This is a genomic window from Pseudoclavibacter sp. 8L (genome assembly GCF_902506465.1).
Lineage (GTDB): Bacteria > Actinomycetota > Actinomycetes > Actinomycetales > Microbacteriaceae > Pseudoclavibacter.
The window spans coordinates 981,985-1,096,592 of the sequence record NZ_LR733186.1; the positions used below are offsets into that span (position 1 = coordinate 981,985).

A 114,608-nucleotide genomic window follows, 5' to 3' on the forward strand; every position below is an offset into this window, starting at 1 on the left:
TCGCCGGCAAGGACCGCGGCGGGATGTTCTCGTGGGAGATCGCCGCCGACCAGGTCTGGAACTTCCACGCCGACCTCTAGGCACAGCGGCACGACGCGTTCGGCGCGTTCGGCGCGGGACATGGATTGACGTTGGACGTGGTTCTGCAGTGGGGCGCCTCGCTCCTCACACTGTGCGGGTTCGGCCTCGCCATGGGCCTCAACCCCGCGCTGTACGCAGCGACCGGAGACCTGCTCGCCCGCAACATCGACGTCGGCAAGCGGCTGGGGTGGATGCTCCTGGGACTAGCACTCGGTGCCACGGTCCTGCTACTCGTCTTCCGCAGCTTCGACCCGACCACGCTCGTCACGACCCTCCGCGGCAGCATCGACACGGCGCTCCTGAACAGGACGCTCGACCTCATCGTCGGCACCATCTTCCTGGTCTCCGCGTCCGCAGTGCTCATCTGGAGAGCGCGCGTCCACGACTTCCCGCAGAAACCGGCGACAGTGTCGAAGCCACGCGCATCCGCCGCCGGCTACTTCATGCTCGGCCTGGGCGCCTGCGTGGGTTTCACGACCCTCCCGATCATGTACCTCACGGGGCGCCTCCTCCACGGACTCACCGCAGATGATCCTCTGCGCGTTGTCGCCTATGCAGTGTTCCTGCTCGCCCTGGCAGCGCCCTTCCTCACCCTTGCCTGGGTGTGGACGAAGATCCCCTCGCTGGCCGCCCGCGTCGTCGGGTTCTATTCAAGGGCAGCCGACTGGGACTACCGGCGAACGCTCGCGATCCTCCTCGTCCTCGCCGGCTTCCTCTTCCTCTGGCTGGGGATCTTCGCGCCTCGCGGCCTCTGATCCACCGCGCCCGAGCATCCGCGTCGCCGCATCCGCCCCGGGCCTCCGCCTCCCGCCGCCTCACCCCCTTTAGCCGGCCCATCCTCTGCCTCGACGTCTCGGGATGGAAACATCACTTCGTTGCGAGAACATTCCCCGAAGCAAGTGATCTTGCCAGCCCGAGTATTCGGAAATCGAGCCAGCCATCAGCTGGTGAGGGAAGCGTCGCCCGCCTGGGCTGTGCATAACTTCCAGTCCGGCAGCGCGGAATCTCTACCGTGGGCGGCATGACAGCAGCATCAGCGCCTCTTCCGCCCGAGCAAGGGCATGCCTTCACCACCGGCGCGGGGCTCCGTTCTGGGCTCAGCCGCCGAGAGGTCTTCGGATCGAGCCTCGCGCGACCGCACCACGGAATCCGAGCGACCGCGGAACCAGCCACGCCCGAGGAACTCGCCAGGGCCTACCTGCCGCGGATGCGCGAATGGCAGGCATTCGGAGACGTCACAGCAGGACTGTTCTGGGGTTTCCCGCTCCCGAGTCGTCTCCGGAACGCGATGACCGTGCACGTCGTGGTGCCGACAGGACGAAATGCACCCAAGGGCAGCCGGCTCGCCTCGAGACGCATCTCCCCGGAGAAGTGGGAGCGAGTAGTCCACCTGGGCACACCCCTGTCGGCTCCCGCGCTGACTTGGGCGCTTCTGTCGCGCGTCCTCTCAGCGCAGGAGCTGGTCGTCGTCGGCGATGCCGCCATCTCTACTTCACGGAACTACCCCTCTCTGCGGCGACCGTCCGAGCCGAGCATCCCTGGCGACGACTCCAGCGGCGTACCCGCGCACGCCGCGCTGGACCAGCTGGTCGACATCAGCAAGGCCTGGGGCCGGACAGTCGGAGCATCGCGACTTCGCCTGGCTCTTGAGCAGATCCGCGCGGGAGTGGAGTCGCCGATGGAGACCTTGACGCGGTTGGCTCTCGTTGACGCCGGGCTTCCCGAGCCTCAAGTTGCCTACGAAGTGTTCCAGAGGAAACGCTTCCTCGGACGCGTGGACCTCGCTTATCCGGAATTCAAGGTCGCTATCGAGTACGACGGCGAGCATCACTGGACGAAGGAGCAGGCCATGAAGGATCTCGCGCGCATCAACCGCATCCAGCACGCCGGTTGGCTCGTGATCCGCGTGACGCGGAGGCAGCTGACCCCGAACCCGGCGGAGTTCTTCGCGCAGGTGCGTGCAGCGATGCGGCGTGCGCGCTGAACCGCGCTCCTCTCGGGCTGGGAAAATCACTTCGTGCTGGAGAACTTCCCACAAAACAGGGACCTTTCCATCCCGAGGGCCCTGGAAGGGGCGGGGCAGGCGGTTGTGTCCGACAGGCGGATAGGCAGGTCGGGCGGACAGGCAGGCAGGTCGGGCGGCCAGATAGACAGGACCAGACCCGGCCAGCAAACTCGGGCTGGGGAAGTCACTTCGTGCTGGAGAACTTCCCACAAAACAGGGACCTTTCCATCCCGAGAGCCCGGGAAGGGGCGAGGCAGGCGGTTGGGTCCGACAGGCGGACAGGCAGGTCGGGCGGACAGGCAGGCAGGTCGGGCGGTCAGATAGACAGGACCAGACCCGGCCAGCAGACTCGGGCTGGCGAAGTCACTTCGTGCTGGAGAACTTCCCACAAAAGAGGGACGTTTCCATCCCGAGAGCCCGGGACGGGGCGGGGCACGCGGGTAGGTCAGACAGGACGGCCAGGTGGTCGGGCTGGACAGGACGGCCAGTTGGTCAGTCAGACAGGGCCAGACCCGGCCAACCGACTCGGGCTGGGAAAATCACTTCGTGCTGGAGAACTTCCCACAAAACAGGGACCTTTCCATCCCGAGAGCCCTGGACGGGGCGGGGAGGCGGGAAGGGAGAAGGCGGGGAAGCTGGCGGATGGGGCCGCGGGCCGGGTCAGCGCTCGCCGGCGAGCCATGCGGTGGCACGATCGTGCGACCGGGGACGGAACGCCCAGACGCAGGCGATGCGATGCTCGGCCGTCGTGCGGTAGCACGCGAACCGCTCGGGGTCTCCGCCCACTGCCAGCTGGAGGCGCTCGATCATCGCGTGCGCTTGGTCGCGCATCGGGCGCGAGATGCTGCCGGTGAAGGCAGCGAAGTCGAGGTGGGCGAGCAGGTTCGCGAGGTCGAGTTCCGGTTCGGTGAGCGCGGCAGTGTCGAGGTCGAGGACCGCCAGCCGTCGGCTGTCCGGGTCGAAGAGCAGCTGGCCGTCGTGCAGGTCACGATGTGCGAGCGCCCCAGCCCGGCGCGCGTCTGCGGTCAGCTCCTGGCAGCTGCGTTCGACCCGTTCAACGAACAGTCTTGTGGTGGCGGCGGAGAGACGGAGCGGATCGAAGGCTCGCAGCTTATCGAGCCAGGCGGCGAGGATGCTGGCCTCGTCAGCAGCCGTGTGCGTGGCGAGTGGTGTCGTCGGGGAGCTCGCCCGTGGTACATGAACGGCTTTGGTCGCGAAGCTGCCCCAGGAGCGTTCGAAGGCCGCGAGCGCGAGGCCCCAGGCGTCGGGGTCCAGGTGCGCGATGAGGCTTCCCGCCACCGCGCGGGCGTGGATGAGGTCGCCGCTTGCGTCCAGTGACTCGTCGGCGGTCTCGAACCCCGCGCTGCTGAGCGCGCCGGCGAGGGGCCTCGTTGCCTGGTGGATACGCGCTGCCTTGCCGGGCCGGGTCACCTTGACGTACCGTCCGGCCTCGTCATCGCGGAGCACGGCCCGCTTGCCGAGTCGGTGGACGAGCAGGGTTCCTCGAGTCGAGCTGAGGCCCGGCAGCCGCGTGTCGTGCCGGTGCGGGGTGACGGTCGCGATGCCCTCCGCATCGATGCTGCCGGCGCGGCATCGCCCGACCGGGTCTGTGCCTTCGACCACGAGGGCACCGTTCGGGGCGGGCCAGGCCCGCTCGATCGCCAGGGTGCAGCCTGCGTCTGGGATCGGGATCTCCAGTGGGACGCGATGCGTCGCGCTCGGTGTCACGATCGTTCCTCGGTTCCAGCGACGGTGAGGTCCGCGACCATCGTCAGTCGTTGCGCGATGTCGGCTCGCCAGTTCGGGGCGCAGGCGCGGAATGGCTCACTTGCCCGGGCGAGAAGGTGCAGCCCGGTCCACGCCTCGATCTCGTCGAGGGTCGGTTGTGGGTGCCTGGGGCTCGCCCCGCTGCCCCCTGCGAGGTAGCCGGACAGCAGTTCGTCGCGGATGGCGGGCAGGCGTCCGCTCGGTCTGTGCAGGCATCCCGGTTCGGCGTCGATTCGGGTGAGGAGTTCGACGGCGATGTAAGACCCCAGATCGGAGCCGGGTGCGCCCACCGAATGCCGGTCGAAGTCGACGACGACGCCCTGGCTGCCCTCCCCCAGCACCTGATCTCGTGAGAAGTCGCCGTGCAGGAAGACGGGGTACCGCGGGCTCTGCGCGAGCCGACCTTCGAGCGACCGCGAGAGGGCGCGGACAGCACTGCCATGTTCGGGAACGAGGCGTGAGAGCTGCTCCACGCTGGCGGAGAGGTGCGCCCGCCACGCGAGGAAAGGGCTCTCGGCGAGTGGGGCCTGCGTGTGGATGCGCGCGAGCAGCTTGCCTGCCGTCTGGGCGTCCACGGGTTGCGCCGAGTCCGGGGTCACGAGCGGGGTCAGGAGCAGCCGTCCGGATGCGCTGACCCGTGTTGGCAGGGCCGGCCCCCCGCTCTCGGCGATCGCGTTGGCGGCGGCGGCCGATGCTGTGAGCGGACTGCGAGCGAGCTTGACGACGGTAGCCGTGTCTTGGGACTCGTGGATCCTGACGGCTCGGCGCCAGGGGTTGTAGTTGAGCGTCGAGCTCGGGATCGGGGTGAGGTCCGGGGTCGCTGCGAGCTCGCGGTCGGCATCCGCGAGGCGTGGGTCGGTGGCGGCCGGTCCGACGAGCAGGATCGAGCCGTCGGCGAAGGCGTGCTCTGCGAGCTCGACGCCGAGCGCCGAGGCGCGCTTTCGCGCTTTGGCGCCTTTCACCCGTTGTGCTGCGCTGAGGCCCGCCGCCCACCAGAGTCCCTCACCGGAGCGCTCGGTGAGGCGCGCGATGACGGAGAGTGTCGGCTTCTCGCGGAGGTGCCCCGCCGTCACCTCGCGCCCGCCGGTCAGTGAGCGCAGAAGCGCTCGTGCATCCGGTTGCCCGCTTCCGGCTGCGAGGAGGAGGTCGAGTGGCTCGAGACCGAACATGGGGGTCCTAGGCTGCGTCATGGTCGCTCCGCTTCTCCTGCGCCTGAAGCCAGCGCCCGAAGCGGTTGCCGGTCGATGCGCCGAGTTCGATGGGTGAGCCGTCGAGCAGGATCTCCCCGTCCTCGATCCAGACGATGCGTGTGGCCCGGCGGGCGACGGCCGCGTCGTGCGTGATGGAGATGGTAGTCCGTCCCGTGGTGAGGCCGGTGAGGGCTGACAGCACCTCGTTGGCGGAGTGGGGGTCGAGGCCAGTGGTGACCTCGTCGAGCACGACGATCTCGCTGTCACGGAGGATGGCGCGCGCGATGGCGATGCGCTGCCGCTGTCCGCCGGAGAGCGTGCCGCCTCGCTCGCCGAGGACTGTCTCGTATCCCTCTGGGAGGTGGCGGATGAAGTCGTCGGCACTTGCCTGGCGGGCGGCCCATTCGATGTCGGCGTCGCTGGCTCCTGGTCTGCCGAAGCGGATGTTGTTCCTGACCGTCTCGGAGAACAGCACCGCCTCCTGCGGGACGAGCGCGATGTGGCTGCGCAGGGAGGCGAGGGTCATGTTCCGGATGTCGACCCCGTCGAGCTCGATGCGGCCGCTGCGTGGTTCGATGAGCCGGCACAGGGCGAGCGAGAGTGTCGACTTGCCGGACCCGGATGGGCCGACGATGGCGATGTGCTCGCCGGCGGCGATGCTGAGCGACAGGCCGCTGAGGATGTCCCGTTGGCCGTAGCCGAGGGCCACGTCGCGCAGGAGGAGGTCGCCGCGGACTCGTGCCACCGAGACGGCGTGCGGGGTGTCGGCGATCTCGGGGACGACGTCGAGGAGGTCGGCCACGCGTTCGCCGCTGGCGGCCGCGCTGGCGATGCGGCCGGTGTACTTCGCCATGTCTCTGAGGGGTTTCATCGCCGTCTTGAGGTAGGTCAGGTAGATGACGAGGTCGCCTGGGGTCATGACCTGGCTGGCTACTCGCCAGCCGCCTGCCACGAGGATCACTGCGGTGGCGAGGCCGACGATGACGTCGGTTTTTCGCTCGAGTCCGGCGGCGAGGCGCTTGGCCTGGACGCCGTCTTTGAGGGATCGCTCGTTGTTGCCGGAGAACGTTCGCGCCACGTGGGACTCGAGTCCGTACATCTGCACGATGCGGAGTGACGTGAGCGATTCCTGCGCGATGTTGGCGAGGTTGCCTTCGCCCTTTCGTGTTCTCCGGGCCGCGTTGGTGATCGCTCCCGTCGAGGTGCGGGAGAAGAGGAAGTAGAGGAACCCTGCGACGAAGACGACGAGGGAGAGGAGCGGGTCGAGCCAGAGCATCACTCCGCTCATGACCACGAGCGTGAGCACGTTGGCGAGCAGCGGGAGTCCGGCGGTGACGGCCACATCCTGCAGCTTGCCGACGTCGCCGACGAGGCGCTGCACGATGTCGCCGCTTCTCGCTTTGGAGTAGTAGACGTACGAGAGCGACTGGACGTGGTCGAACACGTGCGAGCGGAGTCGCGTCGCGACGCGGGAGCCGACGAGTGCGAAGGCGAGCGTCGCGAGGTAGTTGGTGAAGGCGCGGAGGGAGACGATGACGAGCAGCGCTGCGCCGCAGGCGAGGAGCAGGGGCACGCTGGCGCTCGGCCCTGCCCCGGCGAGGTCGGCGCCGAGGCTTCGGGTGACGGCGTCGATGACGAACTTCGTCGGCCAGGGTTCGAGGACGCGGAAGATGACTTCCGCGAGGAGCGCGGTCATGCCACCGGCGGCGAGCAGGCGGTTTCCCGGGATGAAGGGCCGGATGAGCCGCAGCGTTCGCTTCAGCGGGCCCGCTGGGGTGCCGGAGGCGCCGGAGGGCCCCATGGGGTCGCCCTGCTTGTCCGCGGGGTCGCGCCGCTTACGCAACGGTCCGCCAGATCTTCGAGACGACGTTGCGCCAGTCGTGGTGCTCTTCCGCTTGGGCGCGGGCGGCGCGGGAGAGGCTCGTGCGGCGCTCGGGGTCGGCGGCGAGGGCGTCGAGGGCCGACGCGAGGGCGCGCGGGTCGGATGGCGGGACGAGGACCCCGGTTCGTCCGTCATCGAGGATGCTCGGGATCTGTCCGGTTGCGCTCGCCACGATCGGCAGGCCTGAAGCGAGGTACTCGTAGATCTTGAGCGGTGAGAAGTAGCCTTCCTCTCCGTCGTGTGCCGGGTAGGGTGCGACGGCGATGGAGGCGGCCGCGAGGAAGCGGGGCACTTCGGACGGCGGCACGGCGCCCGCGAACTCGATGCGTCGGCGCGTGTCGGGCGGAAACGCGGAGGCCTGCTCGAGGAGCCGCTCGCGCTCGGGGCCGTCGCCGACGATCACGAGCCGCCATGACGGCGCCGCGAGGGAGACGGCGTCGAGCAGCGTCGAGACGCCGTGCCAGGGCTTGAGTGTCCCGACGAACACCACGGTGACGGGGGCTTCGCGCACGATCTCCGCATCCGTCGCCGTGATCCGGCGTGTGTTGACGCCGTTCGGGACGACGTGGATGCGCGCACTCGCTTCGGGTGCAGTCTGGCGGGCCCACTCGGCGACGGGTGGTGAGACGCAGACGGTCGAGGCGGCGGCCTCGAGCTGGGCGCGGAGGTTTGCCCGGGCTCCCGCCTCGTCGTGGAGCTGGCGGTGCTTGCGCTGCTCGTCGATGAGGGGGGAATTGACTTCGAGGATCCCGGGCACGCCGGTTGCTGTGGTCACCTCGCTGAGCGCGCACGACCAGAGGCTGTACCGCTCGTAGACGATGTCGGGGTGGCTCTCGGCGACGCGTTCGGCCAGTTCACGCGCGGCCGACCGGACTGCCTTCTCGCGGTTGCCGTCGTCTCGCCCTCGGACCGGAACCTCGGTGACGGCGAGGTCGGCGAGGTCGGCTGGGACGTGGTCGCCTCGTCGGAGGCAGTAGAGCTGCACGCTCGCGCCGAGGGCACGCAGCGCGCGAAGAACTTCCTGCACGTGCACGGAGCTCCCCTTCGTGCCGAAGACGGGCACGCCGGGGTCGGCGCAGACGTAGGCGACCCGTTGATCGACGAGGGAGGCGGGCAGTGGATGCTGAAGGCGGCGCAGTGAGTTCGCCTGCGCGGCGGAGTCGAAGCGCGCTTCGATGAGGCGCCGGGCGCGCCGTGTCAGCAGGCCGAGTTCGGGATGGGCGGCGAGAGCACGGATGGCGGCCACGAGCGCTGTACGGTCGCCGGCCGGGACAAGCAGCCCGGTCTCGCCGAAGCCGTCGATGCGCCCGATGACCTCGGGCATGCCGGTGACGTCGCTGGCGATGGATGGGGTGCCGGTCGCCATGGCTTCCAGCAGCACGGTCGGCAGGCCATCCGCGTTGCCGTCTTCACCCACGATGGAGGGGGCGACGAACACCTCTGCCCATCGGAGCAGCTCCCCCACCTCCCGCTGGGTTCGGCTGCCGAGGAGGTGCACTCGGGCGCCCAGTCCATGCGCGGCGATTCGAGCCGCGAGCTCTGCTTCGAGCTCCCCGTCGCCAGCGATGCGCACCTCGCTGTCCACCCCCTCGTCGCGGAGCTGCGCTATGGCGTCGACGAGCAGGCCGAAGCCCTTCTTCTCCACGAGACGCCCGACGGCCGCGATTCGCAGCGGCGCTCCCGGCGCACGCGTTGTCTCCGGCGCACGGTAGGGGAAGCGCTCCAGCTCGAGCCCGTTGTACTGCAGGACGATCTTCGCCGCGTGCTCCGGGTAGCGGTCGCGGAGCGACTCGAGGTTGAACCTGCTGATGGTGACGACGTGGTGGGCGCGCTCGATGAGCATCCCGAGCCGCTGCTCGTCGACGCTCTCGTGGAAGATGTCCTTCGCGTGGAGCGTGACTGAGTAGGGAATCCCGCTGAGCCGCGAGGCGACCTCCGCAACGCGGCCGGCGAGGGAGCCGAAGTGCGCGTGCAGATGGGTGAGGTTTGCGCGGATGCTCTCCACGGCGAGGCGGACGCCCTGGGCGACCTCGGATGCCTCGAAGGCGGCGAGCTCTGGGAGGCTCTCGGCGAAGCGCTGCGCAAAGCCGGGGACGGTGCGCTCTGCTTCGGCGACGTTGGCCCACACCTCGCCGAGCTTGTGCTCCTTCGCGATGAAGGTCACGGGAGCCTGTACACGAGCCAGCTCCGGGTGGAAGCGGGGATCGCTCGTGGGGCGCAGAGCGTAGATCGCGATCTGCTCGCCTCGCGCCTCTCTCGCCAGGATCTCGGTGACGACGAAAGTCTCCGAGAATCGCGGATACACCTTGACGACGTAGCCCGTCTTGGATTGCTGTCTCATTCTCGTCTCGCTCCTCGCCGTCATGGCTGTCCGGTTTCCCTCGCTCCCTGCGCTGCTAGCTCGCATCGGCCACCGCTGCCGTCAGGCTCATGCGCAGCGAGACGCTGGGGGCGTCGTGCGGCGACAGCAGCGCTGCCGTGAGCCGGACGACCGCGTCGAGTCCGCGCCCGTCGATCGCGGATCGGCCGCCGCTCTGAGCGATCTGCCCGGTCGTGGCCGCGGTGAACCAGCGGGCCAGCGCGTCCGGGCTGACGGCCTCGGGTTCGAGGACGCTCACGGCGCCGTGCCGCTCCAGGGCCGTCGCGCGGATCAGCTGCTCGGTGCGCGGCGACGTGCGTGGGACGACGAGGGCCGGGACGTGGCTGGAGAGCAGCTCGCACATGGTGTTGTAACCGCCCATCAGCACGGCAGCGGATGCCTCGCGCAGGCAGGCGAGGCCGTCTGGTACGGATTTGTGCAGCTGGACGTGGGGGCCAGCCGCGGCCTGCACGCGCCGGAAGTCGGCGCTCGGCATCTGCGGGCCCGTGACGACGAGGTGCTCGAACCCTTCTGGCACCGGGGTGCGCGCCGCGAGCTCGGCGAGCTCGAAGGCGTCCGAGCCGCCGCCGAACATCGACACGACGTAGGGCTGCTCGACCATGCGCGGTGACCGCCCGACTGCCCGCCCCGCCGACAGGTAGCCCGTGTGTCGGACGAGGTGGCTGACGGCCGCTGGGATCTCGCCGCTCTCGACGGGGTCGTGGACGCGCGGGTCTCCGTACACCCAGATCTGGTCGAAGTCTCGGCAGAACTGGTCGAGGTCGAGCTTCGCCCACTCCTTCGCCGCGCGGTCGGGCTCGTCGAGCACCTCGCGCATGCCGAGGACGATCCGGGTCTCGGGCCGTTCCCTCTTCAGATCTCGCAGTGCGGGAGCAAGCTCCTGTCGGACGCCGTAGGGGTGACGGTCGACGACCACCAGGTCTGGGCCGAAGCTCAGCACAGCGCCGCGCACGATGCGGCCTCGCAGCTGCGTCAGGTCGCCGAAGGGCACGTCGAGGCGACGCGCGCCGTAGGAGGAGCCGGATTTGGTGATGCCTGGGATGACGAGCCACTCCCAACCGCGCGGCAGGGGGAACTTCAGTGCGACGGGCTCACCCGTGATGAGGAGGCCTGTGACGGGGCCGGTACCGTCGCGGTCGGCGGCTTCGGTGAACGCTCGGGCGAGAGCGAGATTGCGCCGCACGTGGCCGAGGCCGACGGAGTCGTGGGAGAAGAGCACGATCTTCTTGGGTGCGTGGATCTTCATGGCTGTTCATCCCTAGGTCGCCGAGCGTGGAGACGTTCAGCGTCAAGTGAAGGCTGAACGTTCCTCGAACCTAGGGAGCGGCGGCGACCGGGGTCGCCAAAATGAGAGGACTCTCCTGGAGTCTGGACGAGCAGGGTTCACGGCGACTGTCGGCCGTGATCAGCTCGACACCCGGGTATTTCCGCCGATCGAGCGACGCGGGCGCGGTTGGGTGACCGGCCGGCCAGAGGCTTCGCTGACCCGCAGCATGAGAACTCCCTCATGCGCGGTCAGAGGCCGGCGCTACTCGGCGGGAGCGGTCTCCTCGGGAGCGGGCGTCGCCTCGGGCGGGTCCGAGGCGATCGCATCCTGGACGGCAGCGTGGATAGCGGGGATGTCGGGATTGCCCTGGTCGAAGTTGGGCGGCACGATGTCGAGCCGCACGCTGTTGCCGCTGCGCGACTTCAGGAGGAGATCGCCCACGTAGCCGATCATGCCCTCCGGGATGTCGGTCTGCACGACCTTCTCGAGCGCGTCCGTCACCGGCCCGATCTTGCCGAGCAGATTGGTGGGCGTCATCGTCGCCACCATGGCCTCCTGGAGCTGCCGCTGGCGCTCCATCCGGGCGAAGTCGGTCGTCTCGTAGCGGGAGCGCGCGTACCAGAGGGCCGTCGAGCCGTCCATGTGCTGCTGTCCGACCTCGATGAACTCGGTGGCGGGTGCCCAGCCGGGTGACCCGTCGTCGTTGATGCCGATGCCCACGCGCTCGGTGACGTTGATGTCGACGCCGCCGAGGGCGTCGATGAGCTCCGTGAACCCAGCCATGTCGACGAGCACGTAGTACTGGATGCTCAGCCCCGTGATGCCCTCGACCGCGTCCCGCATCGCCTCGATGCCGGGCTCCGAGCCATGCTCGGCGGCGTCGGCGTAGCCACCGTCCTCGGCGATCGTCGCCTCGGTGTAGACGGAGTTGAGGTAGCAGACGTCGACCGCGCAGCCCTCGTAGAGGTCCGGGTAGAGGTCGCGCATGTGGCCCTCGGAGAACGGGAAGCTCTCCATCGCTCGCGGGAGGCCGATCGTGGTGAGCTTACCCGTGAACGCGTTGAAGCTCATGACGCTGATCGAGTCGGGGCGGAGGCCTTCGCGGTCGGCGCCGCGGTCGCCGCCGAGCATCATGATGTTGATCTGGCCATCGGATGGGAGCTGCAGGCCGTTCGAGGCGCCGCCGAAGAGCCCCTCGATGGCGGACTTCCCCTGGTTCGCGACCTGCGACGTGACGGCGGCGAACACGAGCGGCACGGTGACGAGGACGACGCCGACGATGGCGATGAGCGGCCGAGCGACCTGCTCAAGCTTGATGATGCGCACGAGGCGGAGCGCGTCCAGCCCGCTCACGACCCACATGGCCACGTAGAGCATGAGCACGAGGTGCACCGCGGTGATGCCGAGCGTGGTGGAGAAGACGAACAGCAGTGGCCCGCGCAGCACGAGCGCCATGAGCAGGACCACGAGAACTGCCGCGATGCCGCCGAGCCAGATCGAGAGCATGAAGCGCCCGAACTTCCGATTCCCGGCGAGGATCTGCGCGGTTCCCGGAAGGAAGAAGTTCGCGAGGAGCAGCCACCAGGCGCGCCTGGTCATGAGCTGCGGCGAGCTGGCGTCCGGGTACCGGAGCGGGAGGGTGAGTGTCATGTGGTCCTGCGGTCGAGGAGCAAGGGGTGGCGACGGCGGCCGAGGGGGTGGGCTAGAGCGACTGCTTGAGGGCGTCGTTCTTGGCTTCTACGGCGTCGCGCAGTCCGTCACTGTAGTCGGCGAGCCTGGCCGCGAGCGCTTCGTCAGCTGTGCCGAGGATGCGGGCGGCGAGGATTCCGGCGTTCTTGGCGCCGCCGATGGAGACCGTCGCGACGGGGATGCCCGCGGGCATCTGCACGATCGAGAGCAGGGAGTCCATGCCGTCGAGGTACTTGAGCGGGACCGGCACGCCGACGACGGGGAGCGTTGTGAGCGAGGCGACCATGCCGGGGAGGTGGGCCGCGCCTCCGGCTCCGGCGATGATGACGCGGATGCCGCGTCCGCTCGCTTCGCGGCTGTAGCTGACGAGCTTCTCGGGGGTGCGGTGGGCGGAGACGACCTCGACCTCCGTGGGGATGCCGAACTCCGCGAGCACGTCGCGAGCTTCGTGCATGACACGCCAGTCGCTGTCGCTTCCCATGATGATGCCGACGAGGGGAGCCTGCTGTGGGGTGCCGTCTGCGGGCGCCGGCGATGCGGTGGGGTGGTCGCTCATGCGTGCAAGCGTAGACGCGGGTGCGCGCGGCCCCGCTGAGGCTGGCCGGTGACGGCTCGCCTCAGGTCGCGCGCCGCTTCACGGCCTCGCGTCAGGAAACGCGGTCGTCGTCGAACGCGGCCGCCGCAGCCCGGGCCCGGTAGGCGACGTCGTCGAGCTCGGGGCCCGCGACGGTCACGTGCCCTACCTTGCGCCCGGGGCGCGCGGACTTGCCGTAGCTGTGGATCTTCGCGTCGGGATGCGCGTGCATGGCCTTCTCGTACCGGTCGCCGTAGCTGCCCTCCTGCGGCCCGCCGAGCACGTTGACCATGACGGCGTGGGGTGCCGTCATGCCGGTGTCGCCGAGGGGAAGGTCGAGGACGGCGCGGAGGTGCTGCTCAAACTGGCTCGTGGTGGACCCGTCGATGGTCCAGTGCCCCGAGTTGTGGGGGCGCATCGCGAGCTCGTTGACGAGGATGCGCTGGTCGGTGGTCTCGAAGAGCTCGACGGCCAGCACGCCGGTGACGTCGAGCCCGAGGGCGACCGACTGGGCGATGGTGGCGGCGACGTAGCCGAGGCGGTCGTCCGCTCCTTCGGCACCGGGGGCGGGGGCGAGCACCTCGGCGCAGACGCCGTCGCGCTGCACGGTCTCGACGATCGGCCAGAGCGCGATCTCGCCAGAGGGACGACGGGCGACGAGCTGCGCGAGCTCGCGGCGGAAGTCGACGCGTTCCTCGACGAGCAGGGACTCGCCCGCGGCGAACCAGTCGGCGCCATCGGCGCCGGATCGGACGATGCGGACGCCCTTGCCGTCGTAGCCGCCTCGCGGCGTCTTGAGCACGGCGACGCCGCCATTGGCGTCGATGAACGCCTGCAGCTCCGCTTCGTCACGCACTTCGGCCCAGTTGGGGATCGGGATGCCGAGCTCGGCGAGACGGCGGCGCATGAGGAGCTTGTCCTGCGCGTACTGCAGCGCGTGCGGACCTGGGCGCACGGCGACTCCCGCATCGACGAGGCCCCTGAGCACGTCCTGCGGAACGTGCTCGTGGTCGAAGGTGACCACATCCACTCCGCGCGCGAAGTCGAGCACCTCAGCGAGGACATGCATGTCGCCGACGGCGGTGACGGCGCGGTCTGCGCTCTCGCCACGGCCTGCCGCGAAGACCCGCAGGTCGACGTCGAGCTCGATGGCGGGTGGGAGCATCATTCGCGCGAGCTGCCCTGCTCCGATGACGCCGACGACCTGACCCATGGTTCGCTCCGTTCGAGAGTGCTGCTGGCAGTCTTGCCGTGAGGGAGTCTGTGCGCTCGCATCGAATTCGACGGCCGGGGAGTTCTCCCCGCCTGCGTTGCAGTGGCAGTGACGTGCCTTTTGCTCTGACGTGTCTATACTCCGACGAGGGTCACAACTCCCCAACAGTTTATCCTGCTTGCGGCGGCATCATCCACGCAAGTGCCCCACGATGGAGGTCGAGCGCTTGACCAATCGCTCCCACAAGCACGCAGAGCCGCATCACTCTGAGCCTGAAGATTTCGTCGGCTTCGTAGCCGCGGAGACCGCCGAGTTCGATCTGCCTGCGCAGCGGACGTCGCGGAGCCTCTGGGGCCGCATCGTCAACGTGTTCCGACGCATCGCGGCGTCGAAGGGCATGATGGCGCAGCTCATCAACTTCGGCCTGGTCGGCGGGGTCGGCTTCGTCGTCGACACTGGCCTGTTCAACATCCTCATGCTGACGGTGCTCAACCCCACCGAGGTCGCGCATGGCGCGCTGTGGGCGAAGGTCATCTCGACGTGCGCGGCGATCGTGACGAACTGGATCGGCAACCGCATCTGGACGTTCCGCCAGCACAAGCGGCAGGACAACTTCCGGGAGGCGATCGAGTTCTTCGGCGTGAGCCTCGTGGGGCTCGGCATCGGCCTGCTCCCGATCTGGTTCACGAATGCCGTGCTCGACAACCACTCGTGGATCGCCTACAACATCGCGAACCTCATCGGGATCGGCCTCGGCGCCATCTTCCGCTTCATCCTGTACCGCTTCTGGGTGTTCTCCCCCAAGCGCGTCGCGGAGATGCAGGAGAAGGACGGCACCGCCATGGAGGCGAGCTGACCTCGTCGGCCGAGCGATCGGCGGGCACAGAAGAGCCGCGGGCACTGATGCCCGCGGCTCTTCGCGTCCGTGGCCCTCGGCGAGCCCGCAGGAGGGAACAGCGGGTTGCGGTGCTCGGGGCGGCTACGGCCCGCTGAGCTCCCGGATGCAAGCCGCCACCGTGTTGGCGCTCGGCACGTCGATGAGTCTGAGGCGGTGGCCGGAGACCGAGGTGAGGACGATCGTCCCTGAGCGGAACATGGCCTGCCAGAGGTTGCGCCGAACGGTGACGTCGACGATCGCGTTCATGTAGATCTCGCGGGTCTCGCTCGTCAGGGTTCCCTGCGAGAGCACGATGCGGTGCGTGGTGATCCTGCTGCGGGCCTGGAGCCAGACCACGATGGGCACGACGCCGAGGAGCACGATCGCGGCGAGCGAGATGAGCAGCCAGGCGTGGCGGGCCCCGATCGTCGTCTCCTGCAGGGCACCGAGGTTGTAGCCGGCGGCCGCGAAGCCGCCGATGAGGACGATCGACGGCAGCAGCAGACGGCGTCCGTGTCGGCGCACTCGCATGATCGTCCGCTCCGGCAGCCGCATGCCGAGCGGCTCGTAGTACCGCTGCTGGGGGGCCTCCGGCTGAGCGGGGAACTGCTGACCGTACTGCTGTCCAGGGTTGTACTGACGCTGGTCGGGCTCAGCTCGCTGCTGGGCCTGCGCGTACTCGTGGTGCGGCGGTGCCGCCTGCTGTCGAGGCGCGTGGCTGACGGGGAGCTGCGCCCCCTGGGGCGGTGCGCCGTACTGCTGCGCACCGTACTGCTGCGCGTCGGGAGCGCCGAAGATCTGGTCCCAGGACTGCTCGCTCGGATGCGGTGGGCGGCCGCGCATCAGGCCCCGTTCTCTGGGCGGACCCGCTCGACGTCCCCGGCCGCGACAGACCTGGTCTGCCCGTCATCGCCTCTGATCACGAGGTGCCCTTCCGGCGTGAGCTCCGTCGCGAAGCCGTGCAGGATCTCGCCAGACGGCAGTGTGGCTGCGACGCGGGCGCGGAGGGTCGAGCAGACGTCGCTCAGCTCGCCGTGGGCTCCGCTCGCGATGGCGTCGCCGCGAGTCTCGCGCAGCGCATCGAGTCGCGCCACGAACTCGGAGAGGTAGGCGGGGAGGAGCTCCGCCGGGTGCGGTGGGAGCATCCCCGCCAGCGCGAGCGAGGTGGCGTGCGCCGTGGGCAGCTCGTCGGCCTGCAGGGTGATGTTGACGCCGGTGCCGATGACGCAGGAGAGCTCTCCGTCGCGCGTTCCGAGGACGCGTCCCAGGATGCCGGCGACCTTGCGTCCGTCGATCTGGACGTCGTTCGGCCACTTGATCTCGACTCGACCGGAGTGCTCATCCGGCCGGAAGCCGGGGGCCGGTGGGGACAGCTCGAGGATGGCGCTGCGGAGTGCGAGTCCCGCGATCAGGGGCAGCCAGCCCAGGATGCGGGGGGCTGCCTCGTCGTCGGCGAGGCGCACGAGAGTCGAGGCTGCGAGGCACTTGCCGCGCGGGGAGATCCACTCGCGGCCGTGGCGGCCGACGCCGGCGGTCTGGGCGTAGGTGACGAGGGTGCTGAGAGCCGTGTTCTGGCTTGCCTCTCCCCCGGTGCGCTCCCAGATGTCGGCGAGCACGTCGTTGGTCGAGGTCGCTTCTGGCACCGAGATGAGGCGCAGCTCGGTGCCAGCAGCGCGCCCTCCGAGGAGCAGCTGGGTGATGGCCGGGGTGCTCACTGGGCGCCCGCGATCGCCGAGCCGATGAACGACAGGTACACGAAGGTCATCACGACTGAGGCGAGGACGGCGATGAAGAGGGTGACGAGGGCGATGATCGCGAGCACCTTCGAGCGACGCTTCTGCCAGAGCGCGACGATCGCGAGCACGAACGCGACGGCCGCGATGGAGAGCGCGAGCGCGATGTTGAGCACGGGAACCGGGGTGAACGCGAGGACGAGGGAGAGCGCCGCGACACCGAGCGCCCACCTGCCCCAGAGGCTCCGCCGCGAGAGCTCAGGCGCGGCGCTCGCCTCACCGCGGACGCTCGCGTCGTACGGCGCCATGGGCGCGCTCGACGGCAGCAGGCACTGCTGCGCCTGGGCATCCGGTGCCAGCGGTACGACCTCGGCGCCTGCCCTGGGCGCGGCCCCGTTCGGTGCGCCAGTCCCCTGAGTCATGCCGCCAACCTCTCAAATGTCGTGCGTCGTGCGTCTCTCACGCACTTCACCGGGGAATCAGGCTAACCCGTGCGGCCGAATATGAGCCGCCGCCCGGTAAAGTGACGCGGGTGAACTCCGCACCACTTGACTCCTCAGCGTCCGGTCCGACCCCTACGAGCACGGCTGACAAGATCGCCGACCTCAGGGCCCGCCATGCGGAAGCAGTGACGCAGGCGGAGGAGGTCTCTGCGAAGAAGCAGCACGCGAAGGGCAAGAAGACAGCCAGGGAGCGCATCCTCGAGCTGCTCGACCCGGGTTCCTTCGTGGAGCTCGACGAGTACGTGCGCCACCGGACGACGGCGTTCGGCATGGATGCTCGCCGTCCGTACGGCGACGCGGTCATCACGGGAACGGGCACGATCCACGGCCGCGGTGTCGCCGTCTACTCGCAGGACTTCACGACGTTCGGCGGCTCGCTCGGCGAGGTCGCGGGCGAGAAGATCATCAAGATCATGGACCACGCCATGAAGGTGGGGGTGCCGATCATCGGCATGCTCGACTCCGGCGGCGCGCGCATCCAGGAGGGTGTCGTCGCGCTCGGCAAGTACGGCGAGATCTTCCGGCGCAATACGCAGGCCTCCGGCGTCATCCCGCAGATCTCCATCGTCATGGGCCCTGCAGCCGGCGGCGCCGTGTACTCGCCGGCGCTCACCGACTTCGTCATCATGGTCGACAAGACGAGCCACATGTTCGTGACGGGACCTGACGTCATCAAGACGGTCACGGGCGAGGAGGTGGGCTTCGAGGAGCTCGGCGGCGCGCTCGCGCACAACCGAACCTCTGGCGTCTCCCACTACCTGGCCGCGGATGAGGACGACGCGCTCGACTACGCGCGCCAGCTCCTCTCCTTCCTGCCGGACAACAATCAGGCCGAGCTGCCGAGCTACGACATCGAGACGGAGCTCGAGATCACGGATCTCGACAAGAAGCTCAACACGGTCATCCCCGACTCCCCGAACCAGCCGTACGACGTGAAGCAGGTCATCGAGCTGATCGTCGACGACGGCGACTTCCTCGAGGTTCAGCCCCTCTTCGCCCCCAACATCATCATCGGCTTCGCGCGCGTTGACGGCACCTCCGTCGGCATCGTCGCGAACCAGCCGAGCGCGATGGCGGGCACGTTGAACATCGAGGCCGGCGAGAAGGCGTCCCGCTTCGTGCGCTTCTGCGACGCGTTCTCGATCCCGATCCTCACGCTCGTCGACGTGCCGGGCTACCTGCCCGGCACCGACCAGGAGTGGTCCGGGGTCATCCGCCGCGGCGCGAAGCTGCTGTACGCATATGCGGAGGCGACAGTGCCGCTCGTGACCGTCATCCTGCGCAAGGCGTACGGCGGCGCGTACATCGTCATGGGCTCGAAGCAGCTCGGCGCCGACCTGAACTTCGCGTGGCCGACCGCCGAGATCGCCGTCATGGGGGGCCAGGGCGCCGTGAACATCCTGTACCGCGGCGAGATCAAGCGGGCCGAGGAGGCTGGCGAGGACGTCGCCGCCGTGCGCACGCGCCTCGCGAACGAGTACACCTACAACGTCGCCTCGCCCTTCCTGGCGGCCGAGCGCGGCGAGCTCGACTCGGTCATCGAGCCCGCGTCGACCCGAGTCATCGTCGCGAAGGCGCTGCGCACGCTGCGCACGAAGCGCGCATCGCTGCCTCCCAAGAAGCACGGGAACATCCCGCTGTGAGCCAGGAGCAGATCCCATCGCACGTCGGCCTCGAGCACATCGTGCGCACCGTCAGCGGCAACCCCACCGAGGATGAGCTCGCGGCGGCCACGCTTGTGCTCGCATCGATGATCGAGTCAGCGCAGGACCTCGACCGGCCCCGCGACATCGTCAAGCGCCGCACGGCGTGGCAGCTCTCGCAGCGCAGCATGCGCGGCGGCGGCTCCGCGAGCGACCCGTTCGGCGGCTCCTACCGGAGCTGATCGCAGCAGCATGCGAACCGAGCGATCGTCTGGCGGGTTCCTGTTCGCCCTCGTCGCCCTGCTTGCAGTGGTGCTGGTGTTCGCGACCCCGGCTGGTGTGCCCTCGAACGACGAGGGTGGCACGACCGCGGCAGAGCCGTGGAGCGCTGAGGGCGTCCGCGAATGGTTCGAGGTCAACGTCTTCGGCACACACAGCCGTTTCGAGCCTGTGGTCGTCGCGCCGGAAGATGCGCAGAGCGCCTCGCTGAGCTACCCGCCGCTCGTCACAGCCCCGCTCGGCCCGTGGCCAGAGGGAGAGGCTGGCATCGACGCCTTCATCGCGGCATCCGGTGTTCCTGCGACCTGGGCTGCCGATGGCCAGACCGCCTGCCCTGAGGACGCGCAGGCCTGCACGAAGCAGTCCTGGTGCGAGGGCAACGGTTGCCCGGTCGAGCCGCCGACAGCCAGCATCCACCTGCGGGCGGATGATGCGACGCTGTTCCCGACGATCACCGATGTGGGCGCGTCGGTCCTGATCCATGAGCTGGGCCACGCGCAGCAGGCGTACGTCTTCCCGAACCCGGATGAGATGGTCCGCGTCCTGGAGGAGGGCTACGGGCAGTTCTCCGGCTGGGACGGCAACGCGGTCCCAGCGGTCGAGGGGCACGCCGAGTGCTACACGCAGGCGCTCATCGCCAGCTCAGCGTATTTCGCAGACTGCCCGGTCGATCGCAAGGAGCGCGCTGTCGCGCTTCTGCTCGAGAAGCGGTCCTAAAGCGCCCATTCTGTCGCTACAGTAAGCGAAAACCACCGAACCTCCAGGGGAGATCATGGCGAAGACCACCGTCACATCAGCGTTCGCGATCGGAGCCCTCGTGCTCCTCGGGTTCGGCCTCACCGGCTGCTCCGCCGCCCAGGAGATCGCGGACTCGGTCGAGGGCGAGCTCTCCGGCGGCGAGAGCGACGTCCGCGACGGCGAGACGCAGGAGGTCACCGAGTCGGGTGACCTCGACGTCTTCAAGCTCGCGGTGGGTGACTGCTTCAACGACGCCGGCAGCACCACGGTCAGCGAGATCCCGGTCGTGCCGTGTTCTGACCCACACGACTACGAGGTGTACTTCGAGGTCGAGATGCCCGACGGCGAGTACCCCGGAGACGAAGCCATCAGCGCGCAGGCGGACGCCGACTGCACGGCGCAGTTCGCGACCTTCGTCGGGCTTCCCTACGAGGAGAGCGCGCTGAACTTCAGCTACCTCACTCCCACCCAGCAGAGCTGGGATGGCGCCGATGACCGTCTCATCCAGTGCATCGTCATCGACGATGCTGCGCAGACGACGGGCAGCCTCGCCGGCGCCGCTCGCTAGGACGCTCGGGTCTCTCTGCTCGAGTCGGGTCTCTCTGCTCGAGGGAGACCGTGCGACGAACGCCGGGCCCCTCGCTCCTGCGATGGCCCGGCGTTCGTCGCGTGCGGCGTCGTCGTTCCGGTCAGGCGCGCACGAAGCGGGCGACCGTCTCGAAGTGGTGCGTGTTCGGGAAGAGGTCGTAGGCGCGCATCCAGTCGAGCGTGTAGCCGTGGCCGAGGAGGAGACCGGTGTCGCGGGCGAGCGCGACCGGGTCGCAGGCGACGTACACGAGCTGAGCCGGCCCGAAGCCCGCGAGACGGTCGATGACGTCCTTGCCGGCGCCGGAGCGCGGCGGGTCGAGGATGACGCTTCCCCGGCGGATCCCGTCGCGGTCGAGGTGCGTCGCGTCGCGCTCGAGGTTCGCGAGGTACTGGTCGACGCGTGCGGTGACGGCGCTCGCGCCGCGCCACTCCGCGAGGTTCGAGGTGGCGTGGCCAGTTGCGGCCGCGTTCGACTCGACGGTCTCGATGAAGGCCCCTGGCCCGGCTTCCTGCGCGAACGCCGCGGCGAGCAGGCCGACGCCGCCATACAGGTCGAGGTTCACGGCCTCGGCGTCGACGAGGGCGGGATCGAGGGCATCGGCGACGGCATTCGAGAGCGTCTCGGCGGCGAGCCTGTGCACCTGCCAGAACCCGTCCTCGTCGACCCGGTACTCGCGCCCGTTGACGACCTCGGTGACCACGGCCGGCTTGCGCCCGTGGGCGCCGTCGAGGATGGTCCGCATCCGGGTGTCGAGCTCCGCGGGTGCAACGAGCTCGATGCGTCCAGAACCGGCGAGGCGTTGACCGAGCGGAGCGAGCTCCTCGATGTCGCCGTGCGCGAGCGGCAGGGTCTCCGTCTCGATGACGCGGTGCGAGCGTGCAGCGTACGGGCCGACGCGCCCTTCCTTGTCGACGTGGAGGGTGACGCGGGTGCGCCAGCGCGTTCCGCCATTCTCGTCGTCGCCGAGAAGGGGCTCGACGACGCCCTGCCAGTCGTGGCCAGCGAAGCGGGCCATGGATTCTCGCAGGACCTGGGCCTTCAGCTCACGCTGGCGGGCCAGGCGGATGTGTCCGAGCTCGGCTCCCCCGGCGCGTTCCTCCGGCGTCCGCTCGATGCCGGCTTCCTGCCAGACGTGCGCCTGGCGGTCATCGGATGCGCGGAGCACGTCGGTGGCGACGGCCCGCGCGAAGGACTTCCTGACCTCGGTCACCCGAGCCTGCACGAGCTCGCCGGGCACGGCGTCCGCGACGAACACGACTCGGCCCTCGTGGCGGGCGACGAAGATGCCGCCGTGCGCGATGTCGCCGACCTCGAGCTCGATCACGTCTCCTGGGGTGATCTCCGCTGAAAGGTCTGGGGTGGTGCCGTCGTGGGTCATGCGCTCGAGCCTAGCCGTGCGCGCCCACCGAGCCTGGCGGCCTCGGGTCAGAGCCGCGTGAAGAGGCCGGGGTAGCTGAGCACGAAGCTCTGCTCGTCGGTCGCGATCTCGCGTTCGAACGAGCCGTCGGCCGCCTGGAAGAGGTAGCGGGTTCGGCTCAGGCGGCGGTACCGCTGACGGTCGAGGAACACGGCGAACGTCTCCGTGTCGATGTAGGCGACGTCGATCTCGCGTTCTTCTCCGACCTCGAGTCCCAGCCTGCGCATGGGAAGCGTGTTGGTGAGGGGCGTCGCCCGGATGTCCACGTCGAGCGCACCGCTGAGCTCGGGGGCTGGACGGTCGCCGACCCGCCAATCGCCGCGGCCATTCGAGGTGACGGTGAGGTGCTCACCGGTCTTCGGGCGGCGCAGCGAGACCAGCCGCGTCCGCAGGACCGGGTCGGTCTCGAGCAGGTACTCGAGGTGCGGGCCCTCGCCCGGCTCGGCCGAGACCGGCGCGGAGATGCGCGAGTTCGCGGTGATCGCGCCGACCGCGTCCTCGACGACACTCGCCGCCTCGACGTCGCCCGTCGCCTCAGCGACCCAGGCGAGTGCGGAGGGGGTGGAGACGGCTTCGACACCCGGCGAATCCCACACCACGGATGAGCGGGAGAACCTGGTCTGCTTCGGCGCGCGGTACCTCGACTCGATGCGGGTCACCCGACGCCCTCCCCTTCGGAGTCTGGGCGCTGGGCCGAACTGTGGAGCCTGATGAGCATGCGAGAGATCGTATGCAAACGGCCTTGGCGCACTCTGGCAGGAGGTCGCGCGTTGGCTGACCGCGCCCTGACCGGCCGCGTCGAGAGTCGCGCCTCCCCGCCTCGATCCTCGGGACAGTCGCCCCGCGGTCGCGAGTGTGCTGTGGCACAGCCCACGACCGCAAGGCGCCCCGATCGACGTCAGAGTTGCTGCCGCGCGATGCTCACGAGCCCATCCGCATCCAGGCCATAGTGACGGTAGAGATGAGTTGGCGGGCCGATCAGGCTGTACTCGTCCCTGAGACCATGGCGAACGAGACGCGCCCCGGCCGATCGCTCAGCCAGAACCTCGGCAACAGCTGATCCGAGACCACCGAGGATGTTGTGTTCCTCAGCCGTGATGATCACGGCGCTCCGCTCGGCCACCGCGGCAACGAGCTCCGCGTCCAGAGGCTTGATCGTCGCCATGTCCACGACCCCCACTGAGTACCCCTCATCCGTAAGCCGTCGTGCGGCTTCGAGTGCTGGATGGACAAGCGCACCGCAGGCTATGAACGTGACGTCTGTGCCACGGGAATGCTCGATCCCCCTCCCGATGGTGAACTCGACATCGTCCCCATACACCTGTGGGTCTCGACCCCGGCCGATCCGGAAGTAGATCGGCTCCGGCCAGTGGGCGCTCGCTCTGAGGGCGGCCCTCAGCTGGCGACCATCCGACGGCGAGATGACCGTCAACCCGGCAATCGCTCGTGTGGTCGAGATGTCCTCGGTCGCGTGATGGCTCGTCCCATAGAACCCGAGGGAGATGCCCGTGTGGTGGCCGATGAGGCGCACCGGGAGCTTGGTGTATCCCAGGTCCATCCTGATCTGCTCGCAGCAGAGCAATCCGAGGAACGACGCGAACGTCGCAACGAACGGCATGAGACCGCAGGTGGCCATGCCAGCCGCGGCCGAAACCATGTGCTGCTCGGAGATGCCGAACTGCACGAATCGATCCGGATGCTGTCTCTCGAAGAGCTGCAGCCCGTTGGAGTACTTGAGATCTGCCGTCCCCGCCACGACCGGGACCCCGTCCTTCACGAGGTCGTCGAGCCCAAGAGAGAGGTAGTCGAGGTCAGGATTCAGCTCGTTCAGCGCGCGGTACTGCCACGACTTCTTCGACTTCGGCCCGGTCATCGAGCTCTCCTTCCGTTGTTGATCTCTTCGATAGCGGACTCCGCGTCCTCCGGATCCAGGTACCCGAGGTGCCACCCGGGTTCTTCCTCCATGTAGCGGACGCCCTTGCCCTTCTGTGTATGCGCGATCACGCACGTCGGCACCCCGTCCCGCCTGGCATGCTTGATGCGGTTCAGTGTGTCGCGCACCTCGATCACGTCGTGCCCGTCCACCTCGATGACGTTCCATCCGAAGGCACGCCACTTGTCGGCGAGCGCCTCGACTCCGAGGACGTCGTCGACCGCTCCATCGAGTTGATAGCCGTTGCGGTCGATGATCGCGACGAGTCGATCGAGACGGTGGTGGGCCGAAGACATCGCCGCCTCCCACACCTGTCCCTCTTGCATCTCACCGTCACCCAGCATCGCGAAGACGGTGTAGTCACGGTCGGACATCCTCCCGGCAAGCGCCATCCCGAAGCCGTTGGACAGGGCATGGCCGATCGATCCCGAGCTGAAGTCGATGCCTTTGACCTTCGTCATGTCCGGGTGATCGCCGTAGGGGCTGCCCAGGCGCGCATACGAATCGAGCTCTTCGCGGGGGAAGTACCCGAGGTCGGCGAGGTACGCGAACATGCCGACAGCGGCGTGGCCCTTGCCGATCACGAACCGGTCGCGGTCCGCCCACCCGGGATCGTCAGGGCGGATGTCCATGACCGAGTAGTAGAGCGCAGCGAAGATCTCCGCCGCCGAGAACACGGAGCTGTAGTGCCCTGTCTTCGCTATCTCGATCAGCCGGATCGTCTCCGTGCGGATGAAATCGGCTCGGTCTTCCAATCGAGCTCGGTCGGTGTCGTCAGCCGTGACGGTCGTCGTTGTGTTCATACGTATTCCTTTCACGTTCAGTCAGCCTCGCTTCCGCTGACGGGGCGCGATCGCGTCCTCGTCGAGTGTCAGATCGCGACCAGCCACCTCGGGAGAGATCAGTGCTGCGATGAAGCCGATGAGCGCGAGCAGCGCGACGTAGGCCGCGATCACCCACCAGTGGCCGGTGGCTGCAAGCAACAGGGCGACGACCAGAGGCGCGATGCCGGCACCGGCGAGCCCGCCGAGTTCCTTCGAGGCGGTCACCCCGGTCAATCGATGGCGCAGCCCGAACATCTCGACCATGTAGGCGGATTCGGTTGCGTACATGCCTTGCACGCAGATGCCGGAAGCGATGATGAACGCGGCGAAGATCGCCCACGTCTCACCCGTGGAGATGAGCATCAGGCCAGGGAAGGCGAAGAGCACCTGGACCCCGGCGAGCACCAGGAACACCCGCCGTCGACCGTACTTGTCGGTGAGCGACCCGATCAGGGGGATCGCTCCGAGCCCGACGAGTGAGGCGACCAAGAGCGCCGTGGCCCCGGTGGTCTGGCCCTGTCCGGGGAGCGTGGCGACGTACCCGACGAGGAACACCTGGTAGAGGGCGCTCGTGCCTCCCTCTCCGATACGGAGGCCGAAGCACACCAGGAAGGACCGCCACCCGCTTCGGAAGAAGTTGGCGTAGAGCTCCTTCATCGAGCTCTTCCGCTGCCGGTCGGCCACCGACTCGAAGACGTGGCTCTCCTTGACCCGCTTGCGGACCCAGAGACCGAGGACCGTGACCAGGATCGACCCGAGGAACGGGAGGCGCCAGCCCCAGCTCATCAACTGGTCCTCCGGCATCGTCGAGATGAGCAGCCAGACTCCGGTCGCAAGGAGCGAGCCCGTGTTGGTTCCGAACGAGACGAAGGACCCGACGAATCCTCGGTGCTTGCGAGGCGCGGACTCGACCATGAGCGCGGACGCACTGGCGAGTTCGGCTCCAGTGGCGAACCCCTGGACCATGCGGCACAGCAGCAGCAGGAGCGGCGCGACCACTCCGACCTGGTCGTACGTCGGGAGGAGCCCGATCGCGAAGGTGGATGCACCCATCAGCACGATGGTGAGCACCATGATGAACTTCCGGCCGATTCGATCCCCGACTGCACCGAGGAGGAGTCCGCCGATGGGGCGCACGATGAAACCGACCGCGTAGGTAGCGAACCCTGCGACGAAGCCGATCTGCGGGGGCAGGTTGGAGTAGAAGAGCTGATTGAAGATGAGCGCCGTCGCGAGCCCGTAGATGACGTAGTCGTAGTACTCGAGCGTGGTCCCTAGTGCCCCTGCGACAGTCGTTCTCATCATCGAGCCCCGACTCTGAGGGGTGACGTTCTCATGCGTCTGCGTATCGGTCATATGCCTCTCCTTTGAGGTCATAGGGGATGGGCCCGCGCCGAGTGACGCGGACCGGGTGAAGCGTTGCTAGTCGAGGTCAGCTGGCAGCACGGGAGTGGCCTGCTGGGTGTTCCCGATGGACTGCAGGCGAGTCGCAGTGAGGGTGATCTCTGAGACGGTCGTGCGTCCCGGCATCGTGATGGCCGCCAGGGTCGCCTGAGCGACGTCTTCTGGCTGGATGAACCACCGGCGCATCTCCTGCGGCGGCGGTGTCGGCCGTCGGTCCAGGATGGGCGTGTTCACGACGCCGGGGAGGATAGTCGTTATCCGGACCCCGGCTGCGTGCTCATCACGACTCGCACCTCTCGCCAGACCGATCATGCCCGCTTTGGACGCCTGGTACGCGGCTCCCGAGTGATCGGGCCAGAGGGCGGCAACACTCGAGATGAGGACCGCGTCGCCGCGAGCGTCCCGCAGCTGCGACAAGGCGCCGCGCAGGAAGTAGAAGGCGCCGTTGAGGTTCACGTCGATGAGGTCGTCCCAGGCGTCGAACTCCACGTCGCCGAACGTGCGGGGGTTGATGTTCCGTCCCGCCGCCACGATGAGCGTGTCGATGGGATCCTCCTGCGCGAGCTGGTCCAGCAGAGATGTGACCGCTGCTCCGTCTGAGACGTCGAGCGTGTGCGGCACGTATGCACCCGAAGCCAGGTGCTCGCCACCCACTTCTGCGAGCTCTTCCGCTCGGCGCGCGACCGCATGCACTCTCGCTCCGCCACTGAGGAGCATCTGCGCGATCGCAGCCCCCATGCCGCTCGATGCGCCCGTCACCAGTGCGGTGCGGCCTTCGACGTTGCCCAGTTCTCGCTGGTGCGAATCAAGTCTCATGATTCCCCTCTCGTCCGTCCAGGTTGATGGTTGGTTCCATCGAACGGCGCAATAGTCTCACAGAATGGACCACGTCTGCAATGGATGGTAATTTGACGACTGGCGCAAAGGAGCGCCGCCCGAACGTCGATACGAGGAAGTGCAAAATGCCGAGAGCCGTCGAGATCACCACATGGCAGTGCAGAGTCCCGCTGGAGCATCCGCTTCATTTCAAGAGCACCACGATCACGCACCGCGACTGCACCGTCGTGCGCGTCAGCACTGATGATGGGCTCACCGGCGCCGCCCTGGGACTCAATCGCGGTGCGCCACTCGACGCGGTGATTCAGGACATGCTCGCCGCGTGCGTCCTCGATCACGATGCACTCGATGCCGACGGATTCCAGCACCGCTCTCGGAGCAGGCACGCATTCGTCGACCAGACGGGGATGCTGGCTCAGGCAAGGTCTCTCGTCGATCTGGCGCTCTGGGACATTCGCGGGAAGCACTTCGGAGCACCGCTCTGGCGACTCCTCGGCGGAGGAAGAGAGACCGCGCCGGTATCCCTCGTCGAGGGATACGAGCTCCCTGGCGAGTCAGACGCCGATTTCGCGGCGCGACTCCTCGCGCGCGCCGACGAAGGCTACCGTTCGATCAAGGTGGAAGCCGCCGGGTACGAGAACCCGCGGCAGCTGCTCGACCGGCTTCACCTCATCCGCGAAGAACGAGATGCGACTGAGCTCGCACTCGTCGTCGACGTGAACGGATCGTGGCCGACCCTGCGACATGCCCAGCGGATGCTCCGCGACCTCGAGGAATTCGACCTGGCCTGGCTGGAAGACCCCTTCCCCCACCATCGCTTCGAACTCCTGCGCCCACTCACCGAGAGCTCCGCAGTGCCGATCGGATCGGGAGACGACATCACTGACCCGCAGATCCTCATCGACCTCGTGACGAGCCGCGCCGTTGACGTGCTGCGCGTCGATGCAACCACGCTCGGCGGCATGCAGGACACGCTCGATGTGCTGGGAGCGGCACGCCAAGCAGGCATCCCCACGTCGGGCCACGCCCATTCCTATGTTCACCAGCACTTGAGCTTCGCCAGCGAAGCCATGCACCACATCGAGGTGTTCCCCGATGACCGCCCGTTCGAGCCTTCGTACCGACTGACCACAGGATCAGTGTTCCCGCACATCGAGGACGGGCTCCTGCGCCGCCCGTCAGAGCCGGGATTGGCATTCGCCCTCGACCTGGATCGGATCGAGCAATGGGCCGACCGGTCGACGACGCGGCGCGCAGCATGACCGTGAGCACCCTGGCCAGGTACGAGTGCGAACCGGGCGACAGGGAGGCAGTACTGGCACTTCTCGAGCCGGCGCGAGCGGCGACGATCCAGGAAGCAGGCTGCCTCTACTTCCACCTACTCCTGCCTCGTGAAGCTCCGGATCACATCTTCCTGATCGAGGGATGGCGCAGTGCGGAGGACCTGGCGGCCCACCGCACTGCACCGCACTTCACGGAGATCATCCTGGGGACGATCGCGCGACGTGTCCGCAACCGCTCCGTCGAGATCTGCGAGGAGCTTGCTAGTCCTGCACCTGCGGGAAGTGAATCGTCATCCCACCATCAGCTGCGATCGACTGCCCGGTGATGTACGAGGAAGCAGGTGACAGCAGGAAGGCGATGACCTCCGCGATCTCACGTGGCTCGGCGAAGCGCCCCATCGGAGTCCGCGCTTCCACAGGGGCCGGATCCAGATACCCGGAATCGATGAGACTCGCGATCGCGGGCGTCCGCACCCAGGCGGGCGCGACGGCATTGGCCCGTATGCCATCACGGACCCACTCGACGGCCAGCGTTCGGGCGACCCCCTCGATGCCAGCCTTCGCTGCGTTGTAGCCCAGCCGCTGCGCAACCCCCAAGCGGGCGCCCATCGAGGACAGGTAGACGATGGCCGCCCGCTCGGAACGCTTGAGCAGCGGGTACGCCGCCCTGCTCATCCTGATACTCCCCATGAGATGGATGTCGATAAGGCGCAGCAGACTCGCATCAGAGACTTCGGCCGACGGTCCAGGATCCACGATCCCCGCAGCAGCCACGACTCCGTCGACTCGTCCGAATCTCTCTCCGACGGTCGCGAATGCCTCGTTGACGGACGCCTCGGAGGTCACGTCCACGCGTATTCCGTGATGGCCTTCCCCAGGCAGGCCATCCACTGCATTCTGCAGGTTCTCTTCATGCAGATCGAGGAGCACAAGCTGAGAGCCTTGCTCTGCGAGCAGACCAGCCGTCGCGAGGCCGATGCCGCTGGCACCTCCAGAGATGACGATGATGGGTGCTTCGGTCATGTTCGCTCCTCTTCGTTGAGTATTCGCACATAGCAGACACTATGCCCAACTGACAGTAAATCACGAGAGTGGGCTCCGGCCCAGAATCGCGGACGGGGCACCTCCTCGCACTCGACTCGGATCGAGGCATGCCCCGTCCATGCGAAGATTTGGTATGGCTCCCGACGCGGATTTGCAGCACCTTGAAGTGCTGGACAAAGCGAATGCGATCCTGACCGCACTTGAACACGGAGAGCGCTCGGCCAATGAAGTCTCCGAGCAGATCAACGAACCGATCAGCACCACGTACCGCTTGATCCGGACACTGCTCTCCCTGGACTGGATCTCGCACGGGAGTGCGCGAGGACTCTACCGAGTCGGACTGCAGGCCATGGCCGCCGGTTCAGCATTCGTGGACACGCTCGATGTGCGCGAGCTTCTCTCGCCCCTCCTGTTGCACATCCGCGACGAAACCCTCCTGACCTCCTACCTGTGCCTCCCATCCGGGACGCACGGAGTCTGCATCGAGCGCCACGCCGGCCACGGCGTTCGACTGCTCGCACTCACCGTGGGCGGCTCGATGCCCATGTCCAGCGGCAGCGGTCCGGCCGCGATGCTGGCGGCCATGCCGCCGCAGGATGCGGACGAGATCATGGACAAGCTCGGCATCCGCGGAGTCCAGCGCACCGCCCTCAGGCAGCGGCTCGACGGCTATCACGAGCGGGGTTACATCGTCTCGGATGGTGACGCAACCCGCGGTGTCGCCTCGTTTGGGGCCCCGATCTTCGACCATGAGGGGCGTGTCGCCGGATCGGTGAGCGCAGGAGGTCTCCGCGACAGCGTGATCGGCAACGCGAGCCTGGCCGACCTGATCATCGAGACCTCCCGGTACGGGAGCGAACTCCTGGGATGGAAGGGAACAGATGCCCAAGCCCATTAAGCTGCTCGACAACGCGGATCAGATCATCACGCTGCTCAGCGAGATCGGGTCGGCGAGCAGCACGGTCATCGCCTCGGAGATCGGTGTTCCACGCTCCAGCGTCTATCGCCTCCTCGAAGGTCTTGCAGCGGCTGGATTGGTGCGCTTGGCACCGTCGGGTCAGGTCAGATTGTCCGAGAGATGGCTGCACCTCGGACACGTCGCCCAGAAGAGCTTCTCGGAATGGCAAGCACACATCGATCGACTCGATGTGATCACCGCCGACACGGGCTACACCAGCTTCCTGTCGATCCCGACAGCCAGCGATGCTGCGTGCATTGCCTGGTCACCGGCCAGCAACCTGATCGTCCTGTCACTTCGACCAGGCCGTCGACTGCCATTCAATGTCGGAGCTGCCGGGAGACTGCTCTTCGCACTGAGCCCGGAGGACACCCGAGACCAGCACCTTGCGCACTGCTCTTTTCCCGGTCCGACGGAGAAGTCGATCGCGACCCGCGAGGAGTTGATCTCTGACACCTCACTCGTGCGCGAGCGCGGGTGGATCCTCTCGGACGAGGACGTGACGCCCGGCATCTCAGCAGTCGGCATTCCGGTGCACTCGGAGGGCAAGGGACTGCTGGGCTGCATCTCCGTGTCCGGTTTGGCGCAGGATCTCGCGCCTCGCGCCGAGGAGATAGCCACCTACCTCCTGAACGCGTCGAAGCCGCAGTAGCTGGGTGCTCTTGTCGCCTTGGCCGGCGCGGCGAGGTGCACGACGAGCAGCTTCACTCTCGAAGAGACGCACCCCACTCCAGCACGACTTTTCCGCTTCGGGACGAGTCGCCAGCGAGCCGGAAGGCATCACGCGCCTGTATCGCCGGAATGATGTCCGTGACGATCGCTGCGAGGTCCGTTCGCCTCGCAAGCAACTCGAGCGCCTCCGGCATCTCCCCGTCGAAACGTTGCGAGCCGAGGATCGCGATCTCGTTGCTCTGCACCCTCCAGACCTCCGTCGCCACCTCCGTTGCCGGAAGAATCCCCAGCTGGATGATCGCTCCGCCCGGACGGATCGCATCCAGAGCCGCGGTGAATGATGCAGCGACGCCGGAGCATTCCACGACGATGTCGAACACCCCGGAGGGAACTTCGGCGTCCGTGAGCAGCAGCGTCGCGTCCGCACCGATCTTCCGCGCGATGGCCAACGGGAAATCGTGGATATCAGCAGCAGTGACGTGCCCCGCACCCCGCTCCTGCAGCGCAGCCACGACGAGAGCCCCGATGGGCCCAGCCCCAGAGACGAGCACTCGCGCGTCGGTGATGCGATCGCGCGCACGGTCGATGCCGTGGAGGGCGATGGCGAGCGGCTCGGCGAGCACCGCGCGGCGCAGATCGAGTTCCGCTGGGATCGCATGCAGCTGCTCCGGCCTGACGACCATCGCGCCACAGAACCCCCCTTGCGTATGAGGGTTCGTAGCAGCACTGCCGAGATAGGTCAGGCCGGGAGTGAGGTGGAGATCGGCACCCTGCGATGCGCCGGGGACGCGACACGGACTTGCCGGATGGATTGCGACGGGAGTGCCAACGGGAAGCGCGTTCCTGGCACTGTCTCCGACGGCATGCACGTACCCGACGAGTTCATGTCCAAGAACAAGGGGCTCCTGCAGACGGTAATCTCCGTTCGCGCCAGACCGCGCATAGTGGAGATCTGATCCGCAGATCCCTCCGAACGCGATACGCACGACAACCCCCTCCCGGGGCACGCTGGGGGTCGAGCGCTCCTCTATCCGGAGATCTCCGGGACCGTGGGCAACAACTGCAACCGTGTTCATCGAGGACTCCTCCGAGCGGGATGAACTCGCGACACAGCGAAGCGATCCAGGACATCCGCATGCTCTCTTTCTACACAACAAACACAAGTCCCACTAGATGGTAATAATTGCGCACTGCCGTCGACCTGGCGATCGGTGGCCCCGGTACCCTCGCTTCATGCGCCTGTACCTCGCCTCGACGTCGCCCGCCCGCCTCATGCTGCTCCGACAGGCGGGCATCGAGCCCGTCGTCATCCCGTCGAGCGTGGACGAGGACGCCGTGATCGAGGCGCGCCTCGCCGAGGGGCCTCTCGATCCGAGCGACTACGTGCAGCTGCTCGCCCGAGCCAAGGCCCTCGCGGTCGCGGATGCGCCCGACCCGCGGACCGGGGAACCGCTCGACGGCCTCGTCCTCGGGGGCGACTCGATGTTCGAGATCGGCGGCCGGATGCTCGGCAAGCCCCATGAGCCGCAGGTGGCCCGCGAGCGCTGGCTCGCGCAGCGAGGCCAGACGGGCACGCTGTGGTCCGGCCACTGGCTCGTCGACCGCCGTGGTGGCTCGGGCGCTTCCGGGGACGGCGTCGGCAGCACCGCGAGCGCCAGCGTGACCTTCGCCGACGATCTCGTTGACGCCGAGATCGACGCCTACGTCGCCTCGGGTGAGCCCCTGCATGTCGCCGGTGCGTTCACGATCGACTCGCTCGGGGCTCCCTTCATCGACCGCATCGAAGGCGACCCGTCGACGGTCGTGGGACTCTCGCTTCCTGCCCTGCGCCGACTCGTGCGCGGCTTCGGAGTGGGGTGGCCCGAGCTGTGGAACCGCGCCTGATGCGCCCATCGGCGGCCTCAGCACCGGGCCAGGACAGGCGCCCGGCTACGAATTGAACACGGCGCCGGCTCGCATCTGGTGAATGCCGACGGTCGGGCGTAACGTCGCGATCCAGGCGTCAACGAGGACGCCTCGCGAGGGAGGTCCGACCATGCCCGCACATTCGTCAGGAGACTCAGGGCCAGCAGCCCAGATCGTCAGCCAGCTGGGCGGCGCGGGGAACATCGAGAACCTCACGCACTGCGCGACGCGGCTGCGCTTCCAGCTGCACGACGCTTCCGGCATCGACCAGGCGGCCGTCGAGGCCATCCCCGGCGTCATGGGGGTCGTCCCGCAATCGGGCGAGCGGTACCAGGTCGTCATCGGCGGTGGCGTGCAGAACGTCTACAACGACATCCAGGCGCTCCCCTCGATGTCGGGCGGTGGCGCCCCCGCCGATCCGGAAGACGCGGCCTCGATCAAGGCCGCGGCGAGGGCGAAGGGGCCGCGTGGCAAGTTCGCGTGGCTCGACAGCGTCTTCGAGTTCCTCTCCGACTCGTTCCGGCCCATCCTCGGCGCGCTGCTCGGCGCATCCCTGTTCATCACGTTCATGGCGCTCATGAGCACGCTGGGCGTCATCCCCAACTGGGCCGACCCGCGCACCGACCTCCCGCCGTCGTGGCGTTTCCTCAACCTCTGCTGGCAGGCGGTCTTCGTCTTCCTGCCCCTGTACATCGCCTACAACGCGTCGAAGCGCGTGGGGGCCGACCCGTGGATCGGCTTCGCCATCATGGGCGTCGTCATGCTGCCTGGCTTCACGGGGCTCGCCGACGGCATCGACCCCATCGAGGTCTTCGGCTCCGAGGTCTCCGTCGTGCCGATCTTCGGCCTCCCGCTCACGGTCTTCGACTACAGCTCGCAGGTGTTCCCGCCGCTGCTGATGGCCGCACTGCTCGGCCCCCTGTACAAGGGCCTCAAGAAGCTCATCCCGGAAGACCTGCACCTCATCTTCGTGCCCTTCCTGAGCATGCTGATCATGATCCCGCTCACGGCGTTCCTCATCGGCCCCATCGGCGTCTACACGGGCGCCGGCCTCGCCAACCTGCTCCGCGGCATCAACGACTTCTCACCGCTCATCTTCGCCATCGTCATCCCACTCGCCTACCCCTTCATGGTGCCGCTCGGCCTGCACTGGCCGATCAACGCGATCATGCTGCTCAACATCCAGACGCTCGGCTACGACTACATCCAAGGGCCAATGGGTGCGTGGAACTTCGCGTGCTTCGGTGCGACCGCCGGCGTCCTGTACCTCTCCATCCGCGAGAAGGACGCGCAGATGCGGCAGACCTCGACGGGCGCCCTCGCGGCCGGCCTCCTCGGCGGCATCTCCGAGCCGTCGCTGTACGGGATCCACCTGCGCTTCAAGCGCATCTACGGGCGGATGCTCGTGGGCTGTCTCGTCGGCGGGGTCATCATCGGCATCGGCGGCGGCGTGAAGACGAGCGCGTTCGTCTTCACGTCACTGCTCACCATCCCGGCCTTCGACAACATCCCGCTCTATGCCGGCGCGGTCGGTGCCGCATTCCTCGTCTCGATGTTCCTCGTCATCTTCTCCGGCTATCGCAGCCCCGAGCAGCAGGCGGCGTTCGAGGCGGCCCGCGTTCCGGTCGCCGACCTGGAGACGGCGAAGAAGGGGGAGAGCACGGAGGACGTGATCGCCGCCGCCGCCACTCGCGAGGGCGATTCGGCTCCCCGCACCATCGAGGTCCTGTCACCGCTCGAGGGGGAGATCGTGCCGCTGTCAGAGGTCCCCGATGCCGTCTTCAGCCAGGGCATCATGGGCCCCGGCGCCGCTATCAAGCCGAGCGGCACCGTCGTCTACGCTCCGGGAACCGGCACGGTCGCCGTCGCCCAGGCGACCGGGCACGCGTTCGGCCTGCAGCTCGACAACGGGCTCGAGGTGCTCATCCACGTCGGCATCGACACGGTCGAGCTCGACGGCAAGGGCTTCGACGTCAAGGTGAAGGCAGGCGACAAGGTCACGCCAGACACGGTGCTCGTCGAGTTCGACCGCGACATCGTGGAGGCCGCAGGCTTCTCGCTCATCACACCCGTCATCGTGCTGAACGCGGGCTCGTTCGCGTCGGTCGAGGCGGTCGGGCTCGGCAGCGGCAAGGTCGGCACACCGATCCTCGAGGCGGTGACGAAGGCGCCAGCACCCAGCGAGGTGTAGTCACCCTCGGCAGTCCCCCTCGGCGGGGCGACAGGTTCCGCCGTCAGGCGCGCGCGGCCAGCGCTTCCCTCGCCGAGACGAGCAGGGTCATCGCCCGCGCATCGAAGGAGTGGAACTCGGCGACCTTGCGGGAGGTCGCTGCCCGCTCCTCCGGGGTGGGCCATCCGCTCGCGCCCTCGGCGAGGAGCTCGCGAAGCTCATCCACCGACGCGTACGTGCGCACGGAGCCGCCGAACTCGACGGGGAAGCCGCCGGTGATCGCGTCCGAGACGACGAGGGCACCCGCAGCGACGGCGTCGAAGAGCCGGTTCGAGACGAAGCCGTGCTGCGCCATGTCGTCCCAGTGGTCGTTGAGCACGATGCGGGCCCCACGGTAGGCGCCGGGCGCTGCAGCGTTGTCGAGATACTCGGCCTTGATGTGGCGCTCGTCGATGAACTGCTCCCAGAGGTCGCCGTAGACCTCGAGATCCGCACCTGCCGCGATCGAATCGCGCACGATGGGGCGGAAGATGTTGCGGGAGCGGCCGACGAACAGCACGCCGGATTCCAGGTCGCTCGGCTGCACCTCAGGGGTGAACCGCTCGACGTTGGTGGCCTGCAGCAGCGGGCGGATCTCTCGATCCGGGCGCGACATGACCGCGGCCCACGGCACGCTCGCGGCGAGGCGCAGGTCGAAGGGCAGATCGAGCTCCTCCTCGCTCACCCAGTCCGGGTGGCTGATGATCCAGAGGATGTTGACGGCACCGTCAACGAGCTCGGGGCGGTGGAAGCCGCGGAGGTGCACCGCGACGTCGTCCTGGACGCTCGGGTCAGGTCGCGTGCGCGTCTCCCACCGGTCGACGTAGACGGTCTGGCCGAGTCGACGCAGCGCCCTGGCGAGGTCCTCGGCGTAGAACACGTCACCCCAGACGTCGCCCTCCGGGGAGTCGGGGGCCGGTACCTTGATCGCCCAGCTCAAGGGCGCCTCGACTGGCGAACCGCCGAGCGCTCGTTTGGCGCGGGATCGCGCGGCGTTGACGAGGTTCCTGGCGCGAGAGATCACCCGTTCAGCGTAGCCGCCGGCGGCCACGCGTCCCGAGGGTCGCCGGCAGCGTCCCGTCATCGGGTGCGCCAGCGGATGCGTCAGCGGACAGCTTCAGCGGATGCGTCGTGGAGGAGATCGTCGAGCTCGCGAACCTGCACGGTCGGCATGGGCCGCGCCGACTGCGCTCCAGCGAGCCGGATGCGCGCCTCGATGTCGGAGTTCTGGGCGTCCCGGTCGACGGTCGAGACCGCAGCAGAGCTGCCGACCGCGCCGCGGACGAGCACCAGCTGCGCCCCGGCTGGCCAGCGGTCTGCGAGGTCGCCGTCGCCGCGCGTGGCCTGGTCGCGCGTGGCCGCACCCTCGAGCTTGTGGAGGAGGCGGCCCGCGACCTGCTCGGCACTCCCCTCGCCGATCTCGCCCAGCAGCACCCCGAAGTGGGTGACCTCGCCGAGGTTCAGCTCGATGCTCTCGCGCACCTCGGCCAGCGCCTCGGAGGTCGTCGCGGTGAGCTCCACGGGCATGACCGCGTCGGCGTAGTCGTCGACGAGCAGCGCGAAGGGCGCCACGTCGCGGCCCACGATCGCGACCGTGCTGCCGCCGCGGAGCAACGCGTCGGCAAGCTGCCGGTCTGCTCCGTCTTCGCCGCCTGCGATGCACCAGATCTGATCGGTCATGGTCGACTCCGTCCCTGTCGGGGCATCCGCTCTGGTGCCCACCTCGAACTATACTTAGGCATCGCCTCACTATTAGTGAGAGGCTCGGCAATCCCAGGGGGTTCACATGCAGCAGGACGAATCGCGCGAAGCACTCCTCGCCCAGCTGAACGACGTCAGGAACGAGCTCACGAGGGGCCTTGCCGCGAGGCACATGGCGCCGTTCCTCGAGCTCGACATCACCGCCCAGCAGCTGAAGACCGTCTTCCTCGTGACCACCGGCACGGTCACGACCGTCTCGCAGGCCGCAGAGCACCTCGGCGTCGCCGTGCCGACCGCCTCCGCGAGCATCGACAAGCTCGTCGAGCACGGGCTCGTGACCCGCACGGAGGGCAAGCCCGACCGGCGCATCCGTCACCTCACGGCCACCCGCAAGGCCATCCGGCTCCACGAGCGCTTCCTCGGACTCCGCACCGATACCGATGAGTTCGCGGCCCACCTGAGCGACGAGGAGCTGCAGGGGCTCGTCATCGGATTCCAGGGCATCCGCCGAGTGCTCCGCCAGTTCACCGACGGCAGCTGACCCCGCTCAGGAAGCGAACGACCTCCAGAACAGCTCGAGAGCGCGCCGCACGACGGCCTCGCGCTCGCCGAGCGGCGTCCGCGGCAGAACGCCAGCGAGCATCGAGAGCAGCAGGAGCAGGTCGTCCGCGCTGATCTCACGGTCGACCCGACCACCCGCCCATTCGCGCTCGAGAACGACACCGAGGACCGCGAGCATCCGGCCTCGAACACTCGCCCCCTGCGCGTCGGCGGTGTCGGTCAGGGTGAGCTGGATGAGTCCGACCGACACGAGCATCTGCCGGGCGATGAGCTCGAGCAGTCCTGCCAGATCGGCCTCGGGCGAGGCAGCGAGGTCCTCGAGCTCGACGATGGCGTCACCGAACACCGCGAGCGCAAGCGACGCCCGATCCGGGAAATGTCGGTACAGACTGCCCTGGCCGACGCCAGCGCGCTTGGCGACAGCGCTGAGCGGAGCATCCACTCCCCCCTCGCCGAAGATCTCCCGCGCGGCCGCGATGAGGGCACGGCGGTTCTCGGGGCCAGCACTTGGTCCTCGATTGGCTTTCGCTGGAGTCGACACCGGGATAGCATAATCCGGACAGTGTTGTCCGGTTCGTTCGATCCGACGCTGTCGCTACCTTGACCCACGCTCGCCACGAGCGCGGGCTGGGCGGACCGAGCAGAAAGCTGGCACCACGATGACCTCGAGCGCACACCCCCTCACCGGAGACACCACGATCGGCGAATGGCTCACCGATCCAACGGGAGGCGTCGTCATCCGCGAGATCCTCGCCCAGGGCGGCCAGGACGCTTCCTCCCTCACTCCCGTCTCGGGCCTCCCCCTCTCGCAGCTCGTCGAGCTGAGCCAGGGCAAGTTCCCCCAGGAGATGGTGGATGCGATGATCGCGCGCGCGAACAGCGGCCAGGTCACCCCAGCACAGCCCGGCGACTTCGGCCCCGTCGTCGACCACGACGCCCCTGGCGCACCGCGGGCGGCGGCCTGGGTCGAAGCCACGACGGGCGGCCGCTTCGACGGCAAGACCGTCATCGTCACGGGGGCCGGCTCCGGCATCGGCAAGGCGACCGCGTCTCGCATTGCCCGCGAGGGCGGGCGCGTCATCGCCGTCGACGTCTCAGCTGAGCGCCTCGCCGCGCTCGTCACCGAGCACGACGGCGCCGACATCGTCACCCTCACCGCCGACATCACCGACGACGCTGGCGTCGCGCGGATCCTCGAGGCGGCAGGCCCACGCGTCGACGGCCTCGCGAACATCGCCGGCATCATGGACAACATGACGCCGGTCGGCGAGGTCAGCGATGAGGTCTGGAACCGTGTCTTCGCCGTCAACGTGACCGGCACGATGAAGCTCATGCGCGCCGTCGTCCCCGCGATGCTCGCGGTCGGCAAGGGCGCGATCGTCAACGTCGCCTCCGAGGCCGCACTCCGCGGGTCGGCCGCAGGCGCCGCCTACACCGCGTCGAAGCACGCCGTCGCCGGCCTCACCAAGTCGAGCGCGTTCATGTACGGCCCGAGCGGACTCCGAATCAACGCCGTCGCCCCGGGCCCCGTCGCCACCAACATCGAGGCCCGCTTCGACTCCGAGCTCGGCGGGCAGCGGGTCCGTCAGGCGATGGCGCTGCTGCCGACGCCGACCACGGGAACGGCGCTCGCCGCTTCCATCACCTTCCTGCTCAGCGACGACGGCGTCAACATCAATGGCGTCATCCTCCCCTCCGACGGGGGCTGGTCCGCCGCGTAGGCCCGAGGCGGCGGTGGAGCGCTCGCCGCACTGCGGACGCTCCACCCGTAGGCTTCCCCCATGAGCAAACCCGTCACGCGCACTCGCAAGTTCTTCTGGATCGGCCTCGTCGTGATCGCATTGATCTTCATCGGCTCCGGCGTCTACGAGATGCTGGCGTAGCCGCACTGGCACTGACCGCCCTCGCTGGCGCCGCCACCCTGTCGGCAGCTCCGTAGTCTCCGGATGGCTTTCTCGCTTCGGGATGGGAAGGAACCCATCCGGAAGCCGGAAGACCATCTCGAGACCGCGCGCAGCCGGCGCGCGATTCCTCGGGGAAAGACGGGAATGGCCGGGTGCCTCCGCAAAGCAGCGGATGCACCCGGCCAAGCCGGATCACGAGATGAGCCCCGCCAGGGGCCCGGACCTAGGACGTGAGCTGGCTCTGCTCGGCATCCAGGTCGCTGACGGCCTGCTCGAACTGGGAGTTGTAGAGCCTCGCGTACGCGCCGCCCTGCTTCACGAGCTCATCGTGCGTGCCCTGCTCGACGATGGAGCCGTGCTCCATGACGAGGATCAGGTCGGCGTCGCGGATCGTCGAGAGACGGTGCGCGATGACGAAGCTCGTGCGGCCCTGGCGAAGCGCGGCCATCGCCTGCTGCAGGAGCAGCTCCGTGCGCGTGTCGACCGAGCTCGTCGCCTCATCCAGGATGAGCACCTGGGGGTCGGAGACGAAGGCGCGCGCGATGGTGATGAGCTGACGCTCGCCGGCGGAGACGTTCGACGCGTCCTCGTCGAGCACCGTGTCGTATCCCTCTGGGAGCGAGTGCACGAAGCGGTCGACGTAGCAGGCGGTCGCAGCGGCGAGCACCTCCTCGTCGGTTGCGTCCTGACGTCCGTAGCGGATGTTCTCGCGGATGGACCCCGCGAAGAGCCACGGGTCCTGCAGCACCATGCCGGTTCGACTGCGGACATCCTCGCGCCTGAGCTCGGCGATGTCCTGCCCGTCGAGCAGGATGCGCCCGCCGTCGAGCTCGTAGAACCGCATGATGAGGTTCACGAGGGTCGACTTGCCTGCGCCGGTCGGCCCGACGATCGCGACCGTCTGGCCAGGCTCGACCGAGAAGTTGAGGTTCTCGATGAGCTTCTGCTCCGGCGTGTACGAGAAGGTGACGTCGTCGAAGACGATCTCGCCCGCACCGTTCGCCGGCTTGGGCGCGTCGCTCGCATCGGGCTCCTGCTCGTCCTCGTCGAGCAGCTCGAACACCCGCTCGGCCGAAGCCGTGCCCGACTGCAGCACGGCAGCCATCCCGCCGAGCTCGGCGAGCGGCTGCGTGAACTGCTGCGAGTACTGGATGAACGCCTGCACGTCGCCGAGGCGGAGGTTGCCGCCCGCGACCATGAGGCCACCGAGCACCGCGATGCCCACGTAGGACAGGTTTCCGATGAACATCATCGCCGGCATCATGACGCCCGCCCAGAACTGGGCCTTGAAGGCCGCCTGGAAGAGCTGCTCGTTGTCGACCTGGAACTGCTCGCGTGCATCCTTCTCGCGGCCGAAGACGCGAACGAGGGCGTGACCGGAGAACGACTCCTCGACGCGCGCGTTGAGGCGCCCCGTCTTCTTCCACTGCTCGGCGAAGTTCCGCTGCGACTTCGGTCCGATGACGCCGAAGATGACACCCATGAGCGGCAGGGTGACAAGCGCGACGAGCGCGAGCTGCCAGGAGATGGAGAACATCATGACGAGCACGCCGACGACGGTCAGCACGCTCGTGACGACCTGCGACAGCGACTGCTGCATCGTCTGCGTGATGTTGTCGATGTCGTTCGTGACGCGGCTCAGCAGCTCACCGCGCTGCACGCGGTCGAAGTAGCTCAGCGGCAGTGCGTTGATCTTGCGCTCGACGTCCTCGCGCAGCTTGTACATCGCCTTCATCATGATGATGTTGATGACGTACCCCTGCAGCCACATGAGCAACGCCGAGAACACGTAGAGCGCGAGCACCGACAGGAGCACCATGCCGAGGCGCTCGAAGTCGACCCCCTCGCCCGGCGTGATGTCCATGGCGGCGACCATGTCCGCGAACTGCGTCTGGCCGGAGTCGCGGAGGCCCGCGACGACCTGGTCCTTGGAGGCCCCCGCCGGCAGCTGGCTGGAGACGACGCCCTCGAAGATGAGGTTGGTCGCCTGGCCGAGCACTCGTGGCGCGATGACGGACAGCACGACGCCGACGGCGCCGAGGAACGACACGATGATGAGCGCGGCCCGGTAGGGCCGGAGCCTGCCGAGCAGCCTGCCGAAGCTCTGCCCGAAGTTCTTCGCCTTGCCCGGAGCGACGCTGTCCCAGTCGCCGGACGACTGCCTCGCCTGCTCGGCGAGCTCCAGTTCGAGCTGCTCCTCCTCGGTCAGGACCTTCTCGACGACCTCCTTCGGCCTGCGCTTGCCCCGACGTGGGCCCTTGGCGTCCTGGTTCTGGTTGTCTGCGTCACGGCTCATGACTGCGCCTCCACTGCAAGCTGGGAATCCACGATCTCCTTGTACGTCGTGCAGCTCTCGAGCAACTCGTCGTGCGTTCCGAGACCGACCATGCGTCCGTCGTCGAGGACGACGATGCGGTCGGCGTCGACGATCGTCGAGATGCGCTGCGCGACCACGATCTTGGTCACGCCTGGCAGCTGCTCCCACAGCGCCCGCCGCAGCCTGGCGTCGGTCGTGAGGTCGAGCGCGGAGAAGGAGTCGTCGAAGACGAACACCTGCGGTTCGTGCACGATCGCGCGCGCGATCGCGAGCCGCTGACGCTGCCCGCCCGAGACGTTCGTGCCGCCCTGCGCGATGCGCGCTTCGAGCTGCTTGTCCTTCTCCTGCACGAAGGCCGTGGCCTGCGCGATCTCGAGCGCCTTCCATAGGTCGTCGTCGGTCGCGGCCTCACGGCCGTAGCGCAGGTTCGAGGCGATCGTGCCCGTGAAGAGGAACGGACGCTGCGGGACCAGGCCGATGCCGTCCCACAGCAGCTCGGCGTCCGCCTCGCGGACGTCGACGCCGTTGACGCGCACGGATCCGCCTGTCGCGTCGAAGAGGCGAGGGATGAGCGAGACGAGCGTCGTCTTGCCTGCCCCCGTGGAGCCCACGACGGCGACCGTCTCGCCTGGGGCGGCGCGGAAGGAGATGCCCGTGAGCACCGGCTCCTCCGCCCCCGGATACGTGAACTCGACGTCGTCGAACTCGATGACGCCCGGCTCCGGGAAGTCGGAGACGGGGTTGGCCGGCATGATGAGCGTCGACTCGGTGTCGAGCACCTCGGAGATGCGGTCGGCGCTGACGGCCGCGCGCGGGATCATGATCGTCATGAAGCTCGCCATGAGCACACCCATCAGGATCTGCATGACGTAGGCCATGAACGCGAAGAGCGTCCCGATCTCGACCGTGCCCTGGTCGACCTGGATTCCGCCGAACCAGATGACGCCGACGACGGTGATGTTCAGCACGAGCATCGCGAGCGGGAAGAGCGTGACGAAGAGGTCGCCGACTCGCTTGCCGAGGAGGAAGAGGTCGTTGTTCGCGACCTCGAACCGCTGCTCCTCGATCGGCTCGCGCACGAACGCGCGCACGACGCGCACACCGGTGAGCTGCTCGCGCAGGATCCGGTTGATGTTGTCGAGCTTCACCTGGAACTGACGGAACAGCGGCACCATCCGACTGATGATGATGCCGACCAGGAGGAGCAGCACGGGAGCTGCGACACCGATGATCCAGGAGAGGCCCACATCCTGCTGCAGGGCCATGATGATGCCGCCGATCGCGAGCATGGGAGCCGAGACGAGCATGGTGGAGCCCATCATGGCGAGCATCTGCACCTGCTGCACGTCGTTCGTGTTGCGCGTGATGAGCGAGCCCGCGCCGAAGCGCGAGACCTCGCGCTCGGAGAAGCCGCTCACTCGCGCGAACACATCGGCGCGAATGTCACGGCCGAGCGCCATGGCGGCGCGCGCGGCGAAGACGGTCGCGATGATCGAGCACGTGATCTGCCCGAGCGAGATCGCGAGCATGACGGCGCCCGTCGACCAGATGTAGTCGGTGTCGGCGTTGGCGACGCCCTTGTCGATGATGTCGGCGTTGAGTCGCGGCAGGTACAGCGACGCGAGAGCTTGAAGGAATTGGAAGACCAGCACGCCCGCGAGGAGCGGCCAGTACTTCCTGAGATAACGGGCGAGGAGCTTACCGAGCATCGATTCTCCGGAACGACGAGGCGTCTGGCACGGCGCATCCGCTAGCGTGGTGGATGCGCGTCGCTGGGGACGCGGAGTGGACGGCAATGAGGCGGGCCCTGACCGGACCCGGCACGCCGGACCATTTCTGGTCGTGCAGTCATTGCTGACCGACTGGCATGACGAGCTGAGCTAACGCGCAGCCCTGTAGCTAAACACGACGTAATACATGGCGCAACACCCTTCCCACTGCGTGGGAATGTGTCACGCGGCCAATGTCGCCCAACTGCCACCCGCTCGGCGTGGTGAGAACCTCCAACCGAGCGCATCTGACAACCTTCTCCCGATAAGTTTGTCGAATCGAGCCAAATCCGGCCGCACCGACCTCAATAGGCTTAGGAACCATGTCGCGAATCTCGAAGCTCCTCATCGCCAACCGTGGCGAAATCGCCGTACGCATCGCACGAGCGGCTCGAGACGCGGGTATCACCTCCGTCGCCGTGTACGCAGACCAGGACCGTGACGCACCCCACGTCCGCCTCGCCGATGAGGCGTACGCGCTGCGAGGCGCCACGAGCGCCGAGACGTACCTCGTGATCGACAAGCTGCTCTCCATCGCCCGCCGCTCCGGCGCTGACGCCGTGCACCCGGGATACGGCTTCCTCGCCGAGAACGCCGAGTTCGCGCGCGCCGTCATCCGCCAGGGCCTCACCTGGATCGGCCCATCCCCCGAGGCCATCGAGGCGCTCGGCGACAAGGTCACGGCGCGCCACGTCGCCGAGAAGGTCGGCGCGCCGCTGGCCCCCGGCACGCTCAACCCCGTCGAGGGCCCGAGCGAGGTCCTCGACTTCATCGACATTCACGGACTGCCGGTCGCCATCAAGGCCGCGTTCGGCGGCGGCGGGCGCGGCCTCAAGGTCGCACGCGAGCGCGAAGAGGTCGCTGAGCTCTTCGAGTCCGCGACCCGCGAGGCCATCACCGCGTTCGGACGCGGCGAGTGCTTCGTCGAGAAGTACCTCGACAAGCCCCGCCACGTCGAGACGCAGTGCCTCGCCGACTCCCACGGCAACGTCGTCGTCATCTCCACGCGCGACTGCTCGCTGCAGCGACGCCACCAGAAGCTCGTCGAAGAGGCACCGGCGCCCTTCATCACCGCCGAGCAGGAAGCCGAGATGCGTCGCGCATCCAAGGCGATCCTCAAGGAGGTCGGCTACGTCGGCGCAGGAACCTGCGAGTTCCTGCTCGCCGCCGACGGCACCGTCGCGTTCCTCGAGGTCAACACGCGCCTCCAGGTGGAGCACCCGGTCTCCGAGGAGGTCACCGGCATCGACCTCGTCCGCGAGCAGTTCCGCATCGCCCAGGGCGAAGCGCTCGGCTACGACGACCCGACGGTCACCGGCCACTCGTTCGAGTTCCGCATCAACGGCGAGGACCCGGGCCGCGGATTCTTCCCAGCCCCTGGCACCATCACGACCTTCCGGGTTCCCGGAGGCCCCGGCGTGCGCGTCGACTCCGGTGTCCGCGAGGGCGACATCGTCTCCGGTGCCTTCGACTCCCTCCTCGCGAAGCTCATCGTCACGGGCGCCACGCGCGAGGAGGCGCTCGAGCGCTCCCGCCGCGCGCTCGAGGACTTCGAGCTGAACGGCATGCCGACCGTCCTGCCCTTCCATCGCTCCGTCGTCCGCGACCCCGCCTTCACCGCCGAGAACGGCGAGTTCGGGGTCTACACGAGCTGGATCGAGACCGAGTACAGCAACACGATCGAGCCGTGGGGCGGCGAGGCCGGCGATGTCAACGAGCCGATCGCGCGCCGCAACGTGGTCGTCGAGGTCAACGACAAGCGCCTCGAGGTGTCGCTCCCCGAGCGTCTGCTCGCCGCCACCGGTGTCGGCCATGGCGGTGCGGGACGGACCATGGCGGGACACGCCCCGAAGCGTCGCTCGCACACCAACGTCGAGACCCACTCGAGCGGTGACGTCGTCGCCCCCATGCAGGCGACGATCGTGAAGTTCGCCGTCGAGGAGGGGCAGAAGGTCGTCAAGGGCGATCTCCTCGTCGTCCTCGAGGCCATGAAGATGGAGCAGCCCATCCAGGCTCCCCGCGACGGCATCGTCGCATCCATCACCGGCGCCGCCGGCGAGACCGTCTCGAGCGGCACGAAGCTGCTCGAGCTCGCCGACGCCGAGTAGCCTCGGTAAGTGATCGACGCCTCCCTCCTGACCTCCACGCTGCTCTCGTCGCCCCTCGACGCCGCGATCCCGACGAACGACGCGAGCTGGCTCGAGTCGTTCACGGGGCTCGAGGGATTCAACGGCTGGCTGCTCGCGCTCGTCATCGTGGGCGGCTTCGCGGCCGGCTGGGTAGACGCGGTCGTCGGCGGCGGCGGACTCATCCAGCTCACGATGCTCCTCACCCTGCCCGGCGTCACCCCCGTGCAAGCACTCGCGACCAACAAGTTCGGCAGCATCGCCGGCACCGCGACCAGCTCCATCACCTACTTCCGACGCGTCAAACCCGACCTGCGCACCGCGCTGCCCATGGCCGCCATCGCGCTCTTCGGCGCCTACGGCGGCGCGATCCTCGCCTCCAGCATCCCCGCCGCAGCCTTCAAGCCCATCATCGCCATCGCGATCCTCGGCATCGGCATCTTCACCGCCTTCAAACCGAGCGTCGGGCAACTCGACAAACTCAAATACGAAGGACGCAAGCACCACGTCATCGCGGGCCTCATCGGCTTCGCGATCGGCGTCTACGACGGCCTCCTCGGGCCAGGAACCGGGTCGTTCCTCGTCATCGCCCTCGTATCCGTGCTCGGCTACTCCTTCCTGCAGGCCAGCGCGAAAGCCAAGATCGTGAACCTCGGCACCAACCTCGGCGCGCTCCTCTTCTTCGCCCCACAGGGCTACGTGCTCTGGGGGCTCGGTGCCGTACTCGCCGTCTCCAACGTCGCCGGCGGCTACCTCGGCGCCCGCACCGCCATCCGCGGCGGGAGCAAGCTCATCCGCTGGGTCTTCCTCATCGTCGTCAGCGTGCTCTTCATCAAGCTCGCCATCGACATCTGGAACGAGTACGTCGCGACCTGATCGCCCTCACGGGACGGGGATCGCTCCCAGGCGCCGTTTCCAGCGCAGCGAAGGCGGGCTAGGCCTTCGTCTGCTCCTCGTACGGCATGTGCATGGCACGTGCGGCATCCGAGATGCTGCTCGCGAGCGACGGGTAGACCGCCCAGGCACGCGCGACCTGGTCGACCGTGAGGCGCTGCTCGATGGCGATCGAGAGCGGCAGCACGAGCTCCGAGGCGCGAGGCGCGACGATCACGCCGCCGATGACGGTGCCCAGGTCATTGCCGGCGATGAGCTTGACGAAGCCGTCGCGCACCCCCTGCATCTTCGCGCGTGGATTCTCGCCGAGCGGCAGCTTGTAGACGCGACCCTCGCGGGTGCCGTCCTCGATGGAACGCTGCTGCCAGCCGACCGTCGCGATCTCCGGGTACGTGAAGATGTTCGAGGCGACATTGCGCAGGTTGATGGGCCGAACCTCGTCGCCGAGCGCGTGGAACACCGCCGTGCGCCCCTGCGTGGAGGCGACGGATGCGAGCGGGAAGAACTCCGTGCAGTCGCCGGCCGCGTAGATGTTCGGCACCGAGGTGCGCGCGACGCGGTTGACGCGGATGTGCCCAGACGGCGAGACCTCGACACCGGCCTCCTCGAGCCCGATGCCGGACGTGTTCGGGATCGAGCCGACCGCGATGAGGCAGTGCGAGCCACGCACCTCGCGCCCGTCGTCGAGCGTCGCCACGACCTCGTTGCCGTCGCGGACCACGGTCGCCGCCCGGGACTTCGACAGCACGGTCATGCCGCCGCGCTTGAACACATCCTCGATGACATCCGCCGCGTCAGCATCCTCGTTCGGGAGCACGCGGTCGCGGCTCGAGACGAGCGTGACCTTCGAGCCGAGCGCCGAGTAGGCCGACGCGAACTCGGCCCCGGTCACACCCGAGCCGACGACGATGAGATGGCTCGGCATCTCCTTGAGGTTGTAGAGCTGGGTCCAGGTGAGGATGCGCTCCCCGTCGGGCTTGCAGGAGTCGAGCGTGCGAGGACGAGCACCGACAGAGATCACGGCCGAATCGAACTCGATCCGGTCGAAGTCTTGCCCACCCGAGCCGGTGCCGACCGTGACGGCCGAGTTGCCGTCGAGCTTGCCCTCGCCCTGGATGACGTTGACACCGGCAGCCTCGAGCGTGCGCTGCATGTCGTCCGACTGGTTCTGCGCGAGGCGCAGCAGCCGCTTGTTCAGCTTCGAGAGGTTCACCGCGACCTCGGGCTTCAGCGGCTTCCCCGTGTCGCCCTTCGCGAAGAACTGCACGCCGAGCTCGCCGGACTCGCGGATCGCCGTCGCGGCCTCCGCACTGGCGATGAGGGTCTTGGAGGGAACCACGTCGGTGAGCACGGCGGAGCCGCCGACGCCGACGCGTTCGATGAGGGTGACGTCTGCGCCGAGGCGGGCTGCCGAGAGTGCGGCTTCGTACCCGCCTGGCCCCCCGCCGACGACGACGATGCGGTGCTTGCGATCAAAGGGCGTGGCCATACCCGCCATTGTCCTCCTCCCGCATGAACCCGCCAAACCGGAGAGGTTTCCGCGCCGTTCCGAGACGGGGCTGGACATCATCCGCTTGTGCTCCACGCTCGTCGCGTCCCGGTCGCTACGCTGGGGGCATGTCAACGCACGAGTCAGAGTCGATCGACGATCCAGCCACCTCACCCTTCGAGTTCGCGCAGGCAGCTGCCGCGGTCATCGCCGAGAAGACGGGTGTCGAGCGCCATGACATCGCGCTCACGCTCGGCAGCGGATGGGGGCAGACGGCCGAGCTGCTCGGCGAGACGATCGCGACCATCCCAGCCGACGAGGTGCCCGGATTCGCGAAGTCCGACATCCCCGGCCACTCCGGGACGCTGCGCTCGATTCGCCTCGCGAACGGCAAGCACGCGCTGGTCATCGCAGCACGCACCCACTACTACGAGGGCAAGGGCGTGCGCCGGGTCGTGCACTCCGTGCGCACCGCCGCAGCGGCCGGCGCCTCGGTCATGATCCTCACCAACGGCGCTGGCGGCGTGCGCCCCGAGTGGGGCCCTGGCACGCCCGTGCTGATCTCGGACCACATCAACCTCACGGCCGACTCGCCCCTCGAGGGTGCGACGTTCATCGACCTCACCGACCTGTACTCGGCACGCCTGCGCGAGCTGGCGCTCACGGTGCGCGACCTCGACGAAGGCGTGTACGTGCAGTTCCGCGGCCCGCACTACGAGACCCCCGCCGAGGTCAGGATGGCGCGCACGATCGGCGGCGACATCGTCGGCATGTCGACGGCGCTCGAAGCCATCGCGGCTCGCGAGGCCGGCATGGAGGTGCTCGGCATGTCCCTCATCACGAACCCCGCGGCAGGCGTCTCGCCCAACCCCCTGAGCCACACCGAGGTCCTCGAGGCAGGCAAAGCGGCGGAAGCCGACCTCGCCGAGTTGCTCTCCCAGATCGTGGTCAAGCTCTGATGAGCGGCATCGCACGGTCGCTGCAGGTCGCGCTCCGGCACAACGCGGTGTCGTGGCTCGAGCAGGACCCCGACGAGGTGACGCGCGCCGAGCTGCAGGAACTGCTCGAAACCGCTGGTGACGTGTCGCCGGAACTCGCCATCATCGAAGACGCAGACACCAGCGAGCGCGCCGTGGCCTGGCGCGAGCTGCAGGACCGCTTCTGCGCTCGCCTCGCATTCGGAACGGCCGGCCTCCGCGGCCGGCTCGGCGCGGGTCCGAACCGCATGAATCGGGTCCTCGTCGCCCAGGCTGCTCGCGGCTTCGCCGACTTCCTGCTCGCGCGGGAGGAATCGCCGTCGATCGTCATCGGCTACGACGCCCGCAACAACTCGCAGCGCTTCGCGCAGGACACTGCGGAGATCATGCAGGCCGCGGGCGTCGCCGCCACGATCCTGCCGAGGCAGCTCCCGACGCCCGTGCTCGCCTTCGCCGTCCGCCGGCTCGGCGCATCCGCTGGCGTCATGGTCACCGCCTCGCACAACCCGAAGTGGGACAACGGCTACAAGGTGTACCTCGGCGGGGCCGACGACGGCTCGCAGATCGTGGCACCCGTCGATGCCGAGATCGCCGAGGCGATCGGCAAGGTCGCGGCCGGCCGGAAGGTGCCGGAGCTCCCGCGATCCGCCGAGTACGCGACGGCCGACGAGTCCATCGTCAGCGACTACGTGTCCGCGACCGCGGCTCTCCTGCGCGGAACGCCGAGCGACGTGCGCTTCGTCTACACACCCCTGCACGGTGTCGGCTGGGAGACGTTCCGCGCTGTCGTCGCCGAGCTCGGCATCACCGAGCCGGTCGTCGTCGCACAGCAGGTCGAGCCAGACGGCGCGTTCCCGACGCTCGATTTCCCGAACCCCGAGGAGCCGGGCGCACTCGACCTCGCCTACGAGACCGCGGATGCTGCGGGCATCGACCTCGTCATCGCGCACGATCCGGACGCCGACCGACTCGCTGTCGCCGTCAAGGGCGCGTCAGGCTGGCGGCGCTTCGGCGGCAACGACATCGGGAAGATCCTCGGCTGGCGCGCCGCAGAGCAGGCGAAGGCCGACGGCGTGCACGGCACGCTCGCAACCTCCGTCGTCTCCGCCCCAGCCCTCGGGCGCATCGCTCACGAGTATGGGCTCGACTACGCCGAAACGCCCACGGGGTTCAAGTGGATCTCCCGCGCCCCGAACATCCTCTACGGCTACGAAGAGGCTCTCGGATACCTCGTCAACCCGGAGACAGTGCACGATAAGGACGGCATCTCCGCGTCGGTCGCGATCCTCGAGCTCATCATGGGACTCCAGGCTGAGGGGCGCACGCTCATCGACCACGACGACGCCTTCGCCGAGCGCTTCGGCACGTTCGTGTCGACGCAGGTCTCGGTGCGCTTCGACGACATCGCCCAGATCCCCCGCGTGATGGCGGTCCTGCGCGGCCACACGCCCACCGAGGTCGGCGGCGTCGCGGTGCTCGAGACCGGCGACCTGTCCGGCGACGAGGTGCCCATCGACCTGCTGCGCTATCAGCTCGCCGACGGCACGCGCGTCATGGTCCGCCCCTCGGGCACGGAGCCGAAGATCAAGGTGTACGTCGACGCATCCAGCGAGGACGGCGCACCGGCCGAGCGCGCGGCCGACGCCGAGGCGAAGGCGGCCAACGCCGGCGAGGCCCTGCGGGTCACCCTCACCACCGCGTAGTCACGAACACGGCAACACGGGAGGGCCTCTCGGCTGGAGAACTTCCATCCGAGAGACCCTCCCGTGTTGTTGCACGGACTCGCGGCTCGAGCCGAAAGGCTCCTCCTTCTCCCCAGCTCCGGCCCGCGACTCCTCCCCAGCTCAGACCCCAGACTCCTCCCCAGCTCCGACCCAGAACCTCGGGATGGCAAGTTCCCTCTTCTGCGGGACGATTCCCCCAACGAAGTGATGTTTCCACCCCGAGAACCCGGCCAGCGGACGGGCGCGGCGTCAGCCGGCGTGGGCGAGCTCGCGCTGCAGGAGGGAGCGCTTGACGTCGACGCCCCACGCGAATCCGCCGAGCGTGCCGTCCGAGCGCAGCACCCGGTGGCACGGCACGAAGAGCGCAGGCGCGTTGCTGGCGCAGATGCTGGCGGCCGCACGCACGGCCGTCGGCCGGCCGAGAGCCGTCGCGAACTCCGTGTAGGTGAGCGGATGCCCGGCCTCGATGGCCCGCAGACCGAGCCATCCCTGCATCCGGAACGTCGCGCCGAACTGGGCGACCAGCACGTCGTCGATGACGCGGAGATCACCGTCGTAGTACGCACGCACGGCATCGGATGCGCCAGCAGCGCGACCCCGCGCGATGGCGGTCGGCCTGGCCTGCGCCGTGATGCGTTCCAGGACACGCTGCTCGTCGTCGCTCCATCCGGAGGAGAGCACCGCACCGTCACTGTCGCGGGCGATGATCGTGAACGGCCCGTCCGGGGTGTCGAGCGTCTCGATGACGGCCCGAGCTTCACTGCTGGTCTGCGCGCTCATGCTGGTGTCTCCGTGGTGGTGGTGGGCGGTGTCTGCTGGGTGGCGTTGGTCTTGATGCCGGGTCGTGACCTGGGCGGGGCAGCTCCCCAGAGATGGAGGGACAGGTAGCTTCGCCAGGGTCTGAACTGCTCCGCGACGGCCGTGAGGGGTCTCGGCTCTGGCGGGAGCCCGAGCGCTCGCGCTCCGCTTCGCAGGGCGACGTCTCCCGTGAGCAGCACGTCCGGGTTGCCCAGCACCCGCATGCTCACGTAGCCGGCCGTCCAGTCGCCGATGCCCTTGAACGATGTCAGCGCTTCGTGCTGCTCGGCGATGTCGTCGCCCGGTGAGAGCCTCAGCTGACCGTCCGCGATCGCCTCGGCGACGCGTGTGATGGTCGCCGATCGCGCCCTGGGGCCGGCGAAGGACTCCTCGCCGAGCTCCGCGATGGCCGCTGCGCTCGGGAAGAGGCGGTTCACACCGAGCTCGACCGCGGGTTCCTCGTTGTCGCCGTTCTGCTCGAGCGGGGCGCCCGCCCGCGAAGCGAGGCGACCGAGGGCCGTCCGCGCCGCGGAGACGGTGATCTGCTGACCGATGATGGCGCGAAACAGCATCTCGTCGGGGTCCACGGCCCCGGGCAGGCGGCGGCCCGGACGCAGGCGCACGCGCTCCGCGATCGACGGATGCACGGAGAGCGCTCCGTCGACGGCCGCCGGGTCCGCATCCAGGTCGAAGAGCCGGCGCACACGCGTGACGAGGGCCTGCAGGTCGCTGAGGTCTGTGAGGCGCGCGCGGAGTCGCAGCGACGCGGGCTGCGGGCCGCCCGCGTCCACGCCGAACCATGCGGGGCCTCCCGGGAGGAGGAGGCTGCGCTCGTACCTGTCCTCGGTCGCGACCTCGACCCCGTCGATGGCGCGCTCCCGGAGCCAGGTGAAGACGCCCGCGGCGTCGTACGGCTCCCGATACGCAAGCGACAGCGTCAGTGGGGCGGCTCCGGTGCTGAGCGCCAAGCCAGTGCCGAAGCTCCCGAGGCCGCCGTCCATGGCTCGCGACCCGGCCGCGGCGGCTCGTCCGCGCGATCGTTCTCGGACGAGGGTCGGCGTCAGCTGGAAGACCTCCTGCACGGTCTCGTTGAACGCTCTGACGCTCGCGAAGCCCGCCGCGAAGGCCACTTGGGCGAAGGGCAGGTCTGTCGCGCCGAGGAGCGTCGCGGCCGTCCGTGCTCGCTGTGCGCGCGCAAGCGCAAGCGGACCGGCGCCGAGCTCAGCGGTGAGCACCCTCGCGAGGTGCCTGGACGAGTAGCCGAGTCGGGCGGCGAGCCCCGGGACCCCCTCACGTTCCACGACCCCATCGCTGATGAGCCGCATGGCCCTGCCGGCGACGTCGCTGCGGAGGTTCCAGGCTGGGTCACCGGGTGCCGCATCCGGCACGCAGCGCTTGCAGGCCCGGTATCCGGCCTCGTGGGCCGCGGCGCTTGTCGGATAGAACGTGACGTTCTCTCGCTTGGGTGTCCGGGCGGGGCAGCTCGGCCTGCAGTAGATGCCGGTCGACCCGACCGCGGTGATGAACTGCCCGTCGAAGCGTCGATCCTTGGCGAGGATCGCGCGGTAGCGCTCGTCGCCGGTGAGGGTGATGCTTGCCATGCGACGAGTCTGGCAGGTTCACCCCGCCACAGCTCGCGGAAATCGGACACGACGGTTGCGTGATTCCAGCCCCGCGGCTCCTACTGGGCGTCGAACGGCAGCGAGCTCCTGCGCTCTGTCACGCCGCCGAGACCCGAAGCCGGGTCAGGCGATGAGCAGCCCAGCTGCGACGAGCCTCGGCTTGAGGAGCTCGACGAACTTCTCCGGCGTGGCTGCGGCGACGAGCTCGCCGAGCACCGCGTCGTTGTCGAACGTCTTCGCCAACGCAGCGATGAGCTTGAGGTGCTCCGACGCGCTTGTCGCCGTCATGCCGACGACGATGCGTACGGGATCGTAGCGAGCATGGCCGAAGCCGACGCCTTCCGGGTAGGTGATGACGGCGAGACCGTTCTCGATCGTCTCCTCACCGGGACGCGCATGCACGAGAGCGACGCCCGGGCCGACGACGACATACGGCCCGAAGCGTTCGATGACGCGAACCATGTTGCTGGTGTAGCCGCGCTTCGCGAAGCCGCGCTCGGCGAGCAGCTCGCCCATCTGGCCGACCGCCTGCCGCCAGTCGAGCGCCTGCTCGGCGAGGCGCACGCTGCTTGCATCGAACTGAAGCTCAGGTGTGGCCTGCGCGTTCATGCTCCTGCCTCGTCGAACCCTTCGCTCACGATCTCAGCCAGCTCTTCCCGGTCTTCGATCGGCAGGAACGCACCCTCGGCGGCGTTCAGCTGGAACGTCTCCAGGTCGGCGAGGTCGTAGTCGAAGGCGTCAGCGAGCAGCGTCAGCTCTCGGGAGATGCTCGTCGCGCTCATGAGGCGGTTGTCGGTGTTGACGGTGACGGTGAAGCCGAGCTGGTAGAGCAGGTCGAAGGGGTGGTCTTCGATGGCGTCTCCCCAGGCGGCGATGGCACCGGTCTGCAGGTTCGAGGATGGGCTGAGCTCGAGCGGGATGCGGCGGTCGCGCACCCACTGCGCGAGTCGGCCGAGCGACACGTAGGTGCCGTCGTCGTCTTCGCCCTCGAGGTCGATGTCTTCTGCGATGCGCACGCCGTGGCCGAGGCGCAGCGCGTGGGCGTCGAAGAGGGCGCTCTCGATGGAGTCGAGGCCTGCAGCTTCTCCGGCGTGGACCGTGGCGGGGAACCGTTCCGACATGAGGTAGTCGAAGGCTTCCTGGAGGTTCGTGGGCGGGAACCCGTCCTCCGGGCCGGCGATGTCGAAGCCGACGACGCCTGCCTCGCGGTGGCGGACTGCGAGCTTCGCGATCTCGAGTCCGTTGCCAGCGTGGCGCATGGCGCTCACGAGCTGGCCGACGCGGATGCGCTTGCCGTGGGATCGGACGTCGTCGATGCCTTCGTCGATGCCGGCCTGGACCGCGTTCACGGCGTCGTCGAGGCTCAGGCCACGCTTGAGGTGCTGCTCCGGCGCCCAGCGGACTTCGCCGTAGACGACCCCGTCGGCGCCGAGGTCGTTGACGAAGTCGCGGGCAACACGCCGCAGACCGTGTGTGGTCTGCATGACGGCCGTGGTGACGTCGAAGGTCTTGAGGTACTCGACGAGCGAGCCGGAGTCGGACTGGTCGGAGAACCAGTTCGACAGTTCGGGCGCGCTCGTCGCGGGGAGTTCCAGACCGATCTCGTCGGCGAGCTCGATGATGGTCTGCGCTCGCAGTCCACCGTCGAGGTGGTCATGCAGCGAGACCTTCGGCAGCGCTCGGATGCTGGTGCCGTCTCGTAGCGTGAAATCGCCCTCGTCGTATGGCGCGGAGCTCTGCACAGACACGGTGTTCCCCTTCGAATGTGGCCGCGAACCAACAAGTGCGGCCGTCCAGAGCCCTGATTCTATCTGGCGGAGACAACCGACGCGCGAGGCGGCGCGGCGGTGTGGAGAAGGTTTCCCTTCTCGACACCGCCCGCCTGCGCTATTCGGCCCCGATGCGTCCCGCGATGAGCGGGCCGCCGGTGAGAGCCTCCGACCCGGCGTCCCCGACCTCGTACGCACCCTCGAGCGCCTCGAGCGCACGCGGGAAGCGAGCGGCGTCCTCGGCAGAGAGCGTGAAGAGCACATCGCCCTTCTTGACGGTGTCGCCCGGCTTCACAGCCAGGTCGATCCCGGCCGCGTGGATGACCGGATCCTGCTTGCGTGCACGCCCCGCTCCGAGTCGCCACGCGGCGATACCGAAGGGCAGCGCCTCCTGGCGGGTCAGCACGCCGTCGCGGTCTGCCCGGACCTCGTGCGTCTCGTTCGCCACGGGCAGCGCGCCGTCCGGGTCGCCGTCCTGCGCCGCGACCCAGCGCCGCCACACGTCCATCGCTGCGCCGTTCTTCAGCGCACCTTCGACGTCGGCGTCCGGCTTGCCCGCCAGACGGAGCATCTCGCGGGCGAGTTCAACAGTGAGCTCGACGACATCGGCGGGACCCCCGCCCGCGAGCACCTCGACCGACTCGCGAACCTCGTTGGCGTTGCCGATCGCGAGCCCGAGCGGGACATTCATGTTCGTGAGCAGCGCCGACGTGCGCACGCCGGCGTCTTCGCCGAGCGCCACCATGGTCTCGGCGAGGGCGCGGGAGCGCTCGATGTCGCCCATGAAGGATCCGGAGCCGAACTTCACGTCGAGCACGAGCGAGTCGGTGCCCTCCGCGATCTTCTTCGACATGATGCTCGACGCGATGAGCGGGATGCACTCGACCGTGCCGGTGATGTCGCGGAGGGCGTACAGCTTCTTGTCGGCGGGGGCCAGGCCGGCGCCAGCGGCGCAGATGACGCCGCCGATCTCCTGGAGGAGCCGGAACATCTCCTCGTTGCTGAGGTCGGCCCGCCAGCCGGGGATGGCCTCCAGCTTGTCGAGGGTTCCTCCCGTGTGGCCGAGTCCGCGGCCGGAGAGCTGCGGCACCGCCACGCCGAAGGAGGCGACGAGCGGCATGAGCGGAAGCGTGATCTTGTCGCCGACGCCCCCGGTGGAGTGCTTGTCGACTGTGACCTTGCCGAGCCCGTCGAAGTTCATCCGCTCACCGGATGCGATCATCGCGAGGGTCATGTCGCGGATCTCGGTGCGCTCCATGCCGTTGAGGAAGATCGCCATGGCCATCGCTGCCATCTGCTCGTCGCCCACGAAGCCGTTCGCGTAGCGCGAGATGAGCCAGTCGATCTCCGGCGTCGACAGGGATCGCCCGTCGCGCTTCGCCTTGATGAGGTCGACGGCGTCGAACGCCTCGATTGCGGAGAGTGCGGGGGTGGAGCTCATGCGATCCCTTCGAGATCTCTGGGGCCGAACGCATCCGGCAGTACCTGGTCGATGGTGCGGATGCCCGAGACGGTGTCGAGGAGCATCCCGGGGGCTGAGAACTCGTACAGCAGCTGACGGCAGCGGCCGCACGGCATGATGATGTCGCCGGCGCCGTTGCAGCAGGAGAACGCGACGAGCTTGCCACCGCCGCTCGCTTGGAGCGCGGACACCAGCCCGCACTCGGCGCACAGGCCGACTCCGTAGCTGGCGTTCTCGACGTTGCAGCCGACGACGATGCGTCCGTCGTCGACGAGGGCGGCGGCGCCGACCGAGTAGTTCGAGTACGGCGCGTAGGCCTTCGCCATGATGTCGCGTGCGGCCTGGCGCAGGGCTTCCCAGTCGGGTGCGAGCACTTCGGTATCTGGTGTTGTCATCGCTATGCCTTCACGTAGGGTTTGCCCGCCGCGGCAGGTCCTCGTGACTGGCCGACGAACCCGGCCACGGCGAGGATGGTGACGATGTAGGGAATCATCGCCATGAACTCGGGTGGGATGTTCGCGCCGACCTGGCTCACGAGCGTCTTCAGGTTCGAGGCGAAGCCGAAGAGCAGCGCCGCGAGGGTCGCGTAGACGGGGTGCCAGCGCCCGAAGATCAGTGCGGCGAGGGCGATGTAGCCCTGTCCGCTTGTCATCTCCTGGCTGAACGAGCCGACGCTGCCGAGCGTGAAGAAGCTTCCGCCGGCGCCGGCGATGGCGCCCGAGAGCAGGACGTTCCAGAACCGCGTCTTGTTGACCTTGATGCCAACCGTGTCGGCAGCCTTCGGGTGCTCTCCGACGGCACGGAGGCGCAGGCCCCATCGGGTCTTGAAGAGTGCGAAGGTGAGCGCCGGCACCGTGAGGAACATGAGGTACACGATGAACGTGTTGTCGAAGAGCAGCGGCCCGATGACGGGGATGTCGCTCAGCAGTGGGATCGCGAAGCGCGGGTACTTCTCGTTCTGCGCGATCGTGTTGAGGAACCCGCTGTCGCGGGTCATGACGCCCGAGTAGAGGAAGTTCGTCAGGCCGATCACCAGCATGTTGATGACCACGCCGACGACAACCTGCTCGACGAGGTAGCGGATCGAGAAGACCGCGAGGATGAGCGAGACGAGCATGCCCGCGAGGATCGCTCCGAGGAGGCCGAGGAACGGGTTGCCTGTCATCGAGCCGATGAGCGCCGAGGTGAACGCGCCGGCGAGAAGCTGGCCCTCGATGGCGATGTTCACGACGCCGACGCGCTCCGAGACGAGTCCCGCCATGGATCCGAAGATCAGCGGGGTCGAGATGGCGAGCGTTCCGGTGAGGAGCCAGGTGAGCGGGACGTTGGCGTTGGCGCCGATGAAGACGATGAGCGCCCACACCCAGAGGATGCCGAAGACGACCATGACCCACATGGGCAGCTTCTCGCCCGCTGCTGTGCGGAGGAAGGCGACGACGGTGATTCCGGCGAGGATCACGCCGATGATGAGGTTCGTCATCATGGTCGGCAGGACCAGGGGGGCGAACTTGATGGGGACGCCATCCGAGTTCAGGTCGATCGTGCTCGAGGCTCCTGCAGGTGCGAGCAGCCCGAAGACGATGAGGACGAGCGCGCTGAAGAACGCGTACGCGATCGGCGCCTTCCAGCTGCGGGTCGAGCGGACCTCGGCCTTGGTGCTTGCCCCTACCGGGATCTGCTCCTCGGTGCTCGGCGTCACTGCGGTCATGCGTTCACCTCGTTCTTCTTGCCGTTGCTGCCCTTGTCGCTGCTGTCTCCCCGACCCTCGCGCGACGCGCGGATGCGGTCGAGGAGGCGAATGCCGGACGGCCGCGGGAGGCGGAAGATCGCCCGGATGAGAGGCGGCGCTGCGATGAAGAGCACGATGAGGCCCTGGATGACGGCGACGATGTCGATGGGGATGCCCTCGACGACCTGCATGGGGAAGGAGCCAGCCTTGAGCGCACCGAAGAGGAGGCCCGCGAGGATGATGCCGACCGGGTGGCCGGCACCGAGCAGTGCGACGGTGATGGCATCGAAGCCGATACCCGCGTGCACTCCGGGGTCGTAGCCCGCTGTCGCGCGACCGAGCACCTGCGTGGCACCGGCGAGGCCGATGAAGGCGCCGGCGATGGCCATCGTGAGGAAGGTGATGAAGGCGACGTTGATGCCAGCCGTTCGTGCGGCGCTCGGGTTGAGGCCGACCGCGCGCACCTTGAAGCCGACCGTGGTGCGCTCCATGATCCACCAGTAGACGAATGCGGCGGCGATGGCGAGGATGAAGCCCCAGTCGGCGGCACCGACGAGATCCGGCAGCTGCGCGGACTCGACGATGGGCTTGGCCTTGGCGTTGCCGCCAGCACCCTCAGCCTGGAAGACCGGGGTCTTCAGCAGGTAGGTGATGCCCCAGAAGGCGATCCAGTTGAGCATGATCGTGACGATCACCTCGTGGGCGCCGGTCTGCGCCTTCAGCCAGCCAGCGATGCCGGCCCAGAGCGAGCCGCCGACGATGCCGGCGAACGCCGCCACGAGAACGTGCACGACAAACGGCAGCTGCAGGCTCGCGCCGATGAAGCCGGTGAAGAGCGCCGCGATGAGGATCTGGCCCTGACCACCGATGTTGAAGAGGCCGGCGCGGAACGCGAACGCGACGCCGAGGCCAGCCGTGATGAGCGGGGTCGCCCACATGAGCGTGTTGGTCAGCGGCACGAAGCCGTTGCGGGGCGAGTAGATCGCGCCTTCCCACAGCGCGCGGAACGCGCCGGCGATGACGCCGCCCGCCGCCGCGAAGAGGTCCATCGGTCGCGAGAAGAAGTAGCCGGTGGTCTCGAGGACGTCATCGCTCGTGAAGACGACGAGGAGCGAGCCGATGAGGAGCGCCAGCACGATCGCGAGGATCGAGCGCAGCGGCCCTCCGCCGAGGATGTCGCGCCAGAGGCCGTGCCACGGGGACTGCTCGCTCGCGGCGGCCGGCACCTGGGTGCCGGGTGGCGGCGGGGTCTCCGCCGTCACGTTCTGCAGCTGGCTCATACCTCTACCCCCGCCATCATCTGGCCGAGCACGTCTCGCGACGTCTCCGGTCCAACGATTCCCATGCTCTTGCCCTGGTACATGACCATGATCCGATCTGCCAGCTGGACTACTTCGTCGAGCTCCGTCGACACGATGATGACCGGGATGCCCGAGTCGCGGACACGCACGATCTGCTCGTGCACGAACTCGATCGACCCGACGTCGAGACCTCGCGTCGGCTGCGAGGCGATGAACATCCGCAGGTCGCGGCCGAGCTCGCGGGCGAGGACGACCTTCTGCTGGTTTCCGCCGGAGAGGCGACCCACGGCCGTCTCGATAGACGGTGCCCTGACGTCGAAGTCCTTGACGTTCTTCTCCGCGAAGGCGGTGATCTCCCGCAGGTTGAGCGCGATGCCGTTCGAGAATGGCGGGCGGTCCGCGCGGTCGAGCACGAGGTTCTCAGCGATCGTGAAGTCGCCGACGATGCCGTCTTCGGTGCGGTCTTCCGGCACGAAGCCGAGTCCAGCATCCAGCGTCTTCTTGACCGACTGCCCGATGAGCTCGTTGCCGTCGAGGCTGATCGAGCCGAGCGCCTTCTTGTGGAGGCCGAGGATGGCCTCCGTCAGCTCGGTCTGCCCGTTGCCCTGCACGCCGGCGATCACGAGGATCTCGCCCTCGCGCACCTCGAAGCTCAGCTCGTCGACCTGCTTGGCGCCGACTTCGTCGAAGACCGTCAGCTCGGAGACGACGAAGGTCGTCTCCCCCAGCTTCGGGGCCTCCTTGTCGACGTCGAGGTCGACCGCTCGGCCCACCATCTTCGCCGCGAGCTCTTCGTTGGACTCGCTCGGGAGCGCCGTGCCGACGACCTTGCCTCGCCGGATGACCGTGATGCGGTCCGCCACCTTGCGGACCTCTCGCAGCTTGTGCGTGATGAAGACGATGGAGGTGCCGGCCTTGCGCAGCTGATCCATGATGACGATGAGCTCGTCGGTCTCCTGGGGCGTGAGCACGGCGGTGGGCTCGTCCAGGACCAGGATCTTCGCGTCGCGCGAGAGGGCCTTGATGATCTCGACGCGCTGCTGCGCGCCGACGGGCAGGTGCTCGACCAGCGCATCGGGGTCGATGTTGAAGCCGAACTGCGCCGACAGGTCGCGCACCTTCTGGCGCGCGCTGTCGATGTCGAGCACGCCGAGCCCACTGGCCGGCTCGTGCCCGAGCATGAGGTTCTCCGCCACGGTGAAGACGGGGATGAGCATGAAGTGCTGGTGGACCATTCCGATGCCGGCGGCCATGGCATCGCCAGGACCGGAGAAGTGCCGGACGTCGTCGTCCAGCAGGATCTCGCCCTCATCGGCCTGGTAGAGGCCGTAGAGCACGTTCATCAGGGTCGACTTGCCAGCACCGTTCTCGCCGAGGAGCGCATGGATCTCGCCCTCCTCGATCGTGAGGTTGATGTTGTCGTTGGCCGTGAAGGCACCAAATCGCTTGGTGATGCCTCGAAGCTCGAGTTTCATAGCGGTCCACTTCGCTGTGCAGTAGTGCGGAATACGGCCTGGTGGGCCGGTGATACGCGAGCCGGTCGCGGTGGTGACCGCCGCCAGCTCGAGATGCATGCGTAGGCATGCTACGGGGCCGCCGCGAGTTTGCGCGACGGCCCCGCATCATGTTGTGCCCAGACGTCAATCTGGACGGCAGAGGATCAGACCTTGGGTGAGGAAGGCGACAGTTCTGGGTACTTGCCGTCGATGACTTCCTGCTTCAGGGTGTCGATCTCGTCGAGCGTGCCGGAGGGCAGCTCCGACTCGAAGGCGCCGAAGCCGGAGAGGCCGACGCCCTCGTTCTCGAGGACACCCGTGTAGGTGGTGCCACCCTCGAACGTGCCGTCGACGCTCTGGGAGATCGCGTCGAGAACCGTGACGTCGAGGCCCTTCATGATCGACACGAGGATGATGTCCGCGTACTGCTCGTCTGCGACCGCGAGGTCGGAGTCGACGCCGAGGATGACGGCGTCCTGGCCGCCTTCGCGGATCGCCTCAGCTGCACCCTGGTAGAGGGGTCCGCCGACGGGGAGGATGACGTCTGCACCCTGGCTGAGGAAGCCGGTGGAGATCTCCTTGGCGCGGGAGACGTTCGTGAAGTCGTCCACGAACGAGCCCTGCTGCGAGTCGACGTCCCAGCCGATGACCTTGACGTCCTTGCCCTTGACCTCGTTGAAGTGCTTGACGCCGTTGGCGAAGCCGTCCATGAAGATCGTGACGGTCGGGATGGCGGCGCCGCCGTAGGTGGCGACGGTGCCCGTCTTGGAGTACGCAGCTGAGGCGTAGCCCGCCAGGAACGCGGCCTGGGCCGTGTCGTAGTTGAGCTCGAGCACGTTGGCGATGCCGAGGCCCTCGACGTCGACGATCGCGAAGTCGACATCTGGGTTCGCCTCGGCTGCTGCGGCCGTCGCGTCTGCCAGCTTGAAGCCGACGGGAACGATGATCTTGCAGCCCTGGTCGACCATGGTCGTCAGGTTCGCCGCGTAGTCGTCCGGTGTTGCCGACTCCGCCTCGAGCACGTTGACTCCGAGCTCGGACTCCGCGTTCTCGAGCCCCGTGTGCGCAAGCTGGTTGAAGGAGCGGTCGTCGAACCCGCCCTCGTCAGACACCATGCACGCGGTGAAGTCGGATGCGCCTTCAGCGGCCCCATCGCCTGCTTCTGGCGCGGGGGCACAACCGGCGAGCACGAGGGCTGCAACGCCCACCGTGCCAAGTGCAGCGAAACGCTGCTTCGAAGAGATAGCCACTCTCGATCCTCCTGAGTTGGATGTCCGTCGGGCCGCAGAACGCGAACACGACGAAGCTGGTGATTGCCCGAGCATAGCCGTAGCGCTGCGTCACAATTCGGCCGAAATCGGAATCGAAACCCGACCGTTGCACAGTTACGAGCGTGTTTCTCGGCGCGTCGCCCGGCGATGCTCACGACACCGGAGCGTCGCAGGCCGATCGGTCGGTGCGGAGCCGTGGATGCCCGCTCCAGCCCTCGGTCAGTTCGCTCCCGTCGGCGATGACGGCGACTCGACGACGATCTCGCCGGAGATGATCTTCGCCTTGAGCGCCTCGACCTCCATCTTCAGCTCGGCGGGGATCTTCGCGTCCCAGTCGTGGAAGGAAGACAGTCCGACGCCGTCGTTCTCGAGCGTGCCGACGTTGTTGCCGGCCTCGAAGGTCCCGGAGATGTCGGAACCGATGACGCCGAGGATGGCCGGTTCCATCCGCTTCTCGACCGTCGTGACCAGGAGCGGCCGGTACTCCTCGCCCAGGAGCTCGTACCCGTCGGAGTCGACCCAGATGATGCCAACGTCGCCCGCGGCCAGCGCCGCTGCCGCTGCGCCCTCACCCGCCTGAGCCGCGACGGGCATGATGATGTCGGCGCCCTGCGAGATGAGCCCCTGCGCCGTGGTCTGCGCGGCGTTCGTGTTGGTGAAGTCGTCGGTGAAGGATCCCTGCTGCGTCTCCGGGTCCCAGCCGACGACCCGCACGGACGCGCCCTTCGTCGTGTTGTACTGCTCGACCCCGGCGGCGAAGCCGTCCATGAAGACCGTCACGGGAGGCTGGTTGCCGCCGCCGAACGTTCCGACGACTCCGGTCTCGCTGACTCCCGCCGCCAGGTAGCCCGCGAGGAAGGCGGCCTGGGCCGTGTCGTGCACGATGGACGCGACGTTCGGACCGTCGACGACCTCGTCGACGATCGAGTACGTGATGTCCGGGTTCGCCTCCGCGGAAGCGCGGGTCGCGTCGGCCAGCTCCCAGCCGACCGTGACGATGTAGTCGCAGCCCTCGCCGACCATGGTCTCGAGGTTCGTCTCATAGTCAGCCTGCGACTGCGAGACCGTCTCGCGCATGTCGACGCCGTACTCCGCCTGGGCCGCCTCGAGCGACTCGAAGACGGCCTGGTTGAACGAGCGGTCCTGGATGTTGCCGCTGTTCGCGACCATGCACGCCAGGTAGTCGCTGCCCGCAGCCGCCGTGTCCGTCGATCCGGGCGCCTCAGGAGGGGCCTGGCAGGCCGTGAGAGCGAGGGTTGCGACGGCGAGCGCACCGATGGCGCCTGGAATGCGAGAGCGTGACATGCCGGAAGAGTAGTGGGACCCGGGCGCAGACCGCTACGCGCGTGCACGGATCGTTGTGACCGTGCACGCGCGCAGAGGACTGGGAGGCGACCTAGAGGACTTCCGGTCGCTTCGACGCCTTGATCTCGGCGACCAGCTGCTTGACCTTCTGCGCGTTCGCCGCGGTTGTGACGAGCAGCGCATCCGGGGTGTCGACCACGACGATGTCCTTGATGCCGGCGATAGCGACGACGCGGTCGGTGTGGTTGACGATGAGGCCGGAGCCGTCGACGACGACGACGTTGCTCTCGTTGCCGTGCACGGTCACGCCGTTGCCGTTGGTGCTCTTGCGGAGCCGGCTCACGGCCGCGAAGTCTCCCACGTCGTCCCACTGGAAGTAGCCGGGGATGACGGCCAGCTCGCCGCGGGCGGCCGCCGGCTCGGCGACGGTGTAGTCGATGGCGATCTTCTCGAGGTTCGGCCAGACGCGAGCGGTGACCTCCGCCTGCTGATCGGTGCCCCAGGCATCCGCGATCTCGTTGATGCCGGCAGCCAGGGTCGGGTTCGACTCAGCCAGCGCCTCCATGAGCCGGTCGACGCGGGCGAAGAACATGCCCGCATTCCAGAGGTACTCCCCGGAGGCGAGGTAGCGGCGAGCGGTCGCCTCCTTGGGCTTCTCGACGAACGCGTCGACCTTCCGCGCACTCGGGGCGGCGGGGATCTTCAGCGGCTTGCCCGCTCGGATGTAGCCGAACGCCGTGGACGGCTCGATGGGCTGGATGCCGATCGTGACGATGGCACCGGCGTCTGCCGCCTCGACGGCCTCGCGCACTGCCGCTGCGAAGCGGTCGGTCGCACCGATGAGGTGGTCGGCGGCGAACGAGCCGATGATGGCGTCGGGCACACGCCGCTGCAGGATGGCCGCGGCGAGGCCGATGGCCGCCGTCGACTCGCGCCCCTCGCTCTCGAGGACGATGTTCTCCTCGATGAGCTCTGGGAGCTGCGCGCGCACCTCCTTGGCATGCGCCTCTCCCGTCACCACGAGGAGCCGGTCCTCCGCGCACAGCGGCGCGAGGCGGTCCCAGGTCGCCCGCAGGAGGGTCGAGCCGTTCCCGACGACGTCGTGGAGGAATTTCGGGGCTTCGGCCCGCGAGAGGGGCCACAGTCGGGAGCCGACGCCTCCCGCTGGAATCACGCCATAGAACCGATCGATCGCATCTGCCATGCGCAACACCCTAGGGGAACACTGTCACGCGCTGGTTTCGGCAGGACGAAGCTGTGGAGAAGACGTCGTTCCGGCGTCGCCGCGAGTTCACCTCCGTGCCACTCCCAGCACCTACGTTCGCCCTATGCGCATCGCGGTCGTCACCGAGAGCTTCCTCCCCACCGTCAACGGCGTGACGAACAGCGTCTGCAAGGTGCTCGACCACCTCGCGCTGCGCGGACACGAGGCCATCGTCATCACCCCAGCCGCCGGCTCGCCGAAGGACTACAAGGGGTTCCGCGTCGTCGAGGTGCCGGCTCTCGACTACCGACAGTTCCCCGTCGGCCTCCCCTCCCCGAGGGTCGATCGACTCCTCGCCGAGTTCGCGCCAGACATCGTGCACGCGGCGAGCCCGCTCTTCCTTGGCTCGCAGGCGATCGCGGCCGCGAAGCGACGCGGCATCCCGAGCGTGGCCGTCTTCCAGACCGACGTCGCGGGGTACACGAAGCGCAACAAGCTGAGCGCCATGGAGGGCTTCGCCTGGTGGTTCATCCGCTGGCTGCACAACAACGCGGACCTGACGCTGGCGCCGTCCAGTGCTGCGCTCGGCGACCTGCGGCGCGCCAAGATCACGAACGCCACCCGCTGGGGCCGAGGGGTCGACCTCGAGACCTACCATCCGCGCAACAAGCACGAGCAGAGCGTGCGCAGTAGTCGCAAGCGCCTGGGCGCCGACTCGCGCACCATCATCGGCTACGTGGGCAGGCTCGCGCCCGAGAAGCAGGTCGAGCGCCTCGCCTCGCTCAGGGGGCTCGACGACGTGCAGCTGGTCGTCGTCGGCGATGGGCCGTCGGAGCCGAGCATCCGGAAGGCCCTCAAGGGGGTCCCGGTTCATTTCGCCGGGCGACTCGGCGGCCAAGACCTGGCCATGGCGTACGCGAGCTTCGACGTCTTCGTGCACACGGGCACGGAGGAGACCTTCGGGCAGACGATCCAGGAGGCCCACGCCAGTGGCCTGCCCGTCGTCGCCCCCTACGCGGGCGGGCCCATCGACCTCATCGAGCACGGCGTCGACGGATTCCACTTCGACCCCGACCGAGCAGGCGACCTCGATCTGCGGGTCATGCTCGAGAAGCTCGTCGAGGCTCCCGAGCTGCGTGCCAGGATGGGTGAGGCTGGCCGCCGCCGAGTGCTCTCGCGCTCGTGGGAGAGCGTCTGCGACGAACTGCTCGGCCACTACGCCGACGTGTTGGCGGGGGCGCGCCGCCCCGTCACGCTGCCGCTCGCCTGAACGGCCCGGTCCATGCCTCGGCCTCGCGCAGACAACGCCGCCAAGGAAGGTTAACCTTGCCAGCCGGAAACGGCGGGAGGCGTAGTCTAGGCGGGTATCAACATGCCCAACGCAGTGTAGTTGGGAGCTGCCGCTCAGTCTTCACCTACTCGGCGCAAGAGTCCTGAGCGGAAGAACGCAACGCGACAGAAGGGCAATCCCGTGTCAGCCGTACAGACACCAGCTCCGGCGGGCTCGACAGCCCCGAAGAACACAGCGAAGAAGCCGCGACGCGGCGGCACGCTGTACCGGGGGAACGAGGGCATGTGGTCCTGGGTCCTCCACCGCATCACCGGCGTCTCCATCTTCTTCTTCCTCATCGTGCACGTGCTCGACACGTCGCTCGTGCGGGTCAGCCCTGAGGCCTACAACGCGGCCATCCACACCTACCAGACGCCCATCATGGGCATCGGCGAGGTCGGACTCGTGGCAGCCATCTGCTACCACGCGTTCAACGGAATCCGCATCATCCTCATCGACTTCCTGCCCGGCGGCGCGAAGTACCAGAAGCTCATGTTCTGGATCGTCATCGGCCTCTGCGTCGTCACGATGATCGGCTTCACGCCCCGCCACCTCATCAACGTGTTCAGCCACTAGGAGGGAGCTGCCATGACTATCGAAACCATCGAGTACCCCCGTTCAGCAGCTGCCGCCAAGAACAGCACCAACTGGGAGCGAATCGGCTGGGCGTTCATGCGCGTCTCCGGCGTGCTGCTCGTCATCCTCATCTTCGGCCACCTCTTCACGAACCTCATGGTCGGACAGGGCGTCGCCGCCATCGACTTCGCGTTCGTCGCCGGCAAGATGGCAGATCCCTTCTGGGTGGTCTGGGACACGCTCATGCTGGTCCTCGCGTTCATCCACGGCGCCAACGGCATGCGCACGATCATCAACGACTACGTGTCGAAGGCGAGCACGCGTCGCGCACTGCAGGTCACGCTGTTCCTCGTCACGACGGTGCTCATCGTCCTCGGCCTCCTCGTGATCTACACGTTCGACCCGTGCCCCGCGAACGGCGCAGCCGAGAACCTGCCGAGCTTCTGCCCGGCCTAGCCGACCCCGCTCGGCCACACGACTTCCACCACCTCAGAAAGAAGAGCCACAGACATATGGCAGAGAAGCTCGCTCCGACGCGCACCGTCGACGGCGTCCACTACCACCAGCACGAGATCGTCATCGTGGGCGCTGGCGGCGCCGGGATGCGCGCGGCCATCGAGGCCGCGCAGGGCGCTGACACGGCTGTCGTCACGAAGCTCTACCCGACTCGCTCGCACACCGGTGCGGCACAGGGAGGCATGGCGGCGGCTCTCGCGAACGTCGAGGACGACAACTGGGAGTGGCACACGTACGACACCGTCAAGGGCGGCGACTACATCGTCGACCAGGACTCTGCGGAGATCCTCGCGAAGGAGGCCATCGAGGCGGTCATCGACCTCGAGAACATGGGCCTGCCCTTCAACCGCACGCCGGAGGGCAAGATCGACCAGCGTCGCTTCGGTGGCCACACGCGCGACCACGGCAAGGCGCCGGTTCGCCGCGCCTGCTACGCGGCTGACCGCACAGGTCACATGATCCTCCAGACGCTGTACCAGAACTGCGTCAAGCACAACGTCAAGTTCTTCAACGAGTTCTACGCGCTCGACATCGTGATGACCGAGGTCGACGGCCAGGAGGTCCCCGCGGCCATCGTCGCGCTGGAGCTCAAGACGGGCGAGCTGCACGTCTTCCAGGGCAAGGCCTTCATCTTCGCGACGGGCGGCTTCGGCAAGGTCTTCAAGACGACCTCGAACGCGCACACCCTCACGGGTGACGGCATGGGCATCGTCTGGCGCCGTGGCCTCCCCCTCGAGGACATGGAGTTCTACCAGTTCCACCCCACCGGACTGGCCGGCCTCGGCATCCTCCTCACCGAGGGCGCGCGCGGCGAGGGCGCCATCCTCCGCAACGCCTCGGGCGAGCGCTTCATGGAGCGTTACGCACCGACCATCAAGGACCTCGCGCCCCGCGACATCGTGGCTCGCTCCATGGTGCAGGAAGTGCTCGACGGCCGCGGCGCAGGCCCGCACAAGGACTACGTGTACCTCGACTGCACCCACCTCGGCGCTGAGGTACTTGAGACGAAGCTGCCCGACATCACCGAGTTCGCGCGCACCTACCTCGGCGTCGACCCCGTCACCGAGCCGGTGCCCGTGTACCCCACCGCGCACTACGCGATGGGCGGCATCCCGACGAACAACGCCGGAGAGGTGCTCTCCGACAACGAGACCGTCATCCCCGGCCTCTACGCGGCCGGCGAGTGCGCCTGCGTCTCGGTGCACGGCTCGAACCGTCTCGGCACCAACTCACTGCTCGACATCAACGTCTTCGGCAAGCGCAGCGGCCGCAACGCCGTCGAGTACGTCAAGACCGCCGAGTTCGCTCCCCTGCCCGACGACGCAGCGGCGTTCGTCAAGGGCATGGTCGACGACCTGCAGGCATCGACCGGCACCGAGTCGGTCGCCGGCCTGCGTCGTGAGCTGCAGGAGACGATGGACAAGAACGCCCAGGTCTTCCGCACCTCGGAGACGCTGACCGAGGCGACGAAGGTCATCCACTCCCTCCGCGAGCGGTACACCGAGATCTCGGTCTTCGACAAGGGCAAGCGCTACAACACGGAGCTGCTCGAGGGCATCGAGCTCGGCTTCCTGCTCGACCTCGCCGAGGTGCTCGTGTACTGCGCCCTCAACCGCGAGGAGAGCCGCGGCGGCCACATGCGCGACGACTTCCCGAAGCGCGACGACGTCAACTGGATGCACCACACCATGGCGTACCTGACGGGCGACCGGAAGTCTCCCGACCCCGCAGACCACATCCGTCTCGACAAGAAGCCCGTGCGCGTGACGCGCTACGAGCCGACCGAGCGCAAGTACTAGGAAGGGCTTCACAGAATGACTGCTGCAACGACTGAAGCACCCGAGGCGCCCATCGAGGCTCCCAAGCCGTTCACGGTGACGCTCAACGTGCGCCGCTACAGCCCTGAGACGGACACCGAGCCGTACTGGGAGGCGTTCGATGTCGAGATGTACCCGACCGACCGCATCCTCGACGCCCTGCACCGCATCAAGTGGGACCAGGACGGCTCGCTCGCGTTCCGTCGTTCCTGCGCACACGGCATCTGCGGCTCCGATGCGATGCGCATCAACGGCCGCAACCGCCTCGCGTGCAAGACGCTGGTCAAGGACCTCGACATCTCGAAGCCCATCTACGTCGAGGCCATCAAGGGGCTCCCCCTCGAGAAGGACCTCATCGTCGACATGGAGCCGTTCTTCGAGGCGTACCGCGAGGTGCAGCCCTTCCTGAAGGCTCAGGCCGAGCCGGAGAAGGGCAAGGAGCGCTTCCAGTCGATTGCCGACCGCGAGCGCTTCGACGACACCACCAAGTGCATCCTGTGCGCCGCATGCACCACGTCGTGCCCCGTGTTCTGGACCGACGGCCAGTACTTCGGCCCGGCCGCCATCGTGAACGCGCACCGCTTCATCTTCGACTCCCGTGACGAGGACGCGAAGGTCCGCCTCGACATCCTCAACGACCGCGAGGGAGTCTGGCGCTGCCGCACGACCTTCAACTGCACCGAGGCCTGCCCGCGTGGCATCCAGGTGACGAAGGCGATCGCCGAGGTCAAGCAGGCAATGCTGAAGGGTCGCGTGTAGCCACGACGTCAGCATCAGCGAAAGGGGGCAGCCGAATTCGGCTGCTCCCTTTCTCGCGTCGAGGTGGTGGCCGAGCGCGCGCCCTCCCTGCCGCGGGCACCGCTCGCGCCTAGCCTGCCTCTATGACCACCCCCGGGGCAGCCCATGAGACCAGCGTCGTCAAGGAACGGACGGCTCCGGATGCGCGAGACCCCCGCAAGCCAGACGGGCTGAAGAACGTGGTCGGCCCGGCCTGGCGGTACGTCCTCATGCGCGCTATCCGGGAGTTCCTCCGTGACCGCTGCACGGTACTGGCCGCGGCGCTGACCTTCTACATGCTGCTCGGCCTCTTCCCCGCACTCCTGGCGCTGATGTCGGTCATCGGCCTCTTCGGGCTGACCGACGCGGCAGTGTCCTTCATCGACGAGATGTCGACCCACCTCGCCGACCCGACGTTCGCGGAGACGCTGCGCAGCACGGTCCTGCAGCTGGGCGAGTCGCAGGGCGCAGGCACCGCGTTCATCGTCGGTCTGCTCGGCGCTCTGTGGTCGGCGTCGGGGTACGTGAACTGCTTCTCGCACGCCATGAACACGGTATACGAGATCGACGAGGGCAGGCCCTTCTGGAAGCTGCGCCCGACCATGATGCTGTGGACGGTCGTCCTCCTGCTCCTCATGCTGGTCATCTTCGCCATCCTCGCCCTCTCTGGACCCGTGGCCTCGGCGATCGGGGGCATCATCGGTCTCGGCGACGCGTCGCTCACCGTGTGGAGCTTCGCGAGGTGGCCGATCGTGCTGCTCGTCGTGATCGTGATGATCGCCGTCCTGTTCTACGGCACGCCCAACGTCAAGCTGCCGAAGTTCAAGTGGATGACGCTCGGCGCGTTCATCGCGCTCTTCGTGACGGGTGTCGCGAGCGCCGGCTTCTTCTTCTACGTGGCGAATTTCAGCAGCTACGAGCGCCTCTACGGCAGCGTCGCCGGTGTCATCGTGGGGCTCCTCTGGTTGTGGATCGTGAACCTCGCCCTGCTCTTCGGTGCGCAGTGCGACGCCGAGATCGAGCGTGTCCGGCAGCTGCGGGGCGGCATCGCGGCGGAGCAGAGCATCCAGCTGCCGCCACGTGACACGAAGGCCAGCGCCAAGCGCCTCGAGCAGATCGAGAAGGACATCGTGAAGGGGCGCGAGCTGAGGCATCGCGCAGAATAGTCGCCGCCCTCCTGCGCACCGTGTGCGCGTGCATCACGATCCAAGTTGGACATACTTGTATAGACATGTATGCTGACCTAAGGATCCGGCGAGATCGTCAACATGTACATACTTGAATATGCTTGTATGTACTTGTAGTCACGATCGAGCTGTACGCCACGATGCAAAGGAGCATTCGGTGAAGAAACTGATCAACGCACCCGCGACCGTCCTCGACGAATTCATGCGCGGATTCGCGCGTGCGAACTCGTCGCTCGTCAGCCTGCACACCGATCCCGTGCACTTCTCGAGGGCGGTGCCCGCTTCCTCCCCCAAGGTCGGCGTCATCTCTGGCGGCGGCTCCGGTCACGAGCCGCTCGGCGGAGGCTACGTCGGCCCCGGGATGCTCGACGCGGCCGCCCCGGGAGCGTTCTTCAGCTCCCCCACCCCCGACCAGATCCTCGCGGCGACGAGCTCCGCCGATCAGGGCCGCGGCGTCGTCCACCTCGTCCTCAACTACACGGGTGACATCCTCAACTTCGAGGCCGCCGCAGAGCTCGCCGACCTCGAGGGCATCGAGGTCGAGACGGTCGTGCTCGACGATGACGTCGCGGTCGAGGACTCGACCTACACGGCAGGCCGCCGCGGCGTCGCAGGCACGATCGTCACGATGAAGCTGGCCGGGGCCGCAGCCGAACGCGGCGACGGCCTCGCGGATGTGGTCCGCATCGCCAAGAAGGCCAACACGAACATGGGCACGATGGGCCTCGCACTCGAAGCGTGCACCGTCCCCACCGTCGGCAGGCCATCGTTCGATCTCGGACCCAACGAGATCGAGATCGGCATCGGCGTGCACGGTGAGCCCGGGGTTCGACGCGGCGAGATGACGACGGCCGACGAGATCACCGACATCCTCCTCGAGCGTGTGATCAGCGACCTCAAGATCACCTCTGGAGACCGGGTCCTGCTGTTCGTGAACGGCCTCGGCGGAACCCCCCTCTCCGAGCAGTTCATCCTCTTCAACCACGCCGCCGATGTCCTCGACAGCCTCGGGGTGACCATCGAGCGCAGCCTCGTGGGCAACTACTTCACCTCACTCGAGATGAAGGGCGCCTCCATCACGCTCCTGCGCCTCGACGACGAGCTCACCGAGCTGTTCGATGCCCCCGTCCACACGAGCGGATGGCGAGCGGGCGCATGACCGGGACCGACGAGCTCGACACGGGCTGGGCGATCGCGTGGGTACAGGCAGCGGCCGCCGACGTCATGACGGCTCGCACTGAGCTCATCGAGCTCGACAGGGCCATCGGCGACGGCGACCACGGAGAGAATCTGAGTCGAGGCCTCGCGGCCGCAGCGACCGCCGTGGGTGACGGCACCCCCATCAGTGTCAAGGAGGTGTTCGCCGTCACCGCCAAGACCCTCATGTCGACCGTCGGCGGCGCATCCGGCCCACTGTATGGCTCGGTCTTCATCGGAGCGGCGAAGTGCGCGACGCTCCCACTCGACGGCACTGGCGTCGCGACGATGCTCGAGAGCGCGCTCGAGAGCCTCATGAAACGCGGCAAGGCGCATGCCGGCGAGAAGACGATGGTGGATGCCTGGACCCCGGCGGTCGAGGCGGCGAGGGCGGCCGCCGCCGCCGGAGCGGGTCCGGCGGAGACCCTGTCGGCCGCGGCACGGGCCGCTGCCGCAGGTGCCGTCGCCACGGAGCCACTCATCGCGACGAAGGGGCGTGCCAGCTACCTGGGCGAGCGCTCCCGAGGGCACCGAGACCCCGGCGCCCAGTCCACGGCGATCATCCTCGCGACCGCCGCCAGCACGGCGGCGTCCCGGAGCTGACCGGTGACGGACCAACTCAGGGCCCTCACCCGTGACCCTCGGAACCCATTCGCTCCACGACCGAACCCAGCGGCCTCACGCGCCGACCCAACCACGTAGGAGAACACCATGACCTTCGCAAGCACGCGACGGCTCGCTGCCGCCGCCCGGGCTGGCGGGTATGCGATTCCCGCCGTCAACATCGTCGACCAGCTCTCGCTGCAGGCCACGGTGGCCGCGGCGCAGGCCGCGAACTCGCCGATCATCCTGCAGACGTCCGTCAAGACACTCAAGGTCGTCGGCGCCGCGCAGCTCGCCGCCGCCGCGCGCATCGCCGCTGACGCCGTCGACGTGCCGGTCGCGCTGCACCTCGACCACTGCCCCGACCGCGCCGTCATCACCGAGGCGATCGCGCAAGGCTGGAGCTCCGTGCTCTTCGACGCCTCCGACCGCGGTCTCGACCAGGCGTGGGCAGAGACCCGCGAGGTCGTCCAGGAGGCGCACGCCGCAGGCGTCGACGTCGAGTCGGAGATCGAGAACATCGTCGGCGTGGAAGACGGCGTCGGCTCTGACGAGGCGACGCACGCCTACTCGGTCGACACGCTGCTCGAGGTGGCGAACGACACGGGCACGGACTTGCTGGCCCCGCAGCTGGGCACGGCCCACGGCCTCTACACGGCCAACCCGACGCTGCTCTTCGAGCGGGCGTCCGAGTTCGCGAGCCGCACCGACATCCCGATCGTGCTGCACGGCGGCACCGGCCTCTCGGCCGACGATTTCGCTCGCTTCATCGCCTCGGGAACCTCGAAGATCAACATCTCCACGGCACTCAAGCTCGCCTACCTGCACTCGGCGCACCGCCACCTCGTCGCCGCCGAGGCGAGCGGGAAGTGGGAGCCGGTGAAGCTCTTCGCAGATCAGGTCGAGGCGGTCACGGCGACCGTCACCGAGCACATCGACCTCTTCGGCAGCCGCGACAAGGCGAACGGGGCAGCGGCATGACGCGCGCGCTGATCCTCGACTGCGATGGGGTCCTCGCCGACACGGAGCTCAACGGTCACCTCGTCGCCTTCAACCGGGTCTTCGACGAGCTCGGGCTCGGCTTCCAGTGGAGCGCCGACGAGTACGGCGAGCTGCTGCGAGTGGGCGGTGGCAAGGAGCGCTTCAAGGCCTACCTGGGTGAGCACCCCGAGTTCACCCCCGCCGACTCGGCCGAGCTGGATGCACTCGTCGCGGATGTGCACCGGCGAAAGTCGGCGGCGTACGTGGAGATCATGGGCTCAGGCAGCGTGCCCGGCCGCCCCGGCGTGCGCCGCCTCATCGCGGAGGCGCTGGATGCGGGCTGGGTCGTCGCGGTGGCGTCCACCTCTGCACTCGGCAGCGTGGAGGCCGTGCTCGATACCGTGATCGGCGCAGACCTGCGGTCACGTCTTGCCGGTGTCTTCGCCGGAGACGTCGTTCCCGCGAAGAAGCCGGCCCCGGACATCTACCTCCTCACGCTCGACACGCTCGGGCTCGCGAAGGACGAGGCGGTGGTCATCGAGGATTCGTGGGGCGGCGCACAGGCCGCCGCCGCGGCAGGCCTGGCGCACATCGTCACGGTCAGCCACTTCACGGCGGACGACGACTTCCCCGCCGCGACGAGCGTCGTCTCCGACCTCGGCGAGGCCGGCGCCCCGTCGACCACACTGCGCGGCGCTGACCTCACGCGCGCCGACGGGACCATCACCGTCGCCTCGCTGGAGGCAGCACTGGCGGCGTGATGCCGTGCGAGGCGCACGAGACCTGACTCTCCGACAGGCGGTGCCCGCAGAGACCCCGCACGAAGAAGAACGGGCCCCGACCGAGGATGGATGCTCCTCCCCGGTCGGGGCCCGTTCGTGTCGCGTGCGGCTGCCGCATCCGCTGAGTCAGAGCGAGTAGGAGAACTCCAGCCGAACCTTGTCGCCGCGGAACAGGATGCGGGTGAACTCGAAGGGCGTTCCGTCGTCGTTCGAGATGCGCTGCTCGAGCAGCAGCACAGGGGTGCCGGTTCGCGCCTTGAGCGTCGTGAGCGTGGACTTCGACGGCACCGACGATTCGAGCGTCTCGATGACGTTCGCCATCCGCAGCTGATGGTTTTCTTCCAGCACCGTGCAGAGCTGGCGCGTGACGAGGTCGGCTTCGAGCAGCTTGGGTGCGAGTCGCTCTGGCACGTACGACTCGTGGATGCTGATGGGCTCGTCTTCCGCGTAGCGGAGCCTGCGCACCATGAAGAGGCTCTCGGTCTCACCGATGCCGAGGATCTGTCCGATGCGGCCTCCCCCATCGATTCGCTCGAGCTCGAGCATCTCGGTGCGGGTCGCGAAGCCCTGCTGCTCGAGCTGCTCGCGGATCCCCTGATAGGACGGCGACTTCGTGCTGATCTTCTGATGTGCCACGAACGTGCCCTTGCCGTGGACCCTGAACAGGAGTCCCTCGTCGACCAGCTTGGAGAGCACGTTCCGCGCGGTCATCCGGCTGATGCCGTAGATCTGGTTCAGCTCATTCTCGGAGGGAATGCGCTGATCAGGCTTCCAGTCTCCGCTCTGGATCTTCGAACGCAGCACGTCAGCGAGCTGCACGTAGAGCGGGACTGCCGCATTTCTGTCGAGCGTCTCTCCGCTGAGTCCTTGATCGGCCACGGTTTCACCAACGTCCCTTAGATGCATATACATGTCTAGCCATGTACAGTAGGTTCTGTTCATGGCTCGCCCGGCCAATCCTATGTGAAGCCAGGACCGTGCATGTACAGACAACTGGGAAGCGCAGTGCAGCGCTGTCGCCCAGACAGATGAGCTCCCCGCCAGGGAGCTCACGAGCGGAGGATCACACACTCGATGTCTACCATCAAGAACCTCAAGCCGAACGTGAGTTGGGTCCAGCTGGAGACCACCCAGGAGGACTGGGACGACGCAACCCCGGAACTCCTGCAGAACTTCGCAGTACAGCTGCACCTCGTGCGAGCCTTCGAGGAGGAAGTCCTCAACCTCGCCGGCCAGAAGCTCATCAACGGCCCTGCCCACTCCTCGATCGGCCAGGAAGGCGGCGCCGTCGGCTCCTGCGTCCCCCTGACCCCGGCCGACCAGGTCAACGGCTCGCACCGAGGCCACCACCAGTTCCTCGCCAAGGTCTTCGGATACGTGCAGCCGACGGGCTTCTCCGTTGACGACGAGCTGAGCCCCGAAGTGGTCGACGTTCTCTACCGCAGCCTCGCGGAGATCGCCGGCCTCAAGGACGGCTACTGCAAGGGCCGCGGCGGCTCCATGCACCTGCAGTGGAAGGAAGCCGGCGCCATGGGCACAAACGCCATCGTCGGCGGCGCGGTGCCATTCGCGACCGGCTTCGCGTGGGCCGACAAGCACGCCGGTACCGATGCCGCCGCCGTCACGTACTTCGGCGACGGCGCCGCGAACATCGGCTCCGTGCTCGAGGCGTTCAACCTCGCCGCCGCCTGGAAGCTGCCGACGCTCTTCTTCATCGAGAACAACCAGTACGCGGTCTCGACGACCGTCGAGGAAGCGACAGGCGAATCCCGACTCTCCGGCCGCGGCCAGGGCTTCGGCATCCGCAGCTGGCGCGTCGACGGACAGGACACACTCGCCGTCTACCTCGCCACGCAGCAGGCCCTCGAGCACATGCGAGCAGGCGAGGGGCCCGCGATCATCGAAGCGGACACCTACCGCTACTTCCACCAGAACGGCCCATTCCCGGGCAGCGCGTTCGGCTACCGCTCGAAAGACGAGGAGCAGGGCTGGCGTGACCGCGACCCCATCGCACTCGTCGAGGCGCACCTCGAACGGCGGGGCATCGCGACGCGTGAGCAGCTCGACAGCCTGGCCGGCCGCATCAAGGAGGTCATGACCGAGGTGGGCTCTCGCATCGTCGAGCCCGACGCCTCCGGTCGCCCGGGCAAGCTGCAGATCAAGCAGAGCCTGTGGCCATCGACGGACTTCATCGACATCGGCATCCGCGGCGAGGCTCCGGAGTTCACGGGCGATGTGAAGGAATGGGGCGACTTCGCCGAGGACGAGCTCGAGAAGCGCAAGTTCGTCGACGTCGTCGCGGCCGTCATGGACCGCCGCATGGAGACGGACGACAGCGTCATCGTGCTCGGCGAAGACGTGCACAAGCTCAGCGGCGGTTCCCGCGGCGCCACCAAGGGACTCGCGGAGAAGTACCCGGGCCGCGTGCTCGGCACCCCGATCAGCGAGGCCGCGTTCACGGGCCTCGGCGGGGGCATCGCGCTCGACGGCCGCTACTACCCGGTCATCGAGCTCATGTACGCCGACTTCCTCTGGGTGGCCGCTGACCAGCTCTTCAACCAGATCGGCAAGGCCCGCCACATGTTCGGCGGCGAGCACGACATGCCGCTCATCCTGCGCATCAAGATCGGCACGTCGACCGGATACGGCTCGCAGCACTCCATGGACCCGGCCGGCATCCTCGCCACCTCCGTCGGCTGGCGCATCATCGCCCCGTCGACGGCCATCGACTACGTCGGCCTCCTGAACACGGCCATGCGCACGAAGGACCCGGTCGCCGTGCTCGAGCACGACGCCGACCTGTACAAGACAGAGGGCCTCGCGCCGAAGGATCTCGACTACGAGCTCCCCCTCGGCAAGGCCGCTGTGCGGCGCGAGGGATCCGGTGTGACAGTCATCTCGTACCTCTCGATGGTGAAGCGCGCACTGGACGCCGTCGAGGAGTCCGGCATCGACGGCGAGGTCATCGACCTCCGCTGGCTCGACCGCGCCAGCATCGACTGGGACACGCTCGAGGCCTCCATCAGGAAGACGAACCGCGTCGTCATCGTCGAGCAGGGCGCACAGGGCACCTCCTACGGTGCCTGGCTCGCAGACGCCATCCAGCAGCGCCTCTTCGACTGGCTCGACGCCCCCGTCGCGCGAGTCCACGGCGGCGAGGCATCCCCGAGCATTTCCAAGGCGCTCGAAGAAGCCGCGAACGCCACGACGGCCGACATCGTCGCGGCCCTCAAGGCCTTCTGAGCGAGAGAGAGAACCTGACATGGCAACATTCCTCAGGATGCCCGGAGTCTCCGCCGACTCCGATGAAGCCGCACTCGAGAACTGGCTCGTCGCAGCCGGCGCTTCGGTCAAGAAGGGCGAAGCCGTCGCCGCAGTTGAGACAGAGAAGGCGGTCGTCGACATCGTCGCAGAGCTCGACGGCGTCGTGCACACGCTCCTCGCCGAGGTCGGTGACATGGTTCCCGTCGGGGACCCCATCGCGATCGTCCTCGCCGTCGGCGAGGACCCCTCGGCAGCCGCCGAGCTCGCCGCCCAGCTCAGCGGCGCCCCGGCCACCGTCGAGGTCGTGCCGAGCGCGCCAGCGGCGACCGCCGCGTCTGCGTCGGTCGCCGAGGACGAGGCCGCCCCCGTGAACCCGGCCCCGGTGTCGGCCGATGCGGCGCAGGACGACGCATCCACGGGCTCCGCCGCCGACGCATCGTGCGCGACCGGCTCGACCGGCGCGACCGGCAGATCCTGCGCCCCGGAGCCGAAGGGCGGGCGCATCTTCGCAAGCCCCCTCGCTCGTCGCCTCGCGAAGGAGTACGGGCTGTCGATCGAGAACCTCGACGGCACGGGACCGAACGGGCGGATCGTACGCGACGATGTCGAACGGGCACGCGCATCCGCCGCGGCCCCGGCCGCACCGGCCGCTGCGCCTCAGCCCGCCGCCGCACAGCCGGCACCCACGCCAGCTGCCGACATCGAGCTCCCAGAGGGAGGGGAGGCGACGCCGCACAGCAAGCTGCGCAGGCTCATCGCGAACCGCCTCCAGACCTCGAAGCGCGACGCCCCTCACTTCTACCTCGAGGCGACGCTGCGCGTCGACGAGCTGCTTGCCCTGCGCACACAGCTCAACGAGGCGAGCGAGGTCCGCATCTCCGTCAACGACCTCTTCGTGAAGGCCGCCGCCCTGGCGCTCCGGGACGTGCCTGAGCTCAATGTGATCTGGACCCCGGACGCCGTGGTGTCCTTCGCGACCCAGGATGTGGCGGTCGCGGTGGCCAGCGAGCGCGGACTCGTGACGCCCGTCATCGCGGACGCCGGGGCGCTCAGCATCGGCGCCCTCGCGGCGAAGGTGAAGGACGCGGTGGCGCGTGCCAACGAGGGTCGGCTCCAGCAGAGCGAGCTGCAGGGTGGCGCCATCTCGGTGACCAACCTCGGCATGTTCGGCGTCGACGCATTCTCGGCCATCATCAATCCGCCGCACTCAGCGATCCTCGCCGTCGGCGCGGCGCGCAAGGTGCCGGTTGTGCTCGACGACGACACGCTCGGAGTCGGCACCGTCGTCACCGTGACGCTGTCGGTCGACCACAGGCCGGTCGACGGCATCATCGCCGCCAGGTGGCTCGCCAGACTCCGCGAGCTGATCGAGAAGCCGCTGGGTCTCCTCATCTAGCCCGGGGCTCCTTCCCCGGGCGAGGCCACACCCCGCCAGGGAACCGGCCGAACAGGAGGGGCGGACACCGATCGGTGTCCGCCCCTCCTGCTGTGCGCGCACACTCGTGGGCGACGGGTGCGCCCAGGGCGCGAAGAAGGGCCGGACACCGTGGAATGTCCGGCCCTTCGTCCCTGCGCGCCGCGTGGCCCTTTCCCTCGAGAAAGTCGGCGCGAAGTCTCTACAGCCCGCCGCCAGCCGATTCTGCCCTGGCGATGACCTTGTCCAGGAACTCGTCAGTCCAGGCTCCGCCGACCACGAGGAGGTCTGCCAGCGTCAGCCGATCGCGCATGAACGGCAGCGCGGACAGCGCCCACCTCGCCGTCTCGGCGTCGACGGCCGGCGTCAGCTCGCGGAGGCGAGTCGGCGCACCCCATGCGCGCAGCGTGCCGACGATCGCCTCCGGCGTGACGAGCTGCGCCCTCACCTCGGCGAGCACGCCTGGTGCGAGCCCGTCGCCGCCCTGCCAGAGCGCACGCTTGCGCTCGACGTTGGCGGCGCACGTGGCGCCCAGGTGGCCGCTCGCATCGACCCGCGACCAGACCTCGCTGACCCGCTCCTCGAGGTCGTCGGGATACGCGGAGCCGGGTGCGAGGCGCACGAGCCCGTCGCTGAGCGCGACATCCCACAGCGCCGCGCTGAGCACCGTCGCCACCCCGACCTGCGCGCCGTGCAGGTCGTGCGGCTGGTCCTGTGCCATGGCGGACATGTCGAGGATGTGGCTGAGGAGATGCTCGTTGCCCGAGAGCGGCGCGGTCGTGCCGAGTGCGCCGATGATGAGGCCTCCGACGGTGAGCGCGTCAACCAGCGCGGGCATGGCACCGGGGGCGTGCGCCCCAGCGGCGAGGCGAGCGACGGCGTCACGGATCGGCACGAGCGCAGCCGCGTCGGCCTGCGTGCCCTGCAGGGCGGACGCGAGCAGCCAGTCGGCGCCGGAGCAGCCGATGGCAACCGCGTCGCCGACACCGGCAGCCACGAGGCGGGCCGGTGAACGGTCGAGGGCATCCGCATCGATGAGGAGCGCGTCCGGCCACCGCGTGGGCGTCGTGGACTTCGCCCCGCCGCGCACGAGCACGCTGAGCGAGTCGGCGAAGCCGTTGACGGAGGGCGCGCTCTGCACCGCGACGAGCAGCACCCCCGCCGGCGCGACCGCCTTGCCGAGATCGGTGACGGTTCCGGAGCCGACGGTGACCACCGCCCGTGCGCCACTCACCGCGGATGCAGCGCTCGCGACGGTAGCCTCGTCGAGGACCAGCCCGTGCCCGCCGATCTCCAGGACCGGGCGCCTCACGAGGTATCCCGCCGCGGCGAGCGCAGCCGTGACCTCCTCGCCGAGCTCGCCCGTCGAGGTGAGCTTCTGCGCGGCGTCCGCGAGCAGCGCGACGTCGGCGCCGTCCGGCAGGCCGAGATCTCGCAGCACGCGGCCGACCGCGAGGCGTACATCCGCTTCGTAGCGGAGCACCCGGAGGTCTCCGCCGGAGGCCTCGAGTGCGTATGCCTGCAGTGCTGCCGTCATGCCGCGGCCTCCTGTTCAGTTGTGGCCAGGTCGCGTTCGAGCCTGCTCCAGGCCCCTGAATGGTGCAGGTCCACGAGTTGGCCGATGCCAGACAGCACCACGTGCGGCCGCTCGGCGTTCGGTGCGAGCTCGGCATCGCCGGGCTGCGCCTCGCCCGTGAGCACCAGCGCCGTGCCGGCACCCCAGGCCCTCCCGAACGCCATGTCGGTCGCGAGCCGGTCGCCGACCATCACGGTGCGCTGCGGGTCGAGCCCGCGGGCGCCCGCGATGACGTCGAAGAAGTCGACGCTCGGCTTGCCGAAGACCGCGACGCAGCGGGTGCCCGTGCCTGCCTCGATGGCCGCCGTCACGCAGGCCGCATCCGGCTCCCCCCTGCCGCCCGGGAACGGGCAGTACCGGTCGGGGTTGGTGGCGACGAGCTCGGCACGCTTGTGCATCCAGATGGCATCGAACGCGATCTGCAGCTTTCGATAGTCGAAGTGGCGGTCGTAGGAGGCGACGACGAGGTCGATCGCCTCCGGGTCCTCGCTCACGGTGATGCCCGCAGCGATGAGCGCGCCGAGGAGCGGCTGCTCGCCGATGGGAAACACCGTCGCGCCCGGCCGGTGACGGGTGATCCACTCGATGGTCGCCACGAGGCTCGTGTATACGTCGCGCTCGTCGGTGGGGATGCCGAGGGCGGTGAGCTTCTCTGCGTAGTCCCCCGGCGTCTTGGTGGGGTTGTTGCTGCAGAACAGCACCGTGGCTCCCGCTTCCCGGAGCCCGATGACGGTATCTCTCGCCCCGGGGAGGAGACCGCCGCCGAGGTAGATCGTGCCGTCGAGGTCGAAGAGGTACGCGTCTGGGACGTCGGCTCTCACTGCTCGTCGGCCCTGGTCGCCGCCTGCAGCTCGTCCCAGATGGGCAGCATCGCGGTGCGGATGCTGCGGTAGACGGGGAAGAAGCGGTCGTAGATCTTCGTGTTGTCGCGGTTGGGCTCGTACGTGCGGACGATGTTGACGGTCGCGTCGGCGCCCTCCGCATAGGACGCGAAGACGCCGGCTCCGACGCCCGCGACGATGGCGGCACCCTTGGCACCGAACTCAGTGCCCGCCGGGACGATGATCGTCCGCCCGAGCACGTCCGCGAAGATCTGGCACCAGACGGCGCTGTTCGCGCCACCCCCGGCCATGCGGACGGTCTTGACCTCGGTCGGGATGGAGTCGAGGCAGTCGCGGATGCCGTAGGCGACACCCTCGTAGACGGCGCGCAGCATGTGGCGGCGCGTGTGGGAGCCGGTGATGCCGTTGAAGGAGCCGCGGGCGCTGGGCTTCACGAAGGGGGCGCGCTCGCCGCCCGGCGCGAGGTAGCCGTGGTACAGAACCCCATCGGCGCCGACGGGGGTCTCGGTGACGACCTCGTCGAGGTAGTCGAAGATGTCGATGTTCTTGCCGCGAGCCTCGAGCGAGAAGGCCGCGCCGAGCTCGGCGAGGAACCAGTCGAGGTTGGGCGTGCAGAAGTTCATGCCCATGGCACGGATCCACGTGTCCGGGCTGTGCGGGATGACCCAGCCGGAGTCTGCCGGCTCGAAGCCGTGCTCGAGAGTGTCGGTCGCGACGGTGACGATGCCGGCGGTGCCGATCACGGCCATGCAGTCGCCTGGGCGGGCGACGCCGACGCCGAGCGAGGACGCCGTGATGTCCATCTGCCCCTTGTAGACAGGAGTACCCGCGATGAGTCCGGTGACACCGGCCGCCTCTTCGGTGATCTCGCCTGCGAGGTCGGTGGAGGACTTGATCTTGGGCAGGACGTGCTTGATGTCCTCGATGCCCCACGTCCGGAGGACCTCGTCGGACCATTGGCGAGTGCGTGCGTCGATGCCGGAGAGGCTGGCGTCGGAGGCATCGGTGGAGATGTCGCCGGTGAGGCGGTACTCGATCCAGTCCTTGCACCACAGCTGCGTGGCCCCTTCGAGGAGTTCGCGCTGGTTGTCGCGGCGCCAGCGGAGGATGGCAGACGCCGTGCCGGCATAGGGGCCGGTGCCGCTGATGTCGAACTGCTTCGTGACGGTGCCGTCGGCGTACCAGTCGTCGATGATGCTGCCGGTGCGGCCGTCGGTCCAGAGGATGGCGGGACCTGCCGGCTTGCCGTTCTTGTCGATGAGCCAGCTGCCGTCGCCTTGGCCGGTGACGGAGATCGCGATTATCTCGCGGGGCCGGACCGCACTGCCGGTGATGGCGTCGCGGATGGCCGTGGTGGCGGCGATCCAGACGGTCTCCATGTCCTCTTCGGCCTCGTAGGACTTCGGGTTCGAGATGGGCACGTTCGCGGCGCCTCTGCTGAGCTCCGTGCCGCGTTCGTCGAAGACGGCGGCCTTGATGACGGATGTTCCCGCGTCGATGCCGAGAAGGTACGAGGTCATTGGGGGTGTTCCTCTCCATTGAGGTGCCAGTGCTGGCCTGTCGCTCGTGACAGTAATACACCTGACCGAACTTGTCTAGCCATGCACAGTCTTGTACATGCTTGTACTTTCCGTCGGTCCTTGCCAGGATCAGAGCATGAAAGCTCTCCTCAAGTTCTCCCCAGCCGCCGGGGCTGTTGAACTGCGCGACGTGAAGGAGCCGAGCATCGCCGATGACGCCGTGCTCATCGACGTGGCCTACGGCGCCGTCTGCGGCACCGACCGTCACGCGATCGACAGCGCAGGCGACCAGCACACCCCGCGCATCCTGGGCCATGAAGCATCCGGCACCATCGTCGCACTCGGCGACGGGGTCGTGCGTGCCGACCTGCAGATCGGCACTCGGGTCACCTTCGAGACGGATGCCGTGCTCTGCATGCAGTGCACCTACTGCAGGTCCGAGCAGTACAACCGCTGCGCGAAGCGCAAGGGCATCGGCACGACGACCGACGGTGCGCTGGCGGATCGCATCGCGATGCCCGAACGCGCAGTGCACGCGCTGCCACCGGGGGTGAGCCTGCGAGCGGCCGCGCTGACGGAACCCCTCGCCGTCTCCGTCCACGCCGTCGTCGAGCGCTCCGCGCCGCTCGCCGGCGAGGTCGTCGTCGTGACGGGACCGGGGGCGGTCGGCCAGTTGACAGCACTCGCGGCCCTGGCGGTCGGCGCGACGCCGATCCTCGTGGGGCGCAGCCGGCACCGGGAGACGCTCGACCGCGCACTGGAGATGGGGATTCCGCACGTCGTGAACAGCGAGAGCGAATCGGTCGCCGAGCTCGTGAAGTCGCTCACGGGCGGACTCGGCGCGGCGGCCGTGTTCGAATGCTCCGGCAGCGCGGAGGTCGCAGAGAGCGCACTCGAGCTACTCGCGAAGGGCGGCGAGCTCGTCATGGTGGCGTTCTACAAGCGCAACCCGGACTTCGACATCGACGCCGTCGTGAACCGAGAGCTGACCCTCAAGGGATCACGGGGGAAGCGTCCGTCGAGCTACCGCACAGCACTGCGACTGATGGGACAGGGTCGCGTCGACACGGAAGCCGTCATCGGGCGCGAGCTCGCCCTGGAGGACTGGCAAGAAGGGATGGACCTCGTCGCGAGAGGCGTCAAGGTCGTCTTCCGCATCCACGACTAAGTGAACGCCATTCACCAGGCATGGGGAATTCTCCAACTATCGACCCGGGGAATTCGGACAATTGAATTGCAACCTTTGCAAGCTGCAATCACCCGCAAAAAAGTCTCATTATGAAGCCCGCGACACGCCACCAAGGGTGCCCCGTCTTGCAATAAACAACTGAATTCAGAACACTAGCGATATGGCCGCTCCCCCCGGCGCTCACCGGTCCTCGCTGATCCTGAGCTCGCAACGTTCTGTCGTGGACGGGGTCTCAGCGAGCGCGGACGTCGACACGGGGGTTGGAAGGTTCTCCAGCGACGACCGCAACTGGCACCTGTCTGCCGCCGGCGTGGTCTTCGAGAACGGCTGCGTGTTCCGGGCTGAGGTCCGCACGGGACCGGTGCGGATCGAGAATGACGCAGCCCGCCAGCGCATCATCCTCGGACTGGTCAGACAAGGACGGCTCACCATCGACCCCGCGGGCGCGTCGCACACGGTCACGACCAGCGGGGGCTTCTTCCTGGGTCCGGGAGCGCAGTCCTCGATGAGATTCGAGGAAGCCTCCGCCGTGATCCTCGTGTCGGTCCCCGCCCAGGTCGCGGCCGACCTCGGCGTGCGGGTCTCGAACCACAGCGGCGTACTGCGCTCCGATACGGCGCTCGCACGCCCTGTGACCTCGTTTCTCGAGGTGCTCGCACGGCTGGACGAAGATCCGACGGTCCTGTCCTCCTACTTCCTCCAGCAGCTGCTCCACGAGCAGTCGGGTGCGCTCCTGCTGAGCAGCGAGGGCTTCCACGCAGACGTGCAGGTCAGCACCCAGGGCCTCTACCCTCGCGCGCTGGAGCTCATGATCGTGCGACGTGCGGACCCCGACGTCTCACCCGCGACCATCGCCCGGGACCTGAGCGTCTCCCTCCGGCAGCTCCAGAGGGAGTTTCACACGCACGGGGACGCACCGGCCTCCGCGCTGCGACGCGCTCGAGCCGAACTGGCGCACCAGCTGCTCAACGACGAGCGCTACGCGCAGGTGCCGGTCACCCAGCTCGCGGAGCTCTCCGGATTCTCTTCGTCGCAAGTCATGCACCGCGTTCTGAAGCGGTATCAATTCAACGCAGTATCCGCTTCGCCCCAGAGCGCGTAGTCCTTCTCGCTGCATTCCGCACACACTCGCCTTCGACCCGGCGAGGATGAACGATTTGCGCCGTCTATCCGGCAGAACGCGACGGGATAAGCGCTCATTCCGTGCAAGAAAGCGATTCTTCATTCAATAGCGGGGAGCACTTGCTCGAACAACGTCGTCACTCGCGAGAGGTCTCCCCCCATGACCGCAGCTTCCCCCAATTCACCGAAGACCATCGATCGCCGCAACCTCGTGAAGGGTGCCGCCTGGTCGGTGCCCGTCATCGCGCTGGCGACCGCCGCACCCTTCGCCTCCTCGTCCCAGCTCGTCAACGTCGGCAACTTCCGTGTGGTCGGCGACTGTGGAGTCCTCGCCCTCCTCGGCCCCGGATTCGAGGTGACGGCGGGTGCGCAGCCGCTGCCGATCGGCACCCAGATCGACATCGTCGGCTCGGGTATCGCCAACATCGGCCTCTTCTCCGTCACAGGTGGCACCGCCAATGTGAATGTCCTCAGCGGAAACACTCGCCGGATCACACTCACGGCGGCACTGCCCGCGAACGCGACGCTCGAGCTGCGCACCACGCTGTCGATCTCCGTTGCGTTCAACCTCGCCGCGACCGCCACACTCCCGACCGGCTTCACCGCAGGGTCCACGGCGAAGCCGAGCGGCGCCGTCAACTCGACGCTCGTCCTCTGCAGCGGGACCTGATTCGACTCACCTCGACAGATTCGGGCCCTCAGCGAGCTTGCCGCCGAGGGCCCGAACTCGACGAGGAGTTCAGTCCTCACCCTTTCCCCATCCCGTCGGCCTAGGCGCCGAGTCCGGGTCCGGTTCCGGTTCCGAGGCGACGGCGTCGAGCAGCACGAGGTCGCTCAGCCGGAGGAGCACACGGGCATCATCGTCCTGCTGGCCGTGGACGAGCTGCACCACGAGCCTCGACACGGGCCCCCTCCAGGAGAGGCGGAGACTGCGCTGGCGCGACCCCAGGTTGTGGAACGGGTCTGCTTCCGAGCCATCACCCCCGAGCCCGCGTTCACGCTCGAAGGTCAGACCGGAGGAGGTGACGACGATCCGCGCATCCTCGTCATCGACGCCCGGGATCTTCAGCAGGGAGAACGAGACGCCCTGCACCGCTCGGCTGAAGGCGATGCTCAACCGCGTCGCCCTGCTCCCCCGAGCCGGCGGCACAGCAAGATGCCGCCCGAGCCCCTTCAGCGCGGTGATCGTCGCCCGTTGCTGAACACCGACGCTGGAGTCGGTTGTGGCGTCGAACTCGAGATCGAGCGGACCGTTGGACGTGGAGGTGAGGACCTTGCCAACGGGCGCGCCGACACGGTAGCGACGCCAGGACACCAGGCTGACGGGCGACGTCGACGAAGAGGGCGTGCGCTGCAGGGCTCGTCGGAGCTTCGGGGGCAGTTCTTCCCCGGCGCGAGGGCCGGTATTCGATGCAGGCAAGGGTGGAACGCTTTCAAAGACGGGCGTGGCGACGTGCGGACACTGAAAGAGGTTCAGGGTTCAGCGCCGCCCAGGGTGGGGTGCGGGCTGGAACTCCCTGCGTCCTTCCGCAGTAGGGCGTCTCGTCGAGAACCGGGACAACTTGTCCAAATGACCACCACTGCGCCTGAGAGGCGCACGTGCCCGACACTGCCAACCAGCAGACTATTCGGACTTGACTGGGATTTGGATGGCACGAAGCTGGGCGAGTGGTGCCAAAACCTCTCCACCTGAGCACAAAGGTGCCCTCCGATTCACTCGGAGGGCACCTTCGAACGGGTGGCTAGGGAGGGGGGCTCCGCGCTACGCCACCTTCTTGGCCCACCCCATGGTGAGCTCCCGAGCAGCGCGCCAGCCGGCGTACATCGAGTCGGCCTCATCCCGCGAGCGCTGCGGCTCGAAGACCCGGTCGACCTTCCACTTGCTCTCGACCTCCTCGAGGTCGGCGAAGATGCCGGCTGACATGCCGCCGAGCAGCATGGCACCGAAGATGGTGGCCTCCGCGATCTTGGGACGCACGACTGGGATGCCGAGCACATCAGCCTGGAGCTGACAGAGCAGGTTGTTCTTGACGGCGCCACCATCGACGCGCAGCTCCGAGATGGAGATCTCGCCGCTCTGCGTCGCGGCCTCGACGACGTCGCGGGTCTGGAACACCATCGACTCCACGGCGGCGCGGATGATGTGCAGCCTGGTGGTCGCGTTGCTCATGCCGATGATGGCTGCGCGGGCGTGGGGGTCCCAGGTCGGCGCCGCGAGACCGGTGAAGGCGGGAATCAGGTACACGCCTTCGGTGCTGGCCACCTGACCGGCGTACCACTCGCTGTCGGGGGCGGCGTGGATGAGCTGCAGGTCGTCGCGCAGCCATTGCATGGTCTTGCCCATGGCGAAGAGCACGCCCTCGATCTCGTACGAGGTCTTGCCCTCGACAGTCCAGGCCACGCTCGGGGTGAGCCCCTCGATGCGCTGCGGCTTGTCACCGGAGTTGATGTTGAGCACGCCAGCGGTGCCGTACGTCATCTTGCTCAGCCCCTTCCGGAATGCGGCCTGCCCGAAGAGGCCCGCCTGCTGGTCGCCCAGGTTGCCACCGATCGGCACGGGGGCCCCGAACGTCGCGCTGAGGTCGCCGACGATCTCGCCGCTCGGCACGATGTCGGCGAGCATCTTGCGGGGGATCCCGTAATGGCCGAGCAGCTCCTCATCCCACTGGAGCGTCTCGAGGTTCATCATCATGGTGCGGGAGGCGTTGGAGGTATCAGTCACGAAGGCCTTCCGGCCCGTCAGGTTCCAGATGAGCCACGTGTCGATCGTTCCGGCGAGCAGCTCGCCGGCCTCAGCTCTGGCCTGGGCGCCCGGCACCTGGTCGAGGATCCAGCGGATCTTGGAGGCCGTGTAGTACGCATCCGGGATCAGGCCCGTGCGCTCCTGGATGAGCGGGCCGATGCCCTGCTCGACCCAGCCTTCGACGACTTCCACGGAGTGCCTGGACGCCCACACGATGGCGTTGTAGATCGGCGCGCCCGTCTCCTTGTCCCACACCACGCCGGTCTCGCGCTGGTTGGTCATGCCCACCGCACTGAGGTCGCTCGGCTCGAGGTTCGCGTCACGCAGAGCGGCGCGAATCACCTCGAGCTGGGTGTTGAGGATCTCTCGAGGGTTGTGCTCGATGAGGCCGGGTCGAGGGTAGAGCTGCGTGAGCTCCGCCTGGGCGAAGCCCACGACGTTGCAGTCCTCATCGATGATGAACGCACGGGCACTTGTCGTGCCCTCGTCGATGCCGAGAATGTACTTTGCCATTTCGTCCCACTTCTTTGTGATCACGGGGCGGTGTTCCGCCAGAGCCGAGCGTACGATTGGTGTACGAACATGTCAATGCTTGCACATGCATGTATAGACTTGTATATGCTCATGGGAGTTCGCGTCAACGGTGACGCGTGTCGAGAAAGGCCTCGCCCATGGAAATCGACCTGTTCTCCATCCTCGCCGCACTGGCAGGTGGCTTCTTCGGAGCAGCGATCGGAAGTCTGCACGCCTTCGTCTTCACCGGTGTGCTCGTCATCGTCGGGTTCGTCGCACAAGTCGCGGTTCCGGATGCACCCATCATCAGCAGCCTCGCGTTCGGTCCCGCTTTCGGCCCCCACATCGCGTTCGCCGGCGGTGTCGCCGCGACCGCGTACGCGGCACGCCGCGGCTACATGGAGAACGGCAAGGACATCGTCCTGCCCCTCGCCGCACTCGCCAAGCCGGACGTGCTCGCCGTCGGAGCCGTCTTCGGGCTCTTCGGCTACTTCGTGCAGAAGCTCATCGCGATCATCCCCGGCTTCGGCGCCATCACCGACTCCGTCGCCCTGACCGTCGTCATCAGCGCCATCCTCGCCCGCGTCCTCTTCGGGCGCACCAAGGTCTTCGCCCGGAACAACACAGGCAAGAGCGGCTTCGACTCCTTCGAGCCCAACGACGCCGGCTCCTGGATCCGCGCCCAGGAGAGCTTCGGCATCAACACGGCGCTCGGCGTCGGAGCGGGGCTCTTCGCCTCCTTCATCTCCATCACGCTGCTGCAGGCCTTCCCGGAAGCCGCCAACGCGTCGACCTTCGTGTTCGGCATCTCTGCGCTCTCCCTGATCCTCCTCTCCGCAGGCCAGCCAGTGCCGGTCACGCACCACATCACGCTGCCGGCCTCCATCGCGGCCGCGACCTTCTACCCCCTGGTCGGCGAGAACGCCGCCCTCGCGATCATCATCGGCGCCGCGGCCGGCGTGCTGGGAGCCTGGTTCGGGGAACTCTTCGCCCGCCTGTGGCAGTCTCACGGCGACACGCACATCGACCCGCCGGCAGCAGCCATCTGGCCGGCGACGACGATCGTGCTCGGCCTCGGCGCCGTCATCGGAGCCGCGGGTTGATGACCGACTCCGAGCACCCACCGCACCACGCAGCCGTTCGACGCCTAACCGCCTGACCCCGACCCCGAAGGAGTACCCCCTCGTGCCAGCATCCGTGAACCTCGACACCGTGCGCGCAGTCGCGCTCGATGTCGACGGGACCATCGCCGGAGCCGACCACCAGCTCACCCCGCGCACGACAGCAGCCCTCCGCTCGCTCGTCGAGCACGGCATCCCGGTGATCCTCCTCACCGGACGGGCGAGACAGAACGTGCTCGAGCTGGCGCGGGAGGCGGGCATCCGCAACACGGTCGCAAGCAACAACGGGGCGGTCATCTTCGACCCGGTGGAGGACACCAACACGACGATCACGCCGATGACGCACGCCGAGGCCAGGCGCATCCTGGACCTCGGCGCGCGCCTCGGGCTCGAACGCACCTGGTGGTCGGTCACCGACATCTACGTCGACCGGGACGGCGAGTGCTCGCGGATGCTGCGGGAGCTCAACGAGCGGGACATCATCGTCGGCGATCCCGACGAGCTGCCCGACGACATCACCAAGGTGATGCTCTTCGGCAGCGAGGCGGAACTCGACGAGGTCGCCGACCGCATCTTCGACGCCGCGCCGTCCGGCACCCGCTCCATGTACTGCTTCTTCGAGTTCGTGGCGCCGGATGCGACGAAGTGGCATGCGCTCGAGACCATGCTCGAGGAGCATGGCGTCGACCCAGCGCACACCCTCGGCCTCGGCGACGGCGGCAACGACCTCGCCTGGCTCACCCAGATCGGCTTCCCCTTCGCGATGGAGAACGCCCGCCAGGAGGTCAAGGACATCGCGATCGGCGTCGTCGGCCACCACGCCCACGACGGCGCCGCCGAGATCCTCGAGGAGCTGGCCAGGAGCATCGGCGCCGATGCCCCGGCACCGACCGCCAAGCAGCAGGAGCTCGCCGAGCAGCAGGAGGACCACTGATGGACATCGAATTCGTCCCCGCCGACCTCGCCCTCGAGCGCGACCTGATCCTCGCGAGCTACGTCTTCACGCTGCCGGCGAGCCAGGACGCGCACGCCGTCGTCCAGCGCTTCGCAGTCGGCCAGACCACCGGCACCTGGCTTCCCGTCCCCGGCCTCACGCGCGAGCTGCGCGACAGGCACGAGGCGCGCATCGTGCGCATCCAGCCCATCCCGGCCGCCGACACGACGACCTCGGCGCCAGACGACGCGAGCTGGTACTTCGCCACGATCGGCGTGCCAGCAGTGAACATCGGGGATTCGATCCCGCAGCTGCTCACGACACTCATCGGCAACGACGCCTCCACGTCGCTCGAGGCGAAGCTCGTCGACCTCGAGTTCCCGCGAGCGCGCCTCGACGCGTTCGCTGGCCCCCGCTTCGGCATCGAGGGACTCCGGCGGGTGCTCGGCGTCGAGTCGCGCCCCCTGCTGCTCAACATGCTGAAGCCATGCACGGGCCTGACCCCCGACGAGGGCGCCGCGATCGCGTACGAGACGGCACTCGGCGGCATCGACATGATCAAAGACGACGAGCTGCTCGGCAACACCGCCTTCTCGCCCGTCGTCGACCGCGTCATCGCCTACAACGAGGCGCTCGACCGCGCCGCGCAGGTCACCGGCCGGCGCACCATGTACATCCCGAACGTCTCCGACCGGCCGGACCGCATGCTCGACACTGCCAGACGAGCCGTGGATGCGGGAGCTCGCGCCGTCATGGTCTGCTACGCCAACGTGGGCTACGGCTCGGTCGAGGCGCTCGCCGACGCCGTCGACGTGCCCATCCTCGGGCACTTCGCCGGCTCCGCCCCCTACTTCGAGAACGCGACGACGGGTATGACCTCGCCCATCGCGAGCGGCCTGCTCCCCCGCCTCGCCGGCGCCGACCTCGCGCTCGTGAACACTCCGTATGGCGGGTACCCGATCACGCGGCTGCAGTACCTGCAGACCGCGCAGCAGCTCAAGGTGCCGCGCCCGGGCCTCCGCAGCACGGCGCCCATCATCGGCGGCGGCGTGCACCCGGGCACGGTGGCGACGTACGTCGGCGATCTCGGCAACGACATCGTGCTGGGCGTCGGCGGCGCCATCCAGGGGCACCCGGGCGGACCCGCGTCCGGGGGCCTCGCCATGCACCAGGCCATCGACGCGGCGCTCGCGGGCCGCGACGTCCGCGACTCCGACGGGCAGACACCGGAGCTCGACGCGGCCATCGCAGCCTGGGGCACCCTCGACTAGGCGTGCCTCAGAGCTGATCGCCCGGCACCTTCGGCTCCGGACAAGGTCTCTCGCACGAAGTCCTAGCTCCAGGCCACGACGAGTCGTGCGGCATCGCCGGGCAGCATCGGGTCCAGGCCCGTGACCTCGGCGAACCGCCGCAGGCGATTGCCGAGCGTGTTCCGGTGGCAGAAGAGCTCTGCCGCCGACCCGCTGATGTTCCCGGTCCGCAGATAGCTCACGACCGCTTCCCGGAGACGAGTCTGCTCAGAGGGGCCGCAGCGAGCGAGCGCCGCATCGACATCCGCCAGGAGCGGCACCCCCGCATCGACGACTGCGCGCTTCGCGAAACGCGCCCACCCCCGCTCCCACGTCAGAGCATCGACCTCGTCTGGGCCGAGCAGACGAGCGAGAGACAGAGCGACTTGAGCAGTCTGACCGAGCTCGGGGAGCCCGCGACGAGCCTCCACCAGGCCAACCCGCTGCTCCCGCAGGCGTTGGAGCTGGGCGGCGGATGCAGCAGTCCGGTCACCCCACGGACTCCGTGGCGCGAAGGCGATGATCCCGTCGGCGACCGTATGCGTGAAGAATCGCGTGCCGACCCGATCGAAGTCCGCGAGCAGCAGACGCAGCGCCTCCGTGTCCGACCCCACGGCGGCGCACACGAGCAGAGGCGCCGAGACCTGCACACCGAGATGCGCGGCGACAGCCTGGAGCCGATCGTTCGCCGGAGCCCCTTCGAAGAGACTTGCGATGTGGCCTTGCAGCACCGCCGACGCCTCGCCCTGCATGCGTTCACGCTCGGCGACGTACGCGCGCTGCGCCCGGTGGGCGTACTCGTCGACGGTTCGGATGACGACGGCCGTGTGCCGCACGATGAGGCCCGCGTCCGAGGGGGACGCGGTCCGAGTCACGGCCTCCCAGAGCACCTGGAAATCGGCGTGGATGGCCGACATCAGGGAACTGAGCGGAACGTCCGCACGGGCGCGTGAGACACCGACACGATTGGCCACCTCGACCACGTCCGGCAGGCCACCCTCCCTGAGCCCGTCGATCATCGCATCGAACGCCTGGGTCGCCGTCCTGCGAATCTCGGATCGCGGCACCAATGACGAGGCGTAGCCGGGAATGGTGAAGATCAGGTCCATGAACGCTTCGACAAGCTGCGGCACCTCGATCAGGTCGATGATCGCGAGCCAGCGCTCGCGGTCCTCCGTTCGGGGATGTCGGGAGATCCCCGAAGGGGAGGGTGAGGTCATGACCTCCACATTATGTGCAGATGCACTGATTTGGGGAGCAAGATGGGAGCCGATGCCCCCGAAATGATGACGAACCTCCTGGGAGGCTTCCTGTGGGCCCCCGCATACGGCGGTTGCCGGCCAGATCCTCACTGGAGATCATCATGAGCCACCACGCACCGACAGCAACGATCGAGTACAGCGCAGTACAAGAGCTGAGCTCAAGAGACGCCAACAAGGTCGCCATCGGCGCACTTGTCGGCACCGCACTCGAGTACTACGACTTCTTCCTCTTCAGCGCAGCCGCAGCGCTCGTCTTCAACGTGCAGTACTTCACCAACGAGAACGCGAGCGCAGCAGCGCTCGCCTCGTTCGCCACGTTCGGTGTGGGCGTCGCCGCCCGCCCGCTCGGCGGCATCATCTTCGGGGCGATGGGCGACCGGATCGGGAGACGCAAGACGCTGATGATCACCATCATCGGCATCGGCCTCATCACCGGGCTCATCGGCATCCTGCCCACCTACGCGGCGATCGGCATCGCAGCCCCGATTCTGCTCGTGCTCCTCCGCGTCGTCCAGGGGCTCTTCGTGGGAGGTGAATGGTCGGGAGCGCTCACGCTCGTCGTCGAGAACGCTCCCCTGCACCTGCGGGCGCGCTACGCGGTCATCCCCCTCATCGGCTCTCCGATCGGAACGATCCTGTCATCAGGCGGGTTCTTCCTCATCACGTTCTTCTTCACGCAGGAGAACTTCGACTCGTGGGCCTGGCGGATCCCGTTCCTGCTCTCCCTTCCGCTGCTGCTCATCGCCATCTACATCCGCAGCCGACTCGAAGAATCACCGGTCTTCCGCCAGCTCGAGGCGGCCGGCGAGACAGCGCCGACGCCGGTCCGGACGACGTTCAAGCACAGCTGGCGCCAGATCCTCGTCGGACTGGGTGCCTCGCTCCTCGGCATGGGCGGCTTCTACCTGGTCACCACCTTCTGCGTCTGGTACGGCGTCAACGTGCTCGGCTATGAACCGTGGCTGATGCTTCTCGGGACGATCGCCGCCGCCACGGCGGAGATCTTCGTGATCGTCTGGGCCGGGAGGCTCGGGGCGCGGTTCGGCTCCAGCCGCGTCATCTTCTGGGGCGGAATCGCGTCCGCGATCGTGGCGATTCCCGCCTTCATGCTGCTCACCTCAGGTATCCCGACCCTGGTCATCCTCGCGATGGTGCTTGCCGTGTCGACCCTGTCGTTCCCCTACGCCGGCACGGGAGCCGTCTTGACCGGACTCTTCCCCGCGAGAACCCGGTACACGGGCGTGGCGGTGGCGAACAACACGGCCGCCATGGTGGCCGGCTTCGTCCCGCTCATCGTCACGGGACTGGTCGCGACGGCCAATGACTCCTGGTGGCCCGCCGCCCTCATGCTGGCACTCATCTCGATCATCACTGCCGTCTGCGGTGCCATCGCGCCGCGCTTCAGCGTCAGCCTTCCGGGGTTCAAGCACTAGCACCTCGTCGCGCGGATCAGGGCGAGCAACGAGCAACAGGGAAGAGAGAGCACCATGCACATCGACGTGAAGATCCGAGCCCACGAGATCCTCACCATGGACCGGGCGCGACCGAAGGCGAGCTGCGTCGGAATCCTCAACGGACGCATCGTCGGGTTCGACCAGGACCTCACCGGCATCAGTGCTCGCGAGGAGATCGACTTCGGCGACGCCTGCATCACCCCGGGATTCATCGACGCGCACTGCCACACAGCATGGTGGGGGCTCAGCCTCGGGGCGGTCGACGCCGGCGACAGCCCCACCTACGCATCCCTGTACGGCGCGATAGAGGCAGCTGTCGCTGCGGTCGACGACGAGCCTGGCGCCTGGATCCACGTGACGGGCTTCAATCAGGCTCGCTATGACGGCAGGTACCCCAGCCTCGAGCGGCTCGACGAGATCACCGGTGATCACCCGCTCTCCATGCGCCACACGTCTGGACACGCCTCCATCGTCAACACCGAGACGCTTCGAAGGATCGGCGTCTTCCGGGACGGCTTCGAACCGCCAGCAGGCGGAGCTGTCCTCCTGGACGAGAGCGGTGCACCGACCGGTGTGCTCGAAGAGGCAGCGCAAGGCCTTGTCCAGGCACTGCTCATGCCCTATTCGCAGGATGTGCTCGTGGACGCGATCGAAGCTGCAACCGCCAGGTACGCCGCCGAGGGCATCACCAGCTTCTCCGAGGCCGGCGTCGGCGGCGGCTGGATCGGGCACAGCCCTGTCGAGGTGGCCGCCTACCAGGCCGCGGCCGAGCGAGGCTCATTGCACGCTCGCGCTCAGCTCATGCCGGCCGCAGACGCCCTCCGTCCGCTCCACGCGCACCCAGCCGACTTCCACGGCCATGGCGAGGGGAGGGGCCTCGATCTGGGCGTGCGCTTCGGCTTCGGGACCGACGAGGTGCGGTTCGGGCACGTCAAGGTGTTCCTGGACGGGTCACTGCTCGGCGCGACGGCAGCCGTGACCGAGGACTTCTGCGGGCACGACCACAATCGCGGGTACCTGCTCGATGAGCCTGCGCACTACCGAGAGCAGGCGCTCGCCATCTACCGCTCGGGCTGGCCGCTTGCGCTGCACGCCATCGGCGACGCCGCCATCGACCTCGCTCTGGACCTGATCGAGGAAGCGCACTCGCTCTACGGCCCCCTCCCGGCGCCGTGCAGGATCGAGCATTTCGGGATCGCCCGACCAGACCAGGTCACACGCGCCGGGCGCCTGCGAATCGCCGTGACCCCTCAAGCAGGGTTCATCGGGCCCCTCGGCGACCAGATCCTCAAGCGGGTCGGGGCAGGACGCCGCGACTGGCTCTACCGTGGGCGGTCGATCATCGATGCCGGGGGGATCCTCACCGGCTCGTCGGATCTGCCAGTGGCAGACAACAATCTCAGGAGAGGCATGCAGTCAGCCGTGGACCGCCTCACCGCGGGCGGCGAGATCCTCGGGACGCGCGAGGGAATCACGCCGGAAGAAGCACTGCGGACGCACACGGAGTGGGCCGCGAAGGCAACGGGGCAGCTGCGAGACAAGGGCACCCTCGAGGTCGGCAAGCTCGCCGACATGACCGTGCTCGCGTCCTCGCCGATCTCGGCGACGGATATCTCGGCGATCGAGGTCGTCGCGACAGTACTGGGCGGAGAGCTCAGCTACGACTCGCGGAGCTCCGCCGTTGGCGGCCCGGCTCCGATTCCCACGACGATCAGAGACAAGAGAGCAGGAGCAAGATGAACGTGTCCGATGCGACCGCCCAGAGCACACCCCCGACCGGGGGCAGGCAAGCTCCCGGCACTCCTGGCGAGACAGCGGAGGGTCTGCGAGAAGTCCTCCATGCGCAAGCACGCTTCGACGAAGCCCTCTCTCACCTGGACGCCGGGGATCTGCGGGACGCCTCGCTCCTCCCCGGTTGGACGCGCGCCCATGTCATCGCGCACGTGGCCTACAACGCATGCGCGCTGGCTCGCCTCGTGGACTGGGCGGCGACTGGGTCTCGGAACCCCATGTACGAATCCCGAGCGGCACGCGATGCAGAGATCGAGGCCGGGTCTCAGCTGACCGCCGCGCAGCTGGCACGACTCTCGGCGGCGGAGGCGCGGAGCTTCGAGGCCGCCTGGTCCGCGCTCCCCGAGGACCGCTGGGACTACCAGGTCCGGGACGGACGGGGGTCGCCACTCGCGGTGAGGGACACGCTGGAGCTGAGAACCCGCGAGCTGTGGATGCACCTCATCGACCTCGACGCCGGAGTCACCCCGAGCGACGTCCCCGCCGTCCTCCAGCGACGCATCCTGCAGGAGGTCCTGGACACCTGGGCTCGTCACGACCACTTCGTCAGTGCCGTGGCGACGGATGACCGGAGCGCGTTCCACCCGTGGGCCTCGGCCGAATGCGGGCCAGGGGTCCGAGACACGGACCTGCGGGTCTCCGGCACGCTCTCCGACCTGCTCGCATGGGCAACTGGTCGGTCGCTGTCGGGAGTTGCGGCCGCAGACTTCCAGGGCCGGCCACTCGACACCGCGCCGCCCGCCAAACCCTGGATCTAGGCGCCTTCTCGGAGCACCAGGCGACCGAGGCGGACGCCGTCACGGCGGCTTACGCCGTGCTCGCCCGCGGCGTCCAGGCTCGCGAGAGCATCATGACGAGGAGCGCGACGGCGGTGAGCGCCGCGGCGACCCAGACTGGCGCGAGCGCCCCCACCCCCAGTGCGAGCCCGAGCGCTCCGAGTACCGGTCCGGCGGCCGCCCCGATGTTGAGGGCAGCGGTCGCGTAGGAGCCGGCCATCGTGGGCGCCGCGGAGGCCTCGTACAGGACTCGCGCGATGAGCGTGCTGCCGACTCCGAACGAGAGCACCCCGAGCACGAGGACCAGGGTGAGGAGCACCGCAGGGTGGGCGGCACCGCAGGCCATCGCGATCCATCCGGCCAGCAGCAGGGGGCAGCCGATGGCGAGGGCAAGGCCGGGTCGCTGATCCGACATCCGACCCGCGATCGTGACGCCGAGGAACGAGCCGACGCCGAACAGCACCAGCGCGACGGGAACCCACCCTTCGTCGAGCCCCGCGGTGTCGGTCACCACCGGCGCCAGGAACGTGAACGCCGCGAAGGTGCCGCCGTTGATGAGCGCGCCGAGCACCATCGCCCGCACGAGTCTCGGCGACGCCAGCTGAGCGAGCTCGGCGCGCAGACTCGGCGCGACGCCGCTCGCCCCGTCCCGAGCGTTCCTCTGAGGGATGCCCCGGACGATCCCGATGAGGGCGGGGACACAGAGGATCGCGATCCCCCAGAACGTCGCGCGCCACCCCAGCGCGGTGCCGAGCAGAGCGCCCGCGGGCACGCCAGCGACGGTGGCGATCGTCGTGCCGGACAGCAGGATCGACAGCGCACGACCCTTCCGGTCAGGCGGAACGAGTGTGGTGGCGACGCCGAGGGCTACCGCGAGGAACCCCGCGTTCGCGAGCGCACCGAGCACCCGCGTGACGAGCAGAGGCGGGAACGACGTCGCCATCGCGCCGACGACGTGGCATGCCGCGAACACGCAGAGACAGACGATGAGCGTCAGCCGCGGTGGCCAGCGTCGAGCGAACGCCGCCATAGCGGGCGCACCGACGACCATGCCGATCGCGAAGGCCGAGGTCAGCAGACCCGCGGTGCCGACCGAGACGTCGAGGTCGGCGGCTATCGCGGGAAGCAGACCCGCGAGCATGAATTCAGATGTGCCCATGACGAAGACGGCCAGGGCAAGCAGGTAGAGGGCAAAAGGCATCGAGGACTCCGAGGTGAGCGATCAAGAGAGGGGAACTCCTGTCACCACGGCCAGCTGCCCGAGAGAGCGGACTCACGCCCGCAGCTTGCGGGGCGGTACGACTAGCGGTTCGCGGGGCTGGCGGTGTGACCGGCAGCCCCTGACCTGTCTGACTCGGGACTCGACATGACCAGCACCCTACCTGCGCTCGATGCGCGGCGCATCGCCCACCAGCTGGTCCTGCACCGCCCGCACTTCGCGAACGGTCTCCAGGAAGCCCGCTGCCCGGAGGCCGAAGCGTCCGAGGAAGACGCCATCGGGGTGGCCCGCGCCGAGCTCTTCCGCGGCGTCCCAGATGGCGGCGAACGTCCCCGGCCCCGCGCTGCCGCCGTAGAGGATGCGCACGTCCCCCGAGCGAGCGGCGAGCTGCCCGCGGATATGCGCGATGGTGGCCGCCACGTAGTCGCCGGGGGCCGGCTCGGGTTGCCCGATCGCCCAGCTCGGCTCGTAGGCGACGACGATCGGCCGGTCGCCGGGTACATCCGCGAACGCCTCGATCAACTGCCGGTCGATGATCGACCTGGCCGCCTCACCCCGCTCCGGCTCGCCGGCGATCAGGATGGGGACCACTCCCGCGTCGGATGCGGCACGGCATTTCTCTCGCACGTCGGCGAGCGTCTCACCGAGGAGCTTCGCGCGCTCGGGGTGCCCGACCATGACCAGCGTCGCACCGACCTCCGACAGCACCTCGGCCGCCGTCTCGCCGGTGAAGGCCCCGAGACCGAAGGGCGAGACATCCTGTGCCCCGACCTGCGCTCCGATCTCGTCGAGCCCGTTGCCTGCGATCGAGATGACCGGATCGGGCGTGCAGAGGAAGATGCCGTCACCGCCGCGGGGACTCCCCCTCAGCTCGCCCACGACCTCGGCGACCCAGGCTCGCGTGTCGGCGAGGGTCGCGTAGGACTTCGAGCTGTGACCGATCATCATGGCTGGCAGCGTCATCGCTGTTCCTCCGTAGTCGTGGCGTTCAGAGTTGTCGAGCACACTCTCAGCAGCGCACTCGCCGCAAGTCTAATCCTGTGCGAACATGTACGTACAACTTCGTTTCGCGGCCTGGCCGCACGACCGGGTCAGGAGCACCATGGCAACGACGCCAAACACATCCCTCCGCGGCGGACTCCCGCGGGCGAGCGCAGGCGAACTCGCGAGCCGCACCTTCGACGTCATCGTCGTCGGCGCCGGCATCAACGGCGCCGCCGTCGCCCGCGAAGCCGCCCTACGCGGCCTGAGCGTCGCCCTCCTCGAACGCAGCGACTTCGGCGAAGGCACCTCCGCCTGGAACTCCCGCCTCATCCACGGTGGCCTCCGCTACCTCGAGCACGGAGAGATCCCCCTCGTCTACGAGTCACTCCACGACCGGGAGGCCCTCCTCCACATCGCACCGCACCTCATCGAGCCCATGCCCTTCATCGTGCCGCTCTACAAGCACAATCACCTCCCCGGCTGGATGTTCCGGATCGGGATGATCCTCTACGACGTGCTCTCCCTCCAGAAATCGCTGCCATCGCACCGGCACCTCGGCGTGAAAGAGCTCGCCACCGAGTTCCCAGGCCTGCGCCGAAGAGGCCTCGGCGGAGGACTCCACTACTACGACGCGCAGATCGCGTACCCGGAGCGACTTGTGCTCGAGACGATCCTGAGCGCAAGCGAGGCCGGCGCGCGCGTTGCGAACTACACGAGCGTGGAGCGCCTCGTCCGCGACGGCACCGCTGTGACCGGGGTGGAGGCCACCGACGTGACAAGCGGCGAGCGTTTCACGGTGCGCGGCCACACCGTCGTCAACGCGGCGGGCCCCTGGCTCGACGAGCTCTCCTTGCCCGCGGGAGTGAAGCGACAGATCGGCGGCACCACCGGCACGCACCTCGTCGTCGACGAGTTCCCGGGCGCCCCGACCGCCACCATCTACTACGAGGCGTTCACCGACAACCGCGCGATCCTCGTCATCCCCTGGAACGGCAAGTACCTCATCGGCACGACCGACGACCGCTTCGAAGGCGACCCGGGCAAGGCGCGCGGCACCGCTGCGGAAGTCGAGTACATCCTCAAGGAGACGAACCTCGTCATCCCGCAGGCGAAGCTCACCAAGGCCGACGTGCTCTACAGCTACACCGGAGTCCGCCCCCTGCCCTTCGTCGACGCCGCCAAGACCGGTGCCATCTCGCGCAGCCACATCATCACCGCCCACGACGATCGTCTGGGCCTCGTGAGCATCGTCGGCGGCAAGCTCACCCCGCACCTCAGCCTCGCGAAGGAGACCGTCGACCTCATCGCCAGCAAGCTCCTCGGTCGGAAGCTGCCCGCCTCCGGCGCGGCCAAGGCCGCCCTGCCCGGCGCATCCTGGAGCAAGTGGCCGAGCACGTCCCTGCGGCGCGCGAACCTCAGACGCGAGCTGCCGTGGGACGAGGCGATCTCCGACCGCCTCGTCCGCGTCTACGGTGCCCGCGCCCTCGACATCGCCGCCCTGGCCGCGGAGAGACCACAGCTCGCGAAGGTCATCGGCGACGGCCCCTCCGCCATCGTCGCCGCCGAGATCGTGTTCGCCATCGAGCAGGAGAGCGCCGTGCACCTCAGCGACATCCTGCATCGACGCGCGATGGTCGGCCTCGAGGCCGACCTCGCCGTCTCCGTCGCCGAGGAGTCGGCGGCCGTGGCAGCGGATGCGGCCGGCTGGTCGGCAGAGCGGGTCACCCAGGAGCTCGCCGACCACGCCGCGTACATCACTCGCTTCCGCGGCGGGCTCGACTAGCCACCCGATCGACGCGCCCCTGGCTGGCTTCCCCCGCAGCCGGCCAGGGGCACGTCCTAGACTCGACGGGTGCCTCTCACTCGCACGCTCATCGACGTCGCCGCCCGCAGGCCCGACCGCATCGCGCTCGCCGGCGACGGCGAGCGGCTCACCTACCGTCAGCTCCTCCGCTCGTGCGCAGCGGTGCGAGCGGGGGTGGAGACCCTCCTCGGCTCGTCCCAACCCGTCGCGCTCGGGGCCTCGTCGGCCGAGACGCGCGGCGTGCCGATCGTGGCCGTCTCCTTGTCGCGCGCGATCGACGCGGCGCGGCTCCTCACCGGCGCCATCAGCTTCCGGGCCGTCGCAGCCGTCCTCGACCCGCTGTGGCCGCTCGAGCACCGCCTCGAGATCCTGCGGCGCGTCGAACCGGCACTTGTCATCACCGACGATGCCGACTTCGAAGAGCACCTCCGGGCGTCCTCCTTCGCCGGAACCGTCGTCTCCCTCGCTGCGTTCGACTCGGTGGCGGCGGATGCCCTCGCTCGGCGAGGCGATTCGGCGCCGGGCCCCGAGGTCCGGCCCCGCGACGAGCCGTTCCTGCTGCTCTTCACCTCGGGCACAACCGACCTCCCCAAGGGCTTCCTGCGCACCCGGGGCAGCTGGGACCACAACGTGGACATCAGCCGCAGGTACCTCGGCGTCGAGGACGGCCGCTCGACGATCGCCCCGGGCCCGCTCTCCTACAGCCTCACCCTCTACGCGCTCGTCGAGGTCCTCGCGACCGGCGGCTCCCTCTTCCTGCAGAGCCGCTTCGACGCGCAGGCCACCGCGCGAACCATCGCGACCGACCGCGTCGAGCGCCTCGTCGGCGTCCCCGCGATGCTGCTCGCGATCCTGCAGGGCGCACGTCGCGCCGAGCAACCGCTCGACTCCCTGCTCGAGGTCATCACGGGCGGCGCGAACCAGCCGGAGCACATCCGCCGCAGCTTCGAGGAGACCCGCCCGACGGCGCACCTGCGCAGCTACTACGGCGCCTCCGAGATCGGCTTCATCGGCTACAGCGACGCGGGCGACGGCACGAGCCTCATGCCCTTCGGCGGCGTCGAGGTGAGCGTGCGCGACGAGTCCGGTGCGGAGGTGCCCACCGGCGAGACGGGCACGCTCAACATCAGGGTCGGCTCAGCGGTCGAGCGCTACCTCGCCGCGACGAGCGCAGAGCGCATCACGGATGCCGACGGCTGGGCCAGCGTCGGCGACCTCGCCTCGTTCGCGGGCGGGCGCATCCAGCTGCTCGGCCGCGCTGGTGACGTCGCGGTCTCCGGCGGCCACAAGGTGTCCCTGCCCCAGGTCGAGCGCGCACTCGCATCCCTGCCGGGCTGCGAGCGGTGCTGTGCCGTCGCCCTCCCAGACGCCACGCTCGGCTCGATCGTGGCGGTCGTCGTCGAGGGCGAGGCGGAGTCGCTGCCCGCCAAGGCGCGGATGCTCGCGCACCTGCGTGCCCACCTCGCGCCGCAGTTCGTCCCCCACCGCCTCTACCGTGCGCTCGCCCTGCCGAGGACCGCCGGCGGGAAGATCCGCCGCACCGCCGTGCTCGAGCTCGTCGGCTCGGGCGACGTGGACCGGCTATGAACCGCGCCGTCGTCACCGCCGTGGGAGCCGTCACGCCGAACGGGCTCGACGTGGCGAGCACCTGGTCGTCGCTGGTCTCCGGCAGGAGCGGCATCGGCCGTATCGCCAGCGTCGACGTCTCCGACCTCGCCGTGCGCGTCGCCGGCGAGGTGCGCGGCTTCGACGCCGCCTCCCACCTCCCCAAGCGGGACATCGCGAGACTCGACCGGCACGCGCACTACGCCGTCGCAGCGGCGGACGAGGCGATGCGCGCCACGGGCATCACCCCTGGCGCCCTGCCGTTCGACGCCAGCCGATTCGCCGTCACCATCGCAACCGGCTCTGGACCCGTCTCGCTCACGCAGGATGCCGCGCGCGTCCTGGACGCCTCGGGCCCTCGCCGCGTGCCGCCTGGCGTCGTCGTGTACGGCGGCCCCGACGCGGCAGCCGCGTACCTCAGCGAACGCTACGGCGCGCGCGGGGCGAGCGCCGGGCTCTCGGCGACGTGCGCTAGCGGCACCGTCGCGCTCGGCGAGGCGATGCGCACGATCAGACACGGCTACGCCGACGCGGTGCTCGTGGTCGCGGCCGACGACTGCCTCAACCGCGTCAACCTGGCCGTGAACGCCACGCTCGGGGCCCTCGCGCTCGGCCACGAGGATGCGCCCGAGACCGCCAGCAGGCCCTTCGACCGCGGACGCCACGGCTTCGTCATGTCGGCCGGAGCGGCCGCCCTCCTCGTCGAGTCCGAGACGAGCGCACTCGCGCGGGGCGCGGAGATACTGGGCGAGATCGCCGGATACGGTGCGACGTCGGACGCCTACCATCCGACGGCGCCGAGGCCGGACGGAAGCGGCGCGATCGCCGCCATACGCTCCGCCCTCGACGACGCGAAGCTCAGCACCGACCAGCTCGACCACGTCAACGCGCACGGCACGAGCACGCCGCTGAACGACGCCATGGAGACTGCCGCCCTGCGCGAGCTGCTCGGCTCCCGCCTCGGCGAGGTGCCCGTCACGGCCAACAAGTCCGCGACCGGGCATCTCCTGGGCGCCGCGGGCGCGCTCGAGGCCGTCATCTCGCTGCTGACGATGCGCGACTCCCTGATTCCGCCGACCCTCAACCTCGACGACCCCGAGTTCCCCGAGCTCGATGTCGTCGCGCACGAGGCCCGCCCGGCGCGCATCCGCACCGTGCTCTCGAACTCCTTCGGCTTCGGAGGGCACAACGCCTCGCTCCTGCTGCGCGAGTTCGCGACGACATCCCGCTAGCTGGACTTCTAGAACGCGGGCGGCACGTCCAGCGACTCGAGGGTCTCCCGCACGTGGTCGCTCGTGAACGCTTTCTCGAGCGCCGCGATCTCGGGCGTTCCGAGCTTGTCCTCGCGCGTGACGAGCGTCACGGCGAACTGAGGATCCTGCTCCACGGCCAGACCGTTGTCGACCGGCGTCAGCCCCAGCTGGCGCGCGAACGAGGGCAGGTTGAAGACCGCATCCGCCTCTTCGTACGCCGTGTTGAGCTGCAGCAGGTCGACCTGCGTGATCGTCAGCTCGCGCGGATTCTCCGTGATGTCGGCGACCTTCGCGGTGAACCGCTCGACATTCGGGTCGAGCGTGATGATGCTCTCATCGGCGAGCAGCTGCAGGGCGCGGGCCGCGTTCGCGCTGTCATTCGGGATGACGACGCTGCCGCCCTGCGGCAGCTCGTCGAGCGAGGCCAGGGTCTTCGAATAGAACGCCACGACCGTCGAGTAGATCGGCTTCACACCGGCGAGCGACGCGTCGTTCTTCGTGTTGAACTCCTCCATGAAGGGCACGAACTGCACGAAGTTCGCATCGATCTCGCCGTTCTCGACGAGCACGTTCGGTTGCACGTAGTCCGAGACGGGCACCAGCTCGATCTCGTAGCCCTCCTCGATGACCTCGGCCGCCGCCTCGACGACATCCGTCATGGGCGTCACCGTCGCGGCGACCTTGATCGTGACGACGTCGCCACCCGCCTCCCCGGCGGACGGAGCGCACCCTGCGGTCAGGAGGGCGAGGGAGCCGACAGTCAGTGCGGCGCCGATCGAGCGGAGGCGAGGTCTCATGGCGGTTGGTTCCTTTTCGGGTCGTGCGGGAGGCGGATGGACGTCGTCCGACGGAGAGTCAGCGGCGGTCGAGCGCCACGGAGAGCCTGTGGCCCCCGGTCTGGAGGAGCTGCACGCAGACGATGACGATGACGATGGTCGTGTACATGAGCGGGTAGTCGTACTCCTGGTACCCGTAGCGCAGCGCGAAGTCGCCGAGCCCACCGCCCCCGACGACACCGAGCACCGTCGAGTACGAGAGCAGGCTGATGGCGGCCGAGGTGAGCGCGTAGACGAGCCCGCTGCGCGCCTCCACGAACAGGAAGCGGGTGATGATCTGCCCAGTATCGGCGCCCATGGACCTGGCGGCGTGGATCACGCCGGAGGGCACCTCCAGCAGGATCTGCTCGACGAGGCGCGCGTAGATCGCGACGCCCACGAAGCACAGCGGGAACGTCGCCGCCTGTGTGCCGAACGTCGTGCCGAACACGAGGCGCGTGAGCGGGATGAGGAACACCACGAACAGCAGGAAGGGGAACGACCGGACGACGGTGACGTAGAGGTTGGCGACCCGCCACAGACCACGATGCTCGCGCACCCCACCCGGCCGCGTCAGGTAGATGAGGACGCCGAGCGGAAGCCCGAGCGCGACCGCTGCTGCGAGCGAGAACACGAGCATGTATCCGGTCTCGGCGAGTGCCTGGCCGATCGCGTCGGCGTTGCCGGTGAGGGAGGAGACGATGCTGTCGATGAGCTCCATCACGACTCGAGCATCCGCTTCGCGTGCTCGACGTAGGAGCCGCGGTCGTCGCGCGCGCTGTGCTCGACCGAGACGATGCCCTGCAGCCGACCCCGGTCGAGGATCGCGGCCCGGTCGCAGATGGCCTTGACTGCGGCGAGCTCGTGGGTGACGAGCGCGATGGTCGTGCCGAAGTCCTCGCGCGTCGAGGCGAGGAGCCGCAGGATGTCGCTGGTCGTTCGCTCGTCGAGCGCCGAGGTCGGCTCGTCACAGAGCAGCAGCGGCGGCCGCGTCACGAGCGCACGCGCGATGGCCACGCGCTGCTTCTGCCCGCCCGAGAGCTGAGCCGGGTAGTCGCCGCCCCGATCGCCGAGGCCCACGTAGTCGAGCAGCTCGTCGACGAACGCCGGATCCTTGCGCCGCTGCAGCCGCAGCGGAAGCTCGACGTTCTGCCGCGCCGTCCGGTTCGCGAGCAGGTTGAAGCTCTGGAAGACCATGCCGATGCGGCGGCGCAGGCCACGACGCTCGCGCTCGCGCATCGCAGACGGGTCGGCGCCCTCGATGAGCACTCTCCCCTCGCTCGGCGTCTCGTCGGCGTCGAGGAGTCGCAGCAGCGTCGACTTCCCGGCGCCGGACTCCCCCACGATGCCGAGGATCTCGCCGCGCCGGATCTCCAGATCGATGCCGTCGAGCGCTGGCGCACCCGCCCCGTATCGCACCGTGACGCGTTCGAGGGCGGCCACGGGGCCGGGATCAGACATGCACGCTCCGTCGTTGTTAGATACTGTGCAACTATAGCGTCGAGCTGTCGGATGCGGAACCCCGCGCACGCGGAAGCGGGGCGCATCCGGAAGAATCCGGACGCGCCCCGCTCGACACCTGCGGCGCCCGCCAGCGAACCGGCAGCGCCTGCAGAAGGGCCCTACGCCTCGACGACCGGCACTGCCGTCGTGATGACACCGCGCGTCGCGAGCGCGTCGACCACGCGACCCTTCGCACCCTCGGCCGACTTCGCGAAGATCGCGAGATGAGCGATCTCCTTCGCCTGCTCGAGCGTGACGCGCTTGAGAGCGGCGCGGACCTCGACGAACGCGGGAGGCGCCATAGAGAGCGAGCGGACGCCGAGACCCACGAGCACGATCGCCAGGTTCGGGTCGGCCGCGGCCTCGCCGCACACACCCACATTCTTCTGGTGGTGCTCGCCTGCCTCGCCGATACGCTCGATGAGGCGCAGCACGGCAGGGTGCCACGGGTCCTGGAACGCCGCGACGCTGCCGAGGAGACGGTCGGCCGCGAGCGTGTACTGCGTGAGGTCGTTGGTACCCACGGAGACGAAGTCGCTCGTCTCGAGGATCTGCTCGGCCAAGAGCGCAGCCGAGGGAACCTCGATCATGCTTCCGGCCGTCATGAGGCCGTACTCGCGAGCCAGCGCCGTGAAGTGCTCGCTCTCGTGCGCGTCGGAGACCATCGGAGCCATGACCCAGACCTTCGCCTCGGTCGCGGCCTGCGCGTTGGCGAGCGCCTGGAGCTGGTCGCGGAGGATCTGCTCCTTCTTCATGAGGACGCGGATGCCGCGAAGGCCTAGGGCCGGGTTGGGCTCGTCGGCCTCGGTGAGGAAAGCGAGGGGCTTGTCGGCGCCGGCGTCGAGCACGCGCACGACGACCTTCTTGCCGGGGAAGTGGGCGAGCGCCGCTGTATAGTCGGCGGTCTGCTTCTCCACCGACGGAGCCGTGTCGCTGTCGAGGAAGAGGAACTCGGTGCGGAACAGGCCGACACCCTCGGCGCCGAGGGCTGCCGCGCGCTCCGCATCCACGGGCTTGCCGATGTTCGCGAGGATCTGCACGGGCGTGCCGTCGGCGAGCTCACCCGGCTCGATCGGAGCGGCCTTCATCGCCGCGACGCGGTCGATCTCGGCCTGAGCCTCCGCGATGCGCTCGGCGGACGGCTCGGTGATGACCTGGCCCTTGGCCGCGTCGACGACGATCGTCTCGCCGTCGCGGAGGCTGTCGGCTTCCTTGACCGCAACAACCGCGGGGAGACCCTTCTCGGCCGCCAGAATGCCGGTGTGCGCCTTGGGGCTGCCGTCACGGGTGACCAGCGCGAGCACCTTCGACAGGTCGAGCTTGGCCGTGTCGGCTGGTGCGAGGTCGTGGGCGACCAGGATGAACGGGGTGTCGCTCGACGGCACCTCGGGGGCAGGAACGCCGCGGAGCAGGGCGATGACGCGCTGCGAGACGTCGCCAAGGTCGGTCGCGCGCTCCGCCAGGTAGCCGCCGAGGCTCTTGAGCATCTCGGCGAACGAGGAGAAGGACTCGAAGACGGCACGCTCGGCGGTCTTGCCACCCTCGGTGGCCGCCTTGATGCTGTCGGCGAGCGACGGGTCGGCAGCCATCATGGCCTGCGACTCCAGCACGTTCTTCGCGGCGCCGTCGACGGTCGCTGCGCGAGCGGTCAGCGCCTCGCCGGTCTCACGGAGTGCGGCGATCGCGCGCTCGTACTCGGTCGCGGCGTCGCCGGTGGCGCGCTCGTCGGCCGGTTCGGGGAGCGGATCAGGCATGCGCAGGACTTCACCGAAAGCGACGCCGGTCCCGACGCCAAACCCCGTGTATTTCATAGCAACTCCTTCGTGCTGGTAACTCAGACAGCGTATCGGCACAGCAACGTAGGCTTCGACCGTGACCGAGCAAGACTCAACCAAGAGTTCGCGCAGTTCCACTTTCGCGCCGCCGTTTCCGAAGTTCCCCCCGGAGGCGCCGTTCGGCGAGCGCATGCAAGCACTGATCGCCTGGGCCCAAGCTACTCGCCCCGCCCGAGTCTTCGCCCATTTCGGGGCGAGAAGTGCTTCGGTCCTGGCCGGCGGCATGGCCTACTCGGCTATCTTCTCCATCTTCGCGGGCATCTGGCTACTCTTTTCTGTCGCTGGCATCTTCCTCGCGACGAACACCGAACTTCGCGACGGGCTCATCGGAGTGCTCAACTCATCCCTGCCCGGCCTCATCGGCGAGCAGGGCGCGATCGACCCGAGCCTCCTTGAGAGCACGGGTGCCTTCGGCTGGGCGAGCGCCATCGCCCTCATCGGTACCCTCGGCACCGCACTCGGCTGGCTCGGGCAGGCGCGCACGGGCATCCGCACGATCTTCGATGTCCCCGTCGCCACCAAGCGGAGCTTCGTCGTCCAGAAGCTCATCGACCTCGGCTTCCTCCTCGCATTCGCCGTGGCCCTGGCCATCTCGACCGCGCTCACGGTGCTCTCCTCGACCTTCCTCTCGTCGCTGCTCGAGACGGTCGGCATCGACGAGTCGAGCGGATTCGCGCTTGTCGTCATCCGCATCGTGACGATCCTCATCCTCCTCGCGTTCGACACCGTCGTCCTGGCCGGCATCCTGCGCATCCTGGCTGGCCTGCGCATTCCTACGCGTTCGCTGTTCTTCGCCGCCTTCCTCGGGGCGATCATCATCGGCATCCTGAAGCAGGTCTCGACGGCACTCATCGGCGGCGCCACGAGCAATCCGCTCGTCGCCTCCTTCGCCGTGCTCCTCGGCCTCATGATCTTCCTCAACCTGCTCTGCACCGTGCTCCTGCTCACCGCGGCGTGGGTCAAGGTGACGATGGATGACATCGGCGCCTCCCCGAGGCTCCTCACGGCCAAGGAGGCCCGCGAGGAATCGTCCGACACGATCCTCCGTGCCGAGCGGGAGAAGATCGCGACCCAGGTGATCGAGTCCCGAGAGCGGCTCAACGCTGCGCCTCGGTTCTTCCGGTGGAAGGCCATGGCCGAATACCGCGCGCTCCTGCGCGAGCAGCGCAGGATCGAAGCCGAGGCGCAGCGACGCCGCTTCCAAGGCGGACGCGTCTAGACGACGCGCCGCAGACGAGAGGCGCCAGGGGACGAGCGACCGGCGACGCCGAGAGCCCGTGTCGGTGGTCCCGTCTAGACTCGAGCGCATGCCAAGAACCATTCGCATCGCGTCAGTGAACGTCAACGGAGTCCGTGCCGCCTACAAGAAGGGCATGGGCGAGTGGCTCGCCGAACGCGAGGTCGACATCCTGGCGCTGCAGGAGGTTCGCGCACCCACGGAAGAGCTGCACAAGCTCATCGACACGTCCGATTGGGACCTGCACGACCACCTGGCGACCGCGAAGGGCCGTGCCGGCGTCGCCATCGCCTCCCGCATCCCGATCAGCGCCGTCCGCACCGAGCTCGGGCCCGACGACTTCGACTCGGCGGGCCGCTGGCTCGAAGCCGACTTCGACATCGACGGCGTCCCGCTCACGGTCGTGAGCTGCTACGTCAACTCCGGCGAGGCAGACACTCCGAAGCAGGACGAGAAGTGGAAGTTCCTCGACGCCATGAGCGCGAGGCTCCCCGAGCTGCAGGCGCACAGCGCCCACTCGCTGATCGTCGGCGACCTCAACGTCGGCCACACGAAGCTCGACATCAAGAACTGGAAGGGCAACGTGAAGCGTGCCGGCTTCCTGCCCCGCGAGCGCGCCTACTTCGACCGCATCTTCGGCGAGCGCGGCGCGAGCATCGAAGGCGCAGACGGCAGCGCTGGCACCGGACTCGGCTACGTCGACGTGGGCCGCGCGCTCACCGGCGAGGTCGAAGGCCCATACACGTGGTGGTCACAGCGTGGCCAGGCCTTCGACAACGACACCGGATGGCGCATCGACTACCAGGTCGCGACCCCCGACCTCGCCAAGCGTGCCGTCTCCTACGCCGTCGACCGCGCCGCCAGCTACGACACCCGCTGGTCCGATCACGCGCCCGTCGTCGTCGACTACACGTTCTGATCTCCGGGGCCGTCGCCCCGCATCCGCCCGCACCGGCCCACCCCACTCGCACGACCAACCGCACGACCTCGAGGATCTCCTGATGACCAAGCCCGTGCTCTTCTCCGGCATGCAGCCCTCCGCCGACTCGCTCCACCTCGGCAACTTCATCGGCGCGCTCAGCAACTGGGTGCCCATGCAGGAGGACTTCACGGCCATCTACTGCGTCGTCGACCAGCACGCCATCACCGTGCCCTTCGAACCGAGCTCGCTGCGCGAGCGCACCCGGGTGACGGCGGCGCAGTACATCGCGGCAGGCATCGACCCCGAGAAGTCGATCCTCTTCGTGCAGTCGGCCGTGCCCGCGCACGCGCAGCTGCAGTGGGTGCTCTCCACCATCACCGGTTTCGGCGAGGCCAGCCGCATGACGCAGTTCAAGGACAAGTCGCAGCGGTACGGCGCCGACACGACCACCGTCGGCCTCTTCACGTACCCCGTGCTCATGGCCGCAGACATCCTGCTCTACCAGGCCGCGTCCGTGCCCGTCGGCGAAGACCAGCGCCAGCACATCGAGCTCACCCGCAACCTCGCCGAGCGGTTCAACTCGCGCTTCGGTGACACCTTCGTGGTGCCGGAACCGCACATCATGAAAGAGACCGCGAAGGTCTACGACCTGCAGAACCCGACCGCCAAGATGTCGAAATCGGCGGAGTCGGACGCTGGCCTCCTCCGCCTGCTCGACGACGAGAAGGTCACACGCAAGAAGATCATGCGCGCGGTGACCGACGCCGACGGCGAGATCCGCTTCGACCGCGAGTCCAAGCCAGGAGTGTCGAACCTCCTCACCATCGCGTCCGTGCTCTCGGGGTCGTCGATCGACGAGATCACGGCACAGTATGCGGGCGGCGGCTACGGCGACCTCAAGAAGGGCCTCGCCGAGCTCGTCGAGTCGACGTTCGCCCCCATCCGCGAACGCACCAACGAGCTCCTGGCCGACCCCGCCGAGCTCGACCGCATCCTGGAGCGCGGCGCAGAGCGGGCAAGCGAACTCGCCCTCACGACGCTCGACGAGGTCTACGCTCGCGTCGGCTTCCCCAAGCCGAGACGCTGACCTCGCCCCTCCCCTGAGGGGCGAGCTGGGCACTTCCCACACCCCAGCTGATCGCACCGTTTCTGCCGAATCTCCGCGCTAGGATGACGCAATGCCCGAAACGCTCGTCATCATCCCCACCTACAACGAACGCGAAAACGTCCGCTCCATCGTGGACCGTGTTCTCGGGGCGGATTCGCGTATCCACGTGCTGGTCGTCGACGACAACAGCCCAGATGGCACCGGCGACATGGCCGACGAGATGGCCGCGGCAGACGAGCGCGTCAGCGTGCTGCACCGAGCCGGCAAACTCGGGCTCGGCACGGCCTACCTCGAGGGCTTCGCGCTCGCCGCCGAGCGCGGCTACACCTACGTCTTCGAGTTCGACGCCGACGGCTCGCACCCACCCGAGCGACTGCCCGAGATGATCGACGCGCTCGATGCGGGCGCAGGCCTGGTCATCGGAACCCGCTGGATGCCCGGCGGGCGCACCGAGAACTGGCCCCTCCAGCGCCAGATCCTCTCCCGCGGCGCGTCCATCTACGCCCGCGTGCTGCTGCAGAGCAAGATCCGCGACATCACCGCCGGCTACCGCGGCTACCGCGTCGACCTCCTCCAGGGTTTCGACCTCAGCCGCATCAAGAGTGCCGGCTACTGCTTCCAGATCGAGATGGCCTGGCTCTTCGAACGCTCCGGCATTCGCGTGAGCGAAGTGCCCATCACGTTCGTCGAACGCCAGGAAGGCGCATCCAAGATGTCGAGCGACATCATCGTCGAGGCCGTCTGGCGAGTGTTCGCCTGGGGCCTCGGCTACCGACTCGGCGCACTCTCGCGCCTGACCGGTCGTTGAGCGAAGGCGATTCCATGAGCGACGCACCCACCCCCTCCGTCACCTTCGAGGCCGAGACCTCGATCCCCACGCGCCACGGGGTGCTGCGCTTCCGCGCGTACACCGACGATGCCGACGGGCAGCTGCACCTCGCGATCGTCTCCGGTGAGCCCGAGAACGGCGCCATCGTGCGCGTGCACTCCGAGTGCCTCACCGGCGAAGCCTTCGGCTCGCTGAAGTGCGAGTGCGGGCCGCAGCTCGACGCCTCCCTCGAGGCGATCGGCCGCGACGGCGGCATCGTGCTCTACCTCCGCGGCCACGAAGGCCGCGGCATCGGACTCCTCAACAAGCTCCGCGCCTACGCCCTGCAGGAACAGGGGCTCGACACGGTGGATGCGAACCTCGCGCTCGGCCTGCCCGCCGACAGCCGCGCCTACAGGGCAGCCGCCCAGATGCTCGACGACCTTCAGATCTCCCGCATCCGCCTGCTCACCAACAACCCCGCCAAGGCCGAGGCTCTCGAAGAGCACGGCATCACGGTCGAGGAGCGTGTGCCCCTCGAGGTCGGGCGCGAAGACGCGAACCTCGCCTACCTGACCACCAAGGTCCAGCGCATGGGTCACATCATGAGCGAGCTTCCGCAGCTGCCGAACGACGACGCCGCCAGCTGAGCACGGCCGGAACCGCATACCTCATGCGGCCCACGATTGGGTAGTGGGCCAGCGAAAGCGACGAATGACGTGTAACCTCGTCTCGGCCGGAAGCCACAAGCATCCGACCGAGCACGCGTCAATCGGCCTCGCATCCGCACGGTCCGACGCGTTCCACCCACCGCTGCTCTGAGCTCAAGCACCGCGCGACCCGCACCGAAACCGCGTCTCACCAGCGAGCCAGCTGTCTCAGGAGCAACGTGTCATCCCCCAGCAAGACCAAGACCGGAGCGTCCGTCGAGGAGTTCGAGGTCAAGAACTCCCGCGGCAAGGTCCTCACCGCGAGCCTCGTCGGAACCTCGATCGAGTTCTACGACTTCTACATCTACGCGACCGCCGCGAGCCTCGTCTTCCCGGCCCTCTTCTTCCCGAACGACAACGAGACGACGGCGCTCCTCGCCTCGTTCGCCGTCTTCGGTGTCGCCTTCATCGCTCGCCCAATCGGGTCGATCCTCTTCGGCCACTTCGGCGACCGCATCGGACGCAAGGGCACCCTCGTCGCGACGCTCCTCACCATGGGTATCGCCACCTTCGCGATCGGGCTCCTCCCGACGGCGCTCACTCCCGGCTGGGAGATCCTCGCACCGACGCTCCTCGTCATCATGCGCTTCTGCCAGGGCCTCGGCCTCGGCGGCGAGTGGAGCGGCGCTGCCCTCCTCGCCACGGAGAACGCCCCGGCGAACAAGCGCGCCATCTACGGCACCTTCCCGCAGCTCGGCGCCCCCATCGGCTTCATCCTCGGCAACCTGCTGTTCGTGCTGCTCTCCCACTTCATGAGCGACGAGACGTTCTTCGCCTGGGGCTGGCGAGTGCCGTTCCTCCTCAGCGCCATCCTCGTCATCGTCGGCCTCTGGGTGCGCATCAGCCTCCTCGAGACGCCCGCGTTCGAGAAGGTCGTCGCCGCAGGCGAGGTCTCCAAGGTTCCGCTGTTCGCAGCGTTCAAGACCAGCTGGCGCCAGATCATCCTGGGCACGTTCATCATGCTCGCCACCTACGTGCTCTTCTACATGATGACTGCGTTCACGCTGTCCTTCGGCACGAAGGCCACGACCGAACAGGCTGCCGCGAAGGCCGAAGCAGCCGGCGAGGCGTTCGACCCGGCCGCCTGGGTGCCAGGCCTCGGCTACATGCGCGAGCAGTTCCTCATCATGCTCATCGTCTCCGTCGTCTTCTTCGGCATCTTCACGCTCGTCTCCGGCCCGCTCGCCGAGAAGTACGGCCGCCGCAAGATGCTGCTCTGGACCACCGGCGCGATCTTCATCTTCGGCTTCGCCATGACGCCGCTGCTCGCCGGCGGCTTCATCGGCACGCAGGGAATGCTCGTCATCGGCATGACGCTCATGGGCCTCACCTTCGGCCCCATGAGCGCCGTCCTCCCGGAGCTCTTCCCCGCCAACGTGCGCTACACGGGAAGCGCCATCGCCTACAACCTCTCGAGCGTCTTCGGCGCCGGCTTCGCGCCGACCGTCTTCATCGCTCTCTGGGCGTTCGGCGACGGCAGCCCGTTCTGGGTCGGCGTGTACCTCGCCGGTGCCGCGATCCTCACCTTCGTGGCACTGCTGATCTCCAAGGAGACCCGCGACATCGCGTACGTGACCAACACGAAGTAGTCACCGCGCCTCATCGACGGGGGCCGTGCATCCACTGCGGATGCACGGCCCCTCTCGTCTGCCCGCCCAGCGCACCGGAGGGCGGATACTCCAGGTCGGGGCGAGTACCCTTGGCGGGTGCGCGCACACGACTGCGCGCCATCGGCGTGCGCGCATCTCGGCGCGCTGCGGGCGAAAGGCCAGGAGTTTGGGCGACAAGCCAGTGGATGCAGGAGCAGTTGGCAGCGGGGAGACGGCGCAGAAGAAGCGCAGGGGCTTCCCCGGGCGACCGGTTCGCGAGGCGTCGGGCGCACCGAGGGCGACCTTCAAGCAGCTCCTCCCCCAC

At 68.2% G+C, this 114,608-nt stretch carries 100 protein-coding genes and 2 pseudogenes (2 of these 102 only partly in view); 51 read left to right on the forward strand and 51 right to left on the reverse strand.

What is annotated here, in order from left to right; translation table 11 throughout:
• The 3 genes from GV007_RS11335 to GV007_RS11345 all read left to right on the forward strand — a co-directional run.
• Positions 1-80, forward strand: partial view of a glycosyltransferase family 4 protein gene (locus tag GV007_RS11335; protein WP_160072645.1) — the 3' portion only. The gene continues 1,078 nt to the left of window position 1, outside the view; the window shows 80 of its 1,158 coding nt (coding positions 1,079-1,158); its start codon lies beyond the left edge, outside the window; its stop codon occupies positions 78-80.
• Between the two features lie 57 nt (positions 81-137).
• On the forward strand, positions 138-836 hold the full coding sequence (locus GV007_RS11340) for a hypothetical protein (RefSeq protein WP_160072647.1): 699 nt from the start codon (positions 138-140) through the stop codon (positions 834-836).
• 266 nt (positions 837-1,102) lie between these two features.
• Positions 1,103-2,065 carry an endonuclease domain-containing protein gene (locus GV007_RS11345; RefSeq protein WP_160072649.1) on the forward strand — a complete coding sequence of 321 codons (963 nt, stop codon included), beginning with the start codon at positions 1,103-1,105 and terminating at the stop codon, positions 2,063-2,065.
• A 681-nt stretch (positions 2,066-2,746) separates the two neighbouring features.
• On the opposite strand, the gene GV007_RS11350 is transcribed toward GV007_RS11345, so the two are convergent.
• The 8 genes and pseudogenes from GV007_RS11350 to GV007_RS11385 all read right to left on the reverse strand — a co-directional run.
• The gene (locus GV007_RS11350) at positions 2,747-3,814 is read right to left on the reverse strand and encodes a phosphotransferase (RefSeq protein WP_160072651.1); all 1,068 of its coding nucleotides are present in this window, start codon (positions 3,812-3,814) and stop codon (positions 2,747-2,749) included.
• The gene (locus GV007_RS11355) at positions 3,811-5,043 is read right to left on the reverse strand and encodes a phosphotransferase (RefSeq protein ID WP_160072653.1); all 1,233 of its coding nucleotides are present in this window, start codon (positions 5,041-5,043) and stop codon (positions 3,811-3,813) included. Before GV007_RS11355 ends, GV007_RS11350 begins: the two co-directional genes overlap by 4 nt.
• A complete protein-coding gene (locus GV007_RS11360) occupies positions 5,030-6,844 on the reverse strand; it encodes an ABC transporter ATP-binding protein (RefSeq protein ID WP_160072655.1) in 1,815 nt (604 codons plus the stop codon). The genes GV007_RS11355 and GV007_RS11360 overlap by 14 nt, the downstream gene beginning before the upstream one ends.
• Before the next feature lie 34 nt (positions 6,845-6,878).
• A complete protein-coding gene (locus GV007_RS19225) occupies positions 6,879-9,266 on the reverse strand; it encodes a glycosyltransferase family 4 protein (RefSeq protein WP_236558477.1) in 2,388 nt (795 codons plus the stop codon).
• Positions 9,267-9,321: 55 nt separating this feature from the next.
• A complete protein-coding gene (locus GV007_RS11370; protein WP_160072657.1) occupies positions 9,322-10,551 on the reverse strand; it encodes a glycosyltransferase family protein in 1,230 nt (409 codons plus the stop codon).
• A 282-nt stretch (positions 10,552-10,833) separates the two neighbouring features.
• Complete coding sequence (locus GV007_RS11375) at positions 10,834-12,222, reverse strand: LCP family protein (RefSeq protein WP_160072659.1); 1,389 nt, start codon at positions 12,220-12,222, stop codon at positions 10,834-10,836.
• A gap of 52 nt (positions 12,223-12,274) precedes the next feature.
• Positions 12,275-12,817 (reverse strand): 5-(carboxyamino)imidazole ribonucleotide mutase, encoded by a 543-nt coding sequence (gene purE / locus GV007_RS11380; RefSeq protein ID WP_160072661.1) that lies wholly within the window; start codon positions 12,815-12,817, stop codon positions 12,275-12,277.
• A 91-nt stretch (positions 12,818-12,908) separates the two neighbouring features.
• A pseudogene (locus GV007_RS11385) lies at positions 12,909-14,102 on the reverse strand (5-(carboxyamino)imidazole ribonucleotide synthase); the annotation flags it as partial.
• 172 nt (positions 14,103-14,274) lie between these two features.
• On the opposite strand from GV007_RS11385, the gene GV007_RS11390 reads away from it, so the two are divergent.
• On the forward strand, positions 14,275-14,904 hold the full coding sequence (locus GV007_RS11390; RefSeq protein ID WP_160072665.1) for a GtrA family protein: 630 nt from the start codon (positions 14,275-14,277) through the stop codon (positions 14,902-14,904).
• 123 nt (positions 14,905-15,027) lie between these two features.
• On the opposite strand, the gene GV007_RS11395 is transcribed toward GV007_RS11390, so the two are convergent.
• From GV007_RS11395 to GV007_RS11405, 3 genes are read right to left on the reverse strand one after another with little or no spacing between them, the layout of a single operon-like run.
• A complete protein-coding gene (locus GV007_RS11395) occupies positions 15,028-15,768 on the reverse strand; it encodes a PH domain-containing protein (protein WP_160072667.1) in 741 nt (246 codons plus the stop codon).
• A complete protein-coding gene (locus GV007_RS11400; protein ID WP_160072669.1) occupies positions 15,768-16,640 on the reverse strand; it encodes a biotin--[acetyl-CoA-carboxylase] ligase in 873 nt (290 codons plus the stop codon). Before GV007_RS11400 ends, GV007_RS11395 begins: the two co-directional genes overlap by 1 nt.
• On the reverse strand, positions 16,637-17,080 hold the full coding sequence (locus GV007_RS11405) for a hypothetical protein (RefSeq protein WP_160072671.1): 444 nt from the start codon (positions 17,078-17,080) through the stop codon (positions 16,637-16,639). The genes GV007_RS11400 and GV007_RS11405 overlap by 4 nt, the downstream gene beginning before the upstream one ends.
• A gap of 110 nt (positions 17,081-17,190) precedes the next feature.
• Here GV007_RS11405 and GV007_RS11410 point away from each other — a divergent pair, with 110 nt between their 5' ends.
• From GV007_RS11410 to GV007_RS11425, 4 genes are read left to right on the forward strand one after another with little or no spacing between them, the layout of a single operon-like run.
• Positions 17,191-18,804, forward strand: coding sequence for an acyl-CoA carboxylase subunit beta (locus GV007_RS11410; RefSeq protein ID WP_104243005.1), 1,614 nt, complete (start codon positions 17,191-17,193; stop codon positions 18,802-18,804).
• Positions 18,801-19,046: an acyl-CoA carboxylase subunit epsilon gene (locus GV007_RS11415; RefSeq protein ID WP_181059498.1), complete on the forward strand. Its 246-nt coding sequence runs from the start codon at positions 18,801-18,803 to the stop codon at positions 19,044-19,046. Before GV007_RS11410 ends, GV007_RS11415 begins: the two co-directional genes overlap by 4 nt.
• Before the next feature lie 10 nt (positions 19,047-19,056).
• On the forward strand, positions 19,057-19,800 hold the full coding sequence (locus GV007_RS11420) for a hypothetical protein (RefSeq protein WP_160072673.1): 744 nt from the start codon (positions 19,057-19,059) through the stop codon (positions 19,798-19,800).
• A 55-nt stretch (positions 19,801-19,855) separates the two neighbouring features.
• Positions 19,856-20,389, forward strand: coding sequence for a septum formation family protein (locus tag GV007_RS11425; protein ID WP_160072675.1), 534 nt, complete (start codon positions 19,856-19,858; stop codon positions 20,387-20,389).
• Positions 20,390-20,510: 121 nt separating this feature from the next.
• Here the strand turns inward: GV007_RS11425 and GV007_RS11430 are convergent, their stop codons facing one another.
• From GV007_RS11430 to GV007_RS11455, 7 genes and pseudogenes are all read right to left on the reverse strand, one after another.
• Entirely contained in the window at positions 20,511-21,788 is a 1,278-nt protein-coding gene (locus GV007_RS11430) for a class I SAM-dependent RNA methyltransferase (protein ID WP_328809504.1), read from the reverse strand.
• Positions 21,774-21,848, reverse strand: a pseudogene (locus GV007_RS19400) (hypothetical protein); the annotation flags it as partial. The pseudogene GV007_RS19400 and the gene GV007_RS11430, both read right to left, overlap by 15 nt.
• The gene (locus tag GV007_RS19230; protein WP_328809463.1) at positions 21,836-22,486 is read right to left on the reverse strand and encodes a putative glycolipid-binding domain-containing protein; all 651 of its coding nucleotides are present in this window, start codon (positions 22,484-22,486) and stop codon (positions 21,836-21,838) included. The pseudogene GV007_RS19400 and the gene GV007_RS19230, both read right to left, overlap by 13 nt.
• Positions 22,487-22,725: 239 nt before the next feature.
• Entirely contained in the window at positions 22,726-23,700 is a 975-nt protein-coding gene (locus GV007_RS11440) for a transketolase family protein (RefSeq protein WP_160072677.1), read from the reverse strand.
• Positions 23,697-24,563, reverse strand: a complete 867-nt coding sequence (locus GV007_RS11445; RefSeq protein ID WP_160072679.1) for a transketolase — start codon at positions 24,561-24,563, stop codon at positions 23,697-23,699. Before GV007_RS11445 ends, GV007_RS11440 begins: the two co-directional genes overlap by 4 nt.
• Positions 24,564-24,584: 21 nt before the next feature.
• The gene (locus GV007_RS11450) at positions 24,585-25,889 is read right to left on the reverse strand and encodes an MFS transporter (RefSeq protein ID WP_228502405.1); all 1,305 of its coding nucleotides are present in this window, start codon (positions 25,887-25,889) and stop codon (positions 24,585-24,587) included.
• Positions 25,890-26,006: 117 nt separating this feature from the next.
• The gene (locus tag GV007_RS11455) at positions 26,007-26,804 is read right to left on the reverse strand and encodes an SDR family oxidoreductase (protein ID WP_160072683.1); all 798 of its coding nucleotides are present in this window, start codon (positions 26,802-26,804) and stop codon (positions 26,007-26,009) included.
• Positions 26,805-26,950: 146 nt separating this feature from the next.
• Between GV007_RS11455 and GV007_RS11460 the strand changes: the two genes are divergently transcribed.
• Complete coding sequence (locus tag GV007_RS11460) at positions 26,951-28,087, forward strand: mandelate racemase/muconate lactonizing enzyme family protein (protein ID WP_160072685.1); 1,137 nt, start codon at positions 26,951-26,953, stop codon at positions 28,085-28,087.
• Positions 28,084-28,434, forward strand: coding sequence for a putative quinol monooxygenase (locus GV007_RS19465; RefSeq protein WP_160072687.1), 351 nt, complete (start codon positions 28,084-28,086; stop codon positions 28,432-28,434). The genes GV007_RS11460 and GV007_RS19465 overlap by 4 nt, the downstream gene beginning before the upstream one ends.
• Here the strand turns inward: GV007_RS19465 and GV007_RS11470 are convergent.
• Complete coding sequence (locus GV007_RS11470; protein WP_228502404.1) at positions 28,370-29,131, reverse strand: SDR family NAD(P)-dependent oxidoreductase; 762 nt, start codon at positions 29,129-29,131, stop codon at positions 28,370-28,372. The genes GV007_RS19465 and GV007_RS11470 overlap by 65 nt on opposite strands.
• Positions 29,132-29,285: 154 nt before the next feature.
• On the opposite strand from GV007_RS11470, the gene GV007_RS11475 reads away from it, so the two are divergent.
• Together GV007_RS11475 and GV007_RS11480 are read left to right on the forward strand one after the other, a co-directional pair.
• Complete coding sequence (locus GV007_RS11475) at positions 29,286-30,050, forward strand: IclR family transcriptional regulator (RefSeq protein ID WP_160072689.1); 765 nt, start codon at positions 29,286-29,288, stop codon at positions 30,048-30,050.
• Positions 30,034-30,762 (forward strand): IclR family transcriptional regulator, encoded by a 729-nt coding sequence (locus tag GV007_RS11480; protein WP_160072691.1) that lies wholly within the window; start codon positions 30,034-30,036, stop codon positions 30,760-30,762. The genes GV007_RS11475 and GV007_RS11480 overlap by 17 nt, the downstream gene beginning before the upstream one ends.
• A gap of 52 nt (positions 30,763-30,814) precedes the next feature.
• Here the strand turns inward: GV007_RS11480 and GV007_RS19350 are convergent, their stop codons facing one another.
• Positions 30,815-31,858, reverse strand: coding sequence for a zinc-binding dehydrogenase (locus GV007_RS19350; RefSeq protein ID WP_160072693.1), 1,044 nt, complete (start codon positions 31,856-31,858; stop codon positions 30,815-30,817).
• 157 nt (positions 31,859-32,015) lie between these two features.
• On the opposite strand from GV007_RS19350, the gene GV007_RS11490 reads away from it, so the two are divergent.
• Entirely contained in the window at positions 32,016-32,666 is a 651-nt protein-coding gene (locus GV007_RS11490) for a Maf family protein (protein ID WP_104330533.1), read from the forward strand.
• Between the two features lie 151 nt (positions 32,667-32,817).
• On the forward strand, positions 32,818-34,878 hold the full coding sequence (locus GV007_RS11495) for a glucose PTS transporter subunit IIA (RefSeq protein WP_160072695.1): 2,061 nt from the start codon (positions 32,818-32,820) through the stop codon (positions 34,876-34,878).
• Positions 34,879-34,921: 43 nt separating this feature from the next.
• Here GV007_RS11495 and GV007_RS11500 read toward each other — a convergent pair whose 3' ends face one another.
• Both GV007_RS11500 and GV007_RS11505 read right to left on the reverse strand, forming a co-directional pair.
• Positions 34,922-35,920, reverse strand: coding sequence for a glycosyltransferase family protein (locus GV007_RS11500; RefSeq protein ID WP_160072697.1), 999 nt, complete (start codon positions 35,918-35,920; stop codon positions 34,922-34,924).
• An 80-nt stretch (positions 35,921-36,000) separates the two neighbouring features.
• Positions 36,001-36,576: a hypothetical protein gene (locus GV007_RS11505; RefSeq protein ID WP_160072699.1), complete on the reverse strand. Its 576-nt coding sequence runs from the start codon at positions 36,574-36,576 to the stop codon at positions 36,001-36,003.
• A gap of 106 nt (positions 36,577-36,682) precedes the next feature.
• On the opposite strand from GV007_RS11505, the gene GV007_RS11510 reads away from it, so the two are divergent.
• Entirely contained in the window at positions 36,683-37,138 is a 456-nt protein-coding gene (locus GV007_RS11510) for a MarR family transcriptional regulator (protein ID WP_160072701.1), read from the forward strand.
• 6 nt (positions 37,139-37,144) lie between these two features.
• Here the strand turns inward: GV007_RS11510 and GV007_RS11515 are convergent, their stop codons facing one another.
• The gene (locus tag GV007_RS11515; RefSeq protein WP_160072702.1) at positions 37,145-37,699 is read right to left on the reverse strand and encodes a TetR/AcrR family transcriptional regulator; all 555 of its coding nucleotides are present in this window, start codon (positions 37,697-37,699) and stop codon (positions 37,145-37,147) included.
• Positions 37,700-37,817: 118 nt separating this feature from the next.
• On the opposite strand from GV007_RS11515, the gene GV007_RS11520 reads away from it, so the two are divergent.
• Entirely contained in the window at positions 37,818-38,879 is a 1,062-nt protein-coding gene (locus GV007_RS11520; protein ID WP_160072703.1) for an SDR family NAD(P)-dependent oxidoreductase, read from the forward strand.
• Positions 38,880-39,285: 406 nt separating this feature from the next.
• Here the strand turns inward: GV007_RS11520 and GV007_RS11525 are convergent, their stop codons facing one another.
• Both GV007_RS11525 and GV007_RS11530 read right to left on the reverse strand, forming a co-directional pair.
• Entirely contained in the window at positions 39,286-41,358 is a 2,073-nt protein-coding gene (locus GV007_RS11525; RefSeq protein WP_160072705.1) for an ABC transporter ATP-binding protein, read from the reverse strand.
• Positions 41,355-43,088 carry an ABC transporter ATP-binding protein gene (locus GV007_RS11530; RefSeq protein WP_160072707.1) on the reverse strand — a complete coding sequence of 578 codons (1,734 nt, stop codon included), beginning with the start codon at positions 43,086-43,088 and terminating at the stop codon, positions 41,355-41,357. The genes GV007_RS11525 and GV007_RS11530 overlap by 4 nt, the downstream gene beginning before the upstream one ends.
• Positions 43,089-43,471: 383 nt before the next feature.
• Between GV007_RS11530 and GV007_RS11535 the strand changes: the two genes are divergently transcribed.
• Both GV007_RS11535 and GV007_RS11540 read left to right on the forward strand, forming a co-directional pair.
• Positions 43,472-45,256 (forward strand): ATP-binding protein, encoded by a 1,785-nt coding sequence (locus GV007_RS11535; RefSeq protein WP_160072709.1) that lies wholly within the window; start codon positions 43,472-43,474, stop codon positions 45,254-45,256.
• A gap of 129 nt (positions 45,257-45,385) precedes the next feature.
• A complete protein-coding gene (locus tag GV007_RS11540; RefSeq protein WP_160074244.1) occupies positions 45,386-46,150 on the forward strand; it encodes a sulfite exporter TauE/SafE family protein in 765 nt (254 codons plus the stop codon).
• 58 nt (positions 46,151-46,208) lie between these two features.
• Here GV007_RS11540 and GV007_RS11545 read toward each other — a convergent pair whose 3' ends face one another.
• Positions 46,209-47,657 carry an NAD(P)H-quinone dehydrogenase gene (locus GV007_RS11545; protein ID WP_160072711.1) on the reverse strand — a complete coding sequence of 483 codons (1,449 nt, stop codon included), beginning with the start codon at positions 47,655-47,657 and terminating at the stop codon, positions 46,209-46,211.
• 128 nt (positions 47,658-47,785) lie between these two features.
• Between GV007_RS11545 and GV007_RS11550 the strand changes: the two genes are divergently transcribed.
• Positions 47,786-48,616, forward strand: coding sequence for a purine-nucleoside phosphorylase (locus tag GV007_RS11550; protein ID WP_160072713.1), 831 nt, complete (start codon positions 47,786-47,788; stop codon positions 48,614-48,616).
• A complete protein-coding gene (locus GV007_RS11555; RefSeq protein WP_160072715.1) occupies positions 48,616-50,337 on the forward strand; it encodes a phospho-sugar mutase in 1,722 nt (573 codons plus the stop codon). Before GV007_RS11550 ends, GV007_RS11555 begins: the two co-directional genes overlap by 1 nt.
• A gap of 270 nt (positions 50,338-50,607) precedes the next feature.
• On the opposite strand, the gene GV007_RS11560 is transcribed toward GV007_RS11555, so the two are convergent.
• The 12 genes from GV007_RS11560 to GV007_RS11615 all read right to left on the reverse strand — a co-directional run bounded on the left by GV007_RS11560 (position 50,608) and on the right by GV007_RS11615 (position 64,315).
• Positions 50,608-51,138: a methylated-DNA--[protein]-cysteine S-methyltransferase gene (locus GV007_RS11560; protein ID WP_160072717.1), complete on the reverse strand. Its 531-nt coding sequence runs from the start codon at positions 51,136-51,138 to the stop codon at positions 50,608-50,610.
• Positions 51,135-52,757, reverse strand: a complete 1,623-nt coding sequence (locus GV007_RS11565) for a DNA-3-methyladenine glycosylase 2 family protein (protein WP_160072719.1) — start codon at positions 52,755-52,757, stop codon at positions 51,135-51,137. Before GV007_RS11565 ends, GV007_RS11560 begins: the two co-directional genes overlap by 4 nt.
• 144 nt (positions 52,758-52,901) lie before the next feature.
• Positions 52,902-53,387, reverse strand: a complete 486-nt coding sequence (locus tag GV007_RS11570; RefSeq protein WP_160072721.1) for a PTS sugar transporter subunit IIA — start codon at positions 53,385-53,387, stop codon at positions 52,902-52,904.
• Positions 53,384-54,526 (reverse strand): adenosine deaminase, encoded by a 1,143-nt coding sequence (locus GV007_RS11575; protein WP_236558479.1) that lies wholly within the window; start codon positions 54,524-54,526, stop codon positions 53,384-53,386. The genes GV007_RS11570 and GV007_RS11575 overlap by 4 nt, the downstream gene beginning before the upstream one ends.
• Positions 54,527-54,665: 139 nt before the next feature.
• On the reverse strand, positions 54,666-55,988 hold the full coding sequence (locus GV007_RS11580; protein WP_160072722.1) for a thymidine phosphorylase: 1,323 nt from the start codon (positions 55,986-55,988) through the stop codon (positions 54,666-54,668).
• The gene (locus GV007_RS11585; RefSeq protein WP_228502402.1) at positions 55,985-56,404 is read right to left on the reverse strand and encodes a cytidine deaminase; all 420 of its coding nucleotides are present in this window, start codon (positions 56,402-56,404) and stop codon (positions 55,985-55,987) included. The genes GV007_RS11580 and GV007_RS11585 overlap by 4 nt, the downstream gene beginning before the upstream one ends.
• A gap of 2 nt (positions 56,405-56,406) precedes the next feature.
• The gene (locus tag GV007_RS11590; protein ID WP_104243044.1) at positions 56,407-57,717 is read right to left on the reverse strand and encodes an ABC transporter permease; all 1,311 of its coding nucleotides are present in this window, start codon (positions 57,715-57,717) and stop codon (positions 56,407-56,409) included.
• Positions 57,714-59,018, reverse strand: coding sequence for an ABC transporter permease (locus GV007_RS11595; RefSeq protein ID WP_160072724.1), 1,305 nt, complete (start codon positions 59,016-59,018; stop codon positions 57,714-57,716). Before GV007_RS11595 ends, GV007_RS11590 begins: the two co-directional genes overlap by 4 nt.
• Positions 59,015-60,514: an ABC transporter ATP-binding protein gene (locus GV007_RS11600; RefSeq protein WP_104243049.1), complete on the reverse strand. Its 1,500-nt coding sequence runs from the start codon at positions 60,512-60,514 to the stop codon at positions 59,015-59,017. Before GV007_RS11600 ends, GV007_RS11595 begins: the two co-directional genes overlap by 4 nt.
• Positions 60,515-60,699: 185 nt before the next feature.
• The gene (locus GV007_RS11605) at positions 60,700-61,785 is read right to left on the reverse strand and encodes a BMP family lipoprotein (protein ID WP_236558481.1); all 1,086 of its coding nucleotides are present in this window, start codon (positions 61,783-61,785) and stop codon (positions 60,700-60,702) included.
• Between the two features lie 240 nt (positions 61,786-62,025).
• Positions 62,026-63,111, reverse strand: a complete 1,086-nt coding sequence (locus GV007_RS11610; RefSeq protein WP_160072728.1) for a BMP family lipoprotein — start codon at positions 63,109-63,111, stop codon at positions 62,026-62,028.
• Between the two features lie 91 nt (positions 63,112-63,202).
• A complete protein-coding gene (locus tag GV007_RS11615; RefSeq protein ID WP_160072730.1) occupies positions 63,203-64,315 on the reverse strand; it encodes a mannose-1-phosphate guanylyltransferase in 1,113 nt (370 codons plus the stop codon).
• A 124-nt stretch (positions 64,316-64,439) separates the two neighbouring features.
• On the opposite strand from GV007_RS11615, the gene GV007_RS11620 reads away from it, so the two are divergent.
• From GV007_RS11620 to GV007_RS11665, 10 genes are all read left to right on the forward strand, one after another.
• Positions 64,440-65,585 carry a glycosyltransferase family 4 protein gene (locus GV007_RS11620; RefSeq protein WP_160072732.1) on the forward strand — a complete coding sequence of 382 codons (1,146 nt, stop codon included), beginning with the start codon at positions 64,440-64,442 and terminating at the stop codon, positions 65,583-65,585.
• Between the two features lie 303 nt (positions 65,586-65,888).
• A complete protein-coding gene (sdhC, locus tag GV007_RS11625) occupies positions 65,889-66,221 on the forward strand; it encodes a succinate dehydrogenase, cytochrome b556 subunit (protein WP_104252310.1) in 333 nt (110 codons plus the stop codon).
• Positions 66,222-66,233: 12 nt separating this feature from the next.
• Positions 66,234-66,677, forward strand: a complete 444-nt coding sequence (gene sdhD / locus GV007_RS11630) for a succinate dehydrogenase, hydrophobic membrane anchor protein (RefSeq protein WP_181058009.1) — start codon at positions 66,234-66,236, stop codon at positions 66,675-66,677.
• 56 nt (positions 66,678-66,733) lie between these two features.
• Positions 66,734-68,536 carry a succinate dehydrogenase flavoprotein subunit gene (gene sdhA, locus GV007_RS11635; protein ID WP_104243062.1) on the forward strand — a complete coding sequence of 601 codons (1,803 nt, stop codon included), beginning with the start codon at positions 66,734-66,736 and terminating at the stop codon, positions 68,534-68,536.
• A 15-nt stretch (positions 68,537-68,551) separates the two neighbouring features.
• Positions 68,552-69,313: a succinate dehydrogenase iron-sulfur subunit gene (locus GV007_RS11640; RefSeq protein ID WP_104243064.1), complete on the forward strand. Its 762-nt coding sequence runs from the start codon at positions 68,552-68,554 to the stop codon at positions 69,311-69,313.
• Positions 69,314-69,435: 122 nt separating this feature from the next.
• Entirely contained in the window at positions 69,436-70,497 is a 1,062-nt protein-coding gene (locus tag GV007_RS11645; protein ID WP_160072736.1) for a YihY/virulence factor BrkB family protein, read from the forward strand.
• 178 nt (positions 70,498-70,675) lie between these two features.
• Positions 70,676-71,677, forward strand: a complete 1,002-nt coding sequence (gene dhaK / locus GV007_RS11650; protein WP_160072738.1) for a dihydroxyacetone kinase subunit DhaK — start codon at positions 70,676-70,678, stop codon at positions 71,675-71,677.
• Positions 71,674-72,318 carry a dihydroxyacetone kinase subunit DhaL gene (dhaL, locus tag GV007_RS11655; protein ID WP_160072740.1) on the forward strand — a complete coding sequence of 215 codons (645 nt, stop codon included), beginning with the start codon at positions 71,674-71,676 and terminating at the stop codon, positions 72,316-72,318. The genes dhaK and dhaL overlap by 4 nt, the downstream gene beginning before the upstream one ends.
• Positions 72,319-72,426: 108 nt before the next feature.
• The gene (locus GV007_RS11660; RefSeq protein ID WP_160072742.1) at positions 72,427-73,299 is read left to right on the forward strand and encodes a class II fructose-bisphosphate aldolase; all 873 of its coding nucleotides are present in this window, start codon (positions 72,427-72,429) and stop codon (positions 73,297-73,299) included.
• The gene (locus tag GV007_RS11665) at positions 73,296-74,060 is read left to right on the forward strand and encodes an HAD-IA family hydrolase (protein ID WP_160072744.1); all 765 of its coding nucleotides are present in this window, start codon (positions 73,296-73,298) and stop codon (positions 74,058-74,060) included. The genes GV007_RS11660 and GV007_RS11665 overlap by 4 nt, the downstream gene beginning before the upstream one ends.
• A 147-nt stretch (positions 74,061-74,207) precedes the next feature.
• Here the strand turns inward: GV007_RS11665 and GV007_RS11670 are convergent, their stop codons facing one another.
• Positions 74,208-74,960: a GntR family transcriptional regulator gene (locus GV007_RS11670; RefSeq protein WP_201297676.1), complete on the reverse strand. Its 753-nt coding sequence runs from the start codon at positions 74,958-74,960 to the stop codon at positions 74,208-74,210.
• Positions 74,961-75,155: 195 nt separating this feature from the next.
• Here GV007_RS11670 and GV007_RS11675 point away from each other — a divergent pair, with 195 nt between their 5' ends.
• Positions 75,156-77,324, forward strand: a complete 2,169-nt coding sequence (locus GV007_RS11675; RefSeq protein WP_160072748.1) for an alpha-ketoacid dehydrogenase subunit alpha/beta — start codon at positions 75,156-75,158, stop codon at positions 77,322-77,324.
• Between the two features lie 19 nt (positions 77,325-77,343).
• A complete protein-coding gene (locus tag GV007_RS11680) occupies positions 77,344-78,741 on the forward strand; it encodes a dihydrolipoamide acetyltransferase family protein (RefSeq protein WP_160072750.1) in 1,398 nt (465 codons plus the stop codon).
• Between the two features lie 220 nt (positions 78,742-78,961).
• Here the strand turns inward: GV007_RS11680 and GV007_RS11685 are convergent, their stop codons facing one another.
• From GV007_RS11685 to GV007_RS11695, 3 genes are read right to left on the reverse strand one after another with little or no spacing between them, the layout of a single operon-like run.
• On the reverse strand, positions 78,962-80,296 hold the full coding sequence (locus GV007_RS11685; protein WP_160072752.1) for an iron-containing alcohol dehydrogenase: 1,335 nt from the start codon (positions 80,294-80,296) through the stop codon (positions 78,962-78,964).
• Positions 80,293-81,156 carry an HAD-IIA family hydrolase gene (locus GV007_RS11690; RefSeq protein WP_160072754.1) on the reverse strand — a complete coding sequence of 288 codons (864 nt, stop codon included), beginning with the start codon at positions 81,154-81,156 and terminating at the stop codon, positions 80,293-80,295. The genes GV007_RS11685 and GV007_RS11690 overlap by 4 nt, the downstream gene beginning before the upstream one ends.
• Complete coding sequence (locus GV007_RS11695; protein WP_160072756.1) at positions 81,153-82,697, reverse strand: FGGY-family carbohydrate kinase; 1,545 nt, start codon at positions 82,695-82,697, stop codon at positions 81,153-81,155. The genes GV007_RS11690 and GV007_RS11695 overlap by 4 nt, the downstream gene beginning before the upstream one ends.
• A gap of 136 nt (positions 82,698-82,833) precedes the next feature.
• On the opposite strand from GV007_RS11695, the gene GV007_RS11700 reads away from it, so the two are divergent.
• The 3 genes from GV007_RS11700 to GV007_RS11710 all read left to right on the forward strand — a co-directional run bounded on the left by GV007_RS11700 (position 82,834) and on the right by GV007_RS11710 (position 85,678).
• On the forward strand, positions 82,834-83,865 hold the full coding sequence (locus GV007_RS11700; protein ID WP_160072758.1) for a zinc-binding dehydrogenase: 1,032 nt from the start codon (positions 82,834-82,836) through the stop codon (positions 83,863-83,865).
• A gap of 241 nt (positions 83,866-84,106) precedes the next feature.
• Entirely contained in the window at positions 84,107-84,988 is an 882-nt protein-coding gene (locus GV007_RS11705) for an AraC family transcriptional regulator (RefSeq protein ID WP_160072760.1), read from the forward strand.
• 180 nt (positions 84,989-85,168) lie between these two features.
• On the forward strand, positions 85,169-85,678 hold the full coding sequence (locus GV007_RS11710; protein WP_160072762.1) for a hypothetical protein: 510 nt from the start codon (positions 85,169-85,171) through the stop codon (positions 85,676-85,678).
• Between the two features lie 69 nt (positions 85,679-85,747).
• Here GV007_RS11710 and GV007_RS11715 read toward each other — a convergent pair whose 3' ends face one another.
• Together GV007_RS11715 and GV007_RS11720 are read right to left on the reverse strand one after the other, a co-directional pair.
• On the reverse strand, positions 85,748-86,428 hold the full coding sequence (locus tag GV007_RS11715) for a hypothetical protein (protein ID WP_160072764.1): 681 nt from the start codon (positions 86,426-86,428) through the stop codon (positions 85,748-85,750).
• A gap of 342 nt (positions 86,429-86,770) precedes the next feature.
• Entirely contained in the window at positions 86,771-88,264 is a 1,494-nt protein-coding gene (locus GV007_RS11720; RefSeq protein WP_104243095.1) for an FGGY family carbohydrate kinase, read from the reverse strand.
• Positions 88,265-88,422: 158 nt separating this feature from the next.
• Here GV007_RS11720 and GV007_RS11725 point away from each other — a divergent pair, with 158 nt between their 5' ends.
• From GV007_RS11725 to GV007_RS11735, 3 genes are all read left to right on the forward strand, one after another.
• Positions 88,423-89,367, forward strand: a complete 945-nt coding sequence (locus GV007_RS11725; RefSeq protein WP_160072766.1) for a hypothetical protein — start codon at positions 88,423-88,425, stop codon at positions 89,365-89,367.
• A gap of 82 nt (positions 89,368-89,449) precedes the next feature.
• Positions 89,450-90,319: an HAD family hydrolase gene (locus GV007_RS11730; RefSeq protein ID WP_104341834.1), complete on the forward strand. Its 870-nt coding sequence runs from the start codon at positions 89,450-89,452 to the stop codon at positions 90,317-90,319.
• Positions 90,319-91,590 carry a RuBisCO large subunit C-terminal-like domain-containing protein gene (locus GV007_RS11735; RefSeq protein WP_160072768.1) on the forward strand — a complete coding sequence of 424 codons (1,272 nt, stop codon included), beginning with the start codon at positions 90,319-90,321 and terminating at the stop codon, positions 91,588-91,590. The genes GV007_RS11730 and GV007_RS11735 overlap by 1 nt, the downstream gene beginning before the upstream one ends.
• 62 nt (positions 91,591-91,652) lie before the next feature.
• Here GV007_RS11735 and GV007_RS11740 read toward each other — a convergent pair whose 3' ends face one another.
• Complete coding sequence (locus tag GV007_RS11740; RefSeq protein WP_160072770.1) at positions 91,653-92,828, reverse strand: PucR family transcriptional regulator; 1,176 nt, start codon at positions 92,826-92,828, stop codon at positions 91,653-91,655.
• Between the two features lie 143 nt (positions 92,829-92,971).
• On the opposite strand from GV007_RS11740, the gene GV007_RS11745 reads away from it, so the two are divergent.
• From GV007_RS11745 to GV007_RS11755, 3 genes are read left to right on the forward strand one after another with little or no spacing between them, the layout of a single operon-like run.
• On the forward strand, positions 92,972-94,303 hold the full coding sequence (locus GV007_RS11745) for an MFS transporter (protein WP_104243106.1): 1,332 nt from the start codon (positions 92,972-92,974) through the stop codon (positions 94,301-94,303).
• A 54-nt stretch (positions 94,304-94,357) separates the two neighbouring features.
• On the forward strand, positions 94,358-96,064 hold the full coding sequence (locus tag GV007_RS11750; RefSeq protein WP_104306016.1) for an amidohydrolase: 1,707 nt from the start codon (positions 94,358-94,360) through the stop codon (positions 96,062-96,064).
• Complete coding sequence (locus tag GV007_RS11755; protein WP_160072772.1) at positions 96,061-96,873, forward strand: maleylpyruvate isomerase family mycothiol-dependent enzyme; 813 nt, start codon at positions 96,061-96,063, stop codon at positions 96,871-96,873. Before GV007_RS11750 ends, GV007_RS11755 begins: the two co-directional genes overlap by 4 nt.
• A 49-nt stretch (positions 96,874-96,922) precedes the next feature.
• Here the strand turns inward: GV007_RS11755 and GV007_RS11760 are convergent, their stop codons facing one another.
• Positions 96,923-98,092, reverse strand: a complete 1,170-nt coding sequence (locus GV007_RS11760; RefSeq protein ID WP_160072774.1) for a Cmx/CmrA family chloramphenicol efflux MFS transporter — start codon at positions 98,090-98,092, stop codon at positions 96,923-96,925.
• 177 nt (positions 98,093-98,269) lie between these two features.
• On the reverse strand, positions 98,270-99,073 hold the full coding sequence (locus GV007_RS11765; RefSeq protein ID WP_160072776.1) for a triose-phosphate isomerase family protein: 804 nt from the start codon (positions 99,071-99,073) through the stop codon (positions 98,270-98,272).
• Positions 99,074-99,212: 139 nt separating this feature from the next.
• On the opposite strand from GV007_RS11765, the gene GV007_RS11770 reads away from it, so the two are divergent.
• The 3 genes from GV007_RS11770 to GV007_RS11780 all read left to right on the forward strand — a co-directional run bounded on the left by GV007_RS11770 (position 99,213) and on the right by GV007_RS11780 (position 103,735).
• On the forward strand, positions 99,213-100,877 hold the full coding sequence (locus GV007_RS11770; protein ID WP_160072778.1) for a glycerol-3-phosphate dehydrogenase/oxidase: 1,665 nt from the start codon (positions 99,213-99,215) through the stop codon (positions 100,875-100,877).
• A 69-nt stretch (positions 100,878-100,946) separates the two neighbouring features.
• Positions 100,947-102,485 (forward strand): class I adenylate-forming enzyme family protein, encoded by a 1,539-nt coding sequence (locus GV007_RS11775; protein WP_160072780.1) that lies wholly within the window; start codon positions 100,947-100,949, stop codon positions 102,483-102,485.
• Positions 102,482-103,735, forward strand: a complete 1,254-nt coding sequence (locus GV007_RS11780; protein WP_160072782.1) for a beta-ketoacyl-[acyl-carrier-protein] synthase family protein — start codon at positions 102,482-102,484, stop codon at positions 103,733-103,735. The genes GV007_RS11775 and GV007_RS11780 overlap by 4 nt, the downstream gene beginning before the upstream one ends.
• 8 nt (positions 103,736-103,743) lie before the next feature.
• On the opposite strand, the gene GV007_RS11785 is transcribed toward GV007_RS11780, so the two are convergent.
• The 4 genes from GV007_RS11785 to ptsP all read right to left on the reverse strand — a co-directional run bounded on the left by GV007_RS11785 (position 103,744) and on the right by ptsP (position 107,885).
• Positions 103,744-104,553, reverse strand: coding sequence for a MetQ/NlpA family ABC transporter substrate-binding protein (locus GV007_RS11785; RefSeq protein ID WP_160072784.1), 810 nt, complete (start codon positions 104,551-104,553; stop codon positions 103,744-103,746).
• A 58-nt stretch (positions 104,554-104,611) separates the two neighbouring features.
• The gene (locus GV007_RS11790) at positions 104,612-105,292 is read right to left on the reverse strand and encodes a methionine ABC transporter permease (RefSeq protein ID WP_160074248.1); all 681 of its coding nucleotides are present in this window, start codon (positions 105,290-105,292) and stop codon (positions 104,612-104,614) included.
• Positions 105,292-106,032: a methionine ABC transporter ATP-binding protein gene (locus GV007_RS11795; RefSeq protein WP_160072786.1), complete on the reverse strand. Its 741-nt coding sequence runs from the start codon at positions 106,030-106,032 to the stop codon at positions 105,292-105,294. Before GV007_RS11795 ends, GV007_RS11790 begins: the two co-directional genes overlap by 1 nt.
• A gap of 161 nt (positions 106,033-106,193) precedes the next feature.
• Entirely contained in the window at positions 106,194-107,885 is a 1,692-nt protein-coding gene (ptsP, locus tag GV007_RS11800; protein WP_160072788.1) for a phosphoenolpyruvate--protein phosphotransferase, read from the reverse strand.
• Between the two features lie 154 nt (positions 107,886-108,039).
• Here ptsP and GV007_RS11805 point away from each other — a divergent pair, with 154 nt between their 5' ends.
• The 7 genes from GV007_RS11805 to GV007_RS11835 form a co-directional block, all read left to right on the forward strand.
• Entirely contained in the window at positions 108,040-109,128 is a 1,089-nt protein-coding gene (locus tag GV007_RS11805) for a YihY/virulence factor BrkB family protein (RefSeq protein ID WP_194677132.1), read from the forward strand.
• An 88-nt stretch (positions 109,129-109,216) separates the two neighbouring features.
• A complete protein-coding gene (locus GV007_RS11810; RefSeq protein ID WP_160072792.1) occupies positions 109,217-110,065 on the forward strand; it encodes an exodeoxyribonuclease III in 849 nt (282 codons plus the stop codon).
• 82 nt (positions 110,066-110,147) lie between these two features.
• Positions 110,148-111,155 (forward strand): tryptophan--tRNA ligase, encoded by a 1,008-nt coding sequence (gene trpS / locus GV007_RS11815; RefSeq protein ID WP_194677131.1) that lies wholly within the window; start codon positions 110,148-110,150, stop codon positions 111,153-111,155.
• 91 nt (positions 111,156-111,246) lie between these two features.
• Complete coding sequence (locus tag GV007_RS11820; RefSeq protein ID WP_160072795.1) at positions 111,247-111,984, forward strand: polyprenol monophosphomannose synthase; 738 nt, start codon at positions 111,247-111,249, stop codon at positions 111,982-111,984.
• A gap of 14 nt (positions 111,985-111,998) precedes the next feature.
• Positions 111,999-112,634, forward strand: a complete 636-nt coding sequence (gene ribA, locus GV007_RS11825; RefSeq protein ID WP_160072797.1) for a GTP cyclohydrolase II — start codon at positions 111,999-112,001, stop codon at positions 112,632-112,634.
• A gap of 239 nt (positions 112,635-112,873) precedes the next feature.
• Positions 112,874-114,283, forward strand: a complete 1,410-nt coding sequence (locus GV007_RS11830) for an MFS transporter (protein WP_160072799.1) — start codon at positions 112,874-112,876, stop codon at positions 114,281-114,283.
• Between the two features lie 187 nt (positions 114,284-114,470).
• Positions 114,471-114,608, forward strand: partial view of an ABC transporter ATP-binding protein gene (locus GV007_RS11835; RefSeq protein WP_236558482.1) — the 5' end (the start) only. 1,884 nt of this gene lie beyond the right edge of the window; only the first 138 of its 2,022 coding nucleotides appear in the window; the start codon lies at positions 114,471-114,473; the stop codon falls past the right edge of the window.

What these genes read in the sequence shown, in the direction of transcription:
- GV007_RS11345 (WP_160072649.1), top strand. Translation starts at nt 1,103, where the DNA reads ATGACAGCAGCATCAGCGCCTCTTCCGCCCGAGCAAGGGCATGCCTTC.
- GV007_RS11355 (WP_160072653.1), bottom strand. Translation starts at nt 5,043, where the DNA reads ATGACGCAGCCTAGGACCCCCATGTTCGGTCTCGAGCCACTCGACCTC.
- GV007_RS11360 (WP_160072655.1), bottom strand. Translation starts at nt 6,844, where the DNA reads ATGGGGCCCTCCGGCGCCTCCGGCACCCCAGCGGGCCCGCTGAAGCGA.
- GV007_RS19225 (WP_236558477.1), bottom strand. Translation starts at nt 9,266, where the DNA reads ATGAGACAGCAATCCAAGACGGGCTACGTCGTCAAGGTGTATCCGCGA.
- GV007_RS11370 (WP_160072657.1), bottom strand. Translation starts at nt 10,551, where the DNA reads ATGAAGATCCACGCACCCAAGAAGATCGTGCTCTTCTCCCACGACTCC.
- GV007_RS11375 (WP_160072659.1), bottom strand. Translation starts at nt 12,222, where the DNA reads ATGACACTCACCCTCCCGCTCCGGTACCCGGACGCCAGCTCGCCGCAG.
- purE (WP_160072661.1), bottom strand. Translation starts at nt 12,817, where the DNA reads ATGAGCGACCACCCCACCGCATCGCCGGCGCCCGCAGACGGCACCCCA.
- GV007_RS11395 (WP_160072667.1), bottom strand. Translation starts at nt 15,768, where the DNA reads ATGCGCGGCCGCCCACCGCATCCGAGCGAGCAGTCCTGGGACCAGATC.
- GV007_RS11405 (WP_160072671.1), bottom strand. Translation starts at nt 17,080, where the DNA reads ATGACTCAGGGGACTGGCGCACCGAACGGGGCCGCGCCCAGGGCAGGC.
- GV007_RS11420 (WP_160072673.1), top strand. Translation starts at nt 19,057, where the DNA reads ATGCGAACCGAGCGATCGTCTGGCGGGTTCCTGTTCGCCCTCGTCGCC.
- GV007_RS11425 (WP_160072675.1), top strand. Translation starts at nt 19,856, where the DNA reads ATGGCGAAGACCACCGTCACATCAGCGTTCGCGATCGGAGCCCTCGTG.
- GV007_RS11430 (WP_328809504.1), bottom strand. Translation starts at nt 21,788, where the DNA reads ATGACCCACGACGGCACCACCCCAGACCTTTCAGCGGAGATCACCCCA.
- GV007_RS11440 (WP_160072677.1), bottom strand. Translation starts at nt 23,700, where the DNA reads ATGACCGGGCCGAAGTCGAAGAAGTCGTGGCAGTACCGCGCGCTGAAC.
- GV007_RS11445 (WP_160072679.1), bottom strand. Translation starts at nt 24,563, where the DNA reads ATGAACACAACGACGACCGTCACGGCTGACGACACCGACCGAGCTCGA.
- GV007_RS11450 (WP_228502405.1), bottom strand. Translation starts at nt 25,889, where the DNA reads ATGATGAGAACGACTGTCGCAGGGGCACTAGGGACCACGCTCGAGTAC.
- GV007_RS11455 (WP_160072683.1), bottom strand. Translation starts at nt 26,804, where the DNA reads ATGAGACTTGATTCGCACCAGCGAGAACTGGGCAACGTCGAAGGCCGC.
- GV007_RS11460 (WP_160072685.1), top strand. Translation starts at nt 26,951, where the DNA reads ATGCCGAGAGCCGTCGAGATCACCACATGGCAGTGCAGAGTCCCGCTG.
- GV007_RS19465 (WP_160072687.1), top strand. Translation starts at nt 28,084, where the DNA reads ATGACCGTGAGCACCCTGGCCAGGTACGAGTGCGAACCGGGCGACAGG.
- GV007_RS11470 (WP_228502404.1), bottom strand. Translation starts at nt 29,131, where the DNA reads ATGACCGAAGCACCCATCATCGTCATCTCTGGAGGTGCCAGCGGCATC.
- GV007_RS11475 (WP_160072689.1), top strand. Translation starts at nt 29,286, where the DNA reads ATGGCTCCCGACGCGGATTTGCAGCACCTTGAAGTGCTGGACAAAGCG.
- GV007_RS11480 (WP_160072691.1), top strand. Translation starts at nt 30,034, where the DNA reads ATGCCCAAGCCCATTAAGCTGCTCGACAACGCGGATCAGATCATCACG.
- GV007_RS19350 (WP_160072693.1), bottom strand. Translation starts at nt 31,858, where the DNA reads ATGAACACGGTTGCAGTTGTTGCCCACGGTCCCGGAGATCTCCGGATA.
- GV007_RS11490 (WP_104330533.1), top strand. Translation starts at nt 32,016, where the DNA reads ATGCGCCTGTACCTCGCCTCGACGTCGCCCGCCCGCCTCATGCTGCTC.
- GV007_RS11495 (WP_160072695.1), top strand. Translation starts at nt 32,818, where the DNA reads ATGCCCGCACATTCGTCAGGAGACTCAGGGCCAGCAGCCCAGATCGTC.
- GV007_RS11505 (WP_160072699.1), bottom strand. Translation starts at nt 36,576, where the DNA reads ATGACCGATCAGATCTGGTGCATCGCAGGCGGCGAAGACGGAGCAGAC.
- GV007_RS11510 (WP_160072701.1), top strand. Translation starts at nt 36,683, where the DNA reads ATGCAGCAGGACGAATCGCGCGAAGCACTCCTCGCCCAGCTGAACGAC.
- GV007_RS11520 (WP_160072703.1), top strand. Translation starts at nt 37,818, where the DNA reads ATGACCTCGAGCGCACACCCCCTCACCGGAGACACCACGATCGGCGAA.
- GV007_RS11525 (WP_160072705.1), bottom strand. Translation starts at nt 41,358, where the DNA reads ATGAGCCGTGACGCAGACAACCAGAACCAGGACGCCAAGGGCCCACGT.
- GV007_RS11530 (WP_160072707.1), bottom strand. Translation starts at nt 43,088, where the DNA reads ATGCTCGGTAAGCTCCTCGCCCGTTATCTCAGGAAGTACTGGCCGCTC.
- GV007_RS11535 (WP_160072709.1), top strand. Translation starts at nt 43,472, where the DNA reads ATGTCGCGAATCTCGAAGCTCCTCATCGCCAACCGTGGCGAAATCGCC.
- GV007_RS11545 (WP_160072711.1), bottom strand. Translation starts at nt 47,657, where the DNA reads ATGGCCACGCCCTTTGATCGCAAGCACCGCATCGTCGTCGTCGGCGGG.
- GV007_RS11550 (WP_160072713.1), top strand. Translation starts at nt 47,786, where the DNA reads ATGTCAACGCACGAGTCAGAGTCGATCGACGATCCAGCCACCTCACCC.
- GV007_RS11555 (WP_160072715.1), top strand. Translation starts at nt 48,616, where the DNA reads ATGAGCGGCATCGCACGGTCGCTGCAGGTCGCGCTCCGGCACAACGCG.
- GV007_RS11560 (WP_160072717.1), bottom strand. Translation starts at nt 51,138, where the DNA reads ATGAGCGCGCAGACCAGCAGTGAAGCTCGGGCCGTCATCGAGACGCTC.
- GV007_RS11565 (WP_160072719.1), bottom strand. Translation starts at nt 52,757, where the DNA reads ATGGCAAGCATCACCCTCACCGGCGACGAGCGCTACCGCGCGATCCTC.
- GV007_RS11570 (WP_160072721.1), bottom strand. Translation starts at nt 53,387, where the DNA reads ATGAACGCGCAGGCCACACCTGAGCTTCAGTTCGATGCAAGCAGCGTG.
- GV007_RS11580 (WP_160072722.1), bottom strand. Translation starts at nt 55,988, where the DNA reads ATGAGCTCCACCCCCGCACTCTCCGCAATCGAGGCGTTCGACGCCGTC.
- GV007_RS11585 (WP_228502402.1), bottom strand. Translation starts at nt 56,404, where the DNA reads ATGACAACACCAGATACCGAAGTGCTCGCACCCGACTGGGAAGCCCTG.
- GV007_RS11590 (WP_104243044.1), bottom strand. Translation starts at nt 57,717, where the DNA reads ATGACCGCAGTGACGCCGAGCACCGAGGAGCAGATCCCGGTAGGGGCA.
- GV007_RS11595 (WP_160072724.1), bottom strand. Translation starts at nt 59,018, where the DNA reads ATGAGCCAGCTGCAGAACGTGACGGCGGAGACCCCGCCGCCACCCGGC.
- GV007_RS11600 (WP_104243049.1), bottom strand. Translation starts at nt 60,514, where the DNA reads ATGAAACTCGAGCTTCGAGGCATCACCAAGCGATTTGGTGCCTTCACG.
- GV007_RS11610 (WP_160072728.1), bottom strand. Translation starts at nt 63,111, where the DNA reads ATGTCACGCTCTCGCATTCCAGGCGCCATCGGTGCGCTCGCCGTCGCA.
- GV007_RS11615 (WP_160072730.1), bottom strand. Translation starts at nt 64,315, where the DNA reads ATGGCAGATGCGATCGATCGGTTCTATGGCGTGATTCCAGCGGGAGGC.
- GV007_RS11620 (WP_160072732.1), top strand. Translation starts at nt 64,440, where the DNA reads ATGCGCATCGCGGTCGTCACCGAGAGCTTCCTCCCCACCGTCAACGGC.
- sdhC (WP_104252310.1), top strand. Translation starts at nt 65,889, where the DNA reads ATGTGGTCCTGGGTCCTCCACCGCATCACCGGCGTCTCCATCTTCTTC.
- sdhD (WP_181058009.1), top strand. Translation starts at nt 66,234, where the DNA reads ATGACTATCGAAACCATCGAGTACCCCCGTTCAGCAGCTGCCGCCAAG.
- sdhA (WP_104243062.1), top strand. Translation starts at nt 66,734, where the DNA reads ATGGCAGAGAAGCTCGCTCCGACGCGCACCGTCGACGGCGTCCACTAC.
- GV007_RS11640 (WP_104243064.1), top strand. Translation starts at nt 68,552, where the DNA reads ATGACTGCTGCAACGACTGAAGCACCCGAGGCGCCCATCGAGGCTCCC.
- GV007_RS11645 (WP_160072736.1), top strand. Translation starts at nt 69,436, where the DNA reads ATGACCACCCCCGGGGCAGCCCATGAGACCAGCGTCGTCAAGGAACGG.
- dhaL (WP_160072740.1), top strand. Translation starts at nt 71,674, where the DNA reads ATGACCGGGACCGACGAGCTCGACACGGGCTGGGCGATCGCGTGGGTA.
- GV007_RS11660 (WP_160072742.1), top strand. Translation starts at nt 72,427, where the DNA reads ATGACCTTCGCAAGCACGCGACGGCTCGCTGCCGCCGCCCGGGCTGGC.
- GV007_RS11665 (WP_160072744.1), top strand. Translation starts at nt 73,296, where the DNA reads ATGACGCGCGCGCTGATCCTCGACTGCGATGGGGTCCTCGCCGACACG.
- GV007_RS11675 (WP_160072748.1), top strand. Translation starts at nt 75,156, where the DNA reads ATGTCTACCATCAAGAACCTCAAGCCGAACGTGAGTTGGGTCCAGCTG.
- GV007_RS11680 (WP_160072750.1), top strand. Translation starts at nt 77,344, where the DNA reads ATGGCAACATTCCTCAGGATGCCCGGAGTCTCCGCCGACTCCGATGAA.
- GV007_RS11685 (WP_160072752.1), bottom strand. Translation starts at nt 80,296, where the DNA reads ATGACGGCAGCACTGCAGGCATACGCACTCGAGGCCTCCGGCGGAGAC.
- GV007_RS11695 (WP_160072756.1), bottom strand. Translation starts at nt 82,697, where the DNA reads ATGACCTCGTACCTTCTCGGCATCGACGCGGGAACATCCGTCATCAAG.
- GV007_RS11700 (WP_160072758.1), top strand. Translation starts at nt 82,834, where the DNA reads ATGAAAGCTCTCCTCAAGTTCTCCCCAGCCGCCGGGGCTGTTGAACTG.
- GV007_RS11710 (WP_160072762.1), top strand. Translation starts at nt 85,169, where the DNA reads ATGACCGCAGCTTCCCCCAATTCACCGAAGACCATCGATCGCCGCAAC.
- GV007_RS11720 (WP_104243095.1), bottom strand. Translation starts at nt 88,264, where the DNA reads ATGGCAAAGTACATTCTCGGCATCGACGAGGGCACGACAAGTGCCCGT.
- GV007_RS11725 (WP_160072766.1), top strand. Translation starts at nt 88,423, where the DNA reads ATGGAAATCGACCTGTTCTCCATCCTCGCCGCACTGGCAGGTGGCTTC.
- GV007_RS11735 (WP_160072768.1), top strand. Translation starts at nt 90,319, where the DNA reads ATGGACATCGAATTCGTCCCCGCCGACCTCGCCCTCGAGCGCGACCTG.
- GV007_RS11740 (WP_160072770.1), bottom strand. Translation starts at nt 92,828, where the DNA reads ATGACCTCACCCTCCCCTTCGGGGATCTCCCGACATCCCCGAACGGAG.
- GV007_RS11745 (WP_104243106.1), top strand. Translation starts at nt 92,972, where the DNA reads ATGAGCCACCACGCACCGACAGCAACGATCGAGTACAGCGCAGTACAA.
- GV007_RS11750 (WP_104306016.1), top strand. Translation starts at nt 94,358, where the DNA reads ATGCACATCGACGTGAAGATCCGAGCCCACGAGATCCTCACCATGGAC.
- GV007_RS11755 (WP_160072772.1), top strand. Translation starts at nt 96,061, where the DNA reads ATGAACGTGTCCGATGCGACCGCCCAGAGCACACCCCCGACCGGGGGC.
- GV007_RS11760 (WP_160072774.1), bottom strand. Translation starts at nt 98,092, where the DNA reads ATGCCTTTTGCCCTCTACCTGCTTGCCCTGGCCGTCTTCGTCATGGGC.
- GV007_RS11765 (WP_160072776.1), bottom strand. Translation starts at nt 99,073, where the DNA reads ATGACGCTGCCAGCCATGATGATCGGTCACAGCTCGAAGTCCTACGCG.
- GV007_RS11770 (WP_160072778.1), top strand. Translation starts at nt 99,213, where the DNA reads ATGGCAACGACGCCAAACACATCCCTCCGCGGCGGACTCCCGCGGGCG.
- GV007_RS11780 (WP_160072782.1), top strand. Translation starts at nt 102,482, where the DNA reads ATGAACCGCGCCGTCGTCACCGCCGTGGGAGCCGTCACGCCGAACGGG.
- GV007_RS11785 (WP_160072784.1), bottom strand. Translation starts at nt 104,553, where the DNA reads ATGAGACCTCGCCTCCGCTCGATCGGCGCCGCACTGACTGTCGGCTCC.
- GV007_RS11790 (WP_160074248.1), bottom strand. Translation starts at nt 105,292, where the DNA reads ATGGAGCTCATCGACAGCATCGTCTCCTCCCTCACCGGCAACGCCGAC.
- GV007_RS11795 (WP_160072786.1), bottom strand. Translation starts at nt 106,032, where the DNA reads ATGTCTGATCCCGGCCCCGTGGCCGCCCTCGAACGCGTCACGGTGCGA.
- ptsP (WP_160072788.1), bottom strand. Translation starts at nt 107,885, where the DNA reads ATGAAATACACGGGGTTTGGCGTCGGGACCGGCGTCGCTTTCGGTGAA.
- GV007_RS11805 (WP_194677132.1), top strand. Translation starts at nt 108,040, where the DNA reads ATGCAAGCACTGATCGCCTGGGCCCAAGCTACTCGCCCCGCCCGAGTC.
- GV007_RS11810 (WP_160072792.1), top strand. Translation starts at nt 109,217, where the DNA reads ATGCCAAGAACCATTCGCATCGCGTCAGTGAACGTCAACGGAGTCCGT.
- trpS (WP_194677131.1), top strand. Translation starts at nt 110,148, where the DNA reads ATGACCAAGCCCGTGCTCTTCTCCGGCATGCAGCCCTCCGCCGACTCG.
- GV007_RS11820 (WP_160072795.1), top strand. Translation starts at nt 111,247, where the DNA reads ATGCCCGAAACGCTCGTCATCATCCCCACCTACAACGAACGCGAAAAC.
- ribA (WP_160072797.1), top strand. Translation starts at nt 111,999, where the DNA reads ATGAGCGACGCACCCACCCCCTCCGTCACCTTCGAGGCCGAGACCTCG.